The organism is Paenibacillus etheri (genome assembly GCF_001012825.1).
Lineage (GTDB): Bacteria > Bacillota > Bacilli > Paenibacillales > Paenibacillaceae > Paenibacillus_AQ > Paenibacillus_AQ etheri.
In genome coordinates, this window is sequence record NZ_LCZJ02000018.1 from 696,202 (window position 1) to 811,544 (window position 115,343).

General features: G+C 43.9%; 120 protein-coding genes and 1 pseudogene (2 of these 121 only partly in view). 114 read left to right on the forward strand and 7 right to left on the reverse strand.

Features of this window, described 5'->3' with window-relative positions:
• Window positions 1–291, forward strand: partial view of a S66 family peptidase gene (locus UQ64_RS08670; protein ID WP_060623031.1) — the 3' end only. Its footprint begins 726 nt before the window's first position; only the last 291 of its 1,017 coding nucleotides appear in the window; the start codon falls outside the window, past its left edge; it ends in the stop codon at window positions 289–291.
• 106 nt (window positions 292–397) lie between these two features.
• Here the strand turns inward: UQ64_RS08670 and UQ64_RS08675 are convergent, their stop codons facing one another.
• The 4 genes from UQ64_RS08675 to UQ64_RS08690 form a co-directional block, all read right to left on the reverse strand.
• On the reverse strand, window positions 398–682 hold the full coding sequence (locus UQ64_RS08675; RefSeq protein ID WP_042132285.1) for a YxcD family protein: 285 nt from the start codon (window positions 680–682) through the stop codon (window positions 398–400).
• Between the two features lie 8 nt (window positions 683–690).
• A complete protein-coding gene (locus UQ64_RS08680) occupies window positions 691–1,119 on the reverse strand; it encodes a hypothetical protein (protein ID WP_425339579.1) in 429 nt (142 codons plus the stop codon).
• 276 nt (window positions 1,120–1,395) lie between these two features.
• On the reverse strand, window positions 1,396–1,956 hold the full coding sequence (locus UQ64_RS08685; protein WP_060623033.1) for a beta-class carbonic anhydrase: 561 nt from the start codon (window positions 1,954–1,956) through the stop codon (window positions 1,396–1,398).
• A 21-nt stretch (window positions 1,957–1,977) separates the two neighbouring features.
• A complete protein-coding gene (locus UQ64_RS08690) occupies window positions 1,978–2,313 on the reverse strand; it encodes an iron-sulfur cluster biosynthesis family protein (protein WP_060623034.1) in 336 nt (111 codons plus the stop codon).
• Between the two features lie 163 nt (window positions 2,314–2,476).
• On the opposite strand from UQ64_RS08690, the gene UQ64_RS08695 reads away from it, so the two are divergent.
• The 9 genes from UQ64_RS08695 to UQ64_RS32540 all read left to right on the forward strand — a co-directional run bounded on the left by UQ64_RS08695 (window position 2,477) and on the right by UQ64_RS32540 (window position 8,939).
• Complete coding sequence (locus UQ64_RS08695) at window positions 2,477–3,994, forward strand: carboxypeptidase M32 (RefSeq protein ID WP_060623035.1); 1,518 nt, start codon at window positions 2,477–2,479, stop codon at window positions 3,992–3,994.
• Between the two features lie 56 nt (window positions 3,995–4,050).
• A complete protein-coding gene (gene trhA / locus UQ64_RS08700; protein WP_042189474.1) occupies window positions 4,051–4,698 on the forward strand; it encodes a PAQR family membrane homeostasis protein TrhA in 648 nt (215 codons plus the stop codon).
• 149 nt (window positions 4,699–4,847) lie between these two features.
• The gene (gene ylxM / locus UQ64_RS08705) at window positions 4,848–5,204 is read left to right on the forward strand and encodes a YlxM family DNA-binding protein (RefSeq protein WP_036688609.1); all 357 of its coding nucleotides are present in this window, start codon (window positions 4,848–4,850) and stop codon (window positions 5,202–5,204) included.
• A 20-nt stretch (window positions 5,205–5,224) separates the two neighbouring features.
• Window positions 5,225–6,610 (forward strand): signal recognition particle protein, encoded by a 1,386-nt coding sequence (ffh, locus tag UQ64_RS08710; protein WP_060623036.1) that lies wholly within the window; start codon window positions 5,225–5,227, stop codon window positions 6,608–6,610.
• Window positions 6,611–6,657: 47 nt separating this feature from the next.
• On the forward strand, window positions 6,658–6,930 hold the full coding sequence (gene rpsP / locus UQ64_RS08715) for a 30S ribosomal protein S16 (protein WP_036688604.1): 273 nt from the start codon (window positions 6,658–6,660) through the stop codon (window positions 6,928–6,930).
• A gap of 22 nt (window positions 6,931–6,952) precedes the next feature.
• The gene (locus UQ64_RS08720; protein WP_042128982.1) at window positions 6,953–7,183 is read left to right on the forward strand and encodes a KH domain-containing protein; all 231 of its coding nucleotides are present in this window, start codon (window positions 6,953–6,955) and stop codon (window positions 7,181–7,183) included.
• Between the two features lie 92 nt (window positions 7,184–7,275).
• Entirely contained in the window at window positions 7,276–7,800 is a 525-nt protein-coding gene (gene rimM, locus UQ64_RS08725; protein WP_060623037.1) for a ribosome maturation factor RimM, read from the forward strand.
• Window positions 7,800–8,582 carry a tRNA (guanosine(37)-N1)-methyltransferase TrmD gene (gene trmD, locus UQ64_RS08730; RefSeq protein ID WP_060623277.1) on the forward strand — a complete coding sequence of 261 codons (783 nt, stop codon included), beginning with the start codon at window positions 7,800–7,802 and terminating at the stop codon, window positions 8,580–8,582. Before rimM ends, trmD begins: the two co-directional genes overlap by 1 nt.
• Before the next feature lie 222 nt (window positions 8,583–8,804).
• Window positions 8,805–8,939, forward strand: coding sequence for a hypothetical protein (locus UQ64_RS32540; RefSeq protein WP_279306913.1), 135 nt, complete (start codon window positions 8,805–8,807; stop codon window positions 8,937–8,939).
• A 286-nt stretch (window positions 8,940–9,225) separates the two neighbouring features.
• On the opposite strand, the gene UQ64_RS30735 is transcribed toward UQ64_RS32540, so the two are convergent.
• On the reverse strand, window positions 9,226–9,402 hold the full coding sequence (locus UQ64_RS30735) for a hypothetical protein (protein ID WP_156113147.1): 177 nt from the start codon (window positions 9,400–9,402) through the stop codon (window positions 9,226–9,228).
• A 206-nt stretch (window positions 9,403–9,608) separates the two neighbouring features.
• On the opposite strand from UQ64_RS30735, the gene UQ64_RS08735 reads away from it, so the two are divergent.
• Complete coding sequence (locus tag UQ64_RS08735) at window positions 9,609–9,836, forward strand: hypothetical protein (protein ID WP_060623038.1); 228 nt, start codon at window positions 9,609–9,611, stop codon at window positions 9,834–9,836.
• A 57-nt stretch (window positions 9,837–9,893) separates the two neighbouring features.
• On the opposite strand, the gene UQ64_RS08740 is transcribed toward UQ64_RS08735, so the two are convergent.
• Window positions 9,894–10,844, reverse strand: a complete 951-nt coding sequence (locus tag UQ64_RS08740) for a hypothetical protein (protein ID WP_060623039.1) — start codon at window positions 10,842–10,844, stop codon at window positions 9,894–9,896.
• Between the two features lie 415 nt (window positions 10,845–11,259).
• Here UQ64_RS08740 and UQ64_RS08745 point away from each other — a divergent pair, with 415 nt between their 5' ends.
• The 11 genes from UQ64_RS08745 (at window position 11,260) to UQ64_RS08795 (ending at window position 20,775) form a co-directional block, all read left to right on the forward strand.
• Window positions 11,260–11,550 carry a hypothetical protein gene (locus tag UQ64_RS08745; RefSeq protein ID WP_060623040.1) on the forward strand — a complete coding sequence of 97 codons (291 nt, stop codon included), beginning with the start codon at window positions 11,260–11,262 and terminating at the stop codon, window positions 11,548–11,550.
• Between the two features lie 147 nt (window positions 11,551–11,697).
• The gene (gene rplS, locus UQ64_RS08750) at window positions 11,698–12,042 is read left to right on the forward strand and encodes a 50S ribosomal protein L19 (RefSeq protein ID WP_039874330.1); all 345 of its coding nucleotides are present in this window, start codon (window positions 11,698–11,700) and stop codon (window positions 12,040–12,042) included.
• A 296-nt stretch (window positions 12,043–12,338) separates the two neighbouring features.
• Window positions 12,339–12,947 (forward strand): signal peptidase I, encoded by a 609-nt coding sequence (gene lepB, locus UQ64_RS08755; protein ID WP_060623041.1) that lies wholly within the window; start codon window positions 12,339–12,341, stop codon window positions 12,945–12,947.
• 29 nt (window positions 12,948–12,976) lie between these two features.
• Window positions 12,977–13,837, forward strand: a complete 861-nt coding sequence (ylqF, locus tag UQ64_RS08760; RefSeq protein ID WP_060623042.1) for a ribosome biogenesis GTPase YlqF — start codon at window positions 12,977–12,979, stop codon at window positions 13,835–13,837.
• 266 nt (window positions 13,838–14,103) lie between these two features.
• Window positions 14,104–14,715: a ribonuclease HII gene (locus tag UQ64_RS08765; RefSeq protein ID WP_060623043.1), complete on the forward strand. Its 612-nt coding sequence runs from the start codon at window positions 14,104–14,106 to the stop codon at window positions 14,713–14,715.
• Window positions 14,716–14,884: 169 nt separating this feature from the next.
• Complete coding sequence (locus tag UQ64_RS08770) at window positions 14,885–17,065, forward strand: hypothetical protein (RefSeq protein WP_060623044.1); 2,181 nt, start codon at window positions 14,885–14,887, stop codon at window positions 17,063–17,065.
• The gene (locus UQ64_RS08775; RefSeq protein WP_060623045.1) at window positions 17,062–17,370 is read left to right on the forward strand and encodes an EscU/YscU/HrcU family type III secretion system export apparatus switch protein; all 309 of its coding nucleotides are present in this window, start codon (window positions 17,062–17,064) and stop codon (window positions 17,368–17,370) included. The genes UQ64_RS08770 and UQ64_RS08775 overlap by 4 nt, the downstream gene beginning before the upstream one ends.
• Complete coding sequence (locus UQ64_RS08780; RefSeq protein WP_060623046.1) at window positions 17,367–17,753, forward strand: YraN family protein; 387 nt, start codon at window positions 17,367–17,369, stop codon at window positions 17,751–17,753. The genes UQ64_RS08775 and UQ64_RS08780 overlap by 4 nt, the downstream gene beginning before the upstream one ends.
• Before the next feature lie 153 nt (window positions 17,754–17,906).
• Complete coding sequence (locus tag UQ64_RS08785; RefSeq protein WP_156417494.1) at window positions 17,907–18,320, forward strand: hypothetical protein; 414 nt, start codon at window positions 17,907–17,909, stop codon at window positions 18,318–18,320.
• A 38-nt stretch (window positions 18,321–18,358) separates the two neighbouring features.
• Window positions 18,359–18,868 (forward strand): hypothetical protein, encoded by a 510-nt coding sequence (locus UQ64_RS08790; RefSeq protein ID WP_060623047.1) that lies wholly within the window; start codon window positions 18,359–18,361, stop codon window positions 18,866–18,868.
• Between the two features lie 200 nt (window positions 18,869–19,068).
• Window positions 19,069–20,775 carry a YifB family Mg chelatase-like AAA ATPase gene (locus UQ64_RS08795; protein ID WP_060623048.1) on the forward strand — a complete coding sequence of 569 codons (1,707 nt, stop codon included), beginning with the start codon at window positions 19,069–19,071 and terminating at the stop codon, window positions 20,773–20,775.
• 91 nt (window positions 20,776–20,866) lie between these two features.
• Here the strand turns inward: UQ64_RS08795 and UQ64_RS08800 are convergent, their stop codons facing one another.
• A complete protein-coding gene (locus UQ64_RS08800; RefSeq protein WP_060623049.1) occupies window positions 20,867–21,295 on the reverse strand; it encodes an organic hydroperoxide resistance protein in 429 nt (142 codons plus the stop codon).
• Between the two features lie 143 nt (window positions 21,296–21,438).
• Between UQ64_RS08800 and UQ64_RS08805 the strand changes: the two genes are divergently transcribed.
• The 92 genes and pseudogenes from UQ64_RS08805 to rny form a co-directional block, all read left to right on the forward strand.
• Entirely contained in the window at window positions 21,439–21,927 is a 489-nt protein-coding gene (locus UQ64_RS08805; RefSeq protein ID WP_245237897.1) for a MarR family winged helix-turn-helix transcriptional regulator, read from the forward strand.
• A gap of 352 nt (window positions 21,928–22,279) precedes the next feature.
• Window positions 22,280–23,440 carry an ADP-forming succinate--CoA ligase subunit beta gene (gene sucC / locus UQ64_RS08810; protein ID WP_042128955.1) on the forward strand — a complete coding sequence of 387 codons (1,161 nt, stop codon included), beginning with the start codon at window positions 22,280–22,282 and terminating at the stop codon, window positions 23,438–23,440.
• 62 nt (window positions 23,441–23,502) lie between these two features.
• Window positions 23,503–24,432, forward strand: coding sequence for a succinate--CoA ligase subunit alpha (gene sucD / locus UQ64_RS08815; RefSeq protein ID WP_042128953.1), 930 nt, complete (start codon window positions 23,503–23,505; stop codon window positions 24,430–24,432).
• A 219-nt stretch (window positions 24,433–24,651) separates the two neighbouring features.
• Entirely contained in the window at window positions 24,652–25,770 is a 1,119-nt protein-coding gene (gene dprA, locus UQ64_RS08820; protein WP_060623050.1) for a DNA-processing protein DprA, read from the forward strand.
• 36 nt (window positions 25,771–25,806) lie between these two features.
• Entirely contained in the window at window positions 25,807–27,906 is a 2,100-nt protein-coding gene (topA, locus tag UQ64_RS08825) for a type I DNA topoisomerase (protein WP_060623051.1), read from the forward strand.
• Complete coding sequence (gene trmFO / locus UQ64_RS08830) at window positions 27,906–29,282, forward strand: FADH(2)-oxidizing methylenetetrahydrofolate--tRNA-(uracil(54)-C(5))-methyltransferase TrmFO (RefSeq protein WP_280818175.1); 1,377 nt, start codon at window positions 27,906–27,908, stop codon at window positions 29,280–29,282. Before topA ends, trmFO begins: the two co-directional genes overlap by 1 nt.
• A 130-nt stretch (window positions 29,283–29,412) precedes the next feature.
• Complete coding sequence (gene hslV, locus UQ64_RS08835) at window positions 29,413–29,955, forward strand: ATP-dependent protease subunit HslV (RefSeq protein WP_042189455.1); 543 nt, start codon at window positions 29,413–29,415, stop codon at window positions 29,953–29,955.
• Between the two features lie 33 nt (window positions 29,956–29,988).
• Window positions 29,989–31,389: an ATP-dependent protease ATPase subunit HslU gene (gene hslU, locus UQ64_RS08840; protein ID WP_060623053.1), complete on the forward strand. Its 1,401-nt coding sequence runs from the start codon at window positions 29,989–29,991 to the stop codon at window positions 31,387–31,389.
• Between the two features lie 377 nt (window positions 31,390–31,766).
• Window positions 31,767–32,174 carry a flagellar basal body rod protein FlgB gene (gene flgB / locus UQ64_RS08845; RefSeq protein WP_060623054.1) on the forward strand — a complete coding sequence of 136 codons (408 nt, stop codon included), beginning with the start codon at window positions 31,767–31,769 and terminating at the stop codon, window positions 32,172–32,174.
• A 6-nt stretch (window positions 32,175–32,180) separates the two neighbouring features.
• Entirely contained in the window at window positions 32,181–32,630 is a 450-nt protein-coding gene (gene flgC / locus UQ64_RS08850; protein WP_042189452.1) for a flagellar basal body rod protein FlgC, read from the forward strand.
• A gap of 92 nt (window positions 32,631–32,722) precedes the next feature.
• Complete coding sequence (fliE, locus tag UQ64_RS08855) at window positions 32,723–33,034, forward strand: flagellar hook-basal body complex protein FliE (RefSeq protein ID WP_060623055.1); 312 nt, start codon at window positions 32,723–32,725, stop codon at window positions 33,032–33,034.
• Window positions 33,035–33,069: 35 nt separating this feature from the next.
• The gene (gene fliF / locus UQ64_RS08860; RefSeq protein ID WP_060623056.1) at window positions 33,070–34,656 is read left to right on the forward strand and encodes a flagellar basal-body MS-ring/collar protein FliF; all 1,587 of its coding nucleotides are present in this window, start codon (window positions 33,070–33,072) and stop codon (window positions 34,654–34,656) included.
• 4 nt (window positions 34,657–34,660) lie between these two features.
• Entirely contained in the window at window positions 34,661–35,677 is a 1,017-nt protein-coding gene (gene fliG, locus UQ64_RS08865; protein WP_042128934.1) for a flagellar motor switch protein FliG, read from the forward strand.
• On the forward strand, window positions 35,670–36,518 hold the full coding sequence (locus tag UQ64_RS08870; RefSeq protein ID WP_060623057.1) for a FliH/SctL family protein: 849 nt from the start codon (window positions 35,670–35,672) through the stop codon (window positions 36,516–36,518). Before fliG ends, UQ64_RS08870 begins: the two co-directional genes overlap by 8 nt.
• Window positions 36,487–37,824 carry a flagellar protein export ATPase FliI gene (gene fliI / locus UQ64_RS08875; protein WP_280818170.1) on the forward strand — a complete coding sequence of 446 codons (1,338 nt, stop codon included), beginning with the start codon at window positions 36,487–36,489 and terminating at the stop codon, window positions 37,822–37,824. The genes UQ64_RS08870 and fliI overlap by 32 nt, the downstream gene beginning before the upstream one ends.
• Before the next feature lie 9 nt (window positions 37,825–37,833).
• A complete protein-coding gene (fliJ, locus tag UQ64_RS08880) occupies window positions 37,834–38,277 on the forward strand; it encodes a flagellar export protein FliJ (RefSeq protein WP_060623059.1) in 444 nt (147 codons plus the stop codon).
• Between the two features lie 39 nt (window positions 38,278–38,316).
• Entirely contained in the window at window positions 38,317–39,237 is a 921-nt protein-coding gene (locus UQ64_RS08885) for a MotE family protein (RefSeq protein WP_060623280.1), read from the forward strand.
• A 25-nt stretch (window positions 39,238–39,262) separates the two neighbouring features.
• The gene (locus UQ64_RS08890; protein ID WP_060623060.1) at window positions 39,263–40,735 is read left to right on the forward strand and encodes a flagellar hook-length control protein FliK; all 1,473 of its coding nucleotides are present in this window, start codon (window positions 39,263–39,265) and stop codon (window positions 40,733–40,735) included.
• Between the two features lie 32 nt (window positions 40,736–40,767).
• Window positions 40,768–41,262 carry a flagellar hook capping FlgD N-terminal domain-containing protein gene (locus UQ64_RS08895; protein WP_082651032.1) on the forward strand — a complete coding sequence of 165 codons (495 nt, stop codon included), beginning with the start codon at window positions 40,768–40,770 and terminating at the stop codon, window positions 41,260–41,262.
• Window positions 41,259–41,642, forward strand: coding sequence for a TIGR02530 family flagellar biosynthesis protein (locus UQ64_RS08900; protein ID WP_060623061.1), 384 nt, complete (start codon window positions 41,259–41,261; stop codon window positions 41,640–41,642). The genes UQ64_RS08895 and UQ64_RS08900 overlap by 4 nt, the downstream gene beginning before the upstream one ends.
• A gap of 103 nt (window positions 41,643–41,745) precedes the next feature.
• Window positions 41,746–42,564 carry a flagellar basal body rod protein FlgG gene (gene flgG / locus UQ64_RS08905; RefSeq protein WP_060623062.1) on the forward strand — a complete coding sequence of 273 codons (819 nt, stop codon included), beginning with the start codon at window positions 41,746–41,748 and terminating at the stop codon, window positions 42,562–42,564.
• A gap of 89 nt (window positions 42,565–42,653) precedes the next feature.
• A complete protein-coding gene (locus tag UQ64_RS08910) occupies window positions 42,654–42,878 on the forward strand; it encodes a flagellar FlbD family protein (RefSeq protein ID WP_042128923.1) in 225 nt (74 codons plus the stop codon).
• Window positions 42,875–43,342: a flagellar basal body-associated FliL family protein gene (locus tag UQ64_RS08915; RefSeq protein WP_060623063.1), complete on the forward strand. Its 468-nt coding sequence runs from the start codon at window positions 42,875–42,877 to the stop codon at window positions 43,340–43,342. Before UQ64_RS08910 ends, UQ64_RS08915 begins: the two co-directional genes overlap by 4 nt.
• Before the next feature lie 39 nt (window positions 43,343–43,381).
• On the forward strand, window positions 43,382–44,380 hold the full coding sequence (gene fliM, locus UQ64_RS08920; protein ID WP_060623064.1) for a flagellar motor switch protein FliM: 999 nt from the start codon (window positions 43,382–43,384) through the stop codon (window positions 44,378–44,380).
• A complete protein-coding gene (fliY, locus tag UQ64_RS08925) occupies window positions 44,370–45,671 on the forward strand; it encodes a flagellar motor switch phosphatase FliY (RefSeq protein WP_060623065.1) in 1,302 nt (433 codons plus the stop codon). The genes fliM and fliY overlap by 11 nt, the downstream gene beginning before the upstream one ends.
• Before the next feature lie 26 nt (window positions 45,672–45,697).
• Complete coding sequence (locus UQ64_RS08930; protein WP_036688523.1) at window positions 45,698–46,063, forward strand: response regulator; 366 nt, start codon at window positions 45,698–45,700, stop codon at window positions 46,061–46,063.
• Between the two features lie 9 nt (window positions 46,064–46,072).
• A complete protein-coding gene (locus tag UQ64_RS08935; RefSeq protein WP_042189442.1) occupies window positions 46,073–46,600 on the forward strand; it encodes a flagellar biosynthetic protein FliO in 528 nt (175 codons plus the stop codon).
• Window positions 46,597–47,361: a flagellar type III secretion system pore protein FliP gene (fliP, locus tag UQ64_RS08940; protein ID WP_042189441.1), complete on the forward strand. Its 765-nt coding sequence runs from the start codon at window positions 46,597–46,599 to the stop codon at window positions 47,359–47,361. The genes UQ64_RS08935 and fliP overlap by 4 nt, the downstream gene beginning before the upstream one ends.
• 21 nt (window positions 47,362–47,382) lie before the next feature.
• On the forward strand, window positions 47,383–47,652 hold the full coding sequence (fliQ, locus tag UQ64_RS08945; protein ID WP_036688516.1) for a flagellar biosynthesis protein FliQ: 270 nt from the start codon (window positions 47,383–47,385) through the stop codon (window positions 47,650–47,652).
• Window positions 47,653–47,661: 9 nt separating this feature from the next.
• Window positions 47,662–48,447, forward strand: a complete 786-nt coding sequence (gene fliR / locus UQ64_RS08950) for a flagellar biosynthetic protein FliR (RefSeq protein WP_060623066.1) — start codon at window positions 47,662–47,664, stop codon at window positions 48,445–48,447.
• Between the two features lie 22 nt (window positions 48,448–48,469).
• Entirely contained in the window at window positions 48,470–49,564 is a 1,095-nt protein-coding gene (gene flhB, locus UQ64_RS08955) for a flagellar biosynthesis protein FlhB (RefSeq protein ID WP_042189439.1), read from the forward strand.
• A gap of 18 nt (window positions 49,565–49,582) precedes the next feature.
• On the forward strand, window positions 49,583–51,616 hold the full coding sequence (gene flhA, locus UQ64_RS08960) for a flagellar biosynthesis protein FlhA (protein ID WP_060623067.1): 2,034 nt from the start codon (window positions 49,583–49,585) through the stop codon (window positions 51,614–51,616).
• Complete coding sequence (gene flhF, locus UQ64_RS08965; protein ID WP_060623068.1) at window positions 51,613–53,004, forward strand: flagellar biosynthesis GTPase FlhF; 1,392 nt, start codon at window positions 51,613–51,615, stop codon at window positions 53,002–53,004. Before flhA ends, flhF begins: the two co-directional genes overlap by 4 nt.
• Window positions 53,001–53,882 (forward strand): MinD/ParA family protein, encoded by an 882-nt coding sequence (locus tag UQ64_RS08970; RefSeq protein ID WP_060623069.1) that lies wholly within the window; start codon window positions 53,001–53,003, stop codon window positions 53,880–53,882. Before flhF ends, UQ64_RS08970 begins: the two co-directional genes overlap by 4 nt.
• A 33-nt stretch (window positions 53,883–53,915) precedes the next feature.
• Complete coding sequence (locus UQ64_RS08975) at window positions 53,916–55,247, forward strand: protein-glutamate methylesterase/protein-glutamine glutaminase (RefSeq protein ID WP_060623070.1); 1,332 nt, start codon at window positions 53,916–53,918, stop codon at window positions 55,245–55,247.
• A gap of 34 nt (window positions 55,248–55,281) precedes the next feature.
• On the forward strand, window positions 55,282–57,354 hold the full coding sequence (locus UQ64_RS08980) for a chemotaxis protein CheA (protein WP_060623071.1): 2,073 nt from the start codon (window positions 55,282–55,284) through the stop codon (window positions 57,352–57,354).
• A 28-nt stretch (window positions 57,355–57,382) separates the two neighbouring features.
• The gene (locus tag UQ64_RS08985; RefSeq protein WP_060623072.1) at window positions 57,383–57,844 is read left to right on the forward strand and encodes a chemotaxis protein CheW; all 462 of its coding nucleotides are present in this window, start codon (window positions 57,383–57,385) and stop codon (window positions 57,842–57,844) included.
• Window positions 57,845–57,880: 36 nt separating this feature from the next.
• Complete coding sequence (locus UQ64_RS08990; RefSeq protein ID WP_425339580.1) at window positions 57,881–58,474, forward strand: chemotaxis protein CheC; 594 nt, start codon at window positions 57,881–57,883, stop codon at window positions 58,472–58,474.
• On the forward strand, window positions 58,467–58,964 hold the full coding sequence (locus UQ64_RS08995) for a chemotaxis protein CheD (RefSeq protein ID WP_060623074.1): 498 nt from the start codon (window positions 58,467–58,469) through the stop codon (window positions 58,962–58,964). The genes UQ64_RS08990 and UQ64_RS08995 overlap by 8 nt, the downstream gene beginning before the upstream one ends.
• Window positions 58,965–58,966: 2 nt before the next feature.
• Window positions 58,967–59,377, forward strand: a complete 411-nt coding sequence (locus tag UQ64_RS09000; protein ID WP_342447579.1) for a hypothetical protein — start codon at window positions 58,967–58,969, stop codon at window positions 59,375–59,377.
• Window positions 59,378–59,566: 189 nt separating this feature from the next.
• Window positions 59,567–60,355, forward strand: coding sequence for a FliA/WhiG family RNA polymerase sigma factor (locus tag UQ64_RS09005; protein WP_042189430.1), 789 nt, complete (start codon window positions 59,567–59,569; stop codon window positions 60,353–60,355).
• A gap of 28 nt (window positions 60,356–60,383) precedes the next feature.
• The gene (locus UQ64_RS09010) at window positions 60,384–61,787 is read left to right on the forward strand and encodes a flagellar assembly protein A (protein ID WP_060623075.1); all 1,404 of its coding nucleotides are present in this window, start codon (window positions 60,384–60,386) and stop codon (window positions 61,785–61,787) included.
• A gap of 145 nt (window positions 61,788–61,932) precedes the next feature.
• Window positions 61,933–62,247, forward strand: coding sequence for a hypothetical protein (locus UQ64_RS09015; RefSeq protein WP_245237898.1), 315 nt, complete (start codon window positions 61,933–61,935; stop codon window positions 62,245–62,247).
• A gap of 40 nt (window positions 62,248–62,287) precedes the next feature.
• The gene (locus UQ64_RS09020) at window positions 62,288–62,857 is read left to right on the forward strand and encodes a hypothetical protein (protein ID WP_060623077.1); all 570 of its coding nucleotides are present in this window, start codon (window positions 62,288–62,290) and stop codon (window positions 62,855–62,857) included.
• A complete protein-coding gene (locus tag UQ64_RS09025) occupies window positions 62,854–63,498 on the forward strand; it encodes an endolytic transglycosylase MltG (RefSeq protein WP_060623078.1) in 645 nt (214 codons plus the stop codon). Before UQ64_RS09020 ends, UQ64_RS09025 begins: the two co-directional genes overlap by 4 nt.
• Window positions 63,499–63,659: 161 nt before the next feature.
• On the forward strand, window positions 63,660–64,361 hold the full coding sequence (rpsB, locus tag UQ64_RS09030) for a 30S ribosomal protein S2 (protein WP_060623079.1): 702 nt from the start codon (window positions 63,660–63,662) through the stop codon (window positions 64,359–64,361).
• Window positions 64,362–64,493: 132 nt separating this feature from the next.
• The gene (gene tsf, locus UQ64_RS09035; RefSeq protein WP_060623080.1) at window positions 64,494–65,144 is read left to right on the forward strand and encodes a translation elongation factor Ts; all 651 of its coding nucleotides are present in this window, start codon (window positions 64,494–64,496) and stop codon (window positions 65,142–65,144) included.
• Window positions 65,145–65,249: 105 nt separating this feature from the next.
• Complete coding sequence (gene pyrH, locus UQ64_RS09040) at window positions 65,250–65,978, forward strand: UMP kinase (protein WP_036688491.1); 729 nt, start codon at window positions 65,250–65,252, stop codon at window positions 65,976–65,978.
• Window positions 65,978–66,532 carry a ribosome recycling factor gene (gene frr / locus UQ64_RS09045; protein WP_060623081.1) on the forward strand — a complete coding sequence of 185 codons (555 nt, stop codon included), beginning with the start codon at window positions 65,978–65,980 and terminating at the stop codon, window positions 66,530–66,532. Before pyrH ends, frr begins: the two co-directional genes overlap by 1 nt.
• A gap of 78 nt (window positions 66,533–66,610) precedes the next feature.
• A complete protein-coding gene (locus UQ64_RS09050) occupies window positions 66,611–67,378 on the forward strand; it encodes an undecaprenyl pyrophosphate synthase (protein WP_042189423.1) in 768 nt (255 codons plus the stop codon).
• A 21-nt stretch (window positions 67,379–67,399) separates the two neighbouring features.
• Window positions 67,400–68,203, forward strand: a complete 804-nt coding sequence (locus UQ64_RS09055; RefSeq protein WP_060623082.1) for a phosphatidate cytidylyltransferase — start codon at window positions 67,400–67,402, stop codon at window positions 68,201–68,203.
• Between the two features lie 21 nt (window positions 68,204–68,224).
• A complete protein-coding gene (locus UQ64_RS09060) occupies window positions 68,225–69,364 on the forward strand; it encodes a 1-deoxy-D-xylulose-5-phosphate reductoisomerase (RefSeq protein WP_060623083.1) in 1,140 nt (379 codons plus the stop codon).
• Between the two features lie 156 nt (window positions 69,365–69,520).
• Complete coding sequence (rseP, locus tag UQ64_RS09065; RefSeq protein ID WP_060623084.1) at window positions 69,521–70,795, forward strand: RIP metalloprotease RseP; 1,275 nt, start codon at window positions 69,521–69,523, stop codon at window positions 70,793–70,795.
• Window positions 70,796–70,820: 25 nt separating this feature from the next.
• On the forward strand, window positions 70,821–72,269 hold the full coding sequence (gene proS, locus UQ64_RS09070; protein ID WP_060623085.1) for a proline--tRNA ligase: 1,449 nt from the start codon (window positions 70,821–70,823) through the stop codon (window positions 72,267–72,269).
• A gap of 275 nt (window positions 72,270–72,544) precedes the next feature.
• The gene (locus tag UQ64_RS09075; RefSeq protein ID WP_060623086.1) at window positions 72,545–76,873 is read left to right on the forward strand and encodes a PolC-type DNA polymerase III; all 4,329 of its coding nucleotides are present in this window, start codon (window positions 72,545–72,547) and stop codon (window positions 76,871–76,873) included.
• Window positions 76,874–77,170: 297 nt separating this feature from the next.
• Window positions 77,171–77,638: a ribosome maturation factor RimP gene (gene rimP, locus UQ64_RS09080; RefSeq protein ID WP_060623087.1), complete on the forward strand. Its 468-nt coding sequence runs from the start codon at window positions 77,171–77,173 to the stop codon at window positions 77,636–77,638.
• Window positions 77,639–77,664: 26 nt separating this feature from the next.
• Complete coding sequence (gene nusA, locus UQ64_RS09085; RefSeq protein WP_042189417.1) at window positions 77,665–78,762, forward strand: transcription termination factor NusA; 1,098 nt, start codon at window positions 77,665–77,667, stop codon at window positions 78,760–78,762.
• Window positions 78,763–78,790: 28 nt separating this feature from the next.
• Window positions 78,791–79,099, forward strand: a complete 309-nt coding sequence (gene rnpM, locus UQ64_RS09090; RefSeq protein ID WP_060623088.1) for an RNase P modulator RnpM — start codon at window positions 78,791–78,793, stop codon at window positions 79,097–79,099.
• Window positions 79,092–79,413: pseudogene (locus UQ64_RS09095) on the forward strand (YlxQ family RNA-binding protein); the annotation flags it as partial. The gene rnpM and the pseudogene UQ64_RS09095, both read left to right, overlap by 8 nt.
• On the forward strand, window positions 79,408–82,053 hold the full coding sequence (infB, locus tag UQ64_RS09100; protein ID WP_060623089.1) for a translation initiation factor IF-2: 2,646 nt from the start codon (window positions 79,408–79,410) through the stop codon (window positions 82,051–82,053). The pseudogene UQ64_RS09095 and the gene infB, both read left to right, overlap by 6 nt.
• 18 nt (window positions 82,054–82,071) lie before the next feature.
• A complete protein-coding gene (gene rbfA / locus UQ64_RS09105; RefSeq protein ID WP_060623090.1) occupies window positions 82,072–82,419 on the forward strand; it encodes a 30S ribosome-binding factor RbfA in 348 nt (115 codons plus the stop codon).
• Window positions 82,420–82,489: 70 nt separating this feature from the next.
• Window positions 82,490–83,467 carry a DHH family phosphoesterase gene (locus UQ64_RS09110; RefSeq protein ID WP_060623091.1) on the forward strand — a complete coding sequence of 326 codons (978 nt, stop codon included), beginning with the start codon at window positions 82,490–82,492 and terminating at the stop codon, window positions 83,465–83,467.
• Window positions 83,464–84,378, forward strand: a complete 915-nt coding sequence (gene truB / locus UQ64_RS09115; protein WP_060623092.1) for a tRNA pseudouridine(55) synthase TruB — start codon at window positions 83,464–83,466, stop codon at window positions 84,376–84,378. Before UQ64_RS09110 ends, truB begins: the two co-directional genes overlap by 4 nt.
• A gap of 37 nt (window positions 84,379–84,415) precedes the next feature.
• A complete protein-coding gene (locus UQ64_RS09120; protein ID WP_060623093.1) occupies window positions 84,416–85,363 on the forward strand; it encodes a bifunctional riboflavin kinase/FAD synthetase in 948 nt (315 codons plus the stop codon).
• Window positions 85,364–85,511: 148 nt separating this feature from the next.
• The gene (gene rpsO / locus UQ64_RS09125; RefSeq protein ID WP_036656390.1) at window positions 85,512–85,781 is read left to right on the forward strand and encodes a 30S ribosomal protein S15; all 270 of its coding nucleotides are present in this window, start codon (window positions 85,512–85,514) and stop codon (window positions 85,779–85,781) included.
• Between the two features lie 392 nt (window positions 85,782–86,173).
• Window positions 86,174–88,276: a polyribonucleotide nucleotidyltransferase gene (gene pnp, locus UQ64_RS09130; protein WP_060623094.1), complete on the forward strand. Its 2,103-nt coding sequence runs from the start codon at window positions 86,174–86,176 to the stop codon at window positions 88,274–88,276.
• 245 nt (window positions 88,277–88,521) lie between these two features.
• Complete coding sequence (locus UQ64_RS09135) at window positions 88,522–89,505, forward strand: polysaccharide deacetylase family protein (protein ID WP_060623095.1); 984 nt, start codon at window positions 88,522–88,524, stop codon at window positions 89,503–89,505.
• Between the two features lie 76 nt (window positions 89,506–89,581).
• Window positions 89,582–90,850 carry a M16 family metallopeptidase gene (locus tag UQ64_RS09140; RefSeq protein ID WP_060623096.1) on the forward strand — a complete coding sequence of 423 codons (1,269 nt, stop codon included), beginning with the start codon at window positions 89,582–89,584 and terminating at the stop codon, window positions 90,848–90,850.
• A complete protein-coding gene (gene dut / locus UQ64_RS09145) occupies window positions 90,825–91,271 on the forward strand; it encodes a dUTP diphosphatase (protein WP_209445737.1) in 447 nt (148 codons plus the stop codon). Before UQ64_RS09140 ends, dut begins: the two co-directional genes overlap by 26 nt.
• Before the next feature lie 194 nt (window positions 91,272–91,465).
• On the forward strand, window positions 91,466–92,362 hold the full coding sequence (gene dpsA, locus UQ64_RS09150) for a dipicolinate synthase subunit DpsA (protein ID WP_060623098.1): 897 nt from the start codon (window positions 91,466–91,468) through the stop codon (window positions 92,360–92,362).
• Between the two features lies 1 nt (window position 92,363).
• Entirely contained in the window at window positions 92,364–92,960 is a 597-nt protein-coding gene (locus UQ64_RS09155; protein ID WP_042189406.1) for a dipicolinate synthase subunit B, read from the forward strand.
• A gap of 54 nt (window positions 92,961–93,014) precedes the next feature.
• The gene (locus tag UQ64_RS30740) at window positions 93,015–93,179 is read left to right on the forward strand and encodes a hypothetical protein (RefSeq protein ID WP_156417495.1); all 165 of its coding nucleotides are present in this window, start codon (window positions 93,015–93,017) and stop codon (window positions 93,177–93,179) included.
• 126 nt (window positions 93,180–93,305) lie between these two features.
• Window positions 93,306–94,529: an aspartate kinase gene (dapG, locus tag UQ64_RS09160; RefSeq protein ID WP_042189405.1), complete on the forward strand. Its 1,224-nt coding sequence runs from the start codon at window positions 93,306–93,308 to the stop codon at window positions 94,527–94,529.
• 16 nt (window positions 94,530–94,545) lie between these two features.
• A complete protein-coding gene (gene dapA / locus UQ64_RS09165) occupies window positions 94,546–95,421 on the forward strand; it encodes a 4-hydroxy-tetrahydrodipicolinate synthase (RefSeq protein WP_060623099.1) in 876 nt (291 codons plus the stop codon).
• A 511-nt stretch (window positions 95,422–95,932) separates the two neighbouring features.
• Complete coding sequence (locus tag UQ64_RS09170; RefSeq protein WP_060623100.1) at window positions 95,933–97,612, forward strand: ribonuclease J; 1,680 nt, start codon at window positions 95,933–95,935, stop codon at window positions 97,610–97,612.
• 223 nt (window positions 97,613–97,835) lie between these two features.
• On the forward strand, window positions 97,836–98,606 hold the full coding sequence (locus UQ64_RS09175) for a ClpP family protease (protein WP_082651051.1): 771 nt from the start codon (window positions 97,836–97,838) through the stop codon (window positions 98,604–98,606).
• Window positions 98,603–98,815 carry a YlzJ-like family protein gene (locus tag UQ64_RS09180; protein ID WP_060623103.1) on the forward strand — a complete coding sequence of 71 codons (213 nt, stop codon included), beginning with the start codon at window positions 98,603–98,605 and terminating at the stop codon, window positions 98,813–98,815. The genes UQ64_RS09175 and UQ64_RS09180 overlap by 4 nt, the downstream gene beginning before the upstream one ends.
• Window positions 98,816–98,893: 78 nt before the next feature.
• A complete protein-coding gene (locus UQ64_RS09185) occupies window positions 98,894–101,551 on the forward strand; it encodes an FtsK/SpoIIIE family DNA translocase (RefSeq protein WP_060623105.1) in 2,658 nt (885 codons plus the stop codon).
• Window positions 101,552–102,202: 651 nt separating this feature from the next.
• Window positions 102,203–103,069: a spore cortex-lytic enzyme gene (gene sleB, locus UQ64_RS09190; RefSeq protein WP_060623282.1), complete on the forward strand. Its 867-nt coding sequence runs from the start codon at window positions 102,203–102,205 to the stop codon at window positions 103,067–103,069.
• A 137-nt stretch (window positions 103,070–103,206) separates the two neighbouring features.
• Entirely contained in the window at window positions 103,207–104,484 is a 1,278-nt protein-coding gene (yfmF, locus tag UQ64_RS09195; protein WP_060623107.1) for an EF-P 5-aminopentanol modification-associated protein YfmF, read from the forward strand.
• 2 nt (window positions 104,485–104,486) lie between these two features.
• Entirely contained in the window at window positions 104,487–105,767 is a 1,281-nt protein-coding gene (gene yfmH / locus UQ64_RS09200; RefSeq protein WP_060623109.1) for an EF-P 5-aminopentanol modification-associated protein YfmH, read from the forward strand.
• A gap of 39 nt (window positions 105,768–105,806) precedes the next feature.
• Window positions 105,807–106,535: an elongation factor P 5-aminopentanone reductase gene (gene ymfI / locus UQ64_RS09205; protein ID WP_060623283.1), complete on the forward strand. Its 729-nt coding sequence runs from the start codon at window positions 105,807–105,809 to the stop codon at window positions 106,533–106,535.
• A 136-nt stretch (window positions 106,536–106,671) separates the two neighbouring features.
• Complete coding sequence (locus UQ64_RS09210; RefSeq protein WP_060623111.1) at window positions 106,672–106,935, forward strand: DUF3243 domain-containing protein; 264 nt, start codon at window positions 106,672–106,674, stop codon at window positions 106,933–106,935.
• Window positions 106,936–107,112: 177 nt separating this feature from the next.
• Window positions 107,113–107,880, forward strand: a complete 768-nt coding sequence (locus UQ64_RS09215; RefSeq protein WP_060623113.1) for a DUF3388 domain-containing protein — start codon at window positions 107,113–107,115, stop codon at window positions 107,878–107,880.
• A 42-nt stretch (window positions 107,881–107,922) separates the two neighbouring features.
• Window positions 107,923–108,885 carry a helix-turn-helix domain-containing protein gene (locus tag UQ64_RS09220; protein WP_060623115.1) on the forward strand — a complete coding sequence of 321 codons (963 nt, stop codon included), beginning with the start codon at window positions 107,923–107,925 and terminating at the stop codon, window positions 108,883–108,885.
• A gap of 81 nt (window positions 108,886–108,966) precedes the next feature.
• Entirely contained in the window at window positions 108,967–109,128 is a 162-nt protein-coding gene (locus tag UQ64_RS31230) for a hypothetical protein (protein ID WP_167348465.1), read from the forward strand.
• Between the two features lie 199 nt (window positions 109,129–109,327).
• Window positions 109,328–109,819: a YajQ family cyclic di-GMP-binding protein gene (locus UQ64_RS09225; protein WP_042128814.1), complete on the forward strand. Its 492-nt coding sequence runs from the start codon at window positions 109,328–109,330 to the stop codon at window positions 109,817–109,819.
• Between the two features lie 153 nt (window positions 109,820–109,972).
• Window positions 109,973–110,560: a CDP-diacylglycerol--glycerol-3-phosphate 3-phosphatidyltransferase gene (gene pgsA / locus UQ64_RS09230; protein WP_042128813.1), complete on the forward strand. Its 588-nt coding sequence runs from the start codon at window positions 109,973–109,975 to the stop codon at window positions 110,558–110,560.
• A 109-nt stretch (window positions 110,561–110,669) separates the two neighbouring features.
• Window positions 110,670–111,956: a competence/damage-inducible protein A gene (locus UQ64_RS09235; protein WP_060623117.1), complete on the forward strand. Its 1,287-nt coding sequence runs from the start codon at window positions 110,670–110,672 to the stop codon at window positions 111,954–111,956.
• Between the two features lie 300 nt (window positions 111,957–112,256).
• Window positions 112,257–113,324 (forward strand): recombinase RecA, encoded by a 1,068-nt coding sequence (recA, locus tag UQ64_RS09240; RefSeq protein WP_060623118.1) that lies wholly within the window; start codon window positions 112,257–112,259, stop codon window positions 113,322–113,324.
• A 109-nt stretch (window positions 113,325–113,433) separates the two neighbouring features.
• Complete coding sequence (locus UQ64_RS09245; RefSeq protein ID WP_156417496.1) at window positions 113,434–114,165, forward strand: regulatory protein RecX; 732 nt, start codon at window positions 113,434–113,436, stop codon at window positions 114,163–114,165.
• A 316-nt stretch (window positions 114,166–114,481) separates the two neighbouring features.
• On the forward strand, window positions 114,482–115,343 hold the 5' portion of the coding sequence (gene rny, locus UQ64_RS09250; RefSeq protein ID WP_060623120.1) for a ribonuclease Y. 680 nt of this gene lie beyond the right edge of the window; the window shows 862 of its 1,542 coding nt (coding positions 1–862); the start codon lies at window positions 114,482–114,484; the stop codon falls past the right edge of the window.

Consider the following 115,343-nt stretch of genomic DNA (forward strand, 5'->3'; position numbering starts at 1 on the left):
TGCGAACTGAATACGGTTGATGTACGCAGGTCATTAGTTCAAATGAAGCTGGCAGGTTGGTTCGATAATTGTTCTGGCATCATGTTTGGCAGAAGTCCTGCTAATCGGCCAGTAGAGAACTATACGGCCGAAGACATCTATGCAGAGCTTTCTGAGGAGCTCCAGGTACCTATTGTGTATGATATCGATTGTGGTCATATTCCACCGCAAATTACGCTTATTAACGGAGCGTACGCTGAAGTTGAAGTGACGGATGGAGTAGGGACGGTAAAGCAATTTTTCTATGAATAGATGTATACAAAAAAGGGACAACCATTTGGGTTGTCCCTTTCTTTAAAATATAAGAGAGTATAAGTTTCAAACTATACTTCATGTCTTGTATTTCTCGCTTAAACGCTTAGTTCTGTGTAGTTACAATCGCCGTGATTTCCTCATCCAGGTCTAGCCTTACATCTTCGCGATATGCACGAATGCCATATTCGCTAAGCATGTAACGTAGGATTGCTTCGATCATGTTGGACTCCACTAAATATTGACTACGTCCCTGTACCCAAACCTCTGCAGAGTATCCGGTGTCTTCTTCCCAGCTCAGTTCTACCTGAACATCTTCAGGGCGAACCGCTTTACGTTCAGCCATGTGTAGACATAGGGCATTGATAATCTCATCCATGCTTAGAACCATTGTTGACATTAGTAACGCCCACCCTGATCTTCTAAGCGACGACGTTCTTTTCTACGACGGAAGAAGGACATTACGAGCATTACGAGTACATAGATAGCAAGCATATTAATGGCGAAGCCTAGAATGTTACCGAAGGCACCCATGCCGGCGAACATTCCGCCGAACAGCAGCCCGGCCAAACCACCGATCATCATGCCCTTCATTAAGCCGCCACCGCTGAAGAACCCACGTTTCGTATTCGCAGTAGATCCTGCTGTGGAGCCTTTAGTGCTATCGCTTTTCCTTACGCTATCGGTTGTTGATTTTTTTGGAGTTGTTGAATAGTTACGAGTGCCGGATTTAAATCCGCCACCACCTCGCTTCGCATCCACAAAGTTCGGGGTAGCTACGGCGAAAAATAGAGTGAAGGCCATTACAATCATCATTACGCGTTTCATTGGTTTCATTTAGTACGAAAACCCTCCTGTGAGTATGAATTTGTGTGCATGTTCAGTAGTACGCAGCTAGATCTACTAGGTTTCAATTTTTATTTAAAATATAAGAAAGTATATGCTGTGCAACTATATTATCCTTATATTTCCCGCTTAAACAGTTACCGTCCTTATAAGGACGCTGAAGGCGTTTATGCTTGTCATAATTTATACTTTTTTATTCACAAAAAAAGCGTGGATCCAGGATCCACGCAAACAGCAGTAAGAGAGTTGTTTCTTAAGTTATTTATACCCGTCAGCGACAAGCTCAAGCGCTCCCGTTGCCGGATCGATGATCATGCCATGTACAGGTACATTTGGTGGAAGCAGTGGATGACGTTTAATCAAGTCCACCGTTTGAATTACCCCATGTTCTACGTTGTCAAATCCGCGCAGCCATTTAGTAAGCTTGATCCCGGAATTCTCAAGTGTAGATAGCACCTCTTCAGATACTCCGCGCTCTTTAATTGAATTAATCATATGCTCCGCATTGAGTGAGGCCATACCACATTCATAGTGTCCAACAACGATGACTTCCTCTGCGTCTAGTTCATATAGCGCGACCATGACACTACGCATAACACTACCAAAGGGCTGAGAAATAACCGCTCCGGCATTTTTGATGATTTTGACATCACCGTTCTTAAAGTTCATAGCTTTTGGCAATAGTTCAACCAGACGGGTATCCATACAGGTGATAATCAACATTTTTTTATCTGGATAGCGACTAGTTAAATAGGCTTCGTACTCTTTATTCTCTACAAAACTTTTATTAAAGTTAATAATATCGGATACATGGCTCATGGCGGTTCTTCCTCCCTAAAATCACTGAATTGTACTTACATTACGCATATCTCTTACCAGGATATTTTTTCCGTAAATCTGTGAATCACTGTCTAGCTTAAAGGAAGAGAATCGTTCCTCGGCATCCAGACGTATCTTGTCCTCATAAAAGATTTCCTGCTGGCGGCTTACGATAAAGGGAAGGGAATCACTTTCAATCCTGGAATCGCCGTCTTCCACTTCTGAAACAATCAGTAATACATTAATTCCGTCACACCCGCAGCCTTCCGTATCATAAAAGAGCTTGAAAAATCCTGGCTGATCTTCAAGCCTTTCCTTCAACTTCCTTTCTGCGAGAGGTGTAACTTGAATCATCATAGCCTGTTCACGCTCCTTCGAATTTTGTGCGAAGCAAGATCTGCTTCTTATGTAACCCATTGAATATTTTAAATTAGAGATGTAATCTCTGAAGTTGATTATACTCATTCAAAAAAGTATCATCAAGAGGAGTCGGTAAAACAGAGAAAGCAGGTGTAATAAAATGGAACAGCAAGTGAAGGAACAGTGGGAGAAATTTAGCGATTTATTATCAAAGATAAGTGGATATTCAGAGGCCATAGAATTACTACACTGGGATTTGCGTACCGGTGCGCCGCGTAAGGGAGTTGAAGTTCGTTCGGGTACGATAGGGATGCTAAGCGGAGAACTGTTCAGACTCGGAATTTCGGAAGAAATGGGAGGATTTACAGAATTTTTTATCCGTCCTGAAGTGATTACCCAGCTATCACTTGATCAGAAGAAGATCGTTACAGATTGCCGTAAAGAATATGAGCGCAGCAAGAGTATCCCTTCCAAAAGATTTGAGGAGTATGCGGTCCTGTCCGCACATTCCCAAACCATCTGGGAAGAAGCCAAGGAGAACAATGATTTTGAAACTTTTGAGCCTTATTTAAGCAAGATAGTTGCTCTAAAGCAAGAATTTATCGATTATTGGGGCGTAAAAGGAACGCGGTACGATACGCTTCTGGATATGTATGAGCCTGATCTTACGGTAGAAAAAGTGGATGAAGTATTCAGCCGCCTACGCAGCCGTTTGGTACCATTGGTAGAAGCTATCGCTGCTTCGCCCAATAAGCCGGACACAAGCTTCTTACAGCAGATCTTCCCTAAAGAACAGCAGGAAAAGTTCGGCAATTTTATTTTAGAGCAAATGGGTTATGATTTTGACGCAGGCCGTCTAGATGAGAGTGTGCATCCTTTTGCTACAGGATTGAATCCAGGTGACGTTCGCATTACGACTGCTTACCTGCTTGATAATGTGACTAGTGCCATATTCAGTTCACTGCATGAAGGTGGACATGCGCTTTATGAGCAAAATATCAGCAAGGATTTTATTGGAACACCTCTGGCTCAAGGAGCCTCAATGGGGATTCATGAATCTCAATCGAGACTATGGGAGAACATGATCGGACGCAGCCGGGCTTTCTGGCAACGTTATTACAGTGATCTTCAACAGCAATTTCCTGAGCAGCTTGCGAATGTGGAGTTGGAAGATTTCTACCGGGCGATCAACAGCGTGGAGAACTCCTTTATCCGGATCGAAGCAGATGAGCTTACATACAATCTGCACATTATCGTGCGTTATGAGATCGAGAAGCTTATTTTTAATGAGGGTCTCTCTGTAAAAGACTTGCCTCAAGTATGGAATGCTAAGTATCAAGAGTATTTGGGCATTACTCCGCCTTCTAACGCTCTGGGTGTGCTACAAGATGTCCATTGGTCGGGTGGGGATTTCGGATATTTTGCTTCCTACTCTTTAGGTAATATGTACGCTGCACAAATTCTGAATACACTTCGTAAGGAGCTGCCGGAGTTTGATGAGTTGATTGCTGCAGGGAATCTACTACCTATTAAAGAATGGCTAACCGATAAGATCTATCGTTTCGGAAATAGCTTAACGCCTTCTCAAATTATTGAACAAGTAACGGGTGAACCGCTAAGCCCAGATTATTTGGCTGATTATTTAGAAGCGAAGTATACAGAAATTTACAAACTGTAATCAAGTAGGGCGCGCGTGGTATAATAGAAAGAAAGCTTAGACGGAAGGATATGGATATGGCAAATACTCACACCTACAGCCGGAGAGAAGAAGTCGCAAATGCGATTACGCACGGGATTGGAACGGTATTAAGCGTGGCTGCACTTGTCCTGCTCGTTGTTTTTGCAAGTCTGAAGGGAACGACATGGCATGTGGTCAGCTTCTCCATCTATGGAACGACAATGCTTCTTCTGTATCTAAATTCAACACTAGTGCATAGTCTCAAAGAGGGTAAGGCGAAGGATTTGTTCGAATTTTTCGATCATTCCGCTATTTATCTGTTTATCGCAGGCACGTATACACCCTTTTTGTTAGTCGCCATTCGGGGTACGCTTGGTTGGAGCTTATTCGGCGTTATTTGGGGGATCGCAGTATTTGGCGTTTTCTTCAAAGCATTTTTTGTTAAAAAGTTTCTGTTTATGTCCACCATTTTCTACATCGCAATGGGGTGGCTGATTGTAATCGCCTGGAATCCTCTTTCGGCTGTTGTAGCAGACGGTGGGATGATCCTGCTGATGGCTGGTGGAATACTCTATACATTAGGCACGGTTTTTTATGTATGGAGAGGGTTTCCATATCATCATGCGATTTGGCATGTATTTGTTCTTGCTGGTAGTGTTACACACTTCTTCGCCGTATTGATTTATGTACTGCCGATCCAATAATTTCAAGCGGATTTTCTACGGGAATAAGGGATTTTTAATAGAGAAAGAGATGACAAGCAAAAATGCTTGACATCTCTCTTTCTTTTAGGTATCATAAGGGACGTTGTGAAGGTGTAAAGTGTTTTTCCTTGACGAAGGGTGTGCTCTTAATGAGTCAGGAGAATAGACTCGAGAAAACGAATCGTATCAATCTGCTTTTTGCCTTCTATGAACGACTGCTTACAGATAAGCAGCAAACGTTTCTTAAATATTATTTTCACGATGATTTTTCCTTGGGAGAGATTGCCGCTGAATTTGAAATCAGCCGCCAAGCCGTTTATGAACATATTAAACGGGCGGAGCAAGTCCTAGAAAATTATGAAGAAAAACTTGGATTATTAGTGAAGCATGAGAGTCGTACCAAATATTTAGAAGAACTGCGCAGACTGCCGGAGAATGGGATGCTGCCTGAGCAATATAAACTTCGGTTCGCGGAGATCGTGGATCGCTTGCAGAGGTTAGAGTAGCATGAAGGGAGAAACTGCATATGGCGTTTGAAGGTTTAACCGGAAGATTGCAGAATGTGTTCAGCAAGCTGCGCGGTAAAGGTAAAGTATCCGAAGATGACGTAAACGAAGCTATGCGCGAAGTACGGTTGGCCCTTCTGGAAGCCGACGTTAACTTCAAGGTAGTTAAAGAATTCGTGGCTAAGGTGAAAGAAAAGTCTATTGGCACAGAAGTCATGGACAGCTTTACACCTGGCATGGTCATTATCGACATCGTTAATAAGGAACTAACCGAGCTGATGGGCGGAAGCCAATCGAAGCTGGCCAAGTCGAACAAGCCACCGACTGTCATTATGATGACGGGTCTACAAGGGGCGGGTAAGACAACCACTTCGGGTAAGCTGGCCAAGCTGTTACAGAAGGGCAATCATCGTCCGCTCCTGGTTGCGGGAGATATTTACCGTCCTGCTGCTATCAAGCAGTTGCAAGTGCTGGGAGAACAGATTAAGGTGCCGGTGTTCTCGCTTGGGGATCAGACTAGTCCGGTAGAAATTGCCAGACAAGCTGTACAGCATGCGAAGGATAACGGACTCGATTATGTTATTATCGATACTGCAGGCCGCCTGCATATTGATGAAGAACTAATGGAAGAACTCAAGCAGATTCACAATGTTGTAAATCCTGATGAAGTACTTCTTGTAGTAGATGCAATGACCGGTCAAGACGCCGTGAACGTAGCCGAGAGCTTTAATAAGCAGCTTGAGCTTACAGGGGTAGTATTGACGAAGCTCGACGGCGATAGCCGCGGTGGTGCTGCACTATCCGTCAAAGCCGTTACTGGTTGCCCGATCAAATTCGCTGCGCTAGGTGAGAAGATCGACGCGCTGGAGCCGTTCCATCCGGAACGAATGGCTTCGCGGATTTTGGGTATGGGCGACATGCTGTCGCTGATTGAGAAAGCTCAAGCGAATATTGACACTGACAAAGCTAAGGAAATGGAACGTAAGATGCGTAATGCGGAATTTACGTTTGATGATTTCCTTGAGCAAATGGATCAGGTGAAGAAGCTTGGCCCGATCGATCAAATACTTGATATGCTGCCTGGCATGAACAAAGCCAAGGGTATTAAAGATTTAAAAGTTGATGACAAGCAAATGGGTCGCGTTGAAGCCATAGTTCATTCTATGACTAAGACGGAAAAACGTCAGCCTGAGATCATTAACCATAACCGCCGCAAACGTATTGCTGCCGGTAGCGGAACCTCGGTCGCTGAGGTCAACCGACTCATCAAGCAATTTGATGAGATGCGTAAGATGATGAAGCAATTCTCCGGCATGATGGGTGGAGGCGGCAAGGCCTCCAAGAAGAATGCCATGAAGCAGCTTAAAGGGCTAGGCGGCAAAGGGATGAAGTTCCCTTTTAAATGATCTTGCTGTTCTAATATCCCGAAACTATTTTAAGGAGGTGATTTTTCGTGGCAGTACGTATTCGTCTGAAAAGAATGGGAGCGCATAAAGCGCCTTTCTATCGTGTAGTGGTTTCCGATTCCCGGTCCCCTCGTGACGGTCGTTTTATCGAGGAAATCGGTTATTATAATCCGATTGAACAACCGGCAGTAGTTAAGATCGATGAGGAAAAAGCTCTTAAATGGCTTCAAACAGGTGCGCAAGCATCTGATACAGTACGCAACTTGCTTTCCAAAGCTGGCGTAATGAAGAAGTTTCATGAGCTTAAGCAACAGAAATAATGACTGATTGCGAGGGTCCTCTATGGAAGAATTAGTTGGAGTAATTGCTAAGGCTTTAGTGGATCATCCAGAAGATGTGACGGTACGAGCGGTGGAGAAGGATCACCTAATTGTCTATGAACTGTCCGTACATCCTGATGATGTAGGAAAGGTCATTGGCAAGCAAGGAAGGATCGCTAAGGCGCTCCGTACAGTAGTCACATCTGCAGCAGTCAAGAGCGATAAACGCGTAACTGTAGATATTTTATCTTAAATGATGCGTACAATGAGGGGCTAGGGATAGTATATCCCGGCTCCTTTTTGTTCAAATATAGATTAAATGAAGCTTGTAAAGGAGAGGGTTATATGACAGAAGAGTTAACCGTAGGCAGACTTGTGAATACACATGGTATTCGCGGGGAGATTAAAGTACTATCCCATACCGATTTCCCTGATGTTCGTTTTGCTGCAGGTAAGAAGCTGATGGTGATCCCTGCAGATGGCAGTGCTAAATTCGAAGTAACTGTAGAATCCGCTCGTGAGCACAAGGGTATGTTCATCGTTAAGCTCAAAGGGTATACGAACATCAATGAAGTGGAAAAGTATAAAGGCAGCCTTCTGAAGGTTCCAAGTAATGATTTGGTTGATCTCCCTGAGAACGAATACTACTTCCACCAAATCGTCGGTTGTGAGGTATATACGGATGAAGATGAAAACAAACCACTCGGTACGATTACAGAAATCTTACAGCCTGGTGCGAATGACGTGTGGGTCGTTAAGCCTGCAAAGGGACAAGACATCCTTATTCCTGTAATCAATGATGTAGTCTTGAATGTGGACATAGAAGCCAAAAAAATTACTGTTCATTTGATGGAAGGGCTATTACCATGATGAGAATTGATGTGCTTACGCTGTTTCCAGAAATGTGCGAAGGCGTATTCAGCACAAGTATTCTTGGTAAAGCACGTGAAAAAGGAATCGTCTCCTTAAATGCTGTGAACTTCCGTGATTTCTCGGGAAATAAGCACAATAGTGTGGATGATACACCGTATGGTGGTGGCGGGGGCATGGTGCTCAAGCCTGATCCGATTTATAATGCAGTCGAGCATGTGCTCGGTATTACACCAAACGAGGAAGATAACCGTCGATCTGATGAAGAGGTTTCTGTGAAACCACGTATCATTCTTATGTGTCCACAAGGAAAAACCTACAACCAGAAGATTGCAGAGGAGCTGGCGCAAGAGCAGCATTTAATCTTCATATGTGGGCATTATGAGGGATATGATGAGCGGATTCGGGAGCATCTTGTAACAGATGAACTTTCGATGGGGGATTACGTGCTAACTGGCGGAGAATTGCCTGCTTTGACGGTTATAGATTCCCTAGTCCGGCTTCAGCCAGGAGCACTCGGAAATGAAACCTCTGCGATATCTGACTCGTTCAGCACGGGACTGCTAGAATATCCACACTACACACGTCCTGCCGAGTTTCGCGGCTGGAAGGTACCGGATATTTTGCTGAGTGGTCATCATGCTAACATCGACATATGGCGGAGAGAGCAGGCACTGCTGCGCACATTGGAACGCAGACCGGACCTGCTTGAAACTGCAGAACTTACGATGAAAGACAAGAAGACACTGGAACGTCTAAGAAATGTGGACAAACCGGAGTAATAATTTAATGAAACAGGTATATTTGACGTCTTTTTAACGTATCTTACGTTAAGGAGGCGTTTTTTGTTATGTGTACCTGAGAACAAATAAAATAATAGTTTTCAAAATAATATGAGTATTGGTGCGTTAAAAGCTTCTTTTTAGGGTAATGAATAGAGGAGCCGCACTAATATATGCAGCTGATAACGCAGCAAGCTTAACTATTGAAGGGAATGAACTGAAGTGACTACGAAGACGCATGAAGAATTCAAGCCTAACGTGGACACGATCCACAAGGAAGCGGAGCCGCTCCGCACCGTGAATGATATTATCGATTTTTATACAAATCGCAATTCCCATTCGCCATTTAAAGAGTGAACATATAAGATCGAACGTTAGGGATTAATCGTTAGGCTGAATAAAACCATTAGATACGGTGAATTTTGTGTTCGCTGTCGCTAATGGTTTTATTCTTTTGGAAGGTAAATAACCACTTTCCAATGAGATCTAGCATCTCAGCGAAAAGTGGTTATTTTTTGAAATTATAAGAAAGTATACGATTCACGATATACTTTATCCTTATAATTCTCGCGCAAACGCTTACCGTCCTTAAAAGGACGCCTAAGGCGTTTTAGCTTGCTATAAAAGTTCGTGGAGGCACATGTTATTCTTTGCGTAAGATTTTGTGTACTCCTGTAAGGAGTGAGTACAGCGCAACACATACGAGAACAGTAACAGCCCATGCATAGTTGCGAACGGTGTAAGTAAGTGAAGCTAAAATAACGAAAATGGTGATACGCAGTACGCCTTCTTTAATGAACTGTTTTCTTTCTACATTCATGAGATTGGCCTCCTCGAATGGATGGGATATTGCGGACCGCAAGCCGAAGATAGGTCTTACATTATCTATAGCCTTGAGGAATACGAAAGATACAAGGATCGAAAAAAGTAAATATTGACCCAAAGTCCGACCTATGTAAGTTCGCCGTTACCGACCTGTACTCCTACACATAGATTATATCATTACGAACAAGGAGGAGTACACTAGTGGAAGCTTATTATAACTGTTTGCGTTGTAAGGATAGAAGGGTGCGGATTCTGACTAGAGACGGTAGACAGCACGAAGGCGTTATAACAGATGTAGACAGATACAATGTTTACTTAAGAACTGACAATGGTTCTGTGCATACTTCTGCTTTTTGGGGAAATTCTTTTGCCTCAAATCAGATTTTAACTTTGAGTCTGTTCACCTTGCTGGCTATCGCATTAATTTAATCTCTAGAAATCAAAAACAGACCGCCCGATTATCCCGGACGGTCTGTTTATTGCTGATTACTGCACTGTAATTGCACCAATATTTGAGTTTAGGGACAACAAGGGTCCGCCTCCGTTAATATCGGTCTTTCCACCTTCTACACCTTTGATTTGCCCGAGATCACTATTGGCTTCCAAGCTGCATTTCATACCATCGGCTAGGACAGCACTGAGGCTGCCAACCTCTGTTTTGGCTTTTAGGCTGCTATCATCCTTCATCCCTGCTATATCCATACGTATACTACCAGTATCGGATTCTACAGTGGATTTTCCAGTGATTTTAGCCCCTTCAATATTGATCGCTCCGACGTTGCTGACGATATGATAATTGCCCTCTAGATTACGAAGATGAATCTGACCTACGTTATTTGTAATTTTATATTTATTCATGCTGGCGGGGAGTTCTATATTATAGCTTATGCTAAAATCTGAATATCCATATTTGTCTTGCGCCCATGTCCATAAGTCCTTCTTAGGACTTGATTTGGAATGCGTGGACACCTTTAAAGTATCACCACTGACCTCTACTAAAACTTCAGCATCATCCATAATCTTTTGACGGTCAGACGCATGGAGAGAGCTGTTGTGGGATGAGATCGTTGCATTTACGTGGATCAGATCTCCTGTAACAGCTGTAACTTCTATTTCTCCTACTGCATTGTCCATGCTGAGTACGGACGCTGAACCGATCGCTTGCGATACGGAGAGTTCTTTGCTAATGCTATCTGCTTTAATTTCGTCAACTACCGTAGTAGCTGTTTCCTCAACGGCTTGCTGCACAGTTGTAGCAGCTTTACCTAGCTCTTGCTTGACGACATCACCAAAGTTTTGGTGCGCATCTTCAGAAATACTCTTTTCAACATCGTTTTTCGCGGATTGTCTGCCTGGTAATTCAGTGCAACCTGCCAAAAGTACGATAGATAATACGGCTACTGCTGCTAATACACTATTACTATTCCTTTTCTTCATTGAATGAACTCCTCCTCATATATGGGTGTATCTGATCTGACCTATGTGACTTCGTTATGTACTTCTGTAAGTATAGCGTATGGGATTTTTCTGTAAAAACGGCTGGAGGCGGGTTATTATACTGGACCAAAGACTAGGTCTTAAAAGTGTTCACTACACTTCGATTTTCAATTGTGCTAAAATAAATGAAAGATTACTCACTGGATAAATACGGTATGGGTACATATTAAAAAAGGGCACAGAAGTCCTCATATACAACCTTCGGCTGCTACTGGAAATCGCTTTCTTCGGAATAGAAGTGCTTAGATGTGCTAAGGCTACTTTGAAACAGATATAGACCGTTACCTCACTTGCAGAACAGGGCGGTCTTTTTACTTTATTTCTTTAATAAATCCTGAAGGGTGGAGGGAGCCAAATGAAATATGTAGCCATTTTGCTTACCTTAGTAGTTTTGACAGTCGTATATTTTTTAGTCTGGAAACGGAAAATAAATGATACAAAAAATTATCCACGCACTACACGGAGTAATGTAATCTCAATGGATAGTCACCGCAAAGCCAAACTGAGCCCAGGGGAGCAGCCTTGCTCTTCTTGTAAGAAGAAGAATGGAAAGCTAATCTTCTATGCACAAGATAATGGAACTGTTGTTGGTCTATGTAAAGATTGCCAATCGAAGGCGAAAAAAAGAGATATGCTACCGCTTTAAATAGGAAAAATAAGTTGTAATAGCTCGCTCTTTATGGTATTATTATTTCTGTTGTGTGGAATACGGTGGTCCGCTGCGGATAATGAGGGAGAGCAAAGTTCTCTCCGGAAGAGGCAAGAACACCTGTACGGAAGGAGGAAGTCCTTAATGAATATCCTACAAGCTATTACACAAGAGCAACTTCGTAAAGATATCCCGAGTTTTCGCCCGGGTGACACTTTGAAGGTGCATGTAAAAGTTATCGAGGGAACTCGTGAGCGTATCCAGTTGTTCGAAGGCGTTGTAATCAAACGTCGTGGCGGTGGAATCAGTGAGACTTTTACGGTTCGTAAAATTTCTTACGGTGTTGGTGTGGAAAGAACATTCCCAATCAACTCGCCTAAAATCGAGAAACTTGAAGTGGCTCGTCGTGGTAAAGTGCGTCGTGCTAAACTTTATTACCTTCGTGAACTACGTGGTAAAGCAGCGAGAATTAAAGAAATTCGTCGCTAGAATAGTGACAAAGGAAAGGGGCTTGAGTTCAAGCCCCTTTCGTTTTATTATTTTTTGAAAATATAACGAAGCATAAGTTTCACGTTATACATTATTCTTATATTTCTCGCATAAACGCTTACCGTCTTTAAAGGACGCTGAGGGCGTTTTAGCTTGGTATACATTGCGTGCGACATATACGCTTGGGGATCAGCTTCTCCGAAAAGGCCTCCTGAAGGAGTATCTGTGGAGGGGTTTTTGGCAGGAGTTTTTTTGTGTTGTATAGTAAGAGTAGTATTAAGAGAGGACGGTGAACTATGCAGCAGGAACAAAGTGAAACTTTGGATTCAAGCGCGCAGAACCCACGTAAACCCAAAAACGAAGTCTTAGAATGGATCAAGGCCATAGTGATTGCTTTGGTATTGGTTTTTCTGATTCGTTGGCTTTTGTTCAAGCCTTTTATTGTAGATGGACCTTCTATGCAGCCTAATTTCCATACTGGTGAACGTGTTATCGTAAATGAGATTTTGTACGATATTAGATCTCCGCAACGGGGTGAGGTTATAGTATTCCACGTACCTTCTGAAGGTAGAGATTTTATTAAACGTGTAATTGGTGTAGCTGGAGATACCGTAAAAGTAGAAGGGGATGTAGTTACAGTTAACGGAGAGGTTGTTAACGAAACATATATCCAAGGCGCTATTGATGCTGCGCATAGAAACAACGCTCTGTATAATAATAAAGACTTCCCGAATGAAAAGTTCACGGATGGTACTGTACCTGAAGGACATGTGTTCGTTATGGGGGATAATCGCTCGGATAGTACCGATAGCCGAATGATCGGTTATGTACCACTGGGGGATATAGTGGGTCGTGCAGATTTAATCTTCTGGCCACTAAAGGATATTACACTGATTAACCATTAAGTTGACAGAAGTCAAAGGAGGTGACGGCAATGGCCATTCAATGGTTTCCTGGTCATATGACGAAGGCTAGGCGGCAAATCGAGGATAAGCTGAAGCTGATTGATGTTGTAATAGAATTGCTTGATTCCCGTCTGCCGCTTTCCAGCCGCAATCCGATGATTGACGATATTTTGCGGGACAAGCCAAGATTGATTATTTTGAACAAAGCGGATCTGGCAGATCCGGAAATTACACGGAAGTGGCTGGCGTACTTCAAGGCACAAGGGCATGTTGCTTATCCTGTTGATGCATCTACTGGAACAGGTGTAAAGGATATTCCAGAACAGGTCAAGCTGCTGCTAAAAGAGAAGATTGACCGGCAGATTGCAAGAGGAATGAATCCGCGAGCTATGCGTGCATTGATCGTTGGTATTCCTAACGTTGGTAAATCAACACTCATTAACCGGATGGCTGGTAAGAGTATTGCTGCTACTGGTGACCGCCCGGGGGTAACCAAGGGTCAACAGTGGATTAAGACAGGCGGCAACTTGGAGCTTCTGGATACCCCAGGTATTCTATGGCCGAGGTTTGAGGACCAAGAAGTAGGTTATCGCCTAGCGGTAACGGGTGCAATAAAGGAAGAAATCCTGAATATTGAGGACATCGCCTTTTATGCAGTGAAATATTTGGTGAAGGACTACGGATCTAGATTTCAAGAACGCTTTGGCATTGAGAAGCTTCCTGAGGATTTGGAGAATCCAGATGAGATCGTAGCTGTTTTGGAAGCCGTGGGTCGTAAACGCGGTTGTCTGATTAGCGGTGGACGTGTAGATTTGGAAAAAGCTTCGCGGGCCTTGTTACATGAGCTACGGGCTGGTAAGCTTGGACGCTTTACGCTGGAAACGCCTTAAGTGGCGTGAATTCTGCGTTTAATGGACTAGGTATGGAAGAGCCATCCGAAATTTCGGAGGCTCTTTTTTTATGTTTTGGGGCCCCAAAAAGAACCTGAGTACGCATCGAAGCTAAGCCTCAATTTGTGGGGGTATTTTATGGGGAATGGATCAAATTGGAACGTCTATTTTAAGATGACCATGTAAGCTTTACTATGATAAGCTGACTTATATAGATCATTGAATAATTCATAATTGGCGGTGACAAATTAGTGAGTTCGTTAGATATGTTGAACTATGAAAAAGAAGGCTGGGAACAGTCTTATCGCCATATAGCAGGCGTAGATGAAGTAGGAAGAGGCTGCTTGTTTGGGGACGTCGTCGCAGCAGCGGTGATTTTGCCAGAAGGGCTTATTATTGATGGAGTAAATGACTCCAAAAAACTTACTGCTAAAAAGAGAGATACTTTATACGAGATTATAATGGAGCAAGCACTGGCGGTGGGTGTGGGGTATGTAGACTCTACTGTCATTGATGAGATTAATATCAAGCAAGCTTCACGTCTAGCCATGAAAAAAGCGGTAGAGAGTCTGGAACAGATTCCTGACTATATGCTGATCGATGCTGAAAAGGTAGACCTCCCTTTGCCACAACGGGCAATTATTAAAGGAGATGCTAATAGCCAGTCCATTGCAGCAGCTTCGATTATTGCTAAAGTGACCCGAGACAGGCTGTGTGAAGGTCTGTGGGAGGAATCATACCCTGATTATGGGATTGCGATACATAAAGGTTATGCGACCAAGCTTCACCGGGAACAAATTACGGCTTTAGGTCCAACACCAATGCATCGACGTAGTTTTATTGGGCGGATTCTCGCGGAGCAGCAAACGTTATTCTAGAAATATAAGAATGTATATGTTATACGCTATACATTATCCTTATATTTTACGAGAAATGGTTATCATCCATAAAGGAAGACAAAGTCATTTCTTCTTAAAATGTCGCTTAAAAAAGTGAAATGAATACCGATATAGTAAGAAGAGAGAAAATGGAGGGAGGAGAAACGGTATGAATATCGGAACATTGATCCGTGGATTGCTTGGAGATCATAAACCAGGTGCGGCCAAGTCTTTAGAGTTGAAAGAAGGGCAAGTTGTTCGTGGTGTTGTTCTCTCGGTATCGGATTCAGGAAAAGAAGCGGTTGTGCAAATTCAAGGTACGCCTGTTCGTGCGGAATTAGAAACACCTCTACTGCCTGGAGAAACCATGAACTTACAAGTTGGACCACCCGGAGAAGGCGGATTACCCGTATTGAAGCCGGTCTCCCTCGGCGAAACGGTCGTAGTCACCCCTCAAAGCATGGGGGAAGCATTGGAGTCGCTAGGGCTAGCTGATTCCAAAGCAGGTCGTGAAATCGTACTAGCGATGCAAACTGGAGGCGTCCCGCTGACGAAAGAGACAGCGGCTTTGTTGGATGCAGTAATGAGTGCTAAGCCAGCTGGTGTGCCTACATCAGAATGGCTTGACGCAGCAGTCATTTCCGTAAAGCGGGGACTCCCTGTTACAGCTGAGAGTGTAAAAGGATTGCAGCAGGCTGTATTTGGCCCGCAGCTGCATCAGCTTTTGTCAGCATTAGAAGATCAGATTACGATATGGGCAGGGCAAATTGCTAGTGAAGAAACAACCACCACGGAACCTAAAGCCGGAATGGGTACCAGTACTGGAAAGCTCGAACCATCGGTAACTGCAGGTGCAGCAAGTGGGAATAACGTGGGGGTTGTAGAGGGTGGCGACGTTGAAGCGGATGCTGCGCAGCTGGCAGCAAAAGGAAATGGACAAGCCGCGAGCAAAGTTGCTGATGGTACTGTTGCAAGCGGAAGTACCGCTCTTTCGGGAGGAGCTTCTGAAGGTGCATCTGGAATTACGACTATTATGAAACCGGATGAACAAGGTGCACCAGTCAAGGTGACTCTTAACTTAGCTTCTGATAATGAAACGGGTATTGTAACGGGCAAGCCAGCGGTTCTTGATGAGGCAGCTGAAGGTGCACAGATCTCGAAGGGTGGAATGATTACAGAACCTACGGCTGGTAAAACAACACCTTCTATGGCTTCCGGCACTTTAAATAGTGCTTTAAGTGCTCAAGCAGATGGTGCAGCGAGTAGTCTTATCGGTTCCCGTGAAGTTGAGATTCAAGGTAATGCCTTGAATTTAAATAAGGATGGAGCACTGAATAGTGCTATTCATGCAGATAAGAGCCAGGCTATGAATATTGATAAGAGCGGGGCTGGGATTGGTGGCGCGAGTGTGAGCGCCGAAGGAACCACTGCTGGTGCAGCGCCTCAGGCGGCTCCACCTAGCGGGGCCGCCCTGCTCGCGAAGCTGCAGGGCGTGCTCACCGAGCTGCGCGGCAGCTTGCCGCAGCTCGCAGTGCTCCCGCCCGCTGACGCGGCGGGAGCAAACCCTGCCCCCGCGGCTGCTGCGCCGCGTGGGGAGACCCCGGCTGTGACGGCTTCGCCGATACAGCCGGACACCGCCCCACCCGCGGACGCGGAGTCGTGGGTGGGGCGGGTGCTGAAGCTGCTCGGTGCGGAGCACGAGCAGCAGGCGGTGCGCGGCGGCGCAGTAGCCGCCGCTGAGACGGCCCGCGCGGCGGCAGGTACGGCCGCGCTTGGCAGTGCGGGTGTCGGAGGCGAACAAGCCGCCGACACCTTGAAGGGCGTGCTGCTGCAGATCATGAGCAGCAGCGAGGTGCCGCCCGCGGTAAAAGAAGCCGCGAGCGGACTAGTGCAGCAGCTGACAGGACAACAGCTGCTGCTCAATACAGATCGAACAGCGCCTTTCGCGCAAGTGACGTTGTTCTTGCCGCTGCAAGGTCCAGATGGGCAGGAGACCGCTTCCGTTCATATTCAGTCGCGTCGGGGACGCAAGGGTGAATTAGATGCTGCCAATTGCAGGCTCTGGTTTGATTTGGATATGAAGCAGATCGGCCAGACGCTGGTTGATGTGCAGGTTGTTGATCGAATCGTTAGTCTTAAGCTGCATAATGATCATTCTTGGGTGCTTGAGCTGCTGGAACAGCGGCGTGATGACATTAAAACGGCAATAGAATCTATTGGTTATCAGTTGTCGGGCTTAAGAACCGAACCTTTACCCGAACTAAAGTTATCTACAGAGCTTACCAATACCCATAGTAAACTTGTTGATTATGTTCCTGATGCCTATAAAGGAGTGGATTACCGTATATGAATGAGAATGAGCCTGTACCTCCAATTTCACAAGGGCTCAAAAAAGCGGTCGCTCTCAAGTATAGCCCTGGACAAAGTGAGGCGCCTATCGTTGTCGCCAAAGGACAAGGGGCGATAGCGGATCTGATTCTGCAAAAAGCCAAAGAGAATGGGGTTGCTGTCCAGGAGGACGCAGCTCTCGTAGAAGTTCTTTCAAAGCTCGATCTAGATCAACAGATTCCATCTGAACTTTATCAGCTAGTGGCTGAAATCCTCAGCTTTGTGTATCAGAGCGACCGTTCCGCCGGTGAACGGAGTCCGGAATGAAAGAGCCATACGCAAGAGAGCGTTTCAACCGCAAACAGAAGGGAGCCGCTGCTGAAGACGGAGCTGTGCAGTACTTATCTACTTGTGGCTACAAGATCTTAGACCGAAATTGGCGTTGTCGAACCGGAGAACTTGATATTATTGCGGAGAACGAAGGTTGTATTATTTTTGTTGAAGTTCGCAGTCGTAGTGGAGAGCTATACCAGGGGACTCCGGAGGAATCAGTGAATACTCGAAAAATACATCAAGTGCGAAATACAGCACAGGTATATTTGCATATGAAAGGTTATGATGATCGAAGAGTAACTTTTGATGTCATTAGCATTTTACTGAATGAGGATTTAAGTATCGCTTCTTTGGGGCATATACGTGAGGCTTTTTAAGCTGCACCCCATATTCTCACGCGATTCATTATGGGCACTGGCATTCTTGTGAAAAAGTCTTTACATAGCCTCCGCACAGTGGGTCATTTCTCAAAAGAAATGGGTAAACATTAGAGTAACTTTTTAATGTCATCATGAGGAGGGCTGTTTTAAGTGAAGAATAAACCTTTTGAAATGCAGGTTAGTTTTGCTTGCCAATATTGCCAGCAGAAGATTGAAGTGAAATTTACCGCAGAGCCAGTATCCGTTGTCTGTTGTGCAAATTGCAATAAGAACTTCACGGTTATGCGGCCCACTATAGCTGAGGAAATATTAATCGATTGGAAAAATGAGGCGCTATTTCAAAAAATCCGTGCTGATAAATCACAAAACAGCACTAGCAGTCTCTTGGCGCTTGTTATTAAAGTCATAGAGCTTCTTACATGGCGTGATAAAGGAAATGGACAGGTGGAGGCGATTAAAGAGATGCGTAGCTGGCTCATTGAGAATGAAGAGACTCCCCCTCTAGCTGAACTGATCCAGAGCGATAATAAAAAACAATCACATAAGCGGCGTGACTGGAGATAATCATACAAACTATGATCAAAAAAGAAAGAAGGGTGAATATGGCTAACGTTTTTTTTACATCCGACCATCATTTTGGACATAAGTTGATTATTGATTTTGAATCCAGACCCTTTATAGATGTGGCACAAATGAATGAAGCCATGATTGAGAGCTGGAATTCAGTAGTGAATCCGGATGATAAAGTGTTTCATTTGGGAGACTTTTCGTTTCTTAATAAGGAAGCGACACATGCTATTGTGGAAAGGCTTCATGGCTATAAGATTCTAATTCTCGGCAATCATGATCGCGGCCGCGGTCGGGATTGGTGGCTTGAAGCAGGCTTTGACGAGGTTAGTGAATATCCGCTAATTTACAAGGATTTCTTTTTTCTCTCTCATGAGCCTATGTATATGAATAAACATATGCCTTACGTAAATGTGCATGGTCATATCCACGGGCAAAAATATGAAGGAAAGAATTATTTTAACATTTGTGTGGAGCATTGGAACTATAAACCGTTGACTTTTGAACAGATTAGGGACTCTGTCGTAGTCAGTGAAGAAGGTTGATGTAGGTCTACGGGATTATTTGTGCGTATTTATGCAATCTGATGTTTGTTTATAATTATTGAATAATTGTTGATTACGTAAGGATTCCATCTATATAATGAGATATAATAGCTAATTTATTACCGGAAAAAAAGGAAGCACCTTTTTTCTTGAAGATTTGACACCAAACAGGGGTGTATTTCAGGAGATGAGGTGTTTTTATGTATGGAAAAATGAATAGTGCGTGTCTGTATGGAATTGAAGGGGTAATGATAGGTGTTGAAATTGATCTTGCGAATGGATTGCCACAGACGAATATCATTGGTTTGCCGGATTCAGCGATTCGTGAAGCAGTAGAAAGAGTAAGAGCCGCTGTTAAGAACTGTGGCTATCGCTATCCCCAGCAGCGCATTACGATAAATCTAGCACCAGCCGACTTACGAAAAGAAGGCTCTGCCTTTGACCTTGCGATTGCTCTGGGGATACTGATAACTAGTGGTCAACTGATTATGCCCTCAGCTAAAGAGGTGCTCTTCATTGGTGAGCTTGCGCTCGACGGCAGTCTACGGCCAGTATCAGGAGTTCTGCCAATGGTGGAAGCAGCACGTAAAAATGGATTTAAGGCTGTACTGCTTCCTCAAGGGAATGCTGCTGAGGCAGCTTTGATCAGCGGCATAAATATATACACAATCGACCATTTATGTGCATTACCGAACCCGAAAGAACCAACGTCCAATTCTGCTAAGGGTGTCAAAGGGGGAGATGAACAGAATCAACGGGATGTGGGAGTTTCTGGAGAAATGCCTTCTTTACCGTCTCTTCCTTTTCCTGTAACTGTAACAAAGGGGATGGATGCTAATGAACGACCTCCGATTCTTGTCTTTTCTTTGGAACATCTTAAATATACCCCGGTTTACGGTGCTTCTGAGGACTCCTCATGTGCAATGAACGAGATGATAGATGATTACAGTGATGTGCTAGGTCAACAACATGTAAAAAGAGCCCTAACCATTGCGGCAGCAGGCATGCACAATATTTTGCTCATCGGCCCACCCGGTACAGGGAAAACGATGCTGATTAAACGCCTTCCAAGCATCCTTCCGAAATTGTCTGAGAGTGAGGCACTTGAAGTAACCAAAATTTTTAGCGCAGCAGGTACTTTGAAAGATGCCCACAACGGTTTGTTGCGTAGTCGTCCTTTTCGCTCCCCCCATCATACGATATCAGCCGCAGGTCTTATTGGGGGTGGAGGTATTCCAAAGCCGGGAGAAGTTAGTCTTGCGCATCGAGGCATTCTCTTTCTAGATGAGTTGCCCGAGTTCTCTCGAAATGTACTTGAAGTGTTGCGCCAGCCGCTTGAAGACGGGGTTGTTACCATAAGTCGGGCTCGCGCTTCATTTACCTATCCTGCAAAATTTATGCTTGCAGCATCGATGAATCCCTGCAGCTGTGGTTATTTTGGGAGTGGTCTTTCGCAACAACATTGTACATGCAGTCCTGCTAGGATTGCTCAATATCGCGCAAAGATTTCAGGGCCCTTATTGGATCGTATTGATTTACAGGTGGATGTTCCTCGCCCAAAGGAATGGGATCGACAGGGGCATGTTTTATCTTCGGCTGAGATGCATGCAGAGGTCTTGGCGGCACAGGCAATACAGGTTAAACGGTTTAAACGCTTGCCTATTTCTTGGAACAGTGAACTTTCCGGCGCTTCCCTTCGAAGATATGCAAATCTTAGCCGTGAAGGGGCTCAATTGCTGCATGACATTCTGGAGAATTTAGGTTTAAGCATGCGAGCGCATGATCGAATTATTAAGCTATCCCGTACAATAGCTGATCTGGAAGGCGCACAGGATATTACTTCTGCTCATCTTGCGGAGGCTGTACAGTACCGTAATTTAGACAGGCAGGCGATGACGGAAGAATAAATAGAATAGAGCAGCGATTCCCGTAATTGGTGAATTGCTGCTCTATATTTTGGGTTATTGATTCCACCCTAAGGGTGTTTATAGTACTTTCTTACAGTACATTCAATTCTATAGCGATATTTCCACGGGTTGCGCGGGAGTATGGGCAAGCGCCATGAGCAGCTTCTACTAAAGAGTTTGCGGTTTCTCTGTCAACGCCTTTAACCAGCACATCAAGCTTAACCGCTATGCCAAAACCTCCATCTTCAACTTTACCGAAGCTGACTGTAGCCGTTACTTCGCTACCTTCAATTTTCACTTTTCCGAGTCGAGCAACCATATTTAGAGCACTATCGAAACAAGCAGAATATCCAGCTGCAAATAGTTGTTCGGGATTTGTGCCTTCGCCACCGGAACCTCCCATTTCGCGTGGTGTACTGATCGTAAGATTGAGCCTAGGGCTTTCTGATTCGATAAAACCGTTTCTTCCTCCTACGGCTTTAACAGTTGTTTCATACATTTTTTGCTGGATGGTCATCATTGTGTATCTCTCCAATTCAATATTAGTTTGTATACAATCTAATTTATCACAATTTATTATAATGTCAAATTAATTTTTTGCTATTATTATGATGTTATGAGTGAATTATGATAAAATAGGGCTATAAGGCAGGTGAATAAGATATGAAAATGAATGAAGAAGATACGCAAAAGATGACAACTACACCTGAGCTGCTGATTGAGAATCAACTCTGTTTTACGATTTATGCTTGCTCTCGTGAGATCACAAAGCTGTATCAACCTTATTTGGATAAGATCGGTTTAACATACTCGCAATATCTAGTAATGCTTGTGTTATGGGAACGGCAGCAATGTACGGTTAAAGAAATCGGTGAGGCGCTATTTTTGGATTCGGGTACGTTGACGCCTCTATTGAAACGCCTACAAGCTGCAGGGTTGATCGTGCGTGAACGTTCGACACAAGATGAAAGGAAAGTTCTAATTTCACTAACGGAGCATGGCTGGTCACTTCAAAATAATGCGGCTTGTATTCCTGGAAAAATGATGGAAGAAACGACTATGTCCAGCGATGAGACTGTAGAGCTGCTTGAGCAGTTCAAAAGTTTGCTGAACCGTGTTCATGAGGCGAACACTCAAGATAGTAAAAAGTAAGTATGATGAGGCGTCAATGCGATCGTTCGCATTCCGGCATGAAACCAAGCGAAAAAATGTGTACAAATCATGAATATATTTAAGGAAAGCGTTTTAAAAACATGTTACACTATTCTGGGTTCCTTTATATGGCATATAGGTAAGTATAAGATTAGTCTTATAGATTTACTCAATGTCTCTCACAGAAACAAGGCTATTCTTATACGATTGGTATAGCAGTTTCTGTTGGTTCTGGAATAGTGCTGCATGTTTAACATCAGCCTATCCCTAACCCCGCGGCAATCAAAACGGAAGGCGAGATGACAACAGGCTGCCTGCCTGAGTCACCACGCTACTTTAGGAGGCTACCGCTATGAATATCCACGAGTATCAGGGAAAAGAAGTGCTTAAGAAGTACGGTGTGGCCGTACCGAATGGAAAAGTAGCTTATACAGTGGAGGAAGCGGTAGAAGCCGCAGAGTCACTGAGTACACCGGTTGTTGTAGTCAAAGCTCAGATTCACGCAGGTGGACGCGGTAAAGCTGGAGGTGTAAAGGTTGCTAAGAATATCGATGAAGTGCGTACTTACGCAACCGAGATTCTCGGCAAGACTTTAGTTACTCACCAGACTGGTCCGGAGGGTAAGGTAGTAAAGCGGCTTCTTATTGAAGAGGGCTGTCAAATTGTTAAAGAGTATTACATTGGTATTGTTGTAGATCGAGGAACTGGTCGAGTGGTTATGATGGCATCTGAAGAAGGTGGCACAGAGATTGAAGAGGTTGCAGCTACACATCCGGAGAAGATTTTTAAAGAAATCATTGATCCGGCAGTAGGTTTGCAGACTTTCCAAGCTCGTAAACTAGCTTACAGCATCTCTATTCCTAATGAACTGGTAGGCAAGACTGTGAAATTCATGCAAGCGCTATATCTAGCTTTTGTGGATAAAGATTGCTCTATTGCCGAAATTAACCCATTGGTAGTTACAGCGGATGGTAATGTGATGGCTCTAGATGCTAAGCTGAATTTTGACCCCAATGCTTTGTTCCGCCACAAGGATATTCAAGAGCTTCGGGATCTGGATGAAGAAGATTTGAAAGAAATCGAAGCCTCAAAGTATGACCTGAGCTATATTGCGCTTGATGGCAATATTGGTTGTATGGTGAACGGTGCAGGCCTAGCGATGGCAACGATGGATATAATTAAATATTACGGAGGCGAACCCGCCAACTTCCTTGATGTAGGGGGCGGTGCAACTACCGAGAAAGTTACAGAAGCCTTTAAAATCATTCTTTCGGATGAAAAGGTAAATGGAATTTTCGTTAACATTTTCGGCGGTATTATGCGCTGTGACGTTATTGCTAACGGTGTTGTGGAAGCGGCAAGTCAATTGGGATTGACTAAACCGCTTGTTGTTCGTCTTGAAGGAACAAATGTTGGATTGGGTAAGCAAATCTTGGCTGGATCGGGACTTAACATTGTAGCTGCTGATTCTATGGCGGACGGTGCCCGTAAGATTGTATCTCTTGTGCAATAATGGCTCGGAAGTTGAAGCCAGTTATCGTATTTGACAATATAAGTAGGGATGTGACTTAAGGCATGAGCATTCTTGTAGATAAAAATACGAAAGTTATCACGCAAGGTATTACAGGAGCAACGGGCTTGTTCCATACTAAAGGTGCGCTGGATTATGGGACACAGATGGTTGGAGGAGTAACGCCGGGTAAAGGTGGAACGACAGTTAATATCACCCTTGAAAATGGCAGTGAAGTAAGTCTTCCGGTATTTGATACTGTTGCAGCTGCTAAGGCAGCTACTGGAGCAACTGCAAGTGTGATTTATGTACCGCCAGCCTTCGCAGCAGACTCCATCATGGAGGCTGTAGATGCGGAGCTGGATTTGGTTATCTGTATTACCGAAGGTATTCCTGTGCTTGATATGGTAAAAGTCTCTCGTTATATGGAAGGCCGTTCTACAGTGTTGATCGGTCCAAACTGTCCGGGTGTCATCACTCCTGGAGAGTGTAAGATTGGAATCATGCCTGGTTATATTCATATGCCTGGTTATGTTGGAGTGGTCTCGCGTAGCGGAACGCTAACCTATGAGGCTGTTCATCAGCTAACCACGCGTGGAATTGGACAGTCTTCCGCTGTGGGTATTGGCGGAGACCCTGTTAAAGGCTCTGAGTTTATTGATATTTTGAAGCTGTTTAATGAGGATCCGGGCACGAAAGCAGTTATCATGATCGGAGAGATCGGTGGTACTGCAGAGGAAGAAGCAGCAGAGTGGATTCGTGAACACATGACCAAGCCAGTTGTGGGCTTCATTGGAGGAGCAACTGCACCTCCGGGCAAACGAATGGGGCATGCTGGTGCTATCATTTCTGGAGGTAAAGGTACAGCTAGCGAAAAAATTGCCGTACTGGAAGCTTGCGGAATTAAGGTAGCCCCTACACCTGCTGAAATGGGTTCGACACTCGTAAGTGTGCTTGAAGAGCGCGGTATTCTCAATGCTTTTACATCGCACTAGTTTTTGGAGTTAATACAGGGAAATCACTCCACGTAGTGAGGTTATTTCGTGTATAATTAATTTAAGAGGTAAGCAACCTTTTGTCCTATCCAGGGATGAAAGGTTGCTTTTTTTATTTTAATAGAAATTTATTGAATTTAAAGAAATGCTTGCGTTTTCAAGATGTGTAACACAAAATAGGGAAGGCTAGGCCTCCCATGTTGAGGAGCGAAAAATGATATGGAAGAACAGGAACTACTATTCGGTTTTAACGAAGTGGAAGGTATTGGCTGGAAAACTATCGACAAGATTTGCAGAGCTGGGCTTTTGTCAGAAAAAGCATTTTCTTGTAGCGCAGAAGATTGGGAAAAGATTGGGTTGACCGAGAAAATGTCGATTCATCTTGCTTCTATATATACGTTGGAGTGGATAGTAAATCGACGCTTACTAATGGAAGAAAGTGCTGTGAACATGGTTACGGTTTTCGATGCAGACTACCCCAATTTATTGAAGGAGACGGCTCAGCCACCTTGGATTCTTTATTATCGCGGGCGTTTGGATCTGTTATCGACACCTAGTGTGGCGATGGTAGGCACTCGTGTGCCAACAGCTTATGGACGGAAGGTAGGGGAGATCCTCACGAAAGAGCTTTGTGCAGCAGGTCTAACAGTGGTTAGCGGATTAGCGAGGGGGATTGATAGCGTTTGTCATGAAGCTGCACTAAGAAGCGGTGGAGGCACTATAGCGGTAGTAGCTACAGGTCTTGATCGTGTCTACCCGCCTGAGAACAAGGAGCTTGAGCGATTGATTTCCCGTGATGGGTTAGTGCTCACTGAGTATCCACTTGGAACCAAAAGTCATCCAGGGTTATTTCCGCAGCGCAATCGAATTATTGCCGGTCTTACATACGGGACAGTAGTCGTAGAGGCGGATAGTAGAAGTGGGTCACTCATTACCGCTGATGCTGCCTTGGAAGCAGGACGGGATGTTTTTGCTGTCCCTGGACCTATTACCTCTCCTAAAAGTAGAGGTGCTCTTGATCTGATTAAACAGGGGGCAAAGCTGGTAACCAGTGCATTAGATATTTTAGAAGAATATACTTCATATCTCCCGACAAACCGTTCAAAAACGGGTGAAAGCGGTCCCCCTGAACAGGTGGCTAACGACTTATTAATTGAAAAGAAATTGACAAATGAGGAGTCACACCTATACCATATACTGCATCAAGGACCCTTTATTTTGGACGATCTGCTTGTGAGGACAGGATGGGATTTTGGACATTTGCATTCAGTTCTGTTATCTTTAATCATAAAAAAAGCGGTAGCACAATTACCAGGAGCTATTTTTAAGGTAATTTAATATAGAGGTACGAGTGTTAACGAGGAGGAAGAGTCTATGGCAGATGCATTGGTTATTGTCGAATCGCCCGCAAAAGCGAAGACAATTGGCAAATATCTAGGTAGTAAGTATATTGTAAAGGCATCTATGGGACACATCAGAGATCTACCGAAGAGTCAAATTGGTGTTGAAGTGGAGAATGATTTCAATCCCAAATATATTACGATTCGTGGTAAAGGTTCTATATTGAAGGAATTGAAAGATGCTAGTAAAAAAGTGAAAAAAGTCTATCTCGCAGCTGACCCCGATCGCGAAGGAGAAGCGATTGCCTGGCACTTGGCACATGCACTGGATTTAGATAATACGCAGGAATGCCGAGTTGTATTTAATGAGATCACCAAACAAGCGGTGAAGGATGCTTTTAAGACGCCTCGCAAGATTAACATGGATCTTGTGAATGCGCAGCAGGCAAGACGTATACTGGATCGGCTAGTAGGTTACAAGATTAGCCCCCTATTATGGAAGAAAGTCAAAAAAGGGTTATCTGCTGGACGTGTTCAATCTGTAGCTGTAAAGATCATAATGGATCGTGAGAATGAAATCTCCGCTTTTGTACCTACTGAATATTGGAGTATTACAGCTAAACTTGGGATTCGAGATTCTGTCTTTGAAGCTAAGTTTCATAAGCTGAATGGTGTGAAGAAGGAACTTAATCAGGAAAGCGATGTTCAAGAGGTCCTTGAGGCAATCAAGAACGCAGCTTTTAAGGTAAGTAATGTGAAGGAGAAAGAAAGACAACGGCATCCTTCGGCGCCTTTTACAACAAGTTCCCTTCAACAGGAAGCAGCTCGTAAGCTTGGATTCCGTGCAGCTAAGACAATGTCTGTTGCCCAGCAATTATACGAAGGTGTGGAACTAGGCAAAGAGGGAACCGTAGGTTTGATCACCTATATGCGTACGGACTCGACACGTTTATCTGTCACTGCACAGGATGAAGCTAAAGAGCTGATTACTGCTAAGTATGGTGAAAAGTTCTTACCCGAAGCGCCTCGCCAGTATTCAAAGAAGGCAGCTGGAGCGCAAGAAGCGCATGAAGCGATTCGACCAACTTCAGCACTTCGTGAACCGGAAATGGTCAAAGAGTTCTTGAGCCGGGATCAATTCCGTCTTTACAAGCTGGTATGGGAGCGGTTCGTATCCAGTCAAATGGCTTCGGCTCTTCTTGACACACTCTCGGTTGATATAGAAGCGGGTACGGCGACGTTCAGAGCCGTTGGTTCGAAGGTTTCATTCCCAGGGTTCATGAAGGTTTATGTGGAAGGCAACGATGATGGAACTACAGATGAAGATAAGTACTTACCGCCTCTTCAAGCGGGAGATGCTTTAAATAAGCAAGAGATCGAGCCGAAGCAGCATTTTACACAGCCACCACCGCGATATACAGAAGCAAGGCTTGTAAAGACACTTGAGGAATTAGGGATAGGACGTCCAAGTACGTATGCACCAACGCTTGAAACTATTCAGAAGCGTGGTTATGTAGCTATTGAAGAGAAAAAATTCATGCCTACAGAGCTTGGTGAACTAGTCATCGAGCAAATGGAACAATTTTTTCCGGAAATATTGAACGTAGAGTTTACGGCTAATATGGAAGGGGATCTTGACCATGTGGAAGAGGGTTCAGAAGATTGGGTGAAGGTTCTTGCCGAATTTTACGAGTCTTTCGAGAAGCGCTTAGTGTTTGCCGAAGAAGAAATGAAAGAAATTGAGATTGAAGATGAAGTCTCAGATGAGATCTGCGAGAAATGTGGTAAACCACTTGTATATAAATTAGGGCGTTTCGGGAAATTTCTAGCATGCTCCGGCTTTCCAGATTGCCGAAATACGAAGCCGATCATTAAGGATATCGGTGTAACTTGCCCTAAGTGTCATGAAGGTAAAGTTGTAGAGCGTCGTAGCAAAAAAGGGCGTGTCTTCTATGGCTGCGATCAATATCCTGGCTGTGATTTCGTCTCTTGGGATAGACCATCCACTAAACCATGTCCATCTTGCGGGGCTTGGATGATTGAAAAACGCAATAAGCAAGGCACCAAGCTGCAATGTACATCTTGTGACCATACAGAGGCAGTTTTAGACAACGAAGAAGAGTTAGCAGAATAATAGTCTCTACAGGAGGAAAGAAGACAGTGACAGATACAGCAAAGGTAACAGTAATTGGAGCAGGTCTCGCAGGAAGTGAAGCGGCCTGGCAAATAGCTTCTCAAGGAGTACCCGTTAGATTATATGAAATGAGACCAGTAGTGAAGACACCAGCACACCACACCAATCAATTCGCAGAACTAGTATGCAGCAACTCCTTGCGTGCAAATGGTTTAGGCAATGCGGTGGGTGTATTAAAGGAAGAAATGCGACGTTTAAACTCTCTAGTATTAGGTGCAGCTGATCGTCACGCTGTACCTGCTGGCGGCGCACTTGCCGTGGATCGGGACGGTTTCTCGGGAGAAATTACGAGTACATTGCATAATCATCCGCTCGTAGAAGTCATAAATGAGGAACTTACGCATATACCGGAGGAAGGGATTGTTGTTATTTCAACAGGTCCACTCACTTCTCCTGCATTATCTGCAGAAATTAAGGGCTTATTAGGTGAAGAGTATTTCTATTTTTATGATGCTGCAGCACCGATTGTTGAGAAGGACAGTATCGATATGAATAAAGTGTATCTGGCTTCCCGTTATGACAAAGGAGAAGCAGCTTACCTGAACTGTCCAATGACTGAAGAGGAGTTTGACGTGTTTTATGATGCGTTGATTTCTGCAGAGACGGCGGCGCTCAAGGATTTTGAGAAAGAGATATACTTTGAGGGCTGTATGCCTATCGAAATCATGATGAAGCGTGGTAAGCAAACAGCATTGTTTGGTCCAATGAAGCCTGTAGGGCTTATTAATCCACACACAGGTAAGCTACCGTATGCGGTAGTACAGCTTCGTCAGGATAATGCTGCTGGAACGCTTTACAATCTGGTGGGCTTTCAAACGCACTTGAAATGGGGCGAGCAGAAGCGTGTATTCTCTCTGATTCCGGGTCTTGAGAATGCTGAATACGTTCGGTATGGTGTAATGCATAGAAATACATTTATTAATTCTCCTAAACTCTTGCATCCTACTTATCAGATGAAGGGCAAAGAAAGGCTATACTTTGCCGGGCAGATGACTGGTGTAGAAGGTTATGTGGAGTCAGCAGCCTCAGGTCTGATTGCCGGTATTAATGCTGCTAGAGCCGCACTCGGTAAGGAAGGTCTGATCTTCCCGCAAGACACGGTGCTTGGAAGTATGCCTGCTTATATCACATCCGCTGATCCGGAGCATTTTCAGCCTATGAATGCCAACTTTGGCCTTTTGCCGAAGGTGGAGAAGAAAATCCGTAATAAAAAAGAAAAGAATGAGATGCTAGCGCATCGTGCATTAGACAGTCTTGCCGAGTACGCTAATCGTACGGGCCTCGCTTATACAGAACCGGAGGCTATCGATAACTAAGCATAAACGCCCTCGGCGTCCTTATTAGGACGGTGAGCGTTTAAGCGAGAAATATAAGGATAATGTATAACGTGAAACTTATACTTTCTTATATTTGAACAAAGCCCATCTTAAGGAGGTAACTACAATCATGGTACCCAGCTTTCATGCGACTACAATTTGTGCTGTAAGACATAACGGACAGGCAGCTATAGCAGGTGATGGTCAGGTTACATTCGGAGAGAGTGTAATTATGAAGACGACGGCGAGAAAAGTCCGTCGCTTATACAGAGGACAAGTAATAGCAGGGTTCGCAGGATCTGTGGCGGATGCTATCACTTTGTTCGAAAAATTTGAAGGCAAGTTGGAGGAGCATCATGGAAACCTGCAACGGGCAGCCGTAGAATTAGCGAAAGACTGGCGTCAAGATCGTATTCTTCGTAAACTTGAGGCACTAATGATTGTTATGGACAAGGAAGGAATGCTCTTGATCTCCGGAAATGGTGAAATTATCGAGCCAGATGATGATGTGCTCGCTATTGGTTCCGGTGGTAACTTTGCACTTGCTTCCGGTCGCGCGCTCAAACGTCATGCTCCAAATCTTGCTGCTGCGGATATCGCTCGTGAGGCTCTTCAGATTGCATCAGAAATATGTGTGTATACTAACTCCAATATTATTGTTGAGCAATTATAGGCTCAGTGCCATAGAGACAAGGAGGAATTCACGATGGTGAATCAATCGCTAACACCCCGTCAAATCGTAGCTGAATTGGATAAATATATTGTAGGTCAGAAACAAGCTAAGAAATCGGTAGCTGTTGCCCTTCGTAATCGTTATCGGCGCAGTCTGCTGGCTGAGGAACTGCGTGATGAAGTTGTTCCTAAGAACATCTTGATGATCGGACCTACTGGTGTAGGGAAAACCGAAATTGCCCGGCGTTTAGCCAAGCTTGTTAATGCTCCGTTCATTAAAGTGGAGGCTACTAAATTCACTGAGGTGGGTTATGTAGGGCGAGATGTGGAGTCTATGGTGCGTGATCTGGTTGAGACCTCCATTCGTATGGTGAAGCTAGAACGTACGGAAAAGGTGAAGGACCGTGCAGAAGAACTGGCTAACGAGCGGATTGTTTCTATTTTAGTGCCTTCGTCTTCAAAGAATAAATCTCAGAAGAATCCTTTTGAGATGATTTTTGGCGGGAATTCTTCACAAGAGGACTCTAAAGAAGATTCCGAACCAGATGGAAGCTTGAGTGAACGCCGCCGCGGGGTTAGATTTAAGCTGCTAGCTGGTCAATTGGAAGAAGATACCATTGAAATAGATGTTGAGGATACGGCGCCGTCTATGCTGGATATGTTTGCAGGGCAAGGGAACGACCAGATGGGGATGAATATGCAAGAAATGTTTGGTAGTTTACTTCCGAAGCGGACGAAGAAGCGTAAGCTTCCTATCCGTGAGGCTCGTAAAGTGCTGATTCAGGATGAAGCGACCAAACTGATTGATATGGACGATGTCATTCAGGAATCTGTGACACGTGCTGAACAATCGGGTATTATTTTTATCGATGAGATTGATAAGGTAGCAAGTCAAGGTAAGGGTTCTGGCCCCGATGTATCACGTGAAGGTGTGCAAAGAGATATCCTTCCAATTGTAGAGGGTTCAACAATCATGACAAAATACGGTCCTGTGAAGACGGACTATGTGCTCTTTATGGCTGCCGGGGCTTTTCATGTTGCTAAACCTTCTGATCTGATTCCTGAGCTTCAGGGACGTTTTCCGATTCGTGTAGAACTAAGCAGTCTGACACTTGAGGATTTCGTATCCATTTTAACGGAGCCGGAGAATGCTTTGACGAAACAATATGTTAATTTGTTAAAGACCGAGGACATTGAAGTTGAGTTCCAGAAGGATGCTATTTATGAAATTGCCAAAATAGCTGCTTCAGTGAATCAAAATATGGAGAATATAGGTGCTCGGCGACTTCATACCATTTTGGAGAAGCTATTGGAGGATCTATCTTTTGAAGCACCTGAGCTAACTCTGGACACTATGGTTATAACACCGGAGTATGTGCGTGAAAAATTGGCAAGTATTGCACAAGATCGTGATTTAAGTCAGTACATTCTTTAATGCGACAAATTTTATTTATTTGAATTTGGGCATAACGTATTAGAAAATTACAATTCAGTGTCATTAAAAGGTAAAAAAATGTAAAAACATGCAATTAAAAAGAAGTTTTTGAGTTAAAAAAGGAATAAAATAGTAATAAAGTGCTAAAAGCCCTGTCTTTTCTAAAAAGATAGGGCTTATTTCTTATTGTAATAATATACAAATTAAATGAAAATCAATGTATGTGAAATACTAATAAGTTATACTTTGCGACAAGGTTCGACGTGAAAATTGATAAATAGAGGACTTTTATACTTTATTTGTCGAAATCAAGCAGGTTTTTTAAGGGAAGTTGTGGAATTCTATTCATTATGATAGCTTTGAAAGGAGGAATTATCTTGGGATTGCTGAATAGTGTCAGTTTTCAACGATTACAGGGAGGCATCGATGCTGCCTACAAACGACAAAATGTTCTAGCAAATAACGTGGCTAACGAAGATACGCCAAATTTCAAACGTTCTGATGTTTCATTCGAAAGTTTCCTTCAGCAACAGGAAAGTGGAATAAAACCTACACTTAACGCGAAGGTAACGGACTCCCGACATTATCAATTTGGTATCAATAGCATTGTACCAGCTGCTGTCGTTAGTACGGATGAAACTACTTCTATGAATAATAACGACAACAATGTGGATGTAGAACGAGAAATGGCGTTAAGCGCTGAGAACCAACTCAGGTATAGTTCTTATGTCGAGCAGATCAACAGTCAGATTTCGATGATGCGAGCTGTAATTCAAGGAGGATAAGATTGCATGAATTTTGGGAGTAGTTTTGGGATAAGTGCATCAGCATTAACAGCTCAACGATTGCGGATGGACGTGATTTCCTCCAACGTGGCCAATGCAGAAACTACAAGAGCATCGGTCGTTGATGGCAAAGCCGTTCCTTACCGTCGAAAGCTGGTTGTTATGGAAGCTACCGAAAGTAATAAGTTCTCGAATATACTAAATTCGAAATTGAACGGTAGTAGTAGTGAAGGCGTCAAGGTGCAGTCCATCATAGAAGATACTTCACCGTTAAAGCCAGTATACAACCCAAGCCATCCTGATGCGGATGCCGAAGGTTATGTCTATATGCCAAACGTAGATATTACCAAAGAAATGGTAGATATGTTATCTGCATCACGTTCTTATGAAGCCAATGTAACGATGCTGAATGCATCTAAAGCTATGGTAAGTAAAGCACTCGAAATTGGGCGCTAAACGTAATTAACACAAGTAACGCTTCCAAAGTGAGTTTTGTACGAAGTAAATCTAGGAAGCCTATGCTTACAAAACTTTTAGGAGGGAAACAGTTGATACAGAATATCACTAATGGGGTTCAAGCTGTACAGCAGCTTGCCATGAAACCAACATCTACCGAAGTTTCATCCACTCCTGCTAATTCCATGGAGAGCTTTGGTTCTTATCTTGAGAATGCACTCAATAAAGTTGCAGATCAGGAACAACAAGCAAAGGATATGAGTAATAAATTTGTATTGGGAGAAGTGAATATAGACGAAGTGATGATTTCTTCCCAACAGGCTTTACTGAGTTTGCAGTTGACTACACAAGTCCGGAACAAAGTGATAGAAGCCTATCAAGAAATTATGAGAACTCAAATTTAATTAATTCCTAGCTTAGTTCCGGATGGGGTGACACTGTGAATGAAAGATTTGCCCAATATCGGGAGAAGGTTACCCTGTATTGGAACAGATTTAGTGGTAAACAGAAGATTTTATTCTTTTCAACATTGTTTATCATTCTAATAATAATCGTAGTATTAACTATGCAGCTTTCAAAGACAGAGTATGAAGTAGCGTTTCAAGATTTGGACAGCACAGATTCAGCTGGAGTAATGAACTACTTGGATACAGCAGGTGTTTCATACCGATTAAGCCAAGATGGAAAGAGCATCTCAGTGCCAAGCACAGAAGCGGCTCGAATAAAGGTGGATATCGGTTCTCAGGGGATTGTTCAGGGGGGCTCTATCGGTTATAAAGTCTTTAATGAAAATTCGTCAATGATAGGAACGACAGATAGTGAGTTTAATGTGAAGTATAATAATGCATTAAACGGTGAAGTAGAACAGTTAATGAGACGTATGCAAGGAATTAAGGATGCTAAAGTGCTGATTAATCTGCCTAAAGAAACAGTTTTTGCTTCCCAGGCTGACCAAGAGCAAGCATCTGCATCCGTAGTGCTTTCATTTAATCCGGGTTTCAGACCCAGTCAAGATAATATCGATGGGTACTTCAATCTTTTAAAAACTGCTGTTCCAAATCTACCAATCGATAACATTACGATTGCTAATAATGAAATCGAGTTAATGCCTACAGCCAAAGGTGGACAAGCAGGAGTTTCTAACCAAGTCGAAGAGAACTTCGCTCTTCAGAAGAAATTCGAAGAAGAAGTAAAGAAAGATGTGAAACAATTCCTTAGCACTCTTACGGGTCCAGATAAAGTTGATGTTCTTGTCTTTTCGAAGCTGAACTTTGACAAGGAAAACCGGAAGGAAGATCTCGTAACCCCTGTGGATACAGAGAATATGAAGGGGATTGAGATCAGTTCACAAATTATTAGTAATTCGTATTCGGGTCAAGGTAATACAACTGGCGGAGTGGCAGGCACTGGTTCTCAGGATGTAGCAGGCTATCCTTCACAAGCTGGTACGGATACTTCTACTTCGGAAGAATCTTCTGAAACGAGGAACTATGAAGTAAACCGAATTACAAAGGATGTTATCGCAAGTCCCTTCACTGTTAAAGATTTAACCATAAATGTAGCGGTTGAACCACCTACAGGACAAAATACTTTGGATGATGCTACATCAGCTGCAATTCAAAACATTTTGGTAAATATTGTTCGTGCTTCTCTCGCAGATTCAGGTACTACATATACAGACGCTGATTTAACCAAAAAGGTTTCGGTGTATTCTCAACAATTTGGCGGAACCGCTGCTAATAACGCACAAGGTGGCCTTGCTACATGGATGTTATGGGCTATCGGAGCAGCTGCATTGCTGGTTGGAGCAGGTGGAGGATATCTAATCTATCGGAGTCGTAAGAAGACTGTGGAAGAGGAAGATGAAGACATTCCATTGCAGGTTCCTACCGAATTTCCATCTATTAATTTGGAAAGTGTGACGAATGACAGTCAAGTTCGTAAGCAATTGGAAAGTTTGGCCAAGAAAAAGCCAGACGAATTCGTAAATCTGCTGCGTACATGGCTTGCAGACGAACAGAGGTGAACTAATGGCAAAGGCTAGTCAGCAGGGGCTTAGTGGCCGTCAAAAGGCCGCGATCCTGCTTATCACACTAGGGCCCGAGGTATCGGCGCAAATATTCAAACATTTAAGAGACGAGGAGATTGAACAATTAACTCTTGAAATTGCCAATGTCCGTAAAGTGGACAGCAGTGAAAAAGAGTCGATCATGTCTGAGTTCCACCAGATATGCCTCGCCCAGGAATATATATCACAAGGCGGTATTAATTACGCCAAAGAGATTCTGGAGAAAGCGCTTGGTTCAGCAAAAGCTATGGAGGTCATTAACCGTCTGACCGCGACTTTGCAGGTAAGACCTTTCGATTTTGCACGCAAGGCTGATCCAAACCAGATTTTGAACTTTATCCAGAATGAGAATGTCCAGACTATCGCACTTGTATTGTCTTATCTGCAATTCGAACAAGCCGCAGCTATTCTCTCCTCGTTACCTCAAGAGAAGCAGGCTGAGGTGGCTAGAAGAATTGCTGTAATGGACAGCACCTCTCCAGAGGTCATTACACAAATTGAACGAGTATTGGAGCAGAAGCTTTCTGCTACAGTAACTCAGGATTATACAAATGCTGGCGGTATCGAATCGATCGTACAAATCTTGAATGGTGTTGACCGGGGGACAGAGCGCACAATTCTGGATTCTCTCGAAATTCAAGATCCAGAGCTCGCCGAGGAAATTAAGAAGCGGATGTTCGTATTCGAGGATATTGTCAATGTGGATAATCGTTCGATTCAGCGTATTATTCGTGATATTGATAATGCGGACCTGCAGCTTGCCCTCAAGGTTGCAAGCGAAGAAGTACGAGATGTTATTTTCCGGAATATGTCCAAACGTATGGCAGAGACATTCCGAGAAGAAATGGAATACATGGGTCCTGTGCGGTTGCGTGATGTAGAAGAAGCACAAACGCGTATTGTAGGTACGATTCGCAGACTCGAAGAGTCTGGAGAAATTATCATCGCTCGTGGCGGAGGAGATGACATCATTGTCTAAGCTGATTAAGCACTCTCAGTATGTTCCAGTTGATGTACTGAAAAGATTGGAACAGGCCCGGCACTATGCGGGCCTAACTGAGGAGCCCGTTCCAGAGGAGACTGTAAGTGAGACTCACTATCATGATCCCGCAAGAGAAGAGGCAGAGGTGGCACGTAAGCAAATGCTTAAAGATGCCCAAGAATTTGCTGAAGAGCAGGTTCGGAATGCCTCTCTAGAAGCGGAACAGATTGTTGAATCCTCAAAAGCGGAGGCCGAAGAGTGGTGGAAAGAGCGCCGTGAGCAGGATGAACATCTGGTCGAGGCCATCAAAGCCGAGGCTTATCAGCAAGGGTATCAGGAAGGTGTTTCTCAAGCTGAACAAGAGATGAAGCTCAAGATTGCAGCGATGATGGATGAAGCACGTGCTGTTTTAACTGAGGCATATAAGGCTAGAGATGTCATTATTCAGGAAGCTGAACCTTTCTTAGTAGAGTTAAGCTGTGATATTGCGGAGAAAATTGTGGACAGACAGTTAACAGTAGAGCCGCAGTTTGCAATGGATTTGATTCGGAAGAATCTAGCTCGTAAACGTGAACAGGGGCTGATCTCATTGTGTGTATCACCTGCACAGTTCGCTTTCGTAAACGCAGCAAGGGAAGAATTGTCATTAGCGGTTGACTCGCAGGCTGAACTACAAATCTTGCCTGACTCGACTGTAAAAGATCAAGGTTGTGTAATCCGCTCCTCCTTTGGCAGCATAGATGCCCGAATTGATACTCAGCTTTCAGAAATCAAGAAAGAGCTGGTTAGAATCGCGCTGGACACCGATGAGCAGAGAAATGGGGAAGAAGATGCTTGATAGTAACCGTTATAAGGAGCAACTTCGTAATCTCGATCCGGTAAGGATCAATGGGAAAGTGACGCAGGTTATCGGTCTTATGGTTGAATCGGAAGGACCTGATGCTAGCATTGGAGATGTGTGCTACATCTATCCTTCTAAAGGAAATAAGCCGCTGCAAGCTGAGGTCGTTGGTTTCCGTGACAACAAGGTGCTATTAATGCCACTTGGAGAACTGCAAGCTATTGGACCTGGCTGTGATGTAGTGGGTACAGGTAAACCGCTTAGTGTACAGGTAGGTTCAGAATTGTTGGGTAAGGTACTGGATGGTCTAGGACAACCGTTAGATGGTTCTCTTATTCCAGCTCGAATGCCACATAGTTCGACCTTTAACATTCCGTCAAACCCACTTAATAGACCACGAGTGCAAGAACCAATTAGCATTGGAGTAAGAGCGATAGATGGCTTGCTAACAATTGGTAAAGGTCAACGGGTAGGAATTTTCGCTGGTTCAGGGGTCGGCAAGAGTACGCTCATGGGAATGATTGCTCGTAATACGTCGGCTGATGTTAATGTTATTGCTCTGATTGGGGAGCGTGGCAGGGAAGTACTGGATTTTATCGAACGTGATTTGGGACCTGAGGGTTTGCAGAGGTCAGTCGTTATAGTTGCTACTTCAGATCAGCCTGCATTAATTCGAATTAAGGGAGCACTTATTGCTACAACAATTGCTGAGTATTTTCGTGATCGTGGACTTAATGTGATGCTCATGATGGACTCGGTCACTCGTTATGCTATGGCTCAACGTGAAGTTGGACTTGCAGTCGGGGAACCACCAGCTATGAGGGGATACACGCCATCGGTGTTTGCTAGCTTACCCAAACTACTAGAACGCGCCGGTACTGGCCCTACGGGCTCTATAACAGCCTTTTACACTGTGCTGGTTGATGGTGATGACATGAATGAGCCGATCGCTGATGCAGTTAGAGGAATACTCGATGGACATATCGTCCTTAATCGAAGTATTGCGAACAAAGGACATTTTCCAGCAATAGATGTGCTTTCCAGCATTAGTCGTGTAATGAAGGATATTGCGCCAGAAGAACAAATCGCAGCAGCAGAAAATGTGAAGCGACTAATGGCCGTGTACAAGGATTCAGAAGATTTAATTAATATCGGAGCATATCAGAGAGGCTCCAATGCTCAAATCGATGAGTCGATGGAGTATATAGACAGTATATGGGAATTCACCAAACAAAAGGTGAATGAAAAAGTTACGCTGGCTGAAGTTCAACAGTCTTTAATTTCACACTTCTCGAGGAGTTGATTCAGTATCATGAGATTTCATTATACTTTTCAAAAAGTCGTTGACTTGAAGGGCAATGAGAAGACACAGGCAGAATGGATGCTCTCAAGCGCGCTTGGAGAATTGCAGGCACAAGAAAGAAGCCTGGATGAACTCACCTTTCAGCGGAGCGCTATTATGTTATCTTTACAAAATGCCGCAGAACAAAAGGCACCTATGGCGAAGATTCGTGAAATGCAAGAATATGTAGAATACCTGGATATATGCATTGCTCGTAAGCATAAGGACATTAGAAGTGCACATCAGGAAGTCTTGAAGAAGCAAGATCAGTTAAGTACAAAGGTATTAGACGAAAAAGTATGGTTGAAGGCAAAAGATAAGGCTGAGACACAGTTTCAGCAAAGTATGATTTTACGGGAACAAAACGAACTGGATGAGATGGCAACCGTCCGCTTCGCGATGAAATCCCTCTAACCCGGGAGGTTTCCGCTAGTGGCTAAAATTGATAATGACATGGAACTTGAAAATGAAGGGTCAGCGGGGAAATTTGAGCGGTTCTTATTTCTAATGATACCGATTATCTTCACGCTAGTACTGCTTGGAGTACTGTTGACGCTTTTTAATATGGACATTCGTAATAACGTGCTTGAAGTTGCGAATAAAATTCCGATTCTGGAAAAATGGGTTCCTGATCCGCCAACAGATCCATCTAAACCGAAGGAAGAAAGCAAAAAGCAGGAAGTGAGCTCAAACACAACGATTAAGGAGCTTAAAGCTCAGCTTGCCCAGCAGGCAGTGGAGTTGAAGAAGGTCACAGATGAAAAAACAGCCCAGGATACCAAGGTTCAGGCGCTAGAGTCGCAAATTGAGGGAATGAAGACGGAAGCTGCTGCAGCTGCTGAAGTAAGCACGGGGGAAACAGAAGACCCTTATCAGAAGCAGGTTACTGATCTGGCGAAGCTGTACGCGGGCATGAAAGCTTCCAAAGCTGCACCGATTATGGAGAATTTGACTACAGAAGAGATGGTGCAGATATTCAGCGCAATGAATAAAGCGAGTAAAACTGCGATTCTGGAAAAAATGGATCCTCAAAAAGCGGCAGATGTCACGATTAAGTTGAAAGAAACTACCTCTTCGAGTGATATGGCTATTGCTGCTCTTCAATCTAGATTGAAAAAAGAAGCTGGCACTACTCAAACGACGAAAACTAGTACAAATCTGGATAAGGAAAAGTTGAACCAAACCTTTAGTTCAATGACGCCTGCCAATGCAGCTTCTCTACTAGGAGAAATGTACAAGATTAGTCCTGATAAAGTAGTAACGATTATGAATACCGTAAGTGATAGTGTTCGTTCTTCGATTTTGGGGGAAATGACTAAAAATGATAGTGCGCAAACTGCGAAGATTGTTAATCGTTTGATGGGTGCTAAATAAATATTGAAAGGAGGTGAAAAATAATATGAGTTTAGTTGTTCAATCACTTGTGAGCGCAAATACAACAGCTGCAAGTGGTAGCTCATCTACTTCTACTGGTACAACAGCTGCTGTACCTTTCGCTCAGACATTAGTGCAAACTATGGGAGGAAACACAGCTAACACCACATCGGTACCTACTGATCCGCTTCTGGGAAATCTAGCCTCTTTATTGCAAGGTCTTTTAAATGAAGTGCAGACGACTGGAGAAGATCAAGGGGGACAAGATACGCAGAATTCTGATCTTATCGAGAAGTTAACTGCTGATGTTGAAAATCTGGATGAAAGTATCAATAGCGATCCTGCTATTCTGGTAGCTTTACAAGCTTGGCTTCTTCAGGTATCAGCGCTTCTATCAGGAGGTCAAGCAACTGAGGGTGATGTTACATCTGGAACGGAGTCGGCAGGAAGCTTATCACCGTTAGCTCAGAATGCGGATACGCTGCGATTTGCTGTTCAAGATGATTTGCACAGTTTAGTTACTATGATTCAGGAAGCTGCTGTCAGTGGGAACGAAGAAGCTGCTAGTAAAGGAATAAGCCTGTTAAATAATTTCACAGCAATACTAGAACAGTCCTCCGCTAACAATAGTAAGGGGAAGAACTCCAGATTAAATGAAAATTCTGGTGTATCTGTACAACAACCTATAGTGACTGAAAGTAAAGGTAATACGACGGACAAGACAATTCAAAACCTTAGTAATCGTGCTGGAGAAGCTGCTGCAATTAAGAATGAAGCAGTCCTAACTTCGCCTGTGACCTCAGGGGCTGTTCAAGACTCAGAAGCAGAGCCTACGAACGCTCCGTTGATTAAGGCCAGCGCAACTGGAGAACTGAAGCAGGCAGAATCAGCCCAAGACTCCACATCAGGGACTGCAACCATCGAAGGAGATCATGAGGTTGTAACTGCTGGTCAACTAGCTCTTCGGGGAGGAATTACAGCTCCGTTGAAAGCAGATGTTCCAGTAGCTCCAGTACCCGTTCATCAGTTTGCACAGGAAATGACCGGTTTTATTACTGGTAAATTGGAGATTGTGCAAAAAGGCGGATTAGCTGAGGCTACGATATCACTCTTTCCAGAAAATCTCGGACAAGTAGATGTCAAGATTACTATGCAAAACGGCCATTTGGTTGCACAGTTTATGACTGAACATTCTGGAGCTAAGGATATGTTGGAACAGCAGATGAACCAACTTCGAGCGGCATTGCAGTCGCAAGGCCTCCAGGTAGAAAAATTGGAAGTCACACAAAATAACACCCCACTCAATTCACAATGGGGTCAAGAAGGACGCCAACCTGGTTCTGGAAGTGGTCAGCAGGGAAGACGCTCCAAAGAAAGTCGTGAGGAAGCTAATGATGCCATTCTTGCCGCAGAGCTAAATGGTGAATGGAAAGATTGGGTTTCAAACGCAGGGCAAGAAGATGAGAATCAAGGGAACTCCTTCTCTGCCAAAGCTTAAACTTATCACAAGTGAAAGAGAGGTGAACGGTTATGACAACAACAACTCCTCCTGTTTCTACCAAAGACCAGTGGAATTATACAACTCCTGAATCTACTAAAACAACAGGAAATTCTGTCTTGGGTAAGGATCAGTTTTTGAAGATATTGATCACCCAGCTGCAGAATCAAGATCCGATGCAACCGATGCAAGATAAAGAATTTATTGCTCAAATGGCACAGTTTACATCTGTTGAGCAGCTGATGAATATCTCTACACAGCTTACATCCATGAATCAGTCTCTTGGCTCAGTATCCGGCTTGATTGGTAAAGATATCACATGGACGGATACCGCCACAAATCTACCTAAGACAGGGAATGTTGAATCAATCGTTGTCAGCAAGGGGATACAATATGCGGTTGTGGGGAAAGACAGAATTGCTTTAACCGATATTACACAAATTCAGAATCCCGCAACAACTGAGAATGGTTCTGGTACAGATAGTAATACTCCGGAGAATGGCGGAGGAAGCGGGGAGACAGTATGAGTGACAGGCTAACTATTGGCCAATTGTATCCTGCGTCCCTGCATTCCTCAACGTTACAGCGATCTTCGATTCCGAAGCAGTCTGTACCTGGAGAAGCAACCTTTGAGAGCGTACTGCAACAGAAGCTCCTAAAATTCAGCAATCATGCCGCTAAGCGTCTTGAACAAAGAGGAATAGAGCTTGGAAGCAGACAACTGGATGAGATTTCTTCTGCTGTGGATAAAGCTGCTGCCAAAGGAAGTAAAGAATCCTTGATATTAATGAAGGATTTGGCGTTTATCGTTAGTGTCCCCAATCGTACGGTTGTAACCGCTATGGATGGAAATTCGATTAAAGATAATGTGTTTACGCAAATTGATAGTGCAATTGTGATTTCATAACCGGCTGGTCCTAACGGAAAGCCGAGGCGGCCGCTGACCGACTGACGCGGTCCCATTCACTTAGTAAGTTATTAGGACTCTATAATCTGGGAGGACAACACAAATGTTAAGATCAATGTATTCAGGGGTTTCGGGGATGAGAGGCTTTCAGACTAAGCTCGATGTAATTGGTAATAACATTGCCAATGTTAATACAATTGGCTTTAAATCTGGACGCGTTATGTTTAAGGACATTATGAGTCAAACCGTTTCTGGTGTAACAGCTCCAAGTGATGATGGCGCAGGTGGTGTGAACGCTAAACAAATCGGACTGGGCGTAAGTATAGCTTCTATTGATACGCTCCATTTGGCCGGTAGTGCTCAGACTACTAATAACCCGACAGATTTGCGTATTGACGGAGATGGATTTTTCCTAGTAAAACTTTCAGAAGAACAAGAAACACCTTTCTTGACTCGTGCAGGAGATTTTCATGTAGATGCTGCACGTAATCTTGTTACTTCTGACGGACTTCATGTGCTTGATGCCGGTGGTACTGCCATTCAACTAGGTGATGATGTAACAGCATTCTCCATTTCCAACGATGGAACGATTGTTCAGACCATGTCAGATGGAACGACTGAAGGCGGAGTGAAGATTGGTGTAGCCAAGGTCACTAACCCAGCTGGTCTTGAGAAAATCGGAGGCAATCTGTATCGTATGTCACTTAATGCGAATGCAGAAGGCGAGCTTGTTCCTACGGAAGCGAATGATACTGAAACTGGAACAGGCGCTATCATTTCAGGTCAACTTGAAATGTCCAATGTGGATCTTACGAATGAATTTACAGAAATGATCGTATCGCAACGTGGATTCCAGGCGAACTCCCGTATCATTACGACTTCTGATGAAGTGCTGCAGGAAGTAGTTAACCTGAAGCGTTAATTTTATCAGTAATTTAATTTCTTTTTTAAAGGTTAACGTGGAGTCGTGGGGGAGATACCCCTCCCCCTATTTTTGTTAGGAGGCCTGTTATGATATCGGTAACGAGATTAAATGGAACACCGATGTGGATCAATGCCCTACTGGTAGAAATGGTAGAAGAAAGCCCGGATACATATATTACGCTAGTAACCGGAAAAAGACTGATCGTGCTTGAAAAAGCTGATGAAGTTATTACGAAGATCCGGGATTATAACAGGGACATAGGCACATATGCTGCCACCATTAAAGTCCAGTCAATGGAGGAGCTAACATGAAGAAGATGCTGCCATGGTTACTTACGATTTTACTTGCGATTACACTTATCGTGATAGCCGCATTTCTATTAATGGACAAGATCTTTCCGAAAGATACGAATGATGTAAATGCTGCGGTTCAAAGTGTGGAAACCAAGTATTTAACTGCAGATGAAATCGTCGAGTTAACGGCAGAGATCACAGAGATCAAAACAAATCTTGCTGATCCCGATTATATCGTTCAAATAGATTTCGCCTTCCAACTGAATTCTGCGAAATCAAAGGAAGCATTCGAAAAAATAAAAGAGATCAAAATCAAACCGATTATTATCAAAACGCTTGCAGATACCAAACCTGAGGAGCTTAACGGAGCAAATGGCAAAGATCAGCTTAGCAGCAAGCTTGTTAATTTGATCAATAAGACATTGACCGAAGGCAAAATCACTCAGATCGAAGTCACCAAATACCTTTTGGCTTCTATGTAGCTTCAGGCCTGATAATTCTTTGATGGGGGGGTGATTGAATTGGTTGATGTACTATCACAAAACGAAATAGATGCTCTACTTGCTGCACTTTCTTCAGGTGAGATGGATGCCGATGAACTTAAAAAGGAAGAAACTCAGAAGAAGATCCGATCTTATGACTTTAAACGGGCCGTTCGCTTTTCAAAAGATCATATCCGTAGTCTTACAAGGATACATGACAATTTCGCCCGCTATCTTACAACGTACTTTTCAGCCCAATTACGCACCTTCGTGCAGATTAATGTCGTTCAAGTAGAGCAGCTCCCTTATGATGAATTCATCCGTTCCATTCCAAAAATGACAATACTGAACATTTTTGAAGCTGAACCTTTAGAAGGTCGAATGGTAATGGAAGTTCATCCAAACATCGCTTTCGCTATGCTGGACAGATTGCTGGGAGGTTTTGGAACAGCACCTTCTAAAATTAATGCTTTAACTGAGATTGAAACAACGATCATGGAGCGTATCTTCAGCAGATGTTTTGAGAGCTTGCAGGAAGCTTGGAAGACTGTGCTGGATATCAATCCACGCATGGAAGCGCTCGAAACGAATCCGCAATTCATGCAAATTGTATCGCCCAATGAGACTATTGCGTTAATTTCGCTAAGCACCAAAATTGGAGATACGACAGGTATGATCAATCTTTGCATACCGCACGTCGTCCTGGAACCAATAATGTCTAGACTATCTGTTCACCAATGGTTTGTAACAGAGAAGAAGACGCGGGATGCAGATGAACTTGAAGCCATTAAGGCTAGAGTTCATAAGGCGAAACTGCCGATTGTCGCTGAACTTGGAGAATCGAGCTTATCTATATCTGAGTTTCTTGGGCTTAGCGTCGGTGACGTGATCTCTCTTAACAGGAATGTAGATTCCGGACTCTCGATTAAGGTAGGGGAGAAACTTAAGTTCATCGGAAGTCCTGGAATGGTGAAAGACCGGGTAGCCGTGCAAATAGACGAGATTGTCAGTGAAGGAGTTGAAGAATTTGACGAGTAAAGATTATTTATCCCAAGAAGAAATCGACGCCCTTCTGAGACAATCTGCGGAAGGCTCATTGGCTCCTTCAGAGAAAACGGTAAATGACTATTTAACACCGTTTGAACAGGATGCTTTGGGTGAAATCGGTAATATAACGTTTGGTAGTGCAGCGACAGCTCTTTCCACTTTACTAGGGAAAAAGGTTGACATTACAACCCCTCAAGTTTCGATCATTACACGCGGGGAGTTTGAAGTGGCTTTTCCTAAACCGCATGTAGCTGTACACGTGGAATATGTAGATGGATTTCAAGGTATTAATTCACTTGTTATTAAGATTAGGGATGCACAGGTTATCGCCGATTTAATGCTTGGTGGGGAAGGCGAACCTAAGGATCAAGAATTGAATGAAATTCACATTAGTGCTGTGCAGGAAGCTATGAACCAAATGATGGGTTCTTCTGCCACATCAATGTCTACTATCTTCAATCGCTTTGTTAATATTTCACCTCCGGGTATCGACATTCTGAATATGTCCAGCGGTGAAGGCGTAGGCAGCTTGCCAAATGACGAAACCTTAATTCGAATTTCGTTCCGACTTAAGATAGGAGATTTAATAGACTCTACTATTATGCAGCTCTTGCCCGTCCAGTTCGCTAAGGATATGGTAACGATGCTTCTGGGTGATGTAAGCCCTGCAGCGCAGGAGGCTGCAGTTACGTCAACAGAGACTCCTGCTAAGCCAGCTCAAGAGACACCTCCTGTAGCTCCTCCAGTGCAACAGGCGCCTTCACAGCCCGCAGGAGAAACACCTCCGGCATACCCGCCGCAGGGGATACCTGGTTATCCAGGGATGCCAGAAGGCGGATATTATTATCCTCCAGCAGGAATGCCGGCGTATGGCATGCCAGGGATGCCACCCTACGGAATGCCGCCTCAAGGCATGCCTTATGGGCAGACACCACCGCTTAGTCCTGAAGCGAATCGCAATGTAAATGTACAGCCTGTACAATTTGCTAACCTTAACGGTGGAGCTTTTGGTCATATTGATGAAAACAATTTAAATTTATTGATGGACATACCGCTTAGAGTAACCGTAGAATTAGGAAGGACCCAGAAGCAGATTAAAGATATTTTGGAAATGTCTCAAGGCTCGATCATTGAGCTGGACAAGCTCGCCGGTGAGCCTGTAGATATTTTGGTTAACAACAAGCTTATTGCCAAAGGTGAAGTCGTAGTTATCGACGAAAACTTCGGCGTACGCGTTACGGATATCGTCAGCCAGTGGGACCGAATTCAGAAATTACAATAAGCATACTTAGGGAGGATTTTGTAAAAATGGCTAACCGAATTCTAATCGTGGACGATGCAGCATTTATGAGAATGATGATCCGTGACATTTTGTCGAAAAACGGATTTGAAGTAGTGGGCGAAGCTCAGGACGGTTCTCAAGCTATAGAGAAATTTAAAGAACTGCGTCCGGACCTCATCACGATGGATATAACTATGCCTGAGATGGACGGAATCGCCGCCCTGAAAGAAATCAAGAAAGTAGATCCGGCTGCTAAGGTCATCATGTGTTCAGCCATGGGCCAGCAGGCTATGGTTATCGATGCTATTCAAGCGGGAGCAAAAGACTTTATTGTGAAGCCTTTCCAAGCTGACCGAGTTATCGAAGCTATCAACAAAACGTTGGGTGTGTAGGAAAAAGACATGCCCCTCAATTCAGAACCGCTCGGGAGCAATAACACCCTGCTGAATTTGCTTAACGTTATTATTGTCCTTGCGGTAATCATTGTACTTATTGTGCTGCTGATCCGTTTTCTTGGACGTCGTAATCAGACCTTTATGAGCGGGCGCTCCATTCGAACGCTTGGTGCTGTAGGGCTGGGACCTAACAAGTCGATGCAGGTTATTGAACTGGGAAGCAGCCTTTACTTAATCGGGATTGGTGAGAACATATCCATCTTGGATAAAGTCACTGATCCGGATGAGGTGGCTTTGATCATTGCAGCATTTGAGGATCAGTCCTCCAACCAGAATAATTTTCTCGCGCCGCTTATTGCCAAGGTTAAGGTTAAGCTGCGTGGGGAGGTTCCATCAGAAGAAATCGAGCTTAGTGAAACATCATCTTTTTACGAGACACTGCAATCCAAGCTTCGTTCTGCACCAGAGCGAAAAGAGAAAATGGAAGAGCTGTTACGGGATGATGTTACTAAGGATGAGTCGAGGAATTTATGAAAAAGAAGCTAATTCTTGCTATTCTGCTGTTCGGGTTCATTAGTATAGTTATGATGCGGCCGATACATGCTGATCCTATACCTAATGTTAATATTCAGGTCGGTAATGAAGATGGTTCAAGCGGTGGTACCAGTTCCATATCAATTCTTCTTCTCGTTACGGTTCTGAGTATTGCTCCGGCGTTTCTAGTTCTTATGACCAGTTTTACTAGAATTGTAATCGTGCTCGGTTTTGTTAGAACCTCACTTGGTACTCAGGCCATGCCTCCGAATCAGGTGCTGGTAGGGCTTGCTCTGTTTCTGACCCTGTTCATTATGTCGCCAACTTTGGCGCAAGTGAATGAAACGGCATTACAGCCGTATATGAAGGGGACGATTACCCAGACTGAGGCTTTTGATAAAGCTGCTGATCCGATGAAAGAGTTTATGTTTAAACAGACCAATTCCAAAGACCTTTTGTTATTTATGAAATATACCGGTTATACGGGATCGGCTAAACCGGCTACATACAGTGATATTCCACTGACGGTGATGGTGCCAGCTTTCGCAATTGGAGAATTGAAAAAAGCTTTTACAATGGGCTTCTTAATTTTCATTCCATTTCTGATTATTGATATTGTTGTGGCGAGTACGCTGATGGCCATGGGGATGATGATGCTTCCCCCGGTCATGATTTCATTACCTTTTAAAATTATGCTCTTTGTACTGGTAGACGGCTGGTACTTAGTCATTAAATCACTACTTCTTAGTTTTAACACCTGACCTTAAGAGGAGGCATGAGGATTGAGTACGGAGTTTATAATCGGGCTAGCAAGCCAAGCCGTATATTTAGTGCTGGAAGTCAGCGCTCCCATGCTGATTCTTGGTCTGGTGGTAGGGCTAATAATCAGTATTTTTCAAGCTACGACACAGATTCAGGAACAGACGCTAGCGTTTGTTCCAAAAATCGTCGCAGTACTTCTGGCTTTATTGCTATTTGGTCCGTGGATCATCACGAAGCTAATTGACTTTACTAGCCAAATTCTAGGCAATCTCTATATGTATATTGGTTAAGCAATGAACATGGATACCTTATTGCAAAGTTTACCCGTCTTTTTGCTTATTTTTTGTCGAATTACAGCCTTTTTTGTTGTCGTTCCTGTATTTTCTTCTCAAGGGGTACCGACAACTTTTAAGATAGGCATATCTTTTTTTGTAGCATTGGTAGTCTTTAGTGCTAATGGAACAGGGCTTACGATCCCGCAGGATTTTAGTTATATTTTGCTGATTATGAGAGAGGTATTAATAGGTTTATTACTAGGTTTCATTGGATATTTGATGTTTATGGCGATTCAGACAGCAGGTTCTTTCATTGATATTCAGATTGGCTTCGGTATTGCCAACGTCATTGATCCTATGACTGGAACGTCAGCACCTATTCTCGGTAATTTCAAATATATGATAGCCCTGCTAATGTTTCTGAGTATGAATGGACATCACCATTTGTTAGATGCCATTGTGTACAGCTATAAATGGATTCCTATGAATAATGATTTATTTCTACGTATGGTAGATGGTAGCTTGTCAGAGTTTCTGATCCGAACATTTGCGCAGTCGTTTGTATTAGCTTTTCAAATGTCGGCTCCATTAGTAACTGCACTGTTTCTGACCGATGTTGGTCTTGCCTTTTTGGCGAGAACGGCTCCACAATATAATGTATTCGTTATAGGGGTTCCGCTAAAAATCATCATAGGTATTGCACTTCTTCTAGTGCTGATGCCAGGTCTGGCTGTGCTGTTCCAGAATCTCTTCGAAATCATGTTCGAATCCATGGAGAATTTACTGGGTCTCATGGGGAAGAAGCCGTAGGTGACCGTAAGGGGAGAGTATTATGCCTAAGACGAAGCGTTATAGACTAGATCTTCAACTCTTCGCCGGTGAAAAGACGGAAAAAGCAACCCCGAAGAAACGGCAGGATGCTCGTAAAAAAGGTCAAGTAGCCAAAAGTGCTGAGCTGTCTGGTGCGGTTGTATTGCTAGCTGCGGTAGTTAGCTTGATGATGTTTGGTGGTTTTATGAAAGAGCGGTTTATGAAGCTATACACGGACGTATTTCAGAATCGAATGATGCTGGACGTTACGCCTGAGAATATTACGTTGCTATTTAATCAGTATGGACTGCAAATATTGATTTTGCTAGCTCCATTACTTGGAATTACGTTTGTTATGGCACTTGTATCCAACTTGGCGCAGGTGGGCTTTATGGCTACGGGAGAGGGGATTACTCCTAAATTCAGTAAGATTAATCCGATAAAAGGATTCAAAAATATTTTCTCTATGCGTTCGTTTGTAGAATTCCTGAAATCAATATTTAAGCTTCTAATTATTTCTTATCTGGTATATAGCACATTATGGGGAGAAAAGAAGAACTTTGCATCCCTGTCGCATATCAGTGCGGAGGGGATTTTTAAGTTTGCGGCCAAGCTGACGATGAGTCTTGGTTTGAAAATCGGGGTTGCCCTGTTAATCATGGCTTTTCTAGATTTTATGTATCAGAAATACGAACACGAAAAAAGTCTGAAAATGTCTAAGCAGGATATCAAGGACGAATACAAAAAAATGGAGGGTGACCCTCTAATTAAAGGTAAGATCAGGGAACGCCAACGCAGAATGGCCATGCAGCGTATGATGCAGGAAGTTCCTAACGCGGATGTAATTATTACAAATCCAACGCACTTTGCTGTTGCGCTAAAATATGATGGTTCCAAAATGGAGGCGCCTCAGATCATTGCAAAAGGGCAGGATTATGTAGCACTTCGTATACGGGAGCTGGCTAAAGAACATGGCGTCGTGACTATGGAAAACAAACCGCTGGCACGGGCATTATTCCAAAGAGCAGAAATTGGAGATGTCGTTCCAAATGATCTGTTTCAGGCTGTAGCTGAAGTGCTGGCATATGTATATAAGCTTAAGGGTAAGAGGAAATAAGGCGGGGGGGTTAGGACATTGAAAGCTAAAGATTTAACAGTTTTGCTAGGCATCATCGGTATCGTGCTTATGATGATTCTGCCTATCCCGTCCTGGCTTTTGGACGTTTTGTTAGTTATTAATATCTCTATAGCATTAATTATCATATTAGTTGCTATGAATACGAGGAATGCACTCGAATTTTCAATTTTTCCTTCATTATTGCTGGTTACGACATTGTTTCGCTTATCACTAAACATTTCGACAACAAAACTGATCCTGACTTACGCAGATGCCGGTTCCGTGGTATCTACTTTCGGAAGCTGGATCGCTGGCGGACAAATTGCCGTTGGATTTATCGTGTTTCTGATTTTGGTAGTGGTTCAGTTTATTGTTATTACTAAAGGGTCAGAGCGTGTAGCTGAGGTAGGGGCGAGATTTACCCTGGATGCGATGCCAGGTAAACAGATGAGTATTGATGCCGATCTTAACGCAGGCATGATTAATGAAACACAGGCACGTGAGCGTCGCCGCAATGTTGAGCGGGAAGCGGATTTTTTCGGAGCCATGGATGGTGCGAGTAAATTCGTTAAGGGAGACGCGATTGCGAGTATTATTATCCTGCTGATCAACCTTATTGGTGGATTTATTATCGGTATGGTTGTGCACGGAATGGATTTTTCCACATCGTTATCTACTTATTCCGTATTGACGATCGGGGACGGTCTAGTCAGCCAAATTCCTGCTTTGCTCATTTCGACTGCAGCGGGCCTTATCGTTACTAGAGCTTCATCGGAAGGTAATCTGGCAGAAGAATTAACAGGTCAGTTACTCTCCTATCCAAAGTTGTTATATATTGTTGCAGTTACTGTTGCTTTTCTAGGTCTCTTTACACCTATACATATGATTACTACGCTCCCGCTAGCAGGTTTGCTGGCTTTTGCAGCCTATAGTATGGGACAAAATTTAAATCGAAAACAGATTGCCGAAGAGCAGCTTGTTGAAGAGAAGCAGATTGAAGAGGTACGAAGTCCGGAAAGTGTGATCAATTTACTCTCTGTAGATCCTATTGAATTCGAGTTCGGATACGGTCTTATACCATTGGCAGATACAGGTCAGGGTGGCGATTTGCTAGATCGTATCATCATGATTCGACGGCAATGTGCCCTTGAAATGGGTCTTGTAGTGCCTGTTATTCGCATTCGCGACAATATTCAACTAAAACCGAATGAATATGTCATAAAAATTAAAGGAAATACAGTCGGCGGCGGTGAATTATTACTTAATCACTACTTGGCCATGAGCCCAGGCTATGATGATGAATCTATAAACGGTATTGAGACCATTGAACCATCCTTTGGACTTCCTGCGTTATGGATTGACGAATCAGTTAAAGAGCGGGCTGAATTGTCAGGCTATACCGTTGTAGATCCACCATCCGTTGTTGCAACACATTTGACGGAGCTCATTAAACGGCATGGACATGAGTTGTTAGGACGACAAGAAACTAAGATGTTGGTGGATAACCTAAGAGATAATTATCCCGTGCTTGTCGACGATCTTATTCCATCTGTATTGGCGATTGGGGATGTGCAAAAGGTACTTGCCAAGTTGCTGCGCGAGAAAATATCGATCAGGGATTTGGTTACTATCTTTGAGACGTTAGCGGACTATGGGACGTACACCAAGGATCCTGATATTCTTACCGAATATGTTCGTCAATCCTTGTCTAGACAGATTACTCAGCAATTCTCGCAAGTAGGAGAGACACTGAAAGTTATCACGGTGGGACCTAATCTGGAGAAGAAAATTTCTGAGAGTGTACAGCAATCAGAACAGGGCAGTTACTTGGCACTGGATCCAGTATCGACTCAAACGATCTATCAGCGGTTAAGTGAACAGATCAATCGACTTCTGCAGTCTGGACAACAGCCCATTGTACTCACATCACCAACCATTCGTATGTATTTGCGACAGGTGATTGAACGGACGATGCAGGATATTCCTGTACTGTCTTATAGCGAACTAGAGCCTAACATTGAAATACAAAGCGTCGGAGTGGTGAATTTATGAGAGTGAAGCGTTATGTGGTCGATACGATGCCTGACGCCATGCATTCCATTCGCAGTGAGCTTGGAAGCGAGGCCGTCATTTTAAGTACAAAAGAAATCAAGATTGGCGGATTTTTAGGACTGTTTAAAAAGAAAAAAATAGAAGTTGTAGCGGCTGTTGAAAAAGCTCAACAGGGGAGTGCTCCTGAAAAGCCTGTGAAGCCTGCAATGAACATTCCGCGCAGCGCTGTCCCGCAAGCTTACCAAAAAGCTTCATCTACACCATCTACATCCACTGTTACGTTAGAGAAGCCCGAGGAGCCTCGGTCCTTTGCGGAAATCGCTGCAGCCTTGTCTGAAGCTATTGATGTAGAGCAATCGACCATAAAGCATCCAGAGCCCTTAAAAGAATCTAGGAATGTTAACGAGGATCATCTTCAAGCGATTGAAACAAATCAGAATGACGTGACATCTGTATCAGCCCTTTATGAGTCTCTTGGTCTGGAACAGACACCCGCCGTTGCATCAGCCATTGATAATGATGTTCTCCGTGAGATTAGAGATATGAAGCTGTGGATGGAACGAATCGCTAGGCAATCTTCGGGGGCTAGAGAGTTACCGGACAGTCTTCAGCAGCTTAGAGATCTTTTGATTGAGCAGGAGATGGATACTGTACTTGTTGAAGAGTGGATTAGTAATATCTCAGAACGTTGGGCGGATGAAGGACGTACTTGGGGGCCAGAGGAATTTCAGGAATCCTTGAAAGAACAACTGGATGGATTTCTGGCAGGCCGAATCGCTGATGGAATTGCACAGGATACTCAAATCGTATATATTGCAGGGCCCACAGGTGTTGGGAAAACTACTACTATAGCCAAGCTTGCGGCTGAACAGCTATTCAAATACGGACGCAAGGTTGGTTTTATCACCTCTGATACGTATCGAATTTCAGCTGTGGAGCAGTTGCGTACATACGCATCTATCCTGAATGTTCCGCTAGAGGTTGTTCAATCACCTGGTGATTTACAAAGAGCGCTTTTTCGATTAGAGAGTTGTGATCTTGTAATTATGGATACAGCTGGTCGGAATTATCGCAATGATATGCTTGTAGCAGAACTACAAAGCTTGTTAGCGAAGGAATTACGAAGTGAGACCTATCTTGTGCTCAGTTTGACCTCGAAAAGTCGTGATATGAAATTGATTGCAGAGCATTTCGGCAGATACAAGCTGGATAAAGTTATTTTTACCAAGCTAGATGAGACGGGAAGTTATGGACCACTCTTTAACGTCCTGAATGACTTCCCACTCACATTATCTTATATGACCAATGGTCAAAATGTACCCGACGATTTATTGATGGCTTCCAAAGAACATCTTAGTGAGATGCTTCTTGGAACAGGTGAATCATGATGGATCAGGCACAATCCTTAAGACAGCTTGTATCCAGTCAGGATCCTAAACTAGCTGTAAAAGGGGAATCATCCGCCCGTATCATTACCGTGTGTAGTGGTAAAGGTGGCGTAGGGAAATCTAATTTCACTCTTAATTTCGCTTTAACTTTAAAAGCAATGGGAAAGAGAGTATTGCTGTTCGATGCAGATATTGGCATGGCCAACATAGACGTGTTGATGGGTGTGTCAGCGAAGTATAACCTATATCATCTGTTAAAAAGAGAAGCGGACATTACGCAGATTATTCAGTTAGGACCGAATGCGCTTCCTTTTATAGCAGGGGGATCGGGCATGGACGAGTTGTTCTCTCTTTCTGAATCGGATCTTAATTATTTCACAGCTAAGATAGCCCTTATAGCGGACAGCATGGATTATATTTTGTTCGATACAGGTGCTGGATTATCTAAGGAAACGATGAAGTTTATAACCTCTGCGGACGATTGCCTAGTAGTTACTACACCAGAGCCAACTGCTATTACAGACGCCTATGCATTAATGAAGGTTGTGAATCGGACACATCCGGAGATTTCTTTTAAACTGATCGTGAATCAAGCAGGTGATGAGAGAGAAGCGTTAGTGACAAGTGATAAGATCCGAATGGCCGCCAGTCGTTTTTTGCAATTAGATGTTTCCTATCTTGGTCATATAAGCTCAGATGCCCATGTAGTGCAGGCTGTCAAAAGGCAAACGCCATTTTCCTTGGCTTTTCCAAACAGTGTTGCTGCAAAAGATATACATCGGCTAGCCCTAAGTTATTTGACCATAGATGGTAAAAAAGATACAAAAGTTCAAGGGATTAAAGGTTTTATCCATAAATGGTTAAAGCGAAGTAAATAATTGTTCTGAATCTGGAACAGAGGTGGAAATGATATGAAGCCATATAAAGTTTTGGTTGTTGATGATTCTGCATTTATGCGCAAGATCATTTCCGATTTAATTGAAAATGACGCTGACTTTCAGGTGACGGCAACAGCAACAAACGGTCGCGAAGCTATCGAGAAAATAAACAAGCTTCGTCCTGATCTAGTTACCATGGATGTGGAAATGCCGGAGATGAACGGCTTAGAAGCGCTGAAAATAATAATGGCGTCAGATCCGCTGCCAGTGATTATGCTGTCAGGCATCAATGAAGAGGGCATGAAGGAAACCATTCTTGCACTGGAATGGGGCGCTTTTGATTTCATTCGTAAACCTTCGATATCAAACTCCCAGGATATAACGGGAGTAGGGGAATCCCTAAGAGAGCAAATGAAAGAAGCTATGTTGGCTCGAGAGCAGCGTGAAGCGCGAGCATCTGCATTTAGGATGCCTGACATCGCGCCTTTAGAGCCATTACTGCCGACTGCATCGAGATTGATATCAGATAAACCCAAGGCAGCGCTTAAATCTTCTCTCAAAGATGAAGGATTGAGAAAACCTCGGGGAAAACAGCCAATAGATACTACTATCCCTAAAAAAGCAACCAAACCAATAATCTCTACCAAAACACCGATATCCGAAAAGACTAAACCAAAGTCTAAAGTAGAGATAAAACCAATTCCATCCAAACCGGTGATAGAATCTTTAGTGGAGGTATCCTCTAATTCTCCGGGACTTCCTCCGGATCGAATGGTTGGAAGCAAGAATTTGCACAAATTAGTTGCTGTCGGTTGTTCTACAGGCGGACCCCGTGCACTAAAGGTACTCCTGGAGAAAATTCCAGCGGATTTTCCAGCTCCTATTGTCATTGTGCAGCATATGCCGCCTAACTTCACGAAATCACTGGCCCAGCGATTGAATACATTCAGTCCGCTAGAAGTGTTAGAAGCAGAGCAGGGGATGATATTACGAAAAGGAGCTGCTTACATTGCGCCTGGAGGCTATCATTTACAAGTTACCCCATCATCTAAAGGGCAATATGCAGTTGTACTCACGAAGGAGGAGGCGCGAAATGGCCACCGACCTTCAGTAGATGTTTTATTCGAATCATTACTTCCACTCACATCGCTAGAGCGGCACGTGTTGCTGATGACAGGGATGGGTAGTGATGGTGCAAGGATGATGAAATCTCTCTATGACTCAGGGGTTACCTCAACTTTTGCTGAAAGTGAAGAGACCTGTGTCGTTTACGGGATGCCGCGATCCGCGGTGGAATTGCAGTGCGTAAAGTATGTACTGCCTTTGCAAGAAATTGCTCCAAGGCTAGTACAAGCCGTTAAATAACGGAAAAGCGAACTCGAAGGGGAGGTGCTCACTGATGGACATGAACCAATATTTATCCATGTTTATTGATGAGTCGAATGATCATCTGCAGTCATTGAACGAGAGCATGATGGGGCTGGAAGCGAATCCTGAGGATCTTAGTATTGTACAGGTAATATTCCGCTCTGCACACACCTTAAAAGGTATGGCAGCGACTATGGGCTTTGAAGATTTGGCTTCACTTACACACCAAATGGAGAATGTGTTAGACCTTGTACGTAATAACAAGCTGCGCATGCAGGATTTCATTTTTGATACGTTATTCAAAAGTTTAGATGCTTTAGAGTCTATGGTTGAGGATATTACTAGAGGTGGCGAAGGTAAAGCAGATGTATCGTCCATTGTCTCATCCTTACAGGCTATTGTTCGGGGAGAGATTCCTGTTGAAGGCGGCGCAGCATCTGTTGCTGCTACACCTGCTGCACAAGCGGCTGAAACTCCGATTCATCTGGATGAGTTCCAATTTTCTGTTCTTGAACAATCGATACAGGAAGGGCATCATGCATTGTATGTGGACGTAACGATCCGAAAGGATTGTCAACTTAAGGCTGTACGTGCATATATGGTGTTTGATCTACTCGAACGTTCGGGTGAAGTGGTTAAATCCTTCCCATCCGTTCAAGATATAGAACAAGAGAAATTTGACCAAAGCTTCTCACTCTATTACATAACCCAAAAAACCGCGGATCAGATTCAGGCCATGATTATGAATTTGTCTGAAATTGATAAAGTAACGGCAGTAGCCCTAGATCAAGAATCCTTGAAAATGCTTGGTCAAGAATCGGCATCGGCTGTATCAGAGGTGGCCGCAACAGCCACTGTAGAGGAAACAGCTCCAGCTGCTTCCGTAGCATCTAAACCATTGCCTACCAAAGATGAAGCTAATAAGCCGGGAGCAGCTAAAACAGGAGCGGCGCCTTCACGTACGATTCGCGTAGATATCGAACGCTTAGATGTGCTCATGAATTTATTTAGTGAACTTCTGATTGACAGAGTTCGTTTAGAACAGCTGGCTTCAGAGGTTCAGAATGGTGATCTTACGGAAACTGTCGAGCATATGGGCAGAGTAAGCGGAGATCTCCAGAATATTGTGATGAAGCTTCGCATGGTTCCAGTAGATACCGTATTTAACCGGTTCCCACGTATGGTTCGTGATCTAGCTAAGTCGCTGGACAAGAAAATAGATCTAATTGTAACGGGTGCCGAAACAGAGCTTGACCGGACGGTAATTGATGAAATTGGTGATCCACTTGTGCATTTATTGCGTAATGCGGTTGATCACGGAATTGAATCCATTGCTGACCGTATTGCTGCTGGAAAACCAGAGACTGGGACAGTTCATCTACGTGCTTTCCACAGCGGAAATCATGTCTTCATTGAAATTGAGGAAGATGGAACAGGTATTTATCCTGAGAAGGTTTTGAAGTCTGCTGTGAAAAAAGGCGTGATTACGCAAGAGCAGGCATCAAATATGACGGATGATGAAGCTTTTCAGTTGTTATTTGCACCAGGCTTCAGTACAGCAGAGGTCATTTCTGATGTTTCAGGCCGCGGGGTAGGGCTGGATGTAGTGAAATCTAAGATCTCTTCTTTAGGCGGCAATGTAACGATTTATTCTGCTCCAGGTAAAGGAACAAATTTCTCAGTGCAGCTGCCTCTAACTCTATCTATCATTGCTGCAATGCTTATTCGATTGGGCTCTGAGAAGTATGCCATTCCATTATCCTCTATTGTGGAGACTGGAATCGTGAAGAACACTCAAATCCGTACGATTCATGGCAACAAAATGATAGAGTTCCGGAATTCTCATATTCCACTGGTTTCTCTAAGTCGTCTATTTTCGGTACCTGATTATGATGAGAGTACTGAAGAAGAGACAGAGATCGTAGTTGTACGTAAGGGAGAACGTCTTGTAGCCTTAGCTGTACAGGATTTTATTGGTCAGAACGAGATCGTTATCAAGAATTTGGGTAAATATTTACCTGAAATTCAAGGGATATCTGGCGCAACGATACTTGGAGATGGCCAAGTCGCACTTATTATTGATCCGAACGCTTTTATTAAATAACTAGGATAGAACAGGGAGGTTCGTTCCAATGGCTGAAGATATTAAAGTGATAGTGTTCAAATTAGGCTCAGAGGAATACGGTATCGAAGTTGAGAAGGTACAAACCATTGAGCGCATGATGCCAATAACTCGTGTGCCTAAAACGTATTCGTTTATCAAGGGTGTAATTAATTTACGTGGTGTTGTTATCCCGGTAATTGACCTTCGGGGCCGCTTTGGGATCGAAGAGGTGGAGCAAACAGATCAATCACGTGTAATTATCGTATCTGTTAATGAAATGGAAGTAGGTTTCATTGTAGATTCAGCAAATGATGTAATAGATTTGAACAGGGATTCTATCGATACACCTCCAGATGTTGTTGGCGGCATCAAAGCGAAGTATTTAGATGGGGTGGCCAAGATAGGTGAAGAGCGCTTGCTGATCATGCTTAATCTGTCAGAAGTGCTTAACAAAGGCGAAATCGTTCAATTAGAAAGCCTAGAGGGCTAACCTGTGGAATTATTTAAGCACTATAAGGATTTTAAAATGGATGTGCTTAAGGAAGTCGGGAATATTGGAGCTGGGAATGCAGCCACCGCATTATCACAGCTCTTGAATAAGCCGATTGATATGGCTGTTCCCAAGGTACAGCTTCTCAACTTTGAAGAGATTACGGACAAAGTTGGTGGAGCAGAAGAACTAGTATATGCAATTTTCTTACGTGTGGAGGGGGAAGCTCCGGGCAACCTGTTTTTCATTCTTTCACCGGAAGCCGCTTTGAACCTACTCAGTCGCATCGCAGGCATCGAGATTTTGAGTGACCAAGAGCTTGGAGAAATGGAGCTTTCCGCGCTGAGTGAAATTGGTAATATTTTGGCGGGGTCGTACCTATCTTCTCTTGCAGACTTCACCTCACTTTCTATGTATCCAACAGTTCCTGCACTTGCCATGGATATGGCTGGAGCCATCCTAAGCTATGGTTTGCTGCAATTTGGGCAAATGGGTGACGATGCATTGTTGATTGATACTACCTTTTTTGAGGGGAAAAACGAAATTGAAGGGCAATTTTTCCTTATTCCCGATCCGGAATCATTCCCGAAAATCTTCAAATCGCTAGGAGTTCCGTTTGAAAATGATTGAAGAACAAAGCATCATTAAAGTAGGGATGGCAGATCTTAACATTGGAAGCCAAGATAGTTTGATTCGTACAACGGGTCTTGGCTCCTGCGTGGGATTGACATTGTTTGACCCTGGAAAAAAACTCGCGGGAATGGCGCATGTGATGCTCCCTTCTTCTGAGATTGCTAGGGAAGGGCAATTAAACATCGCTAAGTTTGCAGATACTGCGGTGCCGGAGCTCTTATCCCGTTTGCTGGAGCTTGGTGCGGTTCGGAGTCGGATCGTAGCCAAGATGGCAGGAGGATCACAAATGTTTGCCTTTGCCGGGGGGAGCGACACCATGAGGATCGGGCCTCGTAATGTTGAATCTTGTAAACTTGCTCTTGAGAATTTGAAGATTCCGTTAATTGCGGAAGACACGGGCGGTAATTATGGCCGTACGATAGAAATTGCCTGCAACACTGGTGTTTTGTTCATCCGAAGTGTGCAAAAAGGCGCTAAGGAAATATAAATATGAAGATGATAGGAAACATTTTTGTAAACTTGCTGTTTGGTTTGATAGGTTTTGTATTCACATTTTTGGTAACCTACAGTAATAATGTTCTCGGTACTAGTTTATTACGAAGCCTATTAGGATTTATCATCTGGTTTCTGCTTGCTTTCCTCCTAAGATGGGTATTGGGTTTTATTATGTATCAATCATCGCCTCCGGATGAACAGGATATTGATGGAGAAGAACTTGGTGCGAAGCTAGACATCAGTACCCCTAATGAGGATGAAGAGTTAATCAACCTACTCAAACCGAAGCCAGGACAAGGAAGTGGGAACAGTGAGGGGTTCAAGCCTCTTACACCCCCAAAACTAGTCTCAATGAAAGATCCTGAAGAATTGGCCAAGGCCGTTCGTCACCTGAAAGAAGAATAAGCGAGCGCTGTGGCGGAATCGGTTATCTTAAAATATAAGAATGTATAAGTTTCATGTTATACATTATCCTTATATTTCTCGCTTAAACGCTACCGTCCTTATAAGGACGCTGAAGGCGTTTATGCTTGTGACAAGGCAGGTTTCGCCGCGACAAGCTCTCTGACTAAACTTTGGGAAGGGTGAAAGCTATTGAACGAGCGTAAAGCTTCTCAATTGGAAACTGACGAGCTATGGGAACAGTGGAAAGAACACAGTGACCCTGAAGCCAAAAAGAAACTGATAGAAAGTTATCTCCATATTGTTGATTATGTATCCAGCCGTTTGGCTGTGGGGTTACCCAAGAATGTATCTAAAGATGATCTAGCCAGTAATGGAGTAATGGGATTAATCGATGCGATTGAAAAATTCGACTACAAACGAGGATTGCAGTTCCAGACCTATGCGTCCTGGCGTGTACGTGGTGCAATTTTAGATTCATTACGCCAAAGTGATTGGGTACCTAGGTCTGTACGAGAAAAAGCAAAAAAAATCGAGGATGCATATCAGCAGCTGGAACAGAAGTATTTGAGATCCGTTAGTGATGAGGAAATGAGTCTATACCTGAATATTAGTGTAACAGAATTTCAAAATATGTTGCAGGATGTGGCTGTAATGTCACTATGTTCACTGGAAGACCCGATTCGTGAAGAGGAATCAGAGACCCGAATGTCCATACTTGTGGACGATAAAGCTAAGAATCCGGATAGCAAGGTAAATGAGTTCTACTTACGCGAAGCCCTCACCAAAGGTATTGAGAAATTAACGGTGAAAGAACGGACCGTTGTGTCCCTTTTATATTATGAAGATTTGTCATTGAGCGAAATTGCAGAGGTTATGTCATTATCTCCTTCACGGATTTCGCAGCTTCATTCCAAAGCTATTTTACGGCTGAGGGGAACGCTTGAGAAGAATCGCGATCTACTTATGCAGAACGATTAACCGTTAGCGGTGACAAGGGGGAGCAAAATTGATCGGTCAACATGCTTTGGATCAGTACTTGAGTATTACTTTTTCGGATGACAAAGGGATCGCGTATTTGCAGTTCTCCAAAAAGGATGAGAATTTTTCCTGCTCACCTACAGAATTGGAAAGCTTCCTGCACAGTCACAATATTCGCTACGGGATCCAGCGTGATGTTGTTGAACGTATTTGTAGTCATCCAGAGGAGTTCTTTTGGAGTAAAGTCGCTATTGCTACAGGTGAACCTGCAGTAAATGGAAGTGACGGACGTATTATGCTCACTGTTGATCTGGAAGAGGATCGCAAGCCGCTTGAAAAAGCGGATGGTAAGGTAGATTATAAGGATTTAGTTCGGCTTCGTAACGTGCTCAAAGGAAAGTTGATAGCTAGAATTATCCCTGCTCAGCCTGGTAAACATGGAAAGACTGTAACGGGTGATGAGCTTGCTTTCAGAGTTGGAAAGGAAGCTCATTTTAAAGTCGGAAAAAACGTACTCATTGATAACAATGGAACTTCGATGTATGCCGCAATTGACGGTCTTGTTACTTTAACCGATAACGGTAAAATCAATGTGTTTCCCGTGTATGAAGTGAATGGTGATGTAGATTATAGTACTGGGAACATTGATTTTGTAGGTACGGTTGTTATTCGGGGAAACGTACTTTCAGGATTTTCTGTAAAGTCTGCTGGTGATATCCGTGTAGTTGGTGGAGTAGAAGGGGCAGAATTAATCTCTGGTGGATCCATCGAAATTACGGGTGGAATTATCGGCTATAACAAAGGACATGTAACCGCTGGAAAAAATGTTAAGGTCTCATTCATTCAAGATGGTAACGTTACAGCCGGTGAAGATGTCATTGTATCCCAGAGCATTATGCATTCCAATATACGCGCAGGCAGAGATGTCCTTTGTAACGGAGCTAAGGGATTGATTGTTGGCGGAACTGTTCAGTCCGGGGAAAGAGTCGTTGCACGTACAATTGGCAATACCATGTCCACAGCGACTTCGATTGAGGTAGGTGTAGTACCTGAACTCAGAAATGAGATTAATGAGCTGCGTCAATCACTGCGTCAATTACTTGAAAATGAGGACAAAACCTCTAAAGCGTTGTACCTATTAAATCAATTGGCAACCAATGGTCAACTACCTGCAGATAAAGTAGCGCTTCGAGTTAAATTGAATGCAACCAAACAATCTCATCAACGTGAGGAGAAAAGAATTAAAGAACGCGTGTTAGAGATTGAAAGAATGCTAGAAGATACTGGCAGAGCTAGAGTTGAAGTGATCAAAACAATCTATGGCGGATCCAAAATTATGATCGGCAGATATACCCGATTTGTAAAGGACCCCACAGAACGAGTTGTGTTTGTTTATAGTGAAGGTGATATATCCTTAACGCCATACAATTAATCGGGCGGGCAGCATTAGCGGCCGGCCATTCTTGAAATATAAGAAAGTATAAGTTTCACGTTATACATTATCCTTATATTTTTACGAGAAACGGTTATCGTCTTCAAAAGACGACAACATCGTTTCTTCTTATGAGAAGAGGGTTATGATGAGCCTAAAACCAGTGGAACTGCAAATTGCACTACCTCGGACTACGGAAGCGGGTAAGATTCAGAATGAATCTCAGCAGCGCCCCGCTATTGATCAGCATCAACTGGCCGGACAAAATGTGAAGCAAAGCCAGGAAATGACCATGCGAAGCTCTGAGGTGGATGAATCTTCTGAGTCGGCTTTGCGTGATGGCGGAGATAAAGGCAATCATCATTCCGGAGGGAATCCGTCCTCGGAGAAACGTTCGAAGTCAGGGACTCGTGATGCGGAACATCCTTACAAAGGACAGCGCATTGATCTGAGTCTTTAATAAGGTAAATATATTTGATATGTTAAAGGAGATAAGGCACTTGCAACCATGGGTGTATATTGTGCTAGTAGGTGTCGCCGCTATTCTTTATGCCCTTCTTCTTCCAGCACGTATGAGGGAAGGAAAAGCTGATCAGCAAAGCCTCAAAGAAACGGAGGCTGCGCTTGAGCTATATATGGCTGACATAGAGCGCGAGAATGAAGAACTTGTACAGTTAGTCAGCAGTATTAAGCAGCAATCACAAACTAATCATAGTGCAATGCAAGGGCAGATTAGTGATTTGCAGCTTCAATTGACAGAAATACAGCAAAACTCTTTACTACTTGAGGGCCGAGTATCTAACGAAGAAAAGCGGTTAAAAGAGTTGGAAGTTTCGGTTGAGACGGGGCCACATGTTAAGGGAGGAGACCCGTCTGTCGGAGCTGGTATGAGTTCAATACAACCAGAAGTGAAAGCGAAACCTATTAGTTCTATTAAATTGCGATATCCACGATTATTTGAACTACATGAGCAAGGGAAATCGATAGACTCCATTGCCAAGACGGCTGGACTTCAGCGGGGAGAAGTGCAACTGATTCTGCAACTTGCCAAACAGGAGGAATCGGTATGATGAAGAACCGTTCTTTTTTGTTCGGACTTGGCACAGGGCTAATAGCAGCAGCACTATTGCTTCAATTAATGATATCCGGTGGAGCGGCTCCACTAACCAAGGAACAGATTTTACAAGGTGCTGAGAAATTGAACTTGAAGGTTATCGACGAATCTACTGAATCCCCTTCGGATGAGTCTGCGTTGGAAGATGCTGAACAAGATCTGAAGAATGTCGGAATTACTGATGGAAGTCAGGAGAACGTGGCCCCTTCTGAGCCTGCAGTAGCGGCTTCTCCCGCTCCTGTAGTATCTCCTACAGTATCTGGCAACCCCAATAAGGTTATCCCTCCTAAAGAGCCCTCAACGCCTAAAGAAGGTACTGTTGAGAAGCCAGGAGTCACTACTGCACCATCTGCTGTTACACCTGATAAGCCTAAAGTCACTGCGAATGCAGGGGTTGTTGTTCGTATACCATCAGGTAGCACACTGACAAAAACAGCAGATATTTTGGAGAAGGCTGAAGTCATTAAGGATAAGGCTGGTTTTCTTAAAGTCGCCAATCAACGTCAGATCAATACGAAAATCCAATCGGGTTCTTACACCTTTAATAAAGACGAGAGTCTAGATTCTATACTAGAAAAATTAATAAGTTTTCAATGATCGTTGCATACACTAATAAAATATGGTATAGTAATTGACGGTGTTAAAACACACGTCGGTTGATTTCGACAAGGGGTGCTTTCTTCTGAAGAAAGTCTTGCTGAAAGATGACGCACGGCGGAGGAGACACACAATAAACCAAACTTAGGAGGTGTGTGAAGATGGCAGTAATCTCCATGAAACAGCTTCTAGAAGCTGGGGTACACTTCGGTCACCAGACTCGTCGTTGGAACCCAAAGATGGATCGTTATATCTTCACTGAAAGAAACGGAATTTACATTATTGACTTGCAAAAAACAGTCAAGAAGGTAGAAGAAGCTTACAACTTTGTAAAAAGCGTCGCTGGTGACAACGGCACAATCCTATTCGTAGGAACAAAGAAACAAGCACAAGATTCCGTAAAAGAAGAAGCTGAACGTTCAGGTATGTTCTTCATTAACCAACGTTGGTTGGGCGGAACTCTTACTAACTTCCAAACTATCCAAAAACGTATTGAACGTTTGAAAAAATTGGAAGCTTGGGAAGAAGACGGCACTTTCGAAGTTCTACCTAAGAAAGAAGTTATCCTTCTTCGCAAAGAAAAAGATCGTCTTGAAAAATTCTTGGGCGGTATCAAGAACATGAAAGGTCTACCAAGCGCGTTGTTCATCATTGACCCGCGTAAAGAGCGTATTGCGGTTGCAGAAGCTCGCAAATTGGGTATTCCAATCGTAGCTATCGTTGATACTAACTGTGATCCAGACGAAATCGACTACGTAATTCCAGGTAACGATGACGCTATCCGCGCCGTAAAATTGTTGACTGGTAAAATGGCAGACGCTGTTGTTGAAGCTCACCAAGGCGAAGACACAACTACTGCTTAAGTAGCGACTAACACATACAAGAACTTAAATGAAAAGGGTGGTTGGCAGGTGGATAACCTCTCACTGCCCTTTTTTTAGGATAAAGGCCTTGAATAATGTAAGAAAACGACAATTACCTGGAGGGAATAAACAATGGCAGTTGATGCAAAAGCAGTAAAAGAACTTCGTGAAAGAACAGGCGCTGGTATGCTTGATTGTAAAAAAGCGCTTGAAGAAGCTAATAACGATATCACAAAAGCAGCAGAATTGCTTCGTGAAAAAGGTCTGTCCGCAGCAGCAAACAAAGCAGGACGTATTGCTACTGAAGGCGTTGTAGAATCTTACATCCACGCTGGTGGCCGTATTGGTGTACTTGTAGAAATCAACTGCGAAACTGACTTTGTTGGTAAAACAGATTCCTTCAAGGACTTTGCTCGCGATATCGCTATGCAAATCGCTGCAGCCAACCCGCGTTATGTTCGTCGTGAAGAAGTTCCACAAGAAGATGTGGAAAAAGAAAAAGAAATCCTGAAAGCTCAAGCTTTGAACGAAGGTAAGCCTGAGAAAATCATTGAAAAAATGGTTGAAGGACGTATTGGTAAATATTACGAAGAATATTGCTTGCTTGAGCAATCCTTCGTTAAAGACCCTGACAAAACGATCTCCCAATTGCTGAACGAAAAAATCAGCACAATCGGAGAAAACATCTCGATCCGTCGTTTTGCTCGTTTTGAACTAGGCGAAGGTTTGGAAAAGAAAGTGGATAACTTTGTTGAAGAAGTTATGGCACAAGTTAATCAATAATAATAGCTTCATCATAAATGTGAAGAATTGAATAAAGGCAAGCATCAGAAGAGCGGAACACGTACACGTAGTGTTCCGTCTTTTGCAGAAAGTGAGGGTATACATTTGGAACAGCCGGTATTTAAGAGAGTAGTCCTTAAGGTAAGTGGAGAGTCTTTGGCAGGACAAAACGGATATGGTATTGATGCCGACATGATTATTTCCATCGCTGAACAGATCAAGGAAGTTGTAGAACTTGGCGTTCAGGTTGCGATTGTTTGTGGCGGAGGTAACATTTGGCGCGGGATCGCTGGCAGCGCAAGTGGCATAGATCGCGCTACTGCAGATTATATGGGCATGCTGGCAACAGTAATGAATTCACTTGCTCTGCAGGATGCATTAGAGCAAATCGATGTGCCAACAAGAGTGCAGACTTCGATCTCGATGCAGCAAATTGCTGAACCATATATTCGTCGTCGTGCGATTCGCCACTTGGAGAAGGGCCGCGTTGTTATTTTTGCAGCAGGCACAGGTAACCCATTCTTCTCAACAGATACTACTGCAGCACTTAGAGCGGCAGAGATCGAAGCAGAAGTTATTCTGATGGCGAAGAACAAGGTTGATGGTGTGTATTCAGCAGATCCGTTTAAAGACAGCACAGCCGAGAAGTTTGAACAGCTCACTTACATGGATGTTCTGAACAAGAACCTTGGTGTTATGGATTCAACAGCTTCATCTCTATGCATGGATAATAATATACCGCTCATTGTATTTGCCATTACGGAACAAGGCAATATCAAACGTGTCGTTCTCGGTGAGAAGATCGGAACGATAGTTAAAGGGAGTGTAGATTAATGCCACAATCGGTCAAAAAAAATGCCGAAGAACGAATGGACAAAGCGATTTTATCGCTGAAACGTGACTTGGCAACATTGCGGGCAGGACGTGCAACAACATCACTGCTAGATCGCATTCAAGTTGAATATTACGGTTCCCCTACTCCAATCAATCAGCTGGCTAACATCAGTACTCCGGATACCCGGACACTGTTAATCCAGCCATGGGACAAAACATCGATGTCTGACATTGAACGGGCGATTATGAAATCGGATATCGGTTTAACGCCTGCTAATGACGGTACAATTATTCGTCTTTCTATTCCTCCGCTGACTGAAGAACGTCGGACGGATTTGGTGAAATTGACGAAGAAATTTGGTGAAGAAGCGAAAGTAGCGATCCGCAACATTCGCCGTGATGCTAACGATGATATTAAGAAGATGGAGAAAAACGGTATCTCGGAAGATGAGTCCCGTGGCCATCAGGAAGACATTCAAAAGACAACGGATAAGTTCATAGCCGAGGTTGACAAAGTGCTTGTATCCAAAGAAAAAGAGATTATGGAAGTATAAAGATATTCTAGAGACTTAAGGCCCCTCCGTTAATGGTGGGGTTTGTCTCTTTCTGATAAGAGCTTGGAGGAAACGGAAATGATCAAACGGGTTCAAGCGTGGCTGAGCCGTAAAGACAGGCAACAGCCAGTCGAGATTTCACCGGATAACATTCCCCGGCACGTGGCTGTTATTATGGACGGCAATGGGCGTTGGGCTAAGCGACGCGGGTTGCCGCGCGTTGTGGGCCATCAGAATGGCATGAAGGCTGTTAAACGTGCTACAATCGCAGCAGACGAACTGGGTGTTGAGTTTTTGACGATGTATGCGTTCTCGACAGAAAATTGGAAACGACCAAAGGAAGAAGTCGATTATCTGATGCGCTTGCCAGTGGAGTTTCTAGCCATTGAGCTTGATGAGCTGATTGAGAAGAATGTTCAAGTCCGTATGATGGGTGATACTGATGCATTGCCTTCATATACACGTAAGGCTATGGAAGAAGCGGTTTCCCGGACACAGGGCAATACCGGACTTATATTGAATTTTGCTCTTAATTATGGGGGACGCAAAGAAATTGAGGACTGCATGCGCAGCATTGGTAAGGACATTCAATCAGGGGCTTTGTCACCGGAAGATATCACGACTGATCTAATCGATAGCCGAATGTTATCTGGTGGGTTACCAGATCCGGATTTGCTTATACGTACAAGCGGAGAAATGCGACTTAGCAATTTCATGCTATGGCAGCTGGCTTATAGTGAGCTGTGGTTTACTGATGTGTATTGGCCTGAGTTTGATAAGGAACATTTGCATCAGGCAGTTGCTGAATATCAACGCCGTACACGCCGTTATGGTGGACTGAAGTAGCTTGATAGGAGATGGAAACCTTTGAAGCAGCGATTGATTACCGGGATTGTTGCCGGAGCACTATTTTTAGGCTTATGCGTGTTGGGAAACTGGCCATATCAGTTGTTACTTACTGCCATGGCTTTTATCGGATTTTATGAATTTGTGAAAATGATAGGGATACCTGCGCTTTCCTGTTCTACCGTTCTTGGTTATGCAGCCATTCTAAGTTTCATGATCCCTTGGAATTTGTTTGGGATCTCTGCACCCTTATCGTGGGAACAAGGAATTTGGATTCTGCTGCTGTTGTTCCTTTTAGTTACAGTTTTTACTAAAAATAAATTAGATATTCGAGTAACAGCCTTGCTGTTTACTGGTATAGTATACATTGGTATGGGTTTTTCTTATATGGCCATGGCTCGTGCATCGGATGACGGACATGGTTTGTTCTGGACCTTTTTACTCCTCTTCTGCATTTGGGGTAGTGATGCCGGGGCTTACTTTGTTGGAAAAAGCATGGGTAAGAACAAACTTTGGCCTGCCATTAGTCCTAACAAAACGGTGGAAGGTGCAGTAGGTGGAGTACTGATCTCGATGCTGATCGCGATTGTGTTTGCAATTTTAGCTCCTGAACATCTAGCGATAGGACGAGCACTCCTTATAGGGCTTTCTTGTGCGGTATTGGGTCAGCTTGGTGATCTTGTGCAATCTGCCTATAAACGTGCGTATGGTATCAAAGATTCAGGTACACTTCTGCCAGGACACGGTGGTATTCTTGATCGATGTGACAGTTGGATTATTGTGTTTCCGTTCGTACATATCACAATGCTAATGCCTTACTATTAACGGAAAGGAGAGGGTATAACTATGAAAAAAATAAGTGTTCTTGGTTCCACAGGTTCGATCGGCACTCAGACTCTAGATGTCATCGCTATGCACCCAGACTCTTTTCAGGTAGATGGCTTGGCAGCTGGAACAAACACAGCCTTATTGCTGGAACAAGTTCGGCGGTTTAATCCACGTCGTGTTTCAGTTGCGACGAAGGAACTTGCTGATGAGATTAGATCCAGTTTGCCTTCGGGCATACAGTTATACAGCGGGAATGAAGGTCTTGTTGAGGTAGCAGCGGGTGGAGATGCCGAAATAGTCGTAACGGCTGTTATGGGTAGTGTAGGTCTCCAATCCACGTTAGCTGCTATTGAAGCAGGCAAACATATTGGACTAGCCAATAAAGAGACTTTGGTAACGGCAGGACACCTCGTCACTGAACTAGCTAATCGTAAAGGTGTTAAGTTGTTTCCAATTGATAGCGAGCATTCTGCTATTTTTCAGTGCTTAAATGGTGAGAATCTTGCTGATATAGCATGTATCACTTTAACAGCTTCTGGGGGATCTTTCCGGGATTTCACTCGTGATCAACTCAAAAATGTAACGGTAGAAGATGCACTTCGTCATCCGAATTGGAGCATGGGCGCGAAAATCACGATTGATTCTGCTACAATGGTGAATAAAGGGCTTGAAGTGATTGAAGCGCATTGGCTATTCGGTCTACCTTATGAGCAAGTAAATGTACTTTTGCATCCAGAGAGTATCATCCACTCTTATGTGGAGTTCCGCGATAGCAGCATTATTGCTCAGCTTGGAAATCCCGATATGCGTGTCCCGATTCAGTATGCGCTCACGTATCCCGATCGATGGGAGTCACCGGCACAGCGTTTATCGTTAGCTGAAATTGGGCGTTTGACATTCCGGGAAATGGACTATGAACGGTTCCCAGCACTTAAGCTAGCCATGGATTGTGGCAAAGCTGGCGGGACAGCTACTACTGCTTTTAATGCTGCAAATGAAATTGCTGTTGCTCGTTTCTTGCGTCATGAGATCCCATTCCTGCGTATTGAGGAGATCATCGCTGAAGTGCTACATCGTCATATTAACGAGGACAATCCAAATTTGGAACAAATTGAATCCTGTGATAAACGTGTTCGTGAACTGGCGGCAACGCTGTAGAACGTAGAAAGAGCTGAAGGCGATTTTGTTTGGCTGGAAATACTTACTTTGCCCTAAAAATAGGTTGGGACAGTTGATTCTCTTGTGCCTGATCGGAGAATAATGATAAATTAAGAGGACATACTTCGGTCTTACACCTAAAGGGGGATGATACGTTTGGAAATGGTTCAAGTCGTTTTATTAACGGTGCTCATGTTTTTTGTCCTGGTGACTGTACATGAATGGGGTCACTATTATTTTGCCAAACGCGCCGGTATTCTCGTGAGGGAATTTGCTATCGGTTTCGGTCCGAAACTGTTTTCTTATAAATGGAATGAGACACAGTTCACTCTGCGTTTACTGCCTTTTGGCGGTTATGCCCGGATGGCTGGTGAAGATCCAGAGATTATTGAAATAGGCTCAGGACAGACCATTGCGGTAAGACTCGGTCAGGATAATAAAGTAAAAAATATTTATCTGGACGCATTGGATACACGTAAAAATGTTATCCGTGGTGAGGCTTTGCACACCGATCTCGAAAATGATCTGCAAATCCGCTTGGATGTGGATGGCGAAGTTACTACTTATGACGTTCATCCGCAAGCGATGATGATTAAAGGAACACAACAGACTCAAATTGCACCTAAAGATCGTCAATTCGGCAGCAAGACCGTGGGTCAGCGTGCATTGGCTATTGTTGCGGGTCCTGTGATGAACTTCCTGTTAGCCTTTGTTCTGTTTGCTATCCATTTACAAATGGTTGGTATTCCGGTGGAGAATCCTACTTATGTTAAGATTGGTGATATCTCTGAAGGAATGCCGGCGCAAGAGGCGGGGTTGCAGAAGGGTGACATCATTGTCTCCATAAACGGTGAGAAGATTGGTGCCGATTATCAAAAAATGATTAACTTGACCTCCGAGTCCAAGGGAAAAGAAATGAAATGGACGCTACAACGCGGCGATGAGACACTTAACGTGACACTCATTCCTCGTATCATGGAAGGACAAGAAGGCGGTAAAATAGGGATCACACCTGAGCTACCTACACGCAAAGCGGGTATTGGCGAGACGTTGACAGGTTCCGGTAAAGCTATGGTCGGTACGACAGAAATTATTTTTCTTGGCTTTAAGCAGTTAATTAATAAATTCAATATGGATGATATTGGAGGTCCGGTTCGTACGTTTGAGGTGACCGGTCAGATTGCCCAACAAGGCATAGCATATCTTACAAAATGGGCCGCTATTCTGAGTCTGTATCTGGGGATTTTTAACTTGCTACCTATTCCAGCACTCGATGGAAGCCGCTTGGCGTTCCTTGGCGTGGAAGCGTTACGTGGTAAACCTGTAGATCCGAGTCGTGAAGGTATGGTTCACTTTGTTGGATTTGCACTGTTATTTTTATTAATGATTGCTGTTACGTATAATGATATTTTACGTTTGATCAGCGGCTAATTTTCTTCGGGAGGCATTCCATTACATGGCAAAAGATAAGCAATTCGTTACGGAAATCACGCCGCAAAGCGAGGATTTCTCACGCTGGTATATTGATGTTATTAAAAAAGGAGATTTGATGGATTACTCTCCTGTTCGTGGCTGTATCGTATTTAAGCCAGAAGGCTATGAAATATGGGAGCATATTCAGGAGGAAATGAACCGTCGCCTCAAGGAAACTGGGCATCGTAATGCTTATTTTCCAGTGTTCATTCCAGAGAGCTTCTTTCAAAAGGAAAAGGATCATATTGAAGGCTTTAATCCTGAGCTTCCGTGGGTAACGGAGGCAGGTGGTGACGTGCTTGAGGAACGTCTGGCAGTCCGTCCTACTTCTGAGACCATGTTCGGGCATATGTATTCCAAATGGATTCAGTCCTATCGTGACCTTCCTGTTCTTATCAATCAATGGGCGAACGTAGTTCGTTGGGAGAAGCGTACTTTACCATTTATCCGTACAACTGAGTTTCTTTGGCAAGAAGGGCATACTGCGCATGAGAATGAAGCCGAAGCTCGTGAAGAAACCATGAAGATGCTAGATAACTACCGTGATTTTGCCGAGACTTTCCTTGCCATTCCGGTGATCACTGGACAAAAGACACCTTCCGAGCGTTTTGCTGGTGCTGTAGATACGTATTCTATTGAAGCGATGATGAAGGATGGACGTGCTGTTCAGGCTGCTACCTCACATTACTTGGGTACCAAGTTTGCAACAGCATTTGAGATCCAGTATTTGAGCCGCGACAATAATTTGGAATATGTGCATACCACCTCATGGGGATCCACTACACGCTTGATTGGTTCGCTGATTATGGTGCATGGTGATGACCGTGGTCTTGTTCTGCCGCCTAAGGTAGCGCCTACTCAAGTGATTATGATTCCTATCGGACCACCTAAAACTCGCGAAGCCGTGATTGGACGGACAGACGAGCTGTTCAAGGAGCTGAAGAACGCTGGCGTTCGTGTACGTGTGGATGACCGTTCGGATGTAACACCAGGTTGGAAGTTCAATGAATATGAAATGCGCGGTGTACCCGTGCGCTTGGAACTTGGACCACGCGACATGGAGAATGGCGTCTGCGTGATCGTCTCACGTGTCACAGGTGAGAAGAAAGTTATTCAGCAAGAGAACCTCGTTGAAGAGGTTCAAGCAATGCTCGAGCAGGTTCATAATGAAATGTTCGAACGTGCCCTGAAATTCCGCGAGGATCATTTCTATTCTGTAGATTCCTTAGAAGAAATGAAAGCTTCGATGGAAGAAAAACGCGGCTTTGCACTAGCTGGCTGGTGTGGTTCCGAAGAATGCGAGTCCAAAGTTAAGGAAGAGACAGGTGCGGGTAGCCGCAACATTCCTTTCGATCCGGCGGAGAAGAAACAAGTCTGCATTTGCTGTGGTAAACCAGCTCAGCACACTGTGGTTTTTGCAAAGGCATATTAATCTTTTGGCACCGATCAACAGTTTTGTAGTATTTTAATCTAGCTTCTGGAGAGAGGAGTCAGCGGGCCGAAACAACCCAATGCTTTTTGAATCCAGAAGCTTTTTAAAATATAAGGATTTATAGGCTTACGCTATAAAATATCCCTTCTATTTCTCGCATAAACGCGTACTGTCCTTATAGGGACGCCGAAGGTGTTTTTGCTGCTTATCATATTGTACTTTCACTGAATATCATTGGATGTGTTTTATGGCGTTAACAAAGGTGGGAGGAAAGCATGGAACAAAACCAGGAGAGAAGAAAAAGATTCGAGCTCTTGATGAAGCAAGGTGAAATTCCACCTGCAATCATGGATCCCTACTTTTTAGATGGATATATAGAACGTGTAGAGATCAGCCGCGGTAACCGAGACTGGCAAATTGTCATTGCGAAAGAAAGTCTGGTTCCAGCGCAGGTATACCGGACATTTTGTCTTAGAATGCGTGAGAAGCTGCAACATATAGCCAAAGTAAGCTTCTTGTTCGTATATGATGAGAATGTCAGTAAAGCAGAGCTAATCCAAGAATATTGGGGATTGTTTCTGGAGTGGGTGACCCGCGAGATCCCATCGGTTAACGGCTGGCTGACACGCTCTAGCCAAGAGCTAAAAGATGACACTTTAATGTTGACGATGAGTGACTCCACCTCTATGGAGCTGGCTCGAAAAAAGGGTATCGATGGGGCAATTATTAAATTTTATGATAAGTATTTCGGACTCTCTTTAAAAGTTAAAGTGCTAATGGCGGAGAACGAAAATAATAATGTTGAAGCATACGAGGAATTTCAGCAAAAGCTTCAGCAGGAACAACGAGAGATCGTTGAGCAGATGATGTCTGCAGTAGAAGCAGAAGAACCAGTTGATGATAGTGATCCGAATGAAGTGATCAAGCTTCAAGTGGGTTATGAGATCAAGGAACAGGCTGTGCCAATGCTTGAAATTCAAGATGAAGAGAAGAAAATTACAGTTCAGGGCACCATTTTTGGTCTGGATCGAAAAGAGCTTCGTAACGGAAATACCCTGTTCACCTTTACGCTCACTGACTTTACAGATTCTTTACAAATGAAGATGTTTGCTAAGACTAAAGATGATTTGAAGGTTATGGGTCAGCTTGCTAACGGTAAATGGGTAAGAGCACGCGGAAAAGTAGAATATGACCGTTTTATGCAGATTCCTGAATTAGTAATGATCCCTTCGGACTTAACGGAAGTTAAGGCACCGCCTGCACGTAAAGATACGGCTCCTAAGAAACGAGTGGAGTTCCACCTGCACACTACGATGAGTACGATGGATGCGGTCACTCCGATCACTACCTATGTCAAAACAGCTGCCCAGTGGGGTCATCCAGCGATTGCTATTTCTGATCATGGCGGAGTTCAAGCATTTCCTGATGCGAACCATGCCGCTCATAAGCATAAAATAAAAATGATTTATGGTGTGGAAGCCAATGTTGTGAATGACGCTGTGAATATTGTCGAGAATGCTCAGCCTTTGGACTTAAAGACAGCTACCTATGTAGTGTTTGATATAGAGACCACGGGGTTATCGATTACCCGCAATAATATTACGGAGCTAGCGGCCATTAAAATGTGCGAAGGCAAAGAAGTAGACAGTTATTCTACTTTTGTTAATCCGCATGAGAAGATCCCTTATCATATTCAGCAATTGACCAATATTACGGATGAAATGGTTAAGGATGCTCCTGATCTTGAGCCAGTGCTGCGTAAGTTTGTTGAATTTGTGGGTGACAGTATTCTTGTTGCTCATAACGCCAGATTTGATATGGGTTTTATTCAGGCCTCGTTACGTAAAATAGGTGAACCTGTGCTTCCAAATCCAACTCTTGATACGCTTGAGCTCGCACGGTTACTATATCCAACCATGAAGAATCACAGGCTGAACACATTAGCCGATAAATATAAAGTTCTTCTGGAAAGCCATCACCGTGCGATAGACGATACCATAGCACTCGGCGGGATTTTAACAGGATTGCTCGCGGATGCTGAAAAGATGAAGGGGATGACCCGCCTTGATCGACTGAACGATTATGTGGGTAATGATCTTTCGAATACTAGACCGTTTCACTGTAATATTTATGCACTTAATCAGGTGGGCAAAAAAAATCTCTATAAGCTCATTTCCATGTCTCATACGGAATATTTCAAACGTGTACCTTGTATTCCTAAATCCAAATTGGAAGAGCATAGAGATGGACTGCTCGTGATTTCCGGTTGTGAACGTGGTGAGTTTTTTGAAGCAGTACTCAACAAAACGACTGAGGAAGCCATGGAGGTTGCTCATTTTTATGATGTGCTGGAGATTCAGCCATTGACCATGTACATGCATTTGGTGGACAAGGGCTTTGTAGCAGGTCCTGATGAGCTTCGCGATGTAGTCCGTAAGGTTTGCGAAATAGGGGAACAATTAAATAAACCTGTTATAGCAACGGGGAATGTGCATTATCTTGAACCCCGGGACAAACTATATCGTGATATAACGATTAATGGGATCACAGGTTTTAGTCCGCTTAAAGACCAACGCAAACCGGATGCACACTTCCGTACAACAGATGAAATGCTGTCTGAATTCGAGTTTCTCGGTGCTGAAAAAGCGATGGAAGTCGTGGTTACAAATACGGTTGAGCTGGCGGAACGTTTTGAAGAGCTGGAGCTATTTCCAGATAAGCTATTTACACCAATTATTGACGGGGCGGATGAAGAAATTCGCGAGACCTGCTACAATACTGCCAAATCCATTTATGGTGAAGAACTGCCTGAGGTAGTGATTGCTCGTTTGGAGAAAGAGCTTGCACCGATTATTAAATACGGGTTCTCTGCCAACTATTTGATTTCTGAACGTCTTGTTAAAAAATCAAATCAGGACGGATATCTCGTTGGTTCGCGGGGTTCCGTAGGTTCTTCTGTAGTAGCAACCTTTCTTGGGATTTCAGAAGTTAATCCTTTGCCTGCGCATTATATTTGCCTAAACCCCGAGTGTCGCCATAGTGAATGGTTCCTGGACGGTAGTGTGCGGAGCGGATTCGATTTACCAGACAAAGTCTGTCCGGATTGCGGTCAGAAGCTCAAAGGCGAAGGGCAGGATATTCCGTTTGAGACCTTCCTTGGATTTAAGGGGGATAAAGTTCCCGATATCGACTTGAACTTCTCAGGGGAATATCAGCCGAATGCACATAATTTTACCAAAGAAATGTTTGGTGAGAAAAATGTATTCCGTGCCGGAACGATTGGTACGGTAGCTGAGAAGACAGCCTTCGGTTTTGCAAAAAAATACGAAGAACTGCACCAGAAACGTTGGCGTGGAGCTGAAGTTGGCCGTCTGGCGGCTGGCTGTACAGGCGTTAAACGCAGTACGGGGCAGCATCCCGGTGGTATAGTCGTTGTTCCAGACTATATGGAGGTAGAAGATATTACACCAGTGCAATTCCCGGCGGATGATGTCAATGCCGAGTGGAAGACCACACACTTTGATTATCACGCATTTGACGCGAATCTGCTGAAGCTTGATATTCTGGGTCATGATGATCCGACAATGATGCGGATGCTGCAGGATTTGACAGGTGTTGATCCAACCTCTATCCCGATGAATGATCCGAAAGTAATGAGCATGTTTAACTCTACAGATGCACTTGGAGTAAGACCGGACGAAATCAAATCACCGGTTGCGACATATGGTGTGCCCGAAATGGGCACCAAGTTCGTACGGCAAATGCTTATTGAGTCGAAACCGTCCAGCTTTGCTGACTTACTGCAAATATCAGGTTTGTCTCATGGTACTGGGGTTTGGCTTGGTAATGCGCAAGAGCTTATAAAGAATAACACTTGTAACATTAAGACCGTTATCGGTTGTCGTGATGATATTATGCTCTTCTTAATTTATAAAGCGGGTATGGATGCGAGCTTAGCCTTTAAAATTACCGAGAGTGTTCGTAAAGGTAAAGGATTGTCCGACGAATGGATCGAGGAAATGAAAAAGTGCAAGGTTCCGCAATGGTATATTGATTCTTGTCTGAAGATTCAATACATGTTCCCGAAGGCGCACGCTGCTGCATACGTTATTTCTGCAGTACGTACCGCCTACTTCAAGCTGTATCATCCAATTGAATATTATGCGACCTACTTCTCTGTACGTGCAGCAGATTTTGATATTGAATTGTGCTGTAAGGGATATGAAGCCATCAACCGTCAGATCGTAGAAATTGAGCAAAAAGGTTTTCAGGCTTTACCTAAGGAAAAGGCTATGTTGCCTGTGCTTGAGATGGCTTTGGAGATGACCGCACGTGGGTTTACATTCAAAAATATTGACCTTTACCGTTCAGAAGCGAATAAGTTTATTGTTGATGACAAGAGTTTGATTCCTCCGTTTTCCGCATTAGCGGGAATTGGTGAGAATGCTGCTATCAACATAGCCGCTGCGAAAGATGCCGGGGAGTTCCTTTCTATTGAGGATTTCCAGCAGAAATCCAAGGCGAGTAAGACTGTTATTGAGTTGCTAACCAATATGGGCTGCTTCCGCGGCTTACCGGAGAGCAATCAACTTTCCCTATTTTGAAGGCTTTAACAACACTTATTTCATGGTAAGCAGAAACGGCTTTGCCGTCCTTTTAGGGACGGTACCCGTTTCTGCGAAAAATACAAGACATATAGGATGACGTGAAACTTATACTTTCTTGTATTTCTAGAAGAGAGCTCCAAAGGGGGAGTCAAGGGCTAGCACTTGTCAGTCCAGACTCACTATGGTATAATTTCTTTGGTAATAATGAGATAAGTCCGTTGTGTAAAGAGTGGGGAAACCCACTCTTTATCTTTGGTATATAGCAAAAGACAAGTTCGTGGAGGTAATTTTCTTTTGAGCACACCCAAATCTAAAATTAAACAAACGGTAGAGCAGATGCTGGGGCCCTATCTCGACGACAATGGTTTCGAACTGGTGGACGTTGAATACGTGAAGGAAGGCTCCAATTGGTTTCTGCGTATATTCGTAGATAAAGAAGGCGGCATTGATATTGATGACTGCGGAAGCATTAGCGAATATTTTAGTCAGCAGTTGGATGAGAATGATCCTATCCCTGAGGCATATTTCCTTGAGGTTTCCTCACCGGGAGCAGAGCGTCCTCTCAAAAAAGCTGCAGATGTAGCTAAAGCGGTAGGTAAGGACGTGTATGTGACTGTTTATGAGCCGATTCAAGGACTCAAAGAATTTGAAGGTCGTTTGCTCTCGTTCGAGAACGAGGAACTGCTCATCTCCGCGGGCAAAAAAGAACATCTAGTACCGTACGCCAAAGTCGCAAGCGCGAGATTGGCCATTATTTTTTAACGTCTTGAAAGGGGGGCCGGAAATTCATGAGTATGGAGTTTATTGAAGCAATGAATGAGCTGGAAAGGGAGAGAGGCATCAGTAAAGATGTGCTGTTTGAAGCCATCGAAGCAGCGCTGATCTCTAGTTATAAACGTAATTTCAATGCGGCACAGAACGTACGTGTTGATATGAACCGCAACACAGGCGTAATTAAAGTGTTTGCCCGCAAGCTAATTGTTGAGGAGGTCCTGGATACAAGGACTGAAATCTCATTGCCGGCAGCCAGAGAAATTAACCCGCATTTCCAGCTTGAAGACATTGCTGAGCTTGAAGTGACACCACGTGATTTCGGGCGCATTGCTGCACAGACTGCAAAGCAGGTTGTAACACAACGGATTCGCGAAGCTGAGCGTGGACTCATCTATAATGCCTTTATTGACAAAGAAGATGATATTGTAACAGGACTTGTACAACGTCAAGATATGCGGAACATCTACATTGATCTTGGTAAAATCGAAGCGGTCTTGCCGCTTAGTGAATTGATGCCAGGTGAGAAGTTTAAGCAAAGTGAGCGTATCAAGGCTTATATCACTAAAGTTGAGAACACCACTAAAGGACCGCAAATTATGCTGTCCCGCAGTCATCCCGGATTGCTGAAGCGTCTGTTCGAACTAGAAGTTCCGGAAATTTTTGATGGTGTAGTTGAAATTCGTTCCGTAGCTCGTGAAGCTGGCTTCCGTTCGAAGATTGCTGTGTATTCCCGCAATCCGGAAGTGGATCCAGTTGGTTCGTGCGTAGGCCCAAGAGGAACACGCGTTCAAACCATCGTTACTGAGCTTCGTGGCGAGAAGATCGATATCGTCCGTTACTCTGATCTGGTGCAGGAGTATGTCGCTAATGCACTCAGCCCTTCTAAGGTGCTTGAAGTTCAAGTCTTTGAAGCAGAGAAAATGGCACGGGTGATCGTTCCTGATTATCAATTATCACTGGCTATCGGTATTAAAGGGCAAAATGCACGTCTTGCCGCTAAGCTTACCGGCTGGAAAATTGATATCAAGAGTGAAAGTCAAGCGGAGCAGGAATACGGTAGACCGAGAACTTCTATTGATGAAATGCATCAGGATTCCGTCTCCATTGATTAATTAACCTGCTTGACGGGAGGCGTATGTTATGAAACAAAGAAAGATGCCGCTGCGCAAATGCGTTGCTACCCAAGAGATGATGCCGAAGAAAGAGCTGATTCGAGTGGTTAGAACGCCCGAGGGCGAAGTACTGATTGATCTGACAGGAAAGAAGTCAGGCCGTGGTGCTTACATATGCGGCAAGCTTGAATGCTTTAAGCTGGCACAGAAGAATAAAGCACTTGACCGCGCTTTGAAATGTCAAGTGAGTCCTGAAATCTATGACCAGCTTGCCCGGGAGTTTACTTCCGTGGAAGAGCAGTTTCTAGCAGTAAAGGATAGTGAGGATAATGAGTAAGGCGCTTTCTTATTTAGGGCTTGCCATGAGAGCAGGCAAGATAGTCACCGGCGATGAGGCTGTACTCAAAGCTGTACGGTCTTCAGAGGCGAAGCTGGTCGTTCTGGCAGGTGACGCTTCAGATAATACCCAAAAAAAGTTCCGTGATAAATGCGGAACCTACGATATTCCACTAGTAATCGCATTTCACCGAGACAGCCTCGGTGCAAGTATTGGTAAAGACCAGCGTGTAGTACTGGCCATTACGGATAAAGGATTCGCGGAAATGATCTCCAAGCAACTCGGAGATACTGTCGGAGGTGGATTTATTGACTAAAGAAGAGAACAAAGATAAATTGCGCGTGTACGAATACGCCAAGTCACTAAACATGAGCAGTAAAGAAATTATTACAATTCTGAAGCGTTTGAATGTCCCTGTGAATAATCATATGAGTGTCATGGAGAACGGTTCCGTGAACAAAGTAGAGCAATTCTTCAAGGATATCAAGTCGAACGCTGCAGCCAAGCGGGATACCAGCTCCAGCAGCCGTCCGGTGACAACCGGTGCGGTAACTGCCGAACCCCAAAGTGCTCAGAATGCCAACAAAAATCAACAGGAAAAGCAGGTAGGTATGAACAGTAACCAAAACAACAACCAATCGACGACGTCCCCAAGGCCCCAAAGCGGACAAGATTCCCGCAGAACAACAACAGGTTCAACGCAAAATGCACGTCCGCAACAAAGCGGAGCTCCACGTACTAACAGTACTAGCGGCAGCCGTCCGCAAGGAAGCAGCACTGGCGGCAATCGTCCACAAGGTAGTAATACCGGTGGCAGCCGTCCGCAAGGAAGTAATACTGGCAGCCGTCCACAAGGTAGTAGTACCGGTGGTAGCCGTCCGCAAGGAAGCAGTACTGGTGGCAGCCGTCCGCAAGGAAGCAATACTGGTGGCAGCCGTCCGCAAGGAAGTAATACTGGCAGCCGTCCGCAAGGACAAAGCAGTGCACCTCGCACTGACAGCCGCCCACAAGGTCAATCTGGCACTGGCGGTGGTTTCACACGCGGTGACGACAGAGGTCCTAAGAAGAACACAACTGGTGGTAGACCAAATACGAACAATAGACGTTTTGATGATGGCAAAGGCGGTAACTACCGCGGTCGTGGTGGAAAGAATGGCCGCGGCAAGAATCAACCTATGGTTCACCGTGAGAAGATTGATAACACACCTAAGAAGATTATCGTTCGTGGCAGCATGACCGTTGGTGAAACAGCGAAATTGCTTCACAAAGACGCTTCTGAAGTAATTAAGAAGCTGATCTCTATGGGTGTTATGGCAACCATCAACCAAGAGCTGGATATCGACACCATCCTACTACTCGCTGCTGAATTCGGCGTAGAAGTTGAAGTGAAGATTCCTGTTGATGAGGATAGCTTTGAAACTGTGGAAGAGAATGATGCTGAAGAAGAACTTCAGTCCCGTCCTCCAGTAGTTACGATCATGGGTCACGTTGACCACGGTAAAACTACTTTGCTGGATGCCATTCGTTCGACGAGTGTATCTCTAGGCGAAGCAGGCGGAATCACACAGCATATCGGTGCTTATCAAGTTGAAATCAACCAGAAGAAAATCACGTTCCTAGATACACCTGGTCACGAAGCATTTACTGCTATGCGTGCTCGTGGTGCACAGGTAACAGATATGACTATTATCGTAGTTGCTGCTGATGACGGTGTTATGCCTCAGACCGTTGAAGCTATTGCACACGCTAAGGCTGCTGGACTTCCGATTATTGTCGCTGTTAATAAAATCGACAAGCCGGGTGCAGATCCTGACAAAGTGAAGCAAGAGCTTACAAGCTATGAACTCGTTCCTGAAGAGTGGGGCGGAGATACCATCTTCGTTAACCTTTCTGCGAAACAACGTATTAACTTGGAAGAACTGCTGGAAATGATCTTGCTCGTTGCTGAAGTAAATGAGTACAAAGCGAACCCTGACAAACGGGCACGCGGTACGGTTATAGAAGCTGAGCTTGATAAGAACCGTGGACCAGTTGCACGTGTTCTGGTACAGAACGGTACATTGAAAGTCGGCGATGCTTTTGTAGCAGGTAACTGCTTCGGGCGTGTACGTGCGATGGTCAATGATAAAGGACGTAAGCTTAAAGAAGCTGGTCCATCTACTCCAGTAGAAATTACTGGTTTGACTGAGGTACCACAAGCTGGCGATCCGTTTATGGCTTTCGAAGACGAGCGTAAAGCCCGTGCGATTGCAGATAGACGTTCTACATCCCAACGTCAATCCGAGCTGAATACGAACACCCGTGTAACATTGGATGATTTGTTCCAGCACATCAAAGATGGCGAGATCAAAGACCTTAACGTTATTATTAAAGCTGACGTACAAGGTTCAGTCGAGGCACTTAAAGGTTCCCTGGCTAAGATCGAAGTGGAAGGCGTCCGCGTGAAGATCATTCACAGCGGTGCTGGTGCCATTACGGAATCCGATATTACACTTGCCGCAGCATCTAATGCTATTGTTATTGGCTTTAACGTTCGTCCGGACGCTCAGACCAAGGCAGCTGCTGAACAAGAAAAAGTAGATGTTCGTCTCCATAACATCATCTACAATGTAATCGAGGAAATCGAAAGTGCAATGAAGGGTATGCTTGATCCTATCTATAAAGAGAACGTTATCGGTCACGCTGAAGTACGTAGCGTCTTCAAAATCAGTAAAGTGGGTACCATTGCAGGTTGTATGGTTATTGATGGTAAAATTACCCGTAATGCTGAAATGCGCTTGATCCGTAGCGGAATCGTTGTATTTACAGGTAAAGTTGATACCTTGAAACGCTTTAAAGATGATGCCAAAGAAGTGGCGCAAGGTTATGAATGCGGCATAACTTTGGAACGCTATAATGACGTCCAAGAGGGCGACATTATCGAAGCGTTTCTTATGGAAACTGTAGAGCGCTAAGCGAAGAGGTGAAAATAGATGTCTAAAATTAGAGCAGGACGAGTGGGCGAGCAGATCAAGAAAGAGCTTAGTCAACTTATCCAAAGCGGACTGAAAGACCCTCGAATCGGTTTTGTAACTGTAACTGGCGTAGACGTGACTAACGATCTGTCGCAAGCGAAAGTATACCTAAGCGTGTTCGGGGATGAAGAACAGAAGGCAGGCTCCCTTAAAGCGATTGAAAAAGCAAATGGTTTTCTTCGCTCAGAGCTTGGCAAGGCGATTCGCCTCCGACACACACCGGAACTGATCTTCAAAATGGATGAGTCTGTCGCTTATGGCAGTCACATTGAGAAACTTCTCGGAGAGCTTCATAAGAACGATTAGAAATAGGTAATAGAAGGAGTTCAAAATAGCTTAATGCTATTTTGAACAACCTTTATAAAGGAGACGGCGAATGCAGAGCTATGAACAAAGTCTCCAGCAGACCCGTGAGTTTCTGCTGGAACACGACGATTACCTTGTAGTGTCGCATGTTCAGCCGGACGGAGATGCAGTCAGCTCCACCCTAGCGGTGGGCTGGCTTCTCTCATGTCTGGGCAAAAAATACACTATGCTGAATGAAGGACCGATACCGAAGCGGATGGAATACTTATGGCATTCGGATGAAATCATCAATATGGCCTCTAGTGAGCCGCCCCGTCAATACGGCAATGTGATTTGTGTGGATTGTGCTGATTTTCAGCGAGTAGGACTGACCCATCGCTATTTTGCGAATGATGCTCTAATCCTGAACATTGACCATCATCCCACTAACAACGGTTATGGACTTGTGAATTTAATCAAACCGGATGCTGCTGCGACTGCGGAAATTTTGTTCGATCTGCTGAAGACGTTCGAAATTGAATGGGACCTTGATATCGCCACAGCTTTATACACAGGTCTTTTGACAGATACTGGTGGATTTCGATATACCAACACATCACCAAAAGTAATGGCAGCCGTATCTGAACTGCTTTCTTATGGCGTTAACGGTCCTGAACTGGCTGAGACATTACTTGAAGAAATGACATTGCCGCAGATTAAAATTTTAAATAAAGCGTTAAATACTCTTCAATTATCACCTGAAGGGGATATTGCCTGGCTCTATGTTACACCGGAGGATATGATCGAATGTGTTGCTGCTAATGAAGATTTAGAAGGTCTCGTGAATTACCCTCGCAATATTCGAGGTGTGGAAGTAGGGATTCTGTTCAAAGTCATTCATGAACATGCGGTTAAAGTTAGTTTGCGTTCTGCTGGTAAGGTGGACGTGGCTGATTTAGCGCAAACGTTTGGAGGTGGCGGTCATACACGTGCTGCAGGTGCGCGTATAGAAGCTACACTCGAAACGGCAATAGCCCAGGTGCTTGAGGAGGTAAGACGTCATTTATGAGTGAATTAGAAGGTGTACTGGCGGTTTACAAGCCGGCAGGTTTCACTTCACATGATGTTGTAGCCAAGGTACGTCGTATTCTCGGCATGAAACGGATCGGACATACGGGAACGCTTGATCCTCAGGTAACAGGTGTTCTACCGCTTTGTCTGGGGCGTGCTACTCGTGTTGTGGAGTATATTCAGGAGTTACCTAAAGAATATGTGGCAACGCTGAGGCTAGGGATGTCCAGCGATACCGAGGACTTAACGGGGACTATTACAGAAACTGTAGATGAGGTGCATGTAACTGAAGAAGAAATTCTATCAGTGCTTGCTTCATTTAAAGGTGTTATTTCTCAGGTTCCACCAATGTATTCTGCAGTTAAAGTTGGCGGTAAGCGTCTTTATGAGTTGGCAAGAGAAGGTAAAACCGTCGAACGTAAAAGCCGTGAAGTAGAGATTTATGAAATTGAAATGACGGATATGACTTGGGAAGGCAATCATCCTGATATCACTTTCCGGGTGCTTTGCTCTAAGGGGACATACATTCGTACTCTCTGTGTCGATATCGGAAGAGCACTTGGGCTGCCGGGTGTGATGGTGAAGCTAGAGAGAACGATGTCGGCAGGGATTTCTGCTAGTCATTGCCTTACTCTAGAGGATATTGCGACTCACAAGGAAGCCGGAACATTGGAAGATCATTTAATCGCTGCAGACGAAGCCATTTCTCATATGCCAAAGCACACAGTAATGGATGAGAAAAAGAAGGCAGCTTTGCAGGGGCAGCGTTTGTCCTCACGATTTATTGCTCCAGAGGTGAAGTCGAACAGTCAATTTCGGCTATACGATCTTCAAGGTGGATTTCTTGGCATTTATGAGTTGGAAGATACAGGTGCGATTGCTCCAGTGAAGGTGTTTGCACAAGCTTAAATCAATTTTACCAAGTGAATTGTAGGTGAGAAACAGCGTGAGAACCGTAACGTTAACCTATCCGATGTCTCCGGAGACTGCTGCAGAGTGGGCTCAGCCTCAAGTGGCTGCTCTAGGGCAGTTTGACGGATTGCATCGTGGACATGCTAGCGTCATTACATCCGCTGTGGCCCTAGCCCGTAAACAAGGTGTGCCGGCCGCAGTCCTTACATTTCATCCCCATCCTAAAGATGTTATGGGTAAGGGTGATTATGAAGGGTACTTGACGCCACCCGTAGAGAAGCAGGAGATTCTTGCTAGTATGGGTGTCGATATCTTATATGTTATTGAATTTAACGAGCAGCTTTCCCGTGTGAGTCCTCAGAATTTTGTCTCTGTTATGCTTTTGCCGCTACATATTGTAACTGCAGTTGTCGGCTTTGACTTTCGTTTTGGTTATCAAGGTGAAGGCGATGTTGAGATGCTTCGCAAGCTGGGTGAAGGTGTTATGAATGTGGAGGTTGCTCCACCTTTTCTGCTGGAAGGTGAAAAGGTTAGCAGCTCCGGTATTCGCAAAAGTCTCCAAAACGGGAATTTAGAGCTGGCAAACTCCTGGTTCGGACGTTGCTATTATCTGCGTGGCGAAGTGGGTCATGGTGAGAAGAGAGGTCGCACAATTGGTTTTCCAACGGCGAATTTGAAACTCAGTGCTCATTTTGTCATTCCGACAAAAGGTGTATATGCGGTCCGAGTCTTTTATAAGGATAAAGTTTTGTACGGGGTCATGAATGTGGGCGTTAAACCTACCTTTCATGAGGGTGTATTGACTCCAAGCTTTGAGGTTCATCTGTTTGACTTTGATGGTGATTTGTATGATCAAGAGCTCAAGGTAGAATTAGTATCTTTCATTCGTCCTGAGCGAAAATTCGAATCCATTGGTGCATTGATCACTCAAATCGGTGAGGATGCAGAAACTGCTAAGAAGATAATGGGCTATAATCTATAGTCATCCCGGCCAAGCCGTTTACTTTTGTTAATGGAGATGCTATACTAATAAACGTTGCTGGCTTACAGCATCATAACCTTAGCTTGGTTGCACGTTCTCACCGACGGTGACGAGGCTAGTGGCGATTATATTGAAGGAGGTGAACAGGATGGCATTAACTCAAGAACGTAAACATCAATTGATCGACGAGCACAAAACTCACGAATCCGATACTGGATCCCCTGAGGTGCAAGTTGCTATCCTAACGGAGAACATCGTTAATTTGACTGACCACTTGCGTACGCACAAGAAAGATCATCACTCCCGTCGTGGATTGTTGAAAATGGTTGGACAACGTCGTAAACTTCTGGCGTATTTGAAAAACAAAGACATCAGACGTTACAGCGCCCTGATCGAAAGACTGGGATTGCGTCGTTAATTTTCCATAAGATAACCCTTAAAGCAGCCTGGTTGTATACCGTATGTCCTTCTCGGAGCGACAGCGGGACAGCTGGGTTGCTTTTTGAAAATTTGGGGAAAACTTTATAGCAAGACTGATGAGATTATTCGTAAAAACGGCCACTTTACAACATCTGTAAGACTTAGCCGTTTCTTCTTATATGCATACAGAACAGGCTACATACCTTAAATTATAAGAAAGTATAAGTTTCATGCTATACTTTATCCTTATAATTCTCGCATAAACGCTACCGTCCTTATAAGGACGCCGAAGGCGTTTTTAGCTTAGGGACAAGCCTTTCCGATTCATTAGATCGATATGTGAACCTGCTGTATTTGACTGCGGGTCTACTACTATTCAAGGAGGTATTTATGGAAAAACGTGTAGAAATGCAGCTAGGCGGAAGACGCCTTGTGCTGGAAACGGGCCGCCTAGCTAAACAAGCAAACGCAGCCGTTATGGTGCGTTATGGGGATACTTCGGTATTATGTACCGTTACGGCTTCGAAAGAGCCTAAGGATCTGGATTTTTTCCCGCTTACAGTTAACTATGAGGAAAGATTATATGCGGTAGGTAAAATTCCTGGCGGATTTATTAAACGGGAAGGTAGACCGAGTGAGAAAGCGATTCTGTCAAGCCGTTTGACAGACCGTCCAATCAGACCACTGTTCCCCGAAGGATTTCGTAACGATGTTCAGGTATTGAACTTGGTAATGAGTGTGGATCAGGACTGCGCACCAGATATTGCTGCTATGATCGGTACTTCAGCTGCACTTAGTATTTCCGATGTGCCTTTTGATGGACCAATCGGCGGCGTTGCTGTAGGTCGGATTAATGGAGAGTTTGTGATTAATCCAGATATGTCTCAGCAAGCAATCAGTGATGTTTATGTAGTGGTTGCTGGAACGAAGGACGCAATCATGATGGTTGAAGCAGAAGCAAACGAAGTAACGGAAGATGTGATGCTCGAAGCGATTATGTTCGGTCATGATGAAATCCGCAAGATCGTTGCAACCATTGAAGAACTGGTCAAAGTGGCTGGTAAAGAAAAAATGGCTGTGAAGCTGCATGCAGTGAATGCTGATGTGAATGCTGAGGTCCGTGCATTTGCTGAGGCTCGTCTGGTGGATGCCGTTAAAATTGTTGAAAAACATGCGCGTCAGGAAGCGATTGATGTCGTTAATGATGAAGCGGTTGCGTACTTCGTAGAGAAGTACATAGAAGCACCGGAGCTTCTCAAAGATGTTAAAGAAGTCCTACATGATATCGTGAAGGATGAAGTAAGACGTTTAATCACGCATGATAAGGTTCGTCCAGATGGACGTAAACTTGATGAAATCCGTCCGATTGAATGTGATACAAGCCTGTTGCCGCGTACGCACGGTTCCGGTCTGTTTACACGTGGACAAACACAAATCCTTAGCGTTTGTACTCTTGGAGCACTAGGTGATGTGCAAATTCTCGACGGAATCGATCCTACTGAAACGAAACGTTTCATGCACCATTACAACTTCCCGCCGTTCAGCGTAGGGGAAGCTCGTCCGCTTAGAGCACCAGGACGCCGTGAAATTGGTCACGGAGCACTTGGAGAACGTGCATTATCCAAGGTTATTCCTAGTGAAACTGAATTCCCGTACACGATTCGTCTAGTATCAGAAGCCATTGAATCTAACGGTTCTACTTCCCAGGCAAGTATCTGTGCCAGCATTCTGGCTATGATGGACGCTGGTGTGCCAATCAAAGCACCGGTAGCTGGAGTAGCAATGGGTCTGATCAAAGACGGAGAGCATGTCTCCATCCTGACAGATATTCAAGGTATGGAAGATCATCTCGGAGATATGGACTTCAAGGTAGCTGGTACAGCAGAAGGTGTTACAGCTATTCAAATGGACATTAAGATTGCCGGTATCGACCGCAACATTCTTCAGGATGCACTTCAGCAGGCTAAAGAAGGCCGTCTGTTCATCTTGAACAAAATGAATGAAGCGATCTCTGCGCCAAGACCTAATCTGTCCAAATATGCTCCAAAAATCATTATTATCAACATCAATCCGGACAAAATCCGTGATGTTATCGGTGCTGGTGGTAAGATTATCAATAAAATTATTGAAGAAACCGGCGTAAAAATCGACATCGAACAAGATGGCCGTGTCTTTATCGGTTCTTCAGATGAAGAAATGATCCAAAAGGCTCGTTCGATTATCGAAGGTCTTGTGCGTGAAGTACAAGTCGGAGAAATCTATGTGGGTACAGTTAGACGTATTGAGAAATTTGGTGCATTTGTTGAACTTATTCCGGGTAAAGACGGATTGGTACACATTTCCCAATTGTCCACTGAGCGTGTAGCTAAGGTAGAAGATGTTGTTGCTATTGGTGACACCATTACCGTTAAAGTTACCGAGATCGATCCACAAGGCCGGGTTAACCTGTCTCGTAAAGCGGTGTTGACTTCGGAAACTGGCGCTAAAGCGTAAGTTTGATCTAAGTAATACCTTTACTAAAGGGTTCGAATATCATTATTAAAAGAGACAGAAGCGATTTGCGTTCTGGCTCTTTTTTTATATGAACGAAGTTGGAAGCCTGTAACAAGCATTTCTACTATTAGTCTTGTATCTGTTCATGACATAATTTCCTCCCTTGTCTCATAGATTGGGACAAAGTGTCTTTGTAATCGTGTGGAACGAACCTGAAATTCGTTTCTACCGGGGAGGAAGTCGTCATGAAGACGGAAAAGGTGGCATTTGTGGTTGCTTGTGTAGCAATCGTGATAGGGATTGGTAGCACACAGGGGCCGGTCAAGGATATGCTTGCGCAATTGAAGCCGCAGGATGATCTTGCGGTGTGGATGGACATCCCTAAGGCAGTGAACAATGATCTTCGTCTGCGGATTGAGACCGCCGCTGCCAAGCTTAATGCACCTCCAGTGGATGCAGTGGTTGACCGGGTGTGGAAAGCCATTCCGGGCTATAACGGTCTTGAGGTTGATGTAGAGAGTACCTATCGGAATGCTCTTTTGGCGCCAAAAGAACCCATTAAGTTTGTGTTCCGGCAGATTGAGCCAAAAGTATCGCTTAATGAACTGGGAGCAGAGCCCATATATCGTGGAAATCCGGCGAAACCGATGGCATCACTAATGATTAATGTGGCTTGGGGGAATCAGTACATTGTTCCAATGCTGGATGTTTTGGATGAAGAGAACGTAAAAGTTACTTTTTTTCTAGATGGAAGTTGGTTGAGTAAGAATCCGGAGCTTGCTACAGAAATGCTAAAGCGTGGTCATGAGATGGAGAATCACGCCTATACCCACCCCAATATGAGTTCATTAAGTCGAGCACGGGCTACCGTAGAAATTGAGAAAACGCAAAAGCTGTTAAAGGAATCACTTGGAGTCACTAATAAATGGTTCGCGCCTCCATCTGGTGATTTCGATCAAGAGACAGTAGAAATCGCTAGCAGCTTGGGCTTAAAGACCGTATTGTGGACTGTAGATACGGTGGATTGGCGCAATCCTTCTCCTGAATCTATAGTTGCCAAAATCACAAGTAAAGCTGAACCCGGAACACTTGTTTTAATGCATCCTACTGCCTCATCCTCCAAGGCGCTAAAGGCTATGATACGCGGGATTAAGGCAAAAGGGTTACAGCTAGGTACTGTTAGCCAAACGCTGTCAGCGGAGCGTCTAATCCCCTCTGATGTTGAGTGAGTGATCTATTTCTGGTAGGATTATAGGCACATGTATTAATTTAGATAGAACATGGCTATTGCCAGGAGGACTCGAAGTGGAAAAAATAGTATTATCCAATGGATTACGAGTAGTGATGGAGAAAATTCCGACAGGCCGGTCGGTTTCTTTCGGAATCTGGGTAAAGACAGGTTCGCGCAATGAAAACCCTGAAAACAACGGGATATCACATTTTGTAGAGCATATGCTTTTTAAAGGCACAGACCGATATAGTGCTAAGGATATAGCCGAGCAGTTCGATGCTATTGGCGGCAATGTAAATGCGTTTACCTCTAAGGAATATACTTGCTATTATGCAAAAGTTCTGGACGAGCATCTGCCTATCGCAGTTGACGTGTTAGCGGATATGTTCTTCCGTTCACGTATGGATGCTGAAGAGCTGGAGAAAGAAAAGAACGTCATTCTTGAGGAAATTTCTATGTGCGAGGACACACCAGATGATCTTGTGCATGATTTGATGTGTGCTGCTGCTTATAAGGATCATCCGCTTGCGTATTCTATCCTTGGCTTAAAGGAACGGCTAATGGAGATGAAGCCAGATGATCTTCGAGCCTACATGAAGGAGCAGTATACGATTGAGAATACGGTAATTAGTGTAGCCGGCAACATCAGCGATGGACTGATCGAGCTGCTGGAGCAGCATTTTGGTTCTTTTGCTAATCATGGTACATCTGCGCCGCTGACTCCACCGGATTATTATGGGGAATTGTTGTTCCACCGCAAGAAAACAGAACAGAATCATATCTGTCTTTCCTTACCAGGGGTCCGTTCTGGCGATCCTTTGCAATATGCTATGGTGCTTATTAATAACGCCATTGGTGGTGGTATGAGCTCACGGATGTTCCAAGAGATTCGTGAAAAACGTGGCCTAGCCTATTCTGTATACTCATACCACAGTTCTCAAGCGGATTCTGGTTTGTTCACGGTCTATGCTGGAACAGCACCAAAGCAAACTAAGGATGTAATGGAGCTAATTAAAGAAATGATGTACGAATTAGCAACTAAAGGCCTCAGTGAAGATGAATTGAGAAAAGGCAAGGAGCAGCTTAAAGGCAGCCTTATTCTTAGCTTGGAAAGTACTAGTAGCCGGATGAATCGGATTGGAAAAAATGAACTTATGCTCGGAAAACATAATACATTAGACGATATGATCGCCAAGATTCAGTTAGTAACGATGGACAATATCAAAAGTGTGCTTGATAATATGTTTGCTGAGCCGCTTTCTTTAGCGATGGTAGGTTCAACAGATAAAGCTATTGCAAATGTTAGGAGAGATGATCTTGTCTTATTACGTACAAATCAATAAACTAGCTGGAAACGAGGATGTTAATCTTCCTTGCAAAATGTCAGAACAGGCTTCCGGGTATGATCTTTATGCCGCAGTTGAAAGCGAAGTCGTGCTTGCACCTGGAGAACGTGCATTAATTCCAACAGGCATATCACTAGCTATGCCAGAAGGATTAGAAGCTCAGATTCGTCCAAGAAGTGGACTTGCCTTAAAGCATGGAATTACGTGTTTGAACACACCAGGAACGATTGATGCTGATTATCGTGGAGAGATCAAAGTGTTGTTGATCAATCTAGGGCAGGAACCATTTGCTATTGCTCGTAATGAGCGAATTGCCCAAATGGTATTTCAAGCAGTACCAGTGGTCACTTTGGTTGAAGTAGATACTTTATCCGAAACTGAACGCGGTGCTGGAGGCTTCGGTCACACTGGAAAATAATACAAATCATTAAGAAGCTTGCGAATTTATGCCTAATCGGCATGATTTGCGAGCTTTTTTTGTTCAAATATGACAATTTATAAGTTTCACCTTTAAGTCTGCATGGTAATTCTTCTCCGCTTTTCACCCATTAAGAATGCCCAGCATAAGATGCTCTATAGTCGATAGTGTATGTTGAAAGGAGCGTCATCCCTATGCTTACTGGCGTCAGGATCGTGTTCCTGGGCGGGGACGCGAGACAGCTTGAAGTGATTCGGAAATGTGTGGAATTGGATGCGACGGTAAGCGCTGCCGGGTTCGATAAGTGGGAAGCCCCTTGCCCAGGGGTGAGCCTGGAACAGATGACGGTAGAGCTGCTTAGTAATGCAGATGTATTAGTGTTGCCAACGGTTGGTTGTGATGATGAAGGGAATATCAGTGCTCTATTTTCTTCTGAACGCTTAACGCTCTTGGAGGAACATTTTGCTGCACTGCCACCCCATTGTTTGGTGTATAGCGGTATGGCCAAAAGCTACTTACGCGGCATGTGCGCCAAGCATTCGTTAAAGTTAATTGAATTGCTTAATCGTGACGATGTAGCCATCTACAACTCCATCCCGACAGCGGAGGGGGCGCTTGTAATGGCCATTCAGAACACGGATTTTACGATTCATAGCTCGAAATCAATGGTGCTTGGTTTAGGTAGAACTGGATTTACAATGGCTCGAAGTCTACAGGGACTGGGTGCTAATGTAAAAGTTGGTGTCAGAAAACAAGAACATTATGCACGGGCTGAGGAAATGGGCTGGAAGCCTTTTATGACCAGTGAGCTGCTGGTTCACGTACCGGAAGTCGATCTGATATTTAATACGATTCCAAGTATGGTCATCACCGCACAAATACTCTCAAGAATCTCACCGAATTGCTTAATTGTCGACCTGGCTTCCGCTCCAGGTGGATGTGACTTTCGTTATGCTGAGAAAAGAGGAATTAAAGCGATGCTGGCACCTGGACTCCCTGGCATTGTGGCTCCTAAAAGCGCTGGGATTATTATGGCAAATGCGCTGGTTCAGTCGATATCGGACGAGGCTTTAATCAAGGGGGACGAATAAAATGGATTGGCACGGAAAAACAGTAGGGTATGCGATTACCGGATCTCACTGCACATTTGCGGAGGTAATGCCGCAAATCCAACGCTTCGTAGATGGAGGAGCAAACGTAGTACCCATAGTATCAGCATCCGTACTAGGCACCGACACCCGCTTTGGAACATCGCAAAATTGGCTAAAACAGTTGAAAGATATAACAGGTAATGATATCATTTCTACAATTGTTGAAGCGGAACCGCTGGGTCCCTCCAAGCTGCTGGATGTGCTTACGATAGCACCTTGTACTGGAAATACAACGAGTAAATTGGCAAATGCCATGACCGATAGTCCAGTGCTCATGGCTGCAAAATCGCAGATGCGCAATGGACGTCCACTTGTTCTTGCGATATCTACCAATGATGGGTTAGGTCTTAATGCAGCAAATATTGCAAAGCTTCTAGTGGCCAAACATATCTATTTTGTGCCATTCGGACAGGATAACCCTGAGGGCAAACCAAATTCGTTAGTAGCGCGTATGGATCTTATCCCAGAAGCTTGCTATGCCGCTTTGCAAGGTAAACAACTACAGCCGATGATTATTGAAAAGTTTCATTCCGTCTAGAATAGGGCGTATCGGTGGAGCTAGTTGCAGATAATAAAAGGGGAGATGCACTAAATGAGCAATGAGAAGTTAAATGCCGCCGTGGTCGGAGTTACTTCTTATGCGGTCGTTAACGCTCAAAGCCAAGATTTGCTATACCCATTGCTGAGATCGTTGCTACCCAAAAATAAGCACTACTGCTACCGTCCTCATTTCGAGGGCGGTACAACCATTTTTTAAAAATAAAAGAAAATTACTTAAGAAATAAGCTTACGTACTGTAAAGGAATATCTCATTTAGAAATAAAATGAGTTCTGTTTACGAACGATTAGTGTGTTTGCTTTGACAATAATGGAGGAATTATACATGGGTATTCTGGTACAAAAATTCGGAGGAACATCACTTTCAACACCGCAAGCTAGAGAGCACGTCATTCGTAATGTCAAACGGGAGCTCGCTAGCGGCTACAGTCTGGTCATTGTTGTTTCGGCTATGGGTCGACGCGGAGAACCTTATGCAACAGATACTCTGCTGGATTGGGCCGTGCAGAATGGAGATTCACTCCCAGAGCGTGAGAAGGATCTCTTGATGTGCTGTGGTGAGATTATCTCTGCTACAACACTTTGTGGCCTGCTGGAGAATGAAGGGATTGCTTCTACGGTATTAACGGGAGCTCAGGCTGGTTTTATGACAGATAGCAACTATGGCAATGCAAGAATTCTAGATGTACGTCCTGAACGTATTCTCCGCGAACTGCGTGAAGATAAAGTAGTTATAGTGACAGGGTTCCAAGGACAGACTGAAGCTGGTGATTTGACGACTTTGGGCCGGGGTGGAAGTGACACCTCTGCAACTGCACTGGGCGCTGCCCTTCATGCAGATATGGTTGATATCTATACAGATGTTAATGGTATTCTTACAGCAGATCCACGGATCGTTGAAGATGCAAAACCGCTAACGTATGTTAGTTATACAGAAATTTGTAATATGGCTCATCAAGGAGCAAAGGTAATCCATCCACGTGCGGTTGAGATTGCGATGCAGGCACAAATTCCAGTGCGTGTTCGTTCAACATTTTCTGAGAATGAGGGTACGCTGGTTACGAATCCTGAAGGATTCAACGATATCCAGTCTGGTGGAATTGTAGATCGTTTCGTGACAGGGATTGCTTATGTCAGCAACGTCACACAGATTTCTGTGGAGTGTCCAGACGGAAATGGTACGGGCGTTCAACTGCAAATTTTCAAAAGTATGGCCGACAACGGAATAAGCGTTGATTTTATTAATGTAACACCTACCGAAGCTCTTTATACTGTGTTCGATGACAAATCAGAAAAGGCCATCTCTGTTCTCCAGCAATTGGGCTTGCGTCCTAAGAGTTTATCAGGTTGCGCAAAAGTTTCCGTTATCGGGGGCGGAATTAACGGTGTGCCTGGTATTATGGCTCGTATCGTTGAGGCACTTAGCTCACAAAATATTCAGATTCTCCAATCCGCAGATTCGAACACAACGATTTGGGTGCTGGTGAAGAAAGAGGATATGGTGCAGTCCCTGCGTTCGCTGCATGCTATGTTTGAATTGCACCGCTGACAAGGAGGAATTCAACGTGGATTTCGGAAGATTAATAACAGCCATGGTAACCCCCTTTGACGGGGATGGAGAAATCAACTGGGATGTAACTTCACAGCTTGTCGATTATTTAATTGAGGAACAGAAATCAGAGGCATTGGTTGTCTGTGGCACGACTGGGGAATCTCCAACGTTAAGTGATGAGGAGAAACTGCAGCTGTTTTCTTTTGTACTAGAGAAGGCGAATGGTCGCTGTAAAATTATCGCTGGAACAGGAAGTAATAACACGAAACACTCTATTCACCTCACGAAGGAAGCGGAGAAAATAGGTGTGGATGGCGTGTTATTGGTCGTTCCTTATTACAATAAGCCTAATCAGGAAGGGCTCTATCAGCATTTCTCCGCGATTGCTTCGGAGACTTCATTGCCAGTCATGCTGTATAATGTTCCGGGTCGCACGGGTGTAAGTATGAGCGTGGACACAACCCTTCGGCTTGCAAAAATTTCAAATATTGTTGCGACAAAAGAATGTGCATCTGTCGATCAAGTAACGCTTATCGCTTCTGCGTGTTCTGATGACTTCCGCGTATATACTGGTGACGATTCTGCGGGCTTAGCTAGTCTAGCCGTTGGAGGATACGGAATTATCAGTGTAGCTAGTCATGTGGTAGGTGCACAGATGTCAGAAATGATTTATGCATACACTTCCGGAAACGTTCAGCGAGCAGGAGAGATTCATCGGCAATTGTTCCCAATTTTCAAAGGATTGTTCGAATGTCCACAACCTTTACCGAATCCTTCAGCGGTCAAATATGCTCTAAGTCTGAGAGGTCTGCCTGTTGGAGGCGTCAGATTGCCGCTTATTTCACCTACGGAAGCTGAGGGGGTCTTTATTGAAGCACTATTTCACTAAGTGCTGATCAGTGATATTCCAGTATTTAAACCGGCTTCTCTTTCAGAGAGCCGGTTTTTATGTTTATAATATTTTGCTAAAATAATGGGTCACAATTAAGGAAAGAATTTGGATACGAGATAGGGTGACTTGTCTTTTGCCAAAAAAATCATGTATAATGATCTTAAGTGACTGGGTGCGGTTAAAATTAAATATGCGGTAATCTTCCGTCAATGTTTATACATTGTGAGACAGGATAGGTCCCAAGATGAGTCTGTATAAATGATTGACATGTCTTCGCGCGAGGGGCGCGACGGTGAATTTTGACGGCATTTGTCCGCTTCAATATGAACTTTACTGCCCGGAATCGGGAGCATTCGCATTGCGCATTTTACAGATATCAGGAATATCCTTGTTAATTAAGGAAGCTATCAGCTGTTTGAAGAATGTGTTCAGCGCCGCTGAAATAATCGAAGTTCAATATTTACCAATAAAAGTATGACGTCCAACATCATAGGAGGGTTAGATTCATTTGTCCAAAAAAAACAACAACGATAAATTGATGATTTTCGCATTGGGCGGAGTCGGAGAAATCGGGAAAAACATGTATGTCATTCAATATGGAGCTGACATTGTAGTCGTGGATTCGGGACTGAAGTTCCCGGAAGAAGATATGCTCGGTATTGATATTGTAATTCCTGATATCTCTTATTTGACAGAGAACCGTGACAAGGTAAGAGGGATTGTACTTACCCACGGACACGAGGATCACATCGGTGGTCTCCCATATGTCCTGAAGAACTTGAATGTTCCGGTTTACGGAACAAGACTTACATTAGGGCTTGTAGAAAACAAATTGAAGGAAGCAAACTTGCTGGGTGACACCAAACGAATTCTGATCAATGAAGATTCAGAAATTCAACTGGGAAGTTCGCTCAAAGTTACTTTCTTCAGAACCAACCACAGTATTCCTGATTCCGTTGGTGTGTGCATAGAAACACCGGAAGGTAACGTAGTTCATACGGGAGATTTCAAATTTGACCACACTCCAGTCAACGGTCAATTTGCAAATCTGCATCGGATGGCTGAAATTGGTCAGAAGGGCGTACTTGCTCTTTTGTCGGATAGTACGAATGCTGAGAAACCAGGATTTACTCCATCTGAGAAGAATGTCGGTATCGTTCTGGAAGACATTTTCCGCAAGGCTGAACAACGTGTCGTTGTAGCAACTTTTGCTTCCAATGTGCACCGTATTCAACAAGTGGTTAATGCAGCAGAATCCACAGGCCGTAAGATTACAGTAATTGGTCGTAGTATGGTAAACGTTGTATCCATCGCTTCAGAGCTTGGATATCTGAACGTACCAGACGGTATGCTGATCGAACCTGAAGAAATGAACAGAATGGCAGCGAACCGTGTCGTTGTTCTTTGCACAGGCAGCCAAGGCGAGCCAATGTCCGCATTGACCCGTATGGCACGTTCCAGTCATCGTAAAGTAGATATCTTGCCAGGTGATACTGTTATTATTGCAGCAACACCGGTACCAGGTAATGAGAAATATGTAGGTCGTACCATCGATGAATTGTTCCGCCTTGGCGCTAACGTAATTTATAGCGGTTCCAATTCTGGCGTTCACGTATCCGGTCACGGTAGCCAGGAAGAGCTTAAGCTTATGCTTAACCTGATGAAACCAAAATATTTCATTCCAATTCACGGTGAATACCGTATGCAACGCAAACATGCGCTTTTGGCAGAATCCGTTGGCGTTGAGCCTCAGAACATTTTCATCACTGAAATCGGTGAGATTGTGGAAATTCAAGGCGGTGCCGCTCGTAAAGCTGGTAAAGTAACGGCTGGTAACGTATTGATTGACGGTCTAGGTGTAGGTGATGTAGGTAATATCGTATTGCGTGACCGTAAGCTGCTGTCTCAAGATGGTATTCTAGTTGTCGTGGTTACACTAAGCAAACAGAATGGTGCGATTGTCTCCGGACCTGACATCATTTCTCGTGGTTTCGTTTACGTTCGTGAGTCCGAAGGACTGCTTGACGAAGCGAACCGAATTGTTTCCAGTACACTGCAACGCCTGATGAGTGAGAAAGTAAATGAGTGGGCTTCGCTTAAAACAAGCGTAAAAGATTCACTCGGTCGTTTCTTATATGAGCAAACGCGTCGTAGACCGATGATTTTGCCAATTATCATGGAAGTGTAAGGAGAATTCTCCTTAAAAAATATATAGCTTGGGCATTGGCCCCTTTTCCCCGGAAATATTGGACGGTTTCTACGGGAAAAGGGGTTTTTGTATTGTTTATATTCACATCATGAGGAGAGGTTTGCATAATGCGGGGCCCTGAAATGTCATACTAATGAAAGTCAGTAAGGCTATAGCAGACCAGAGCTGCATAAGAAAAGGGAGAGCTGCGGATATGAACTACATGAATGGATCAAATGGAGCAAAGAATGAGGAAGTTACACCACAAGAGGGAAATCCAAGTACAAATGAGAATATGCCCCCCACTACAATGGGTGCACTTAAAGAGCTTGGACAAACAGCGGTTCCTACCGGAGAACCGGATATCTTTTGCATAACGATCATCGGTCAGATTGAAGGCCATATTGTAATGCCTCCTCAGAACAAAACGACAAAATACGAACATATCATTCCCCAGCTGGTGGCAGCTGAACAGAATAAGAATATTAAAGGTCTGCTTATTATTTTAAATACTGTTGGTGGAGATGTAGAAGCTGGGCTAGCGATTGCCGAAATGATTTCGTCGCTCTCTAAACCAACGGTAACGGTAGTCATTGGAGGGGGCCACAGTATTGGCGTTCCGATCGCTGTATCCTCTACGTATTCAATTATTGCGGAAAGTGCAACAATGACGATCCATCCGATTCGTATGAATGGTTTAGTAATTGGAGTGCCACAGACGTTTGAATATATGGAAAAAATGCAGGAGCGTGTAGTTAAATTCGTTACTTCTCATTCTCGGATATCTGAAGAAAAGTTCCGTGACCTCATGTTTAAGACGGGTGAGCTCAATCGCGACATTGGAACAGCCGTTGGAGGTTTAGACGCCGTTAAATATGGTCTCATGGATGAGGTGGGCGGGATCGGAGCTGCCTTAGCGCATCTTAACCGCATGATTGGTGGAGATTTCTCTGCAGCGCCTACAGCAGCGATTTCGGGAGGGCTTACGCAATGACACTCTACACGATAATGTCGATGGATCAGGTGTGGGAGGGGGCATTTAATAATTACGCTACAACGCGAGAAGTAAGTGTTCAAGGGATGCTTATGCAGGTTGAACCGATGGAGGAAGGACGCGCGCGCATAGTAAGATTGCTGGATTGTCCCTTGGAGCGATATTTGGATCCGTCGTACTCTCCTGGAGCGATAATTACGTTAACATAAAGATTCATTTTCTGACAAAAGAGAACATAGGTACGCCACGCCATTATATGGTATAATGTTGTTCCGGGGGTGGCTGGCGTGGCTAAACGAAAAAAGAAAAAGAAAAAAGCGCTGCTCGGCAGCGTTTTAAAATATGAAATTTACGGAATTTTACTAATAACGATATCCGTTATTGCTCTGTCCGGTGAAGCGGCGGTAGGGCGATCACTTTCAAGTATGGCGGGTTATTTATTAGGGAGATTTTATTTTGTGTTGCCGCTTGTCGGTATTTTTTATGGTCTTATGGTTATGATCCATCGAAGATGGCCTTCTTCTTGGAACAGTCGGCATACAGGCGTGCTTCTGCTTCTGCTATCCATGTGCCTTATGAGCACCATTTCTGCAATGGAGCAGAAGCTTGGCCCGTTGTCCATGCTCCATCCTGGCAATGTGATGACACAAATACATAATGATCTTTCGGGATCCCTTTCGCCCGGTGTTAACCATAGTAATGTCTATATGCTGGGTAAGGATATAAGTGGTGGATATATCGGCGGATTGGAGTATGCTGCGCTGTTGTGGCTCTTTGGTAGTCTGGGAGCTAAGCTGCTCATGATCGTCATGCTTGCCATCAGCTTTATGTTAATTACAAACCTCTCCTATGTGGAGATTATTACTCTTTTGCGAGTTCGTACGGTTAAGTTTGTGGAAGGGATTCGTCTTCATGCGGCAAACCGTCCGAAGGCAGTCCCAGTAGCGGCTAGACCTTCCAAAGCAACCGCAGCTGCAAAGACTCGGCCAGTGAAGCAGCAACCTGTCTATGACGAGGATGAGGAAGAAGACGATCGATATTTGCCTAACCGCAAGCAACCTGTTCTATTGAAAAAAATAACCGGTTGGTTCTCAGGCTCCACCCGTTCAGAGGCGGAAGCAGATTCTGAGGATGATGATCAAGGTCCAATTGTAACAAGTGCTTCGCAAGGTCCGATCATTTCGGGGCTTTCAGTAGATCATCGTGTGACTCCACTTGAGGATATCCATCATGATTTTGATGATGCAGATATGGATATCGAACCTGTGACTCCAATTATTCGCGATTTCTTTGAGCATATCCGCTCAGAAGGGCTGAATGAGGAAGATCGGGAGGAATGGAGTGAATTCTCTCCTGCGGCTCGTGGCGTTACCGGCAAAGCTCCTGTTACTGGGGGGAATACAGATAGTCAACAGCCTTCAAATGAGTCTGGGGAGAATGTGACCATAGACTTGGATGGATTGCTAAGTGCTACTCCTGATGGTGAGATCATCCCTGCTCCACCGGCACCACCTCCACCAAAGCCTTATAAACTGCCATCTTTCCGTCTTCTGGCCAAACCTAACAACAGTGGCAAAGCGGGAGATCAGAATGATTATATGCAGACCGCCCGTAAGCTAGAAGCTACACTGGAGAGCTTTGGTGTAAGGGCAAAGGTTCTTGAAGTAGTTAGAGGCCCGGCAGTTACACGTTATGAGATTCAGCCGGATATTGGTGTCAAGGTTAGCCGTATTGTTAATCTGACGGATGACATTGCACTTGCTCTTGCAGCCAAAGATATTCGTATGGAAGCGCCAATTCCGGGTAAATCAGCCATTGGGATAGAGGTACCAAATTCCGAAGTGTCTATTGTTACCATGCGTGAAGTTATGGAAACACAGATCTTTCAGGAAGCTGAATCCAGATTATCTATTGCTTTTGGACGTGATATTTCGGGTCAGACGATTATCGGTAATTTAGCGAAGATGCCCCATCTATTGGTAGCTGGTGCAACAGGTTCTGGTAAATCCGTATGTATTAACGGGATAATAACGAGTATTTTATACAAAGCGAAACCTGATGAGGTCAAATTCCTCATGGTCGATCCTAAGATGGTAGAACTGAATGTTTATAACGGAATTCCCCATCTTTTAGCTCCAGTGGTTACCGATCCGAAGCGGGCAAGCTTAGCCTTGAAGAAGATCGTTGTGGAAATGGAGAAAAGGTATGAACTCTTCTCTAAATCGGGAACGCGCAACATGGAAGGCTATAATAAGCTGATGGCTGAGAACCCAGCTGCTATCCTTCCGTATATCGTTGTTATTGTGGACGAGCTTGCGGATTTGATGATGGTTGCCGCTAACGATGTTGAGGATGCCATCTGTCGTCTCGCTCAGATGGCGCGTGCAGCAGGTATTCATCTAATTATCGCTACTCAGCGTCCTTCTGTAGATGTTATTACAGGTTTGATTAAGGCTAATATTCCATCTCGTATAGCTTTCGGTGTATCGTCCAATGTAGACTCACGTACCATTCTGGATATGCCAGGTGCGGAGAAGCTGTTAGGTCGAGGGGACATGCTGTTCTTACCGATGGGGGCTTCTAAACCGATTCGTGTACAGGGTGCTTTTATGAGCGATGAGGAGGTTGAGACGATCGTTCAATATGTCAGCAGTCAAGGGGAAGCAGAATATGATGAATCCATTGTTCCAGAGGTCGATGACACAATCGCTGAAGACCAAGAGCCGCAGGATGAATTATATGAGCAGGCCGTAACGATCGTGCTTGAAGCGAAGCAGGCTTCGGTCTCGCTTCTACAGCGCCGGATGAGGGTTGGTTACACCCGTGCAGCCCGTTTGATTGACTCTATGGAGGCTCGTGGGGTAATAGGGCCTTACGAGGGCAGCAAGCCGCGTGAGGTGCTTGTGTCACTAGAGCAGTATCAGCATAACAAGATCAGTTCTTAAGCTGGACAAGTCAGTTTAAGTATTCGATAGAATGTAAAAAGGGGCCGTCCCCAAGTAGTTTGTACTACTTGGGGACGGCCCCTTACTCATGCTGAAGAAGTGTAAATGACACTTCAAATAATGGCTTTAGTTAAGTTACGAATGAGGCTCCGAGTGAAGCTTCATTAAAATAATTAGGGAATTTCTCCCTGAAAGTCTGAGATTATTGGTTCTCAGACTTATAATTAGGGAAAAGCTCCCTATAATTTATTAATTTTGGTAAGAAATAAAGGGATTGGCCTGATTTTTAGGGAGGAATTCCCTAATTCCATTCATTATCAGAGAATATCCACTATTTTCAAGGAGTTTTTCCCTAAATGTGCGAGCCTGTTACTTGGACTATTGTGAATTCATATCACTAAAATGTTGAGAAGTATGGCGTATATCTATAATTTCTATTAATGCGTGGTTCCACAGTAAAATGTGGTCCTTTAAATTCATGATTAATATCAACTCCATTGTTTTCTTGTTTCGATTATAGTTGATAATTATTCTCAATTACAATGAAAAGCTATGTCTTCTTTTTTAGTAATGCATAGGATGCACTGACAGTCGTCATAATAACTTTAGCCATCCATGCAGAACTTACAAAAGAAAGGTAGAGCGAACCCTATGAAGAAACAAAAGATGTGGATATTTGCTGCTTTAACTCTTGCGCTTGCTGCCGCGCCGTTTGCAGGAACGTTTTTCAAGGGGAATGGCATTGTTCAGACCAAGCAAAGTGCTGCTGCGTCATTTGTCCACGAGTTAAATAATCCTGACGAGGAAGTCTTGCCTGCTTTCAGTACTACAACTATAAAACTTGGATCCAAGGGTCAGGATGTCTATGAATTGCAAGGTCGTTTAAAGCATTTAGGTTATTATGCTGGAAAAATAGACAGTCAATTTGGGCCTAAAACAAAGAATGCGGTAACCTGGTTTCAATGGAAATTCGGAATGGAATCTGATGGCATTGTAGGTGCCAAAACTAAGCTGAAGCTGTATAACGCAACTAAGAACTGGAAGCCGACAGAGCCTTCCACGGGAACCGGAAATAAGACAGCACAGAATAACACTGGCAATAAAACAAATACGACCAATAAGTCGAATTCCGCAGGATTGTCCTCAGGTAATTCGTTGGGCTTGTCTGAAAATGATCTGAAGATCATGGCAAATGCCGTTTACGGTGAAGCCAGAGGTGAGCCTTTCGAAGGCCAGGTCGCAGTTGCTGCGGTCATTTTAAACCGGGTGAATTCACCTAGCTTCCCGAATACACCGTCTGGCGTTATTTTTCAACCGAGAGCATTTACAGCTGTGGCCGATGGTCAGATCTATCTGGAGCCGAATGAGCAAGCACGTAAGGCAGTAGAGCAAGCACTCAGTGGTTGGGACCCAACTGGAGGATGTTTGTATTACTTCAATCCTAAGACAGCGACCTCTAAATGGATTTGGACCCGTCCTCAGGTCAAGACGATTGGTCAGCATATTTTCTGTATGTAGAAAAGAAGGATAGAGAATTCAGAGAGCAACCGGGAAGAGGCTTCCGGTTGCTTCCTTACTTTGGAATGGTTTAGAATGGTTAATAATTCATAAACATGATTTAGAGCAACTATCCACGCTGTAAAGGAGTTTTGGACTTGACTAATAATGTATTTCAGCATGGCACCGTTGGAGGCTTGCGCATTCACGTTATGCCAACCAAGGCGTTCAAGACCTACGCGATCTCACTTTATGCGGGTATTCCTCTTGACGAGAATACAGTGACCTCTACCGCATTAGCACCATTCGTGCTTCGCAGAGGTACCGCGACTTACCCGGAGACTACGCAATTCCGCGAGCGTTTGGAGGAACTGTATGGCGCTGGTTTCGGGTTTGATATTTATAAAAGAGGCGATTATCAAATCGTTCAATTCCGCATGGATACCATTAATGACTCTTTCGTACAAAGCCAGGAGAGCTTACTTGAACAATCCTTCGCTTTCTTAGGTGAAGTACTGACTCGTCCATTAGTTGAAGACAACAGCTTCCGACCTTCGTATGTTGCAACGGAGCGTGAAACCGTTCGCAAGAAGCTGGAGTCCATCGTAAATGACAAGATACGTTACGCCGCTGAACGCTGCATTGAGGAAATGTGCCGCAACGAGCCATACCGTCTTCACCCTCTGGGGCAAAGAGCGGATCTGGATCAAATCACTCCGAAAAGTTTGTATGAATCCTATAATTCATGGCTGGATGATGCCATCCTTGATCTTTATGTAGTGGGAGACACAACAGCGGAGGAAGTAGAAAAACTTGTACAGCGTCATTTCGGCCGGATTCAGTCTGAGGTGGGCTTATATAGCTCTAAGTTCGTACCTGTATCGGTTAATGAGGTGCGGACAGTAGAAGAGAAGCTGGATGTCAGTCAGGGCAAGTTGAACCTGGGGTTACGTACCTCTATTACTTATAAGGATGATTCCTACGCGTCCGCGCTTATGTATAATGGCATATTAGGAGGGTATCCACACTCTAAACTTTTCGTTAACGTACGTGAGAAGGCAAGCCTTGCTTATTATGCTTCGTCTCGTTATGACGGGCATAAGGGCATTGGAACGATTCAATCAGGCATCGAAACGCAAAATTACGGCAAAGCCGTGGACATTATAGAGAAGCAATTGGAAGAGATGAAAGCTGGCAATATCAGTGATCTGGAACTGAGCCAGACTAAAGCCATGATCCGCAATCAGCTTTCTGAAATTCCGGATTCTGCTTTTGAAATGATCTCTTACGATTTCAACCGCCAGTTGTCAGGAAAAGACCGGACAGCGGATCAGCTATTGGGGCAGGTAGAACAAATCGGTGCAGAAGACGTAAAAGCCGCTGCCGAAACCTTTCAACTGGATACGATTTATTTTTTGACAGGAAAGGAGGAATAACGATGGAACAAATTCATTACGACAGACTTCAAGAGACGATTTATCACGAGGTCATGGATAATGGGCTTCAGGTATATGTGCTGCCGAAACCAACCTTCAAAAAGACCTATGCTACATTTGCTACTAAATACGGTTCCGTTGACAATCATTTTCATGTCGCAGGTGGAGAAGAGACCACTGCTCCTGATGGTATAGCTCACTTTTTAGAGCACAAGATGTTCGAAGAGCCAGAAGGCGATATTTTTGCTACCTTCGCTTCAAATGGTGCCTCGGCTAATGCGTTTACAAGCTTTGACCAGACGGTTTATCTATTCTCAGCAACTGAGAATATTGAGACCAACCTTAGTACACTCGTTGATTTTGTTCAGAGACCTTATTTTACAGATGAGAATGTAGAAAAGGAAAAGGGAATTATTGGACAAGAAATCAATATGTATGCTGATAATCCAGACTGGCGCGTGTATTTTGGCCTTATTGAAGCGATGTATTCGAAGCATCCGGTTCGGATTGACATTGCAGGTACGGTAGAATCGATTAGTACGATCACGAAAGAAACGCTGTACACTTGCTATAACGCTTTTTATCATCCTAGCAATATGTTGTTGTTCGTGGTTGGGGGTGTGGATCCGGAGAAAGTATTCTCCTTGATTCGCAGTAACCAAAAGGGTAAAACCTACGGCAAGCAGGGTGAAATCAAGCGTATTTTTGAAGATGAACCCGAACAAGTCGCTACAAAACGGCTAGAAAGCAAGCTTGCCGTCTCGATGCCAAAAATCATGTTTGGTTTCAAGGAAAAAGTAGAAGATCTAACGGGTGAAGCTTCTCTGAAACGCGACCTGATAACGAAGCTAATGCTCGATTTGTTAGTAGGTAGTAGCACAGCATTGTATCAAAAGCTATATGATGAGGAATTGATTTCGGACAGCTTTGGACATGAATTTAATAGTTCTCCGCAATATGCTTTTTCTGCAATGGGTGGGGATACAAAGGATCCGGATTTGCTTTTAAAACGAATTAAAGAAGAAGTTGATCTAATCTTAAAGTCTGGCTTTGCGGAGAAGGATTTCGAGCGGGCACGGAAAAAGAAAATAGGCGGATATTTGCGCATGCTGAACTCCCCTGAAAGTATTGCACATGAATTTACACGCTATCAGTTCCGCGGTGGTGACTTGTTCGAAGTTCTGCCTATCTATGAGTCGATTACTTTGGCAGAAGTTAATGAACGTCTACAGGCCCATGTAAACTGGGAACAGCTAGCCGTTTCATTGGTGGTGAGTCCTTAGGTGAGCGTTTTGGGAGAGAGCAGCAAACCACTAGGGGAAATGACAGTGCTCATTACAGGGGGAAGCGGAGGGATCGGCGGCGCCATTGCGGAACGGTTTGCTTCTGTAGGGATGAATATAGTTATTCATTATAAACACTCACATGAAGCTGCGAATGATGTCGCCCGGCGCTGTATGTCCCTTGGAGCAAAGGTAATGACAGTAAACGCTGATATGAAGGATCGTAGTCAGATCGTACGTATGGCTGAGAAGCTTGAGAGTAATGGGATGCAGCCGGATATCCTCGTCAATAATGCCGGTAAATCGCATTACGGAATGTTAGCTGATGTGACCGAAGAGGAATGGGATGATATTATGTCCATTAACTTGAAGGGAACCTTTATGTGCAGTCAGATCTTTATGCCGTATATGGTGTCTCAGCGGTATGGTCGTATTATCAACGTTTCTTCCGTTTGGGGAATTACTGGTGCTTCTTGCGAAGTAGCTTATTCGGCTAGCAAAGGTGGGGTGAATGCCTTTACAAAGGCTTTAGCTAAAGAGCTGGCTCCATCTGGTGTAACGGTTAACGCGGTAGCTCCAGGAGCGGTTAATACGAACATGTTGTCCAATTTACAGGAGGATGAAGTCCGTATGCTGGAGGATGAAATTCCAGTAGGACGTTTGGCTACTCCTAATGAAATATCTTCACTAATTTATTTTTTGGCTCTGCCTGAGTCCGGGTATATCACTGGCCAAATTATAAGTCCAAACGGTGGATGGATTACTTGATGCTTAGTTGGAGAAAAGCTCCAGCATAAGAATTCAGAGTCTGAGACATATTATAAGTGTTGTTTTTAAATCTCACGTAAGGCGGCTTACAGCCTGTATGCAGGTGTTTGACCGTAAACATGAAGGAGGATTTAAGATGACACAAGGCGATAGCGTAATCAAAAATTTTGAGACCTGGAAGAAATTTCTAGGAAAACGAGTTGTACAGGCGGAGAAACTTGGGATGAGTGAAGACACAATCTCAAAGCTTGCTTTTGAAATCGGGGAATTCCTCGACGAAAAAGTGGATCCAGCAAACACTCAAAACCGTGCGATCAAAGAGCTATGGGATGTCGGCAACGATGAAGAAAAGCAGACGATTGCTAAACTCATGGTCAAGCTGGCGAAAAATAACGCCTAAGCTTGCGGAAAAGCTCCCCTTGTGGGAGCTTTTCTGCAATTATTACAGGACTGACCTTGCCTTTCATTTTTATTTTATATATCATTAACATGACCCGTGTTTCAGACCGCTTTGTCTGAACGGCATTTTTTTGATGTATATCAAAGTGCAGGGAAAAGGAATCTATGAGGTGTACAAGTGGAATATAAACAATGGTATATGGAATACAAGATTCACAAGAACAGACCTGGTCTGCTTGGTGATATCGCTTCTATGTTAGGGATGCTAGAAGTCAACATTCTGACGATTAATGGCGTTGAAGGAAAGACACGCGGAATGTTGCTGGAGACTAATGACGATGACAAAATAATGCTGATGGGCGAAATGCTCAAGAAAGTTGATAATATTACAGTTTCAGCTCTTCGGTCTCCAAGACTCGTAGACAAGCTGGCTGTGCGCCATGGGCGATATATTGAACGGGATTCAGATGATCGGAAGACTTTTCGTTTTACTCGGGATGAGCTCGGTCTATTGGTCGATTTTCTCGGGGAATTGTTTAAAAAAGATGGGAATCAGGTAATAGGACTTCGAGGTATGCCCCGTGTAGGAAAGACTGAATCGATCATTGCTGGCAGTGTGTGCGCGATGAAGCGGTGGACATTTGTCTCTTCGACACTTTTACGTCAGACGGTGCGAAGTCAATTGGCAGAAGATGAGTTGAACCCACATAATGTATTTATTATTGATGGTATTGTCAGTACGATCCGCTCTAATGAGAAGCATTATAATTTATTGCAAAATGTTATGAGCATGCCAAGTACGAAAGTGATTGAGCATCCAGATATTTTCGTGCGGGAATCCGAGTACACTTTTGATGATTTTGATATTATTATCGAGCTTCGCAATAATCCAAATGAAGAAATATTGTACGAGTCGTTCACGACGAGCTACAGTGATGATCTATAAAACACCAATGATGATTCATTGAAACTTACAGGAGGTGATGGTATGTCGGAACTGGGCCGGCAATTGAAAGAGGCGCGTCTGCAAAAAGGGATGAGCCTTGACGATGTCCAGGAAGTAACGAAAATTCGCAAAAAGTATTTGGAAGCCATCGAGTCTGGAGACTATAAGGTGCTACCAGGAAGCTTTTATGTTAGGGCGTTTATCAAAACGTATGCAGAGGCAGTAGGCATGAGTCCTGACGAACTGCTTGAGGAGCATGGAAATGTACCTGCCCCTCCGGAAGACACGGCCATGGAAACGGTGATTCAAAAACGCAGCCGTAGACCAGAAACAGAACGGAATGCAAAATGGCTGCCAACAGTGCTAATGTGGACATTCCCAATATTAATTATTGTTGTGATTTACATTTATGCTTCTAGTTTGAATAAACCGGATCCTGACCAGATTGATCAGACGAATCTGACGAACGAACAGCAGGATCCTACGACAGCTCAAACCTCTCCACCGGCTTCAGGAGGAGGTGTTGTGGCGCCAACTTCTTCGGCAGGAACGGAAGCAACAACTGAGCCTACTGCAGAGCCTACGCCAGTACCAACACCTACGCCTTCCCTGAAATCCATTACAGTTACACCGGATGGGAAATCAGGAAAAACAACAAAATTCAAGGTTTCAGCTCCGGCTGGAAGTGAAGTGAAGGTTGAGATTTCTGCAACTGGGGTTAGCTGGCTTGAGGTGTATAAAGGTGAGAACTCTAAAGGAGAGAAACTCTCATTTGGTAATACAGCGGCAGGAGATCGTATGAGCTTTGTGCTTGGAAGTGAAGGAATATATATTAAATCTGGTTATTCACCAGCTACTGAGATTACTGTCAATGGACAAGTCATTACTGATGAAAAGACCTCATCTCGTCTGCTACTTAATCTGGATGATGGTACTGGAAGTGAAACGACCCAGAATGAAGGAACCACAGATACTACTGGTCAGACTAACGAATCAGGTCAATAAGAAACTTGATGCATAGACTTTTGCTTTGCGGGGAACATAAGACTGTTTCCAGTTCTTAGCCAAAGCGAGGTGTATATTCTTATGAAAGTTAGCTGGATTGTAGCTGGACTTGGGGTTATTGTCAGTCTTATCGGATATTATATGACACCAAGTGCTTGGGGTTATGGAATTCTCGGGTTCGGTATTGCACATATTGTGCTTGGAATTCTGGATATGTTTCGAAGCCCGCTCCGAAGCAGATAGTGAATTTAGAAATGTGCGTCTCTGATTTCTTCCATTGGAGACGTAATTCTACCTAGAACACAACTCATTTCGAAGGAAAAGCTCCACTATGTGGGGCTGTTTTCTGTGTCGGGTGAGGTACATATTGTCCAATATTAGACTTAAGGGTATCATTCTTTTATAATAGTAGCAGACTAAAAAGTACAAAGGACGTGTAGTTATGAGTTCAGAAAGTTCATTTGATATCGTATCTAAAATGGATATGCAGGAATTAACCAATGCGATCCATCAAACAGAGAAGGAAATTGACAACCGCTTTGACTTTAAGAACAGTAAGAGCAGTCTGAAGCTGGAGAAAGACGCACTTATTATCGCCTCTGAGGACGAATATAAGTTAAACGCTGTTATTGATATTTTACAATCGAAGATGGTGAAGAGAGGTATCACGCTGAAGAACTTGGATTTCGGCAAAGTAGAGCCTGCTTCCCTAGGAAGTGTTCGTCAGCGCTTAGGTCTTAAACAAGGGATCGATCAGGAGAATGCTAAAAAGATTAATATCCTGATTCGTGATTCAAAATTGAAGGTAAAGAGCCAGATTCAAGGAGATCAGATCCGCGTAACCGGTAAGAGTCGCGATGATTTGCAACAAATTATCCAGATTTTGCGTAAAGCTGATTTGCCGCTGGACCTGCAGTTCAACAACTTAAAATAGAATTTTGTACCCCGCAGTGCTTATTAGCACCATTATGCGGGGTGCTTTGTATTTTTTTTGACACCTATTTATAGCTATAATATACTTGCTTAAGTAGAAATAGATGAGCCTGACTCAGGCAATTTGTATGAACGATTTAGGGGAGGAACTTCAGTGAATTTGCCCAACCGCATCACGCTAGCACGTATTTGCCTGATCCCGATTATGATGTTTTTCTTACTGGTGGATTTCAGCTTTTATCCAGAACCGATACATTGGGGCTCTTTTCAGCTATCTGTTAATCATTTAGTAGCAGCTGTAATCTTTTTGCTTGCAGCCAGCACAGATGGAATAGACGGCTACATAGCTAGGAAATATAATATGGTCACCAATCTCGGTAAGCTCCTTGATCCGTTAGCGGACAAGCTGTTAGTTTCTGCTGTTCTGATTTCACTTGTGGAACTGGGCAGATGTGATTCTTGGATCGCAATTGTTATCATAAGTCGGGAGTTCGCAGTAACCGGACTTCGCCAGATCGCGTTGTTAGAGGGAAAAGTGGTTGCCGCCAGCAAATGGGGTAAGATAAAGACGGTTGTACAAATTGTAGCGATCTCACTGCTGTTGTTGAACAATTTCCCATTTCAATTCGTCAGCATTCCTGTAGACGATATTGCCATTTGGGCTGCGGCCTTGATCACTATTTACTCTGGAATTGATTATTTTGTGAAGAATAAGGAGCTGCTACAGCTGCATAATGCTTAAGCATTTTAAGTAGCTACATATAGGAGAGGTAATAGGGAATGTACCTATTACCTTTTTTAAACCCTAAAAGCAATGTATCTACATTATAACGAGGAGGCGAAAGCCAGGTATGAAAGCGGAGATTATTGCAGTAGGCACGGAGCTTTTGCTCGGTCAAATCGTGAATAGTAATGCCCAGTTTTTATCTATAGAGCTAGCTGCTATTGGGATTGATGTATATTTTCAAACCGTAGTTGGGGATAACAGCAGTCGCTTGCAACAAGCCATTGAGATCGCTCAAAGTAGAGCGGATGTTATCATTTTTACCGGTGGTATTGGTCCGACAGAAGATGATCTTACGAAGGATGCACTGGCTGCTTTTTTAGGTCGAACACTCCATATCGATCGTTTGGCAATGGATCATGTACAACGTTTCTTTGACGATCGAAAGATCGTAATGACAGAGAATAATCGTAAACAGGCACTTATAATTGAAGGAACCACACCTTTGTCAAATGAGATTGGTCTTGCTGTTGGTATTGCTTTTGATCATGAAAAGAAATATTATATTGTGCTTCCTGGTCCGCCTCGTGAGATGAAACCAATGTTCGTAGATAAGGCTGTGCCGTGGCTTCAGCAGCATGCTCTAACGACAGAAATGCCACTTTATTCTAAAATGCTTAAATTCGCCGGTATCGGAGAGTCCCTGCTTGAGGATAAGCTCATTGATCTAATTCACAGCCAGACAGACCCAACCATAGCTCCATACGCTAAAGAGGGAGAGGTAACCGTCCGCATTTCGACAAAGGCGCCTTCCGAGCATGAAGCTTTCAAGAAGCTGGAGATTCTGGAGAAACAGATCAAAGAGATTCTGCCAGAACATTTATATGCGAATATTGATGTGCCACTGGAGCAGTTAATTGTGGATTGGATGGCAGATGCCGGTCTGACTTTAAGCGCGGCGGAGAGTTGTACCGGGGGTTTGCTGATGGAGAGTATAACCAACATTCCAGGTAGTGCTTCGATGTTTGCAGGAGGAATCGTATGTTATTCCAACGACCTAAAGAAAAAACTTCTGAATGTGCCAAGTGCTTATTTGGAAGGGCCAGATGCTCCAGGGGCAGTTAGTCGTGAAGTTGCCGAAGTGTTAGCTGATCAGGTAAGAATGATTGCGGATAGTGATTTCGGTTTATCTGTAACAGGTGTAGCAGGACCAGGCTATTCTGAACGAAAGCCAGTTGGACTTGTATTTATAGGTTTAGCTGAACGCGGGCGTAAGACAGAGGTATATGAGCTTAATCTTAAAGGGACACGTGAGAATATCCGGCTGCGTACTGTTAAAGCTCTGCTGTATCGACTATGGCGTAGACTTGAGGAACGTAAGGTGGAGACACCACTTGAGGGTTCAGACTTGTAATGGGAGATTAGCCCAGCTATAATTGAAACATACGGAAGAACCGTGGCACTGAGATTTCTTTGCTGCGGTTTTTTGTATATCTGCAGAGATTTTGATCACAGATTTCGGTTATGATCATAAGTCGTTGATGTCCGGTGAAGTAGAGAAATCAGTTAACTTCTATGTCCGGAGGGAGGCTTACAATAAAAGGGATAATTAACGCTTGAGACAAAAAAAACGAATGTATGTTCGAAAAAAAGCTTGGCAAGACCTCGAAAACACGTTATTATATTATTATAAACAGTGAAGGAAGTGGTCTGATTGTCAGATCGTCGTGCAGCGCTTGATATGGCGCTTCGTCAAATAGAAAAACAATTTGGTAAAGGTTCGATCATGAAACTGGGAGAATCCACTCATATGCAAGTGGAAGTTGTACCTAGCGGATCTTTGGCACTTGATATTGCGTTAGGTATAGGCGGACTTCCAAAGGGACGTATTATTGAAGTATACGGACCTGAATCCTCCGGTAAAACGACTGTTGCTCTTCATGCTATTGCAGAAGTGCAAAAACATGGAGGACAAGCTGCATTTATCGATGCTGAGCATGCGCTCGATCCGAAGTATGCACGTAACTTGGGCGTAAACATTGACGAATTGTTACTATCTCAGCCAGATACGGGTGAACAGGCACTTGAGATTGCTGAAGCACTTGTACGAAGTGGCGCAGTAGACATTATTGTCGTTGACTCCGTAGCTGCTTTGGTTCCTAAAGCGGAAATTGAAGGCGATATGGGTGATTCTCACGTCGGCCTGCAGGCTCGTTTGATGTCTCAAGCGCTTCGGAAGCTATCGGGTGCCATTAGTAAATCGAATACAATTGCTATCTTTATTAACCAGCTTCGTGAGAAAATTGGTGTTATGTTCGGTAACCCTGAGACAACTCCGGGTGGTCGGGCACTGAAATTCTACTCTTCCGTACGGTTGGATGTTCGTCGTGTCGAAAGTATTAAGATGGGTAACGACGTTGTAGGTAACCGCACCAAGATCAAGATTGTAAAGAATAAGGTAGCACCTCCATTTAAACAAGCTGATGTTGATATCATGTATGGTGAAGGGATTTCCAGAGAAGGAAGTCTTGTAGACATCGGTACTGAAATGGATATCGTGAATAAGAGCGGTGCGTGGTATTCCTATGAGGGTGAACGTCTCGGCCAAGGCCGTGAGAATGCCAAACAGTTCTTGAAGGAACATCAAGATATTGCGCTCATCATTGAGAACAAGATCCGTGAAGCAAGTAACTTGTCCACTATTGTTGCTGCACCAAATGAAGCAGAGATCATTGCAGAGCAAGAGGAAGAAGAAAAGCTACTTCTCGAAATCGAACAATAGAATAATTAATTAAGGAATAGGACGCCCTGTGATTCATTGTTGCAGGGTGTCTTTTCTTAAAAAATTGTAAGAACATAACTGATCTTTAGCTATGAGGTGACAAGCAACTATGGTAATACAGCTGGATATGGATTTTGAATCGGATGAGCAGGACGTACAGGTCCTATCTGATTTTCCTGAAGGAGAACTTTTAGAAATTACTAAGGTCGAACGTCAGAAGAAATCGGACCACCGCTATATCATACATTTCGGAGCCTATAACATGACTGTACACGAAGACGTCATGATTAAATATCGGATGATTACTGGGAATTCTTTTATGAAAGCCGATTTGGAGGGAATTGTTGTTGCTGATGAGCGACAACGAGCTTATGTAGAAGGACTTCGTTATCTAGAACGGAAGCCACGAACCGCTATGGAAATGACTCGCCGTTTACGGCAGAAGGAAATAGGGGAGACTATTATTGCGGAAGTGGTGCAACGGCTACAGCAGGAAAGATTTCTTGATGACCCTTTGTATGCAAAGCAATGGGCAGAGCAACGCATTACGAACCAGCGTAAGGGGAAAATGTGGATTCGCCAAGAGCTGCGTGAGAAAGGAATCGACAAGACCTTGATCTCGGAAGCACTGGAGAATGTCAGTCCTGAACAAGAACTAGAGAGTGCACTTCAGATTGGTCGTAAGAAATGGAATCTTATTCGTGGTGAAGCTACAGATAAGCGCAGAAAGACCGGAGCCTTCTTAATGCGGCGCGGATTCTCGGGTGATATGGTGCGACAAGTGATCAATACTTTACTTGAGGAAGACAATTATGAGGGTGAAGATGAGGAATTTTACTAGACTCACTGATTCTCTTGACATTAATGCGCATATCGACTCTCTTGACAATGTCTTTTTATAAATAATAAAATATAACATGAATCGGCATAAAGTAAGAATCCTTTTTCCTTCCCAAAAAGGGGACTTTTTAAAACGGTTCGCGTACAACTCATATGAAATGTAATCGCCGGATAAGGCGGGCAGTGTGCATGTGCAGCATGTGCAGTATGGCAATCGGTTGTTTACCGGTTTTTTGTATGGTGATGAACGGATAGTTTAACAACTGCACAATTCCCAGGGGTATACCTTGGAGAGGAACCAACGAGGAGGTGAACAGATGCAAGCATGGATCTGGGTCATTATCGTTCTCGTTGTAGCTGCATTATTCTTTGGGTTCGGTTATTTTATTCGTAAATCCCTTGCAGAAGCTAAAATTCAAAGCGCAGAAAGAGAAGCTGTTGTCATCGTAGAAAATGCGAAGAAGGACGCTGAAGCGCTGAAGAAAGAAACAGTATTGGAAGCTAAGGACGAAGTCCATAGAATCCGTACTGAAGCTGAGAAAGAAACTCGTGAACGTCGGAATGAAATCCAACGGCAAGAGAGACGTATGCTGCAAAAGGAAGAATCTCTGGATAAAAAAATGGAATCGCTTGAAAGAAAAGAAGAACAAGTAGCTAACAAAGAGAAACGAATTGATGAAACCCAACAGCAAATTGATGTTATTTACAAAAACCAAGTTACTGAATTGGAGCGAATTTCCAATTTAAGCATCGAAGATGCAAGAAGTATTATTCTTAGCAATGTTGAGCAAGAAGTTCGCCATGAAACGGCTCAAATGATCAAAGAAATTGAACAGCAGGCGAAAGAGGAAGCGGATAAGAAATCCCGTGAAATCATTACACTCGCTATCCAGCGCTGTGCAGCTGATCACGTAGCGGAGACAACGGTTTCAGTTGTTACCCTGCCGAACGAAGAGATGAAGGGTCGGATTATCGGTCGTGAAGGCCGTAACATCCGTGCACTCGAAACTCTTACAGGTATCGACCTCATTATTGATGATACGCCGGAAGCAGTTATTTTGTCGGGATTTGATCCAATTCGCCGTGAAGTTGCCCGTACGGCACTTGAGAAACTAGTGGCAGATGGACGGATCCACCCCGCTCGTATTGAAGAGATGGTGGAAAAATCTCGCAAAGAAG

Bases quoted from the DNA above. Each gene is read 5' to 3' on its own strand.
- UQ64_RS08675 (WP_042132285.1), bottom strand. From the start codon at position 682: ATGGTTCTAAGCATGGATGAGATTATCAATGCCCTATGTCTACACATG.
- UQ64_RS08680 (WP_425339579.1), bottom strand. From the start codon at position 1,119: ATGAAACGCGTAATGATGATTGTAATGGCCTTCACTCTATTTTTCGCC.
- UQ64_RS08685 (WP_060623033.1), bottom strand. From the start codon at position 1,956: ATGAGCCATGTATCCGATATTATTAACTTTAATAAAAGTTTTGTAGAG.
- UQ64_RS08690 (WP_060623034.1), bottom strand. From the start codon at position 2,313: ATGATGATTCAAGTTACACCTCTCGCAGAAAGGAAGTTGAAGGAAAGG.
- UQ64_RS08695 (WP_060623035.1), top strand. From the start codon at position 2,477: ATGGAACAGCAAGTGAAGGAACAGTGGGAGAAATTTAGCGATTTATTA.
- trhA (WP_042189474.1), top strand. From the start codon at position 4,051: ATGGCAAATACTCACACCTACAGCCGGAGAGAAGAAGTCGCAAATGCG.
- ylxM (WP_036688609.1), top strand. From the start codon at position 4,848: ATGAGTCAGGAGAATAGACTCGAGAAAACGAATCGTATCAATCTGCTT.
- ffh (WP_060623036.1), top strand. From the start codon at position 5,225: ATGGCGTTTGAAGGTTTAACCGGAAGATTGCAGAATGTGTTCAGCAAG.
- UQ64_RS08720 (WP_042128982.1), top strand. From the start codon at position 6,953: ATGGAAGAATTAGTTGGAGTAATTGCTAAGGCTTTAGTGGATCATCCA.
- rimM (WP_060623037.1), top strand. From the start codon at position 7,276: ATGACAGAAGAGTTAACCGTAGGCAGACTTGTGAATACACATGGTATT.
- trmD (WP_060623277.1), top strand. From the start codon at position 7,800: ATGAGAATTGATGTGCTTACGCTGTTTCCAGAAATGTGCGAAGGCGTA.
- UQ64_RS30735 (WP_156113147.1), bottom strand. From the start codon at position 9,402: ATGAATGTAGAAAGAAAACAGTTCATTAAAGAAGGCGTACTGCGTATC.
- UQ64_RS08740 (WP_060623039.1), bottom strand. From the start codon at position 10,844: ATGAAGAAAAGGAATAGTAATAGTGTATTAGCAGCAGTAGCCGTATTA.
- UQ64_RS08745 (WP_060623040.1), top strand. From the start codon at position 11,260: ATGAAATATGTAGCCATTTTGCTTACCTTAGTAGTTTTGACAGTCGTA.
- rplS (WP_039874330.1), top strand. From the start codon at position 11,698: ATGAATATCCTACAAGCTATTACACAAGAGCAACTTCGTAAAGATATC.
- lepB (WP_060623041.1), top strand. From the start codon at position 12,339: ATGCAGCAGGAACAAAGTGAAACTTTGGATTCAAGCGCGCAGAACCCA.
- ylqF (WP_060623042.1), top strand. From the start codon at position 12,977: ATGGCCATTCAATGGTTTCCTGGTCATATGACGAAGGCTAGGCGGCAA.
- UQ64_RS08765 (WP_060623043.1), top strand. From the start codon at position 14,104: ATGTTGAACTATGAAAAAGAAGGCTGGGAACAGTCTTATCGCCATATA.
- UQ64_RS08770 (WP_060623044.1), top strand. From the start codon at position 14,885: ATGAATATCGGAACATTGATCCGTGGATTGCTTGGAGATCATAAACCA.
- UQ64_RS08775 (WP_060623045.1), top strand. From the start codon at position 17,062: ATGAATGAGAATGAGCCTGTACCTCCAATTTCACAAGGGCTCAAAAAA.
- UQ64_RS08780 (WP_060623046.1), top strand. From the start codon at position 17,367: ATGAAAGAGCCATACGCAAGAGAGCGTTTCAACCGCAAACAGAAGGGA.
- UQ64_RS08790 (WP_060623047.1), top strand. From the start codon at position 18,359: ATGGCTAACGTTTTTTTTACATCCGACCATCATTTTGGACATAAGTTG.
- UQ64_RS08795 (WP_060623048.1), top strand. From the start codon at position 19,069: ATGTATGGAAAAATGAATAGTGCGTGTCTGTATGGAATTGAAGGGGTA.
- UQ64_RS08800 (WP_060623049.1), bottom strand. From the start codon at position 21,295: ATGATGACCATCCAGCAAAAAATGTATGAAACAACTGTTAAAGCCGTA.
- UQ64_RS08805 (WP_245237897.1), top strand. From the start codon at position 21,439: ATGAAAATGAATGAAGAAGATACGCAAAAGATGACAACTACACCTGAG.
- sucC (WP_042128955.1), top strand. From the start codon at position 22,280: ATGAATATCCACGAGTATCAGGGAAAAGAAGTGCTTAAGAAGTACGGT.
- sucD (WP_042128953.1), top strand. From the start codon at position 23,503: ATGAGCATTCTTGTAGATAAAAATACGAAAGTTATCACGCAAGGTATT.
- dprA (WP_060623050.1), top strand. From the start codon at position 24,652: ATGGAAGAACAGGAACTACTATTCGGTTTTAACGAAGTGGAAGGTATT.
- topA (WP_060623051.1), top strand. From the start codon at position 25,807: ATGGCAGATGCATTGGTTATTGTCGAATCGCCCGCAAAAGCGAAGACA.
- hslV (WP_042189455.1), top strand. From the start codon at position 29,413: ATGGTACCCAGCTTTCATGCGACTACAATTTGTGCTGTAAGACATAAC.
- hslU (WP_060623053.1), top strand. From the start codon at position 29,989: ATGGTGAATCAATCGCTAACACCCCGTCAAATCGTAGCTGAATTGGAT.
- flgC (WP_042189452.1), top strand. From the start codon at position 32,181: ATGAATTTTGGGAGTAGTTTTGGGATAAGTGCATCAGCATTAACAGCT.
- fliG (WP_042128934.1), top strand. From the start codon at position 34,661: ATGGCAAAGGCTAGTCAGCAGGGGCTTAGTGGCCGTCAAAAGGCCGCG.
- fliI (WP_280818170.1), top strand. From the start codon at position 36,487: ATGAGCAGAGAAATGGGGAAGAAGATGCTTGATAGTAACCGTTATAAG.
- fliJ (WP_060623059.1), top strand. From the start codon at position 37,834: ATGAGATTTCATTATACTTTTCAAAAAGTCGTTGACTTGAAGGGCAAT.
- UQ64_RS08885 (WP_060623280.1), top strand. From the start codon at position 38,317: ATGGAACTTGAAAATGAAGGGTCAGCGGGGAAATTTGAGCGGTTCTTA.
- UQ64_RS08890 (WP_060623060.1), top strand. From the start codon at position 39,263: ATGAGTTTAGTTGTTCAATCACTTGTGAGCGCAAATACAACAGCTGCA.
- UQ64_RS08895 (WP_082651032.1), top strand. From the start codon at position 40,768: ATGACAACAACAACTCCTCCTGTTTCTACCAAAGACCAGTGGAATTAT.
- UQ64_RS08900 (WP_060623061.1), top strand. From the start codon at position 41,259: ATGAGTGACAGGCTAACTATTGGCCAATTGTATCCTGCGTCCCTGCAT.
- flgG (WP_060623062.1), top strand. From the start codon at position 41,746: ATGTTAAGATCAATGTATTCAGGGGTTTCGGGGATGAGAGGCTTTCAG.
- UQ64_RS08910 (WP_042128923.1), top strand. From the start codon at position 42,654: ATGATATCGGTAACGAGATTAAATGGAACACCGATGTGGATCAATGCC.
- UQ64_RS08915 (WP_060623063.1), top strand. From the start codon at position 42,875: ATGAAGAAGATGCTGCCATGGTTACTTACGATTTTACTTGCGATTACA.
- UQ64_RS08930 (WP_036688523.1), top strand. From the start codon at position 45,698: ATGGCTAACCGAATTCTAATCGTGGACGATGCAGCATTTATGAGAATG.
- UQ64_RS08935 (WP_042189442.1), top strand. From the start codon at position 46,073: ATGCCCCTCAATTCAGAACCGCTCGGGAGCAATAACACCCTGCTGAAT.
- fliP (WP_042189441.1), top strand. From the start codon at position 46,597: ATGAAAAAGAAGCTAATTCTTGCTATTCTGCTGTTCGGGTTCATTAGT.
- fliR (WP_060623066.1), top strand. From the start codon at position 47,662: ATGGATACCTTATTGCAAAGTTTACCCGTCTTTTTGCTTATTTTTTGT.
- flhB (WP_042189439.1), top strand. From the start codon at position 48,470: ATGCCTAAGACGAAGCGTTATAGACTAGATCTTCAACTCTTCGCCGGT.
- flhF (WP_060623068.1), top strand. From the start codon at position 51,613: ATGAGAGTGAAGCGTTATGTGGTCGATACGATGCCTGACGCCATGCAT.
- UQ64_RS08970 (WP_060623069.1), top strand. From the start codon at position 53,001: ATGATGGATCAGGCACAATCCTTAAGACAGCTTGTATCCAGTCAGGAT.
- UQ64_RS08975 (WP_060623070.1), top strand. From the start codon at position 53,916: ATGAAGCCATATAAAGTTTTGGTTGTTGATGATTCTGCATTTATGCGC.
- UQ64_RS08980 (WP_060623071.1), top strand. From the start codon at position 55,282: ATGGACATGAACCAATATTTATCCATGTTTATTGATGAGTCGAATGAT.
- UQ64_RS08985 (WP_060623072.1), top strand. From the start codon at position 57,383: ATGGCTGAAGATATTAAAGTGATAGTGTTCAAATTAGGCTCAGAGGAA.
- UQ64_RS08990 (WP_425339580.1), top strand. From the start codon at position 57,881: ATGGATGTGCTTAAGGAAGTCGGGAATATTGGAGCTGGGAATGCAGCC.
- UQ64_RS08995 (WP_060623074.1), top strand. From the start codon at position 58,467: ATGATTGAAGAACAAAGCATCATTAAAGTAGGGATGGCAGATCTTAAC.
- UQ64_RS09000 (WP_342447579.1), top strand. From the start codon at position 58,967: ATGAAGATGATAGGAAACATTTTTGTAAACTTGCTGTTTGGTTTGATA.
- UQ64_RS09015 (WP_245237898.1), top strand. From the start codon at position 61,933: ATGATGAGCCTAAAACCAGTGGAACTGCAAATTGCACTACCTCGGACT.
- UQ64_RS09025 (WP_060623078.1), top strand. From the start codon at position 62,854: ATGATGAAGAACCGTTCTTTTTTGTTCGGACTTGGCACAGGGCTAATA.
- rpsB (WP_060623079.1), top strand. From the start codon at position 63,660: ATGGCAGTAATCTCCATGAAACAGCTTCTAGAAGCTGGGGTACACTTC.
- tsf (WP_060623080.1), top strand. From the start codon at position 64,494: ATGGCAGTTGATGCAAAAGCAGTAAAAGAACTTCGTGAAAGAACAGGC.
- frr (WP_060623081.1), top strand. From the start codon at position 65,978: ATGCCACAATCGGTCAAAAAAAATGCCGAAGAACGAATGGACAAAGCG.
- UQ64_RS09050 (WP_042189423.1), top strand. From the start codon at position 66,611: ATGATCAAACGGGTTCAAGCGTGGCTGAGCCGTAAAGACAGGCAACAG.
- UQ64_RS09060 (WP_060623083.1), top strand. From the start codon at position 68,225: ATGAAAAAAATAAGTGTTCTTGGTTCCACAGGTTCGATCGGCACTCAG.
- proS (WP_060623085.1), top strand. From the start codon at position 70,821: ATGGCAAAAGATAAGCAATTCGTTACGGAAATCACGCCGCAAAGCGAG.
- UQ64_RS09075 (WP_060623086.1), top strand. From the start codon at position 72,545: ATGGAACAAAACCAGGAGAGAAGAAAAAGATTCGAGCTCTTGATGAAG.
- nusA (WP_042189417.1), top strand. From the start codon at position 77,665: ATGAGTATGGAGTTTATTGAAGCAATGAATGAGCTGGAAAGGGAGAGA.
- rnpM (WP_060623088.1), top strand. From the start codon at position 78,791: ATGAAACAAAGAAAGATGCCGCTGCGCAAATGCGTTGCTACCCAAGAG.
- rbfA (WP_060623090.1), top strand. From the start codon at position 82,072: ATGTCTAAAATTAGAGCAGGACGAGTGGGCGAGCAGATCAAGAAAGAG.
- UQ64_RS09110 (WP_060623091.1), top strand. From the start codon at position 82,490: ATGCAGAGCTATGAACAAAGTCTCCAGCAGACCCGTGAGTTTCTGCTG.
- truB (WP_060623092.1), top strand. From the start codon at position 83,464: ATGAGTGAATTAGAAGGTGTACTGGCGGTTTACAAGCCGGCAGGTTTC.
- rpsO (WP_036656390.1), top strand. From the start codon at position 85,512: ATGGCATTAACTCAAGAACGTAAACATCAATTGATCGACGAGCACAAA.
- pnp (WP_060623094.1), top strand. From the start codon at position 86,174: ATGGAAAAACGTGTAGAAATGCAGCTAGGCGGAAGACGCCTTGTGCTG.
- UQ64_RS09135 (WP_060623095.1), top strand. From the start codon at position 88,522: ATGAAGACGGAAAAGGTGGCATTTGTGGTTGCTTGTGTAGCAATCGTG.
- dpsA (WP_060623098.1), top strand. From the start codon at position 91,466: ATGCTTACTGGCGTCAGGATCGTGTTCCTGGGCGGGGACGCGAGACAG.
- UQ64_RS09155 (WP_042189406.1), top strand. From the start codon at position 92,364: ATGGATTGGCACGGAAAAACAGTAGGGTATGCGATTACCGGATCTCAC.
- UQ64_RS30740 (WP_156417495.1), top strand. From the start codon at position 93,015: ATGAGCAATGAGAAGTTAAATGCCGCCGTGGTCGGAGTTACTTCTTAT.
- dapG (WP_042189405.1), top strand. From the start codon at position 93,306: ATGGGTATTCTGGTACAAAAATTCGGAGGAACATCACTTTCAACACCG.
- UQ64_RS09175 (WP_082651051.1), top strand. From the start codon at position 97,836: ATGAATGGATCAAATGGAGCAAAGAATGAGGAAGTTACACCACAAGAG.
- UQ64_RS09180 (WP_060623103.1), top strand. From the start codon at position 98,603: ATGACACTCTACACGATAATGTCGATGGATCAGGTGTGGGAGGGGGCA.
- sleB (WP_060623282.1), top strand. From the start codon at position 102,203: ATGAAGAAACAAAAGATGTGGATATTTGCTGCTTTAACTCTTGCGCTT.
- yfmH (WP_060623109.1), top strand. From the start codon at position 104,487: ATGGAACAAATTCATTACGACAGACTTCAAGAGACGATTTATCACGAG.
- ymfI (WP_060623283.1), top strand. From the start codon at position 105,807: ATGACAGTGCTCATTACAGGGGGAAGCGGAGGGATCGGCGGCGCCATT.
- UQ64_RS09210 (WP_060623111.1), top strand. From the start codon at position 106,672: ATGACACAAGGCGATAGCGTAATCAAAAATTTTGAGACCTGGAAGAAA.
- UQ64_RS09220 (WP_060623115.1), top strand. From the start codon at position 107,923: ATGTCGGAACTGGGCCGGCAATTGAAAGAGGCGCGTCTGCAAAAAGGG.
- UQ64_RS31230 (WP_167348465.1), top strand. From the start codon at position 108,967: ATGAAAGTTAGCTGGATTGTAGCTGGACTTGGGGTTATTGTCAGTCTT.
- UQ64_RS09225 (WP_042128814.1), top strand. From the start codon at position 109,328: ATGAGTTCAGAAAGTTCATTTGATATCGTATCTAAAATGGATATGCAG.
- UQ64_RS09235 (WP_060623117.1), top strand. From the start codon at position 110,670: ATGAAAGCGGAGATTATTGCAGTAGGCACGGAGCTTTTGCTCGGTCAA.
- UQ64_RS09245 (WP_156417496.1), top strand. From the start codon at position 113,434: ATGGTAATACAGCTGGATATGGATTTTGAATCGGATGAGCAGGACGTA.